The sequence below is a fragment of the Mesorhizobium sp. M0296 genome (assembly GCF_040321675.1).
Classification (GTDB): domain Bacteria; phylum Pseudomonadota; class Alphaproteobacteria; order Rhizobiales; family Rhizobiaceae; genus Mesorhizobium.
This window is the reverse complement of record NZ_JAMYRZ010000002.1, coordinates 1-115,343: the sequence shown is the minus strand read 5'-3', so window position 1 is coordinate 115,343 and position 115,343 is coordinate 1. Positions and strand designations below refer to the sequence as shown.

At 61.4% G+C, this 115,343-nt stretch carries 99 protein-coding genes, 1 tRNA gene and 1 pseudogene (1 of these 101 running past the window's edge); 38 read left to right on the top strand and 63 right to left on the bottom strand.

What is annotated here, in order from left to right; all coding sequences use genetic code 11:
• Positions 1–396, bottom strand: the 5' portion of a protein-coding gene (locus tag NKI97_RS03370) for a phosphomannomutase/phosphoglucomutase (RefSeq protein WP_502902809.1). The gene continues 1,119 nt to the left of window position 1, outside the view; only the first 396 of its 1,515 coding nucleotides appear in the window; it begins with the start codon at positions 394–396; its stop codon lies beyond the left edge, outside the window.
• Between the two features lie 205 nt (positions 397–601).
• Between NKI97_RS03370 and NKI97_RS03365 the strand changes: the two genes are divergently transcribed.
• Positions 602–678 (top strand) — tRNA-Pro (locus NKI97_RS03365).
• Positions 679–748: 70 nt separating this feature from the next.
• On the opposite strand, the gene NKI97_RS03360 is transcribed toward NKI97_RS03365, so the two are convergent.
• The 4 genes from NKI97_RS03360 to NKI97_RS03345 form a co-directional block, all read right to left on the bottom strand.
• Positions 749–2,368 carry an ABC transporter ATP-binding protein gene (locus NKI97_RS03360; protein ID WP_352449088.1) on the bottom strand — a complete coding sequence of 540 codons (1,620 nt, stop codon included), beginning with the start codon at positions 2,366–2,368 and terminating at the stop codon, positions 749–751.
• 1 nt (position 2,369) lies between these two features.
• Complete coding sequence (locus tag NKI97_RS03355) at positions 2,370–3,488, bottom strand: ABC transporter permease (protein ID WP_352449089.1); 1,119 nt, start codon at positions 3,486–3,488, stop codon at positions 2,370–2,372.
• A complete protein-coding gene (locus NKI97_RS03350; RefSeq protein ID WP_352449090.1) occupies positions 3,481–4,404 on the bottom strand; it encodes an ABC transporter permease subunit in 924 nt (307 codons plus the stop codon). The genes NKI97_RS03355 and NKI97_RS03350 overlap by 8 nt, the downstream gene beginning before the upstream one ends.
• A gap of 160 nt (positions 4,405–4,564) precedes the next feature.
• Complete coding sequence (locus NKI97_RS03345; RefSeq protein WP_352449091.1) at positions 4,565–6,157, bottom strand: peptide ABC transporter substrate-binding protein; 1,593 nt, start codon at positions 6,155–6,157, stop codon at positions 4,565–4,567.
• Positions 6,158–6,538: 381 nt separating this feature from the next.
• Between NKI97_RS03345 and NKI97_RS03340 the strand changes: the two genes are divergently transcribed.
• Positions 6,539–7,018, top strand: coding sequence for a TadE family protein (locus NKI97_RS03340; RefSeq protein ID WP_352449092.1), 480 nt, complete (start codon positions 6,539–6,541; stop codon positions 7,016–7,018).
• 1 nt (position 7,019) lies between these two features.
• On the top strand, positions 7,020–8,804 hold the full coding sequence (locus NKI97_RS03335; protein WP_352449093.1) for a pilus assembly protein TadG-related protein: 1,785 nt from the start codon (positions 7,020–7,022) through the stop codon (positions 8,802–8,804).
• Positions 8,805–8,820: 16 nt separating this feature from the next.
• Here the strand turns inward: NKI97_RS03335 and bglA are convergent, their stop codons facing one another.
• From bglA to NKI97_RS03285, 10 genes are all read right to left on the bottom strand, one after another.
• Entirely contained in the window at positions 8,821–10,449 is a 1,629-nt protein-coding gene (bglA, locus tag NKI97_RS03330; RefSeq protein WP_352449094.1) for a beta-galactosidase BglA, read from the bottom strand.
• On the bottom strand, positions 10,439–12,472 hold the full coding sequence (gene glgX, locus NKI97_RS03325) for a glycogen debranching protein GlgX (RefSeq protein ID WP_352832735.1): 2,034 nt from the start codon (positions 12,470–12,472) through the stop codon (positions 10,439–10,441). Before glgX ends, bglA begins: the two co-directional genes overlap by 11 nt.
• Entirely contained in the window at positions 12,472–14,100 is a 1,629-nt protein-coding gene (locus NKI97_RS03320) for an alpha-D-glucose phosphate-specific phosphoglucomutase (RefSeq protein ID WP_352449096.1), read from the bottom strand. The genes glgX and NKI97_RS03320 overlap by 1 nt, the downstream gene beginning before the upstream one ends.
• 3 nt (positions 14,101–14,103) lie before the next feature.
• The gene (glgA, locus tag NKI97_RS03315; protein ID WP_352449097.1) at positions 14,104–15,549 is read right to left on the bottom strand and encodes a glycogen synthase GlgA; all 1,446 of its coding nucleotides are present in this window, start codon (positions 15,547–15,549) and stop codon (positions 14,104–14,106) included.
• Positions 15,550–15,552: 3 nt separating this feature from the next.
• Positions 15,553–16,818, bottom strand: coding sequence for a glucose-1-phosphate adenylyltransferase (gene glgC / locus NKI97_RS03310; protein ID WP_352490794.1), 1,266 nt, complete (start codon positions 16,816–16,818; stop codon positions 15,553–15,555).
• A 35-nt stretch (positions 16,819–16,853) separates the two neighbouring features.
• The gene (gene glgB, locus NKI97_RS03305; RefSeq protein WP_352832732.1) at positions 16,854–19,067 is read right to left on the bottom strand and encodes a 1,4-alpha-glucan branching protein GlgB; all 2,214 of its coding nucleotides are present in this window, start codon (positions 19,065–19,067) and stop codon (positions 16,854–16,856) included.
• A gap of 145 nt (positions 19,068–19,212) precedes the next feature.
• Positions 19,213–21,681 carry a glycogen/starch/alpha-glucan phosphorylase gene (locus NKI97_RS03300; RefSeq protein WP_352832730.1) on the bottom strand — a complete coding sequence of 823 codons (2,469 nt, stop codon included), beginning with the start codon at positions 21,679–21,681 and terminating at the stop codon, positions 19,213–19,215.
• A gap of 175 nt (positions 21,682–21,856) precedes the next feature.
• Positions 21,857–22,645 carry an ATP-binding cassette domain-containing protein gene (locus NKI97_RS03295; protein WP_023679303.1) on the bottom strand — a complete coding sequence of 263 codons (789 nt, stop codon included), beginning with the start codon at positions 22,643–22,645 and terminating at the stop codon, positions 21,857–21,859.
• A complete protein-coding gene (locus NKI97_RS03290; RefSeq protein WP_352822734.1) occupies positions 22,642–23,724 on the bottom strand; it encodes an ABC transporter permease in 1,083 nt (360 codons plus the stop codon). Before NKI97_RS03290 ends, NKI97_RS03295 begins: the two co-directional genes overlap by 4 nt.
• Before the next feature lie 88 nt (positions 23,725–23,812).
• The gene (locus NKI97_RS03285; protein WP_352449223.1) at positions 23,813–24,829 is read right to left on the bottom strand and encodes a sugar ABC transporter substrate-binding protein; all 1,017 of its coding nucleotides are present in this window, start codon (positions 24,827–24,829) and stop codon (positions 23,813–23,815) included.
• Positions 24,830–25,060: 231 nt separating this feature from the next.
• On the opposite strand from NKI97_RS03285, the gene NKI97_RS03280 reads away from it, so the two are divergent.
• The 6 genes from NKI97_RS03280 to NKI97_RS03255 all read left to right on the top strand — a co-directional run bounded on the left by NKI97_RS03280 (position 25,061) and on the right by NKI97_RS03255 (position 30,460).
• On the top strand, positions 25,061–26,290 hold the full coding sequence (locus tag NKI97_RS03280) for an ROK family transcriptional regulator (RefSeq protein WP_352743124.1): 1,230 nt from the start codon (positions 25,061–25,063) through the stop codon (positions 26,288–26,290).
• Between the two features lie 2 nt (positions 26,291–26,292).
• On the top strand, positions 26,293–26,739 hold the full coding sequence (locus NKI97_RS03275) for an RbsD/FucU family protein (RefSeq protein WP_352832727.1): 447 nt from the start codon (positions 26,293–26,295) through the stop codon (positions 26,737–26,739).
• Positions 26,736–27,659: a carbohydrate kinase family protein gene (locus NKI97_RS03270; RefSeq protein WP_352832724.1), complete on the top strand. Its 924-nt coding sequence runs from the start codon at positions 26,736–26,738 to the stop codon at positions 27,657–27,659. Before NKI97_RS03275 ends, NKI97_RS03270 begins: the two co-directional genes overlap by 4 nt.
• Positions 27,660–27,911: 252 nt before the next feature.
• Positions 27,912–29,054, top strand: coding sequence for a DegT/DnrJ/EryC1/StrS family aminotransferase (locus NKI97_RS03265; protein WP_352832721.1), 1,143 nt, complete (start codon positions 27,912–27,914; stop codon positions 29,052–29,054).
• Between the two features lie 18 nt (positions 29,055–29,072).
• Positions 29,073–29,279, top strand: a complete 207-nt coding sequence (locus NKI97_RS03260) for a hypothetical protein (RefSeq protein ID WP_352832718.1) — start codon at positions 29,073–29,075, stop codon at positions 29,277–29,279.
• A gap of 161 nt (positions 29,280–29,440) precedes the next feature.
• Complete coding sequence (locus NKI97_RS03255; protein ID WP_352832715.1) at positions 29,441–30,460, top strand: LLM class flavin-dependent oxidoreductase; 1,020 nt, start codon at positions 29,441–29,443, stop codon at positions 30,458–30,460.
• A gap of 51 nt (positions 30,461–30,511) precedes the next feature.
• Here the strand turns inward: NKI97_RS03255 and NKI97_RS03250 are convergent, their stop codons facing one another.
• From NKI97_RS03250 to NKI97_RS03240, 3 genes are all read right to left on the bottom strand, one after another.
• Entirely contained in the window at positions 30,512–30,994 is a 483-nt protein-coding gene (locus tag NKI97_RS03250; RefSeq protein WP_352832712.1) for an RES family NAD+ phosphorylase, read from the bottom strand.
• A complete protein-coding gene (locus NKI97_RS03245) occupies positions 30,991–31,425 on the bottom strand; it encodes an antitoxin Xre-like helix-turn-helix domain-containing protein (protein ID WP_352576915.1) in 435 nt (144 codons plus the stop codon). The genes NKI97_RS03250 and NKI97_RS03245 overlap by 4 nt, the downstream gene beginning before the upstream one ends.
• A 69-nt stretch (positions 31,426–31,494) precedes the next feature.
• Entirely contained in the window at positions 31,495–32,121 is a 627-nt protein-coding gene (locus tag NKI97_RS03240; protein WP_352832709.1) for a CDP-alcohol phosphatidyltransferase family protein, read from the bottom strand.
• A 276-nt stretch (positions 32,122–32,397) separates the two neighbouring features.
• Between NKI97_RS03240 and NKI97_RS03235 the strand changes: the two genes are divergently transcribed.
• Complete coding sequence (locus NKI97_RS03235; RefSeq protein WP_352832706.1) at positions 32,398–32,871, top strand: phosphatidylglycerophosphatase A family protein; 474 nt, start codon at positions 32,398–32,400, stop codon at positions 32,869–32,871.
• A 79-nt stretch (positions 32,872–32,950) separates the two neighbouring features.
• A complete protein-coding gene (locus NKI97_RS03230) occupies positions 32,951–34,027 on the top strand; it encodes a tartrate dehydrogenase (protein ID WP_352832703.1) in 1,077 nt (358 codons plus the stop codon).
• A gap of 434 nt (positions 34,028–34,461) precedes the next feature.
• On the opposite strand, the gene NKI97_RS03225 is transcribed toward NKI97_RS03230, so the two are convergent.
• From NKI97_RS03225 to NKI97_RS03210, 4 genes are read right to left on the bottom strand one after another with little or no spacing between them, the layout of a single operon-like run.
• The gene (locus tag NKI97_RS03225) at positions 34,462–35,640 is read right to left on the bottom strand and encodes a hypothetical protein (protein WP_352449111.1); all 1,179 of its coding nucleotides are present in this window, start codon (positions 35,638–35,640) and stop codon (positions 34,462–34,464) included.
• Between the two features lie 55 nt (positions 35,641–35,695).
• Complete coding sequence (locus NKI97_RS03220; protein ID WP_352832700.1) at positions 35,696–36,703, bottom strand: succinylglutamate desuccinylase/aspartoacylase family protein; 1,008 nt, start codon at positions 36,701–36,703, stop codon at positions 35,696–35,698.
• Between the two features lie 9 nt (positions 36,704–36,712).
• Entirely contained in the window at positions 36,713–37,057 is a 345-nt protein-coding gene (locus NKI97_RS03215) for a RidA family protein (RefSeq protein WP_352449113.1), read from the bottom strand.
• 49 nt (positions 37,058–37,106) lie between these two features.
• Positions 37,107–38,426, bottom strand: a complete 1,320-nt coding sequence (locus tag NKI97_RS03210; RefSeq protein ID WP_352832697.1) for an alanine racemase — start codon at positions 38,424–38,426, stop codon at positions 37,107–37,109.
• 77 nt (positions 38,427–38,503) lie between these two features.
• Here NKI97_RS03210 and NKI97_RS03205 point away from each other — a divergent pair, with 77 nt between their 5' ends.
• Positions 38,504–39,445 carry an amidohydrolase family protein gene (locus NKI97_RS03205; RefSeq protein WP_352832694.1) on the top strand — a complete coding sequence of 314 codons (942 nt, stop codon included), beginning with the start codon at positions 38,504–38,506 and terminating at the stop codon, positions 39,443–39,445.
• Here NKI97_RS03205 and NKI97_RS03200 read toward each other — a convergent pair.
• The 4 genes from NKI97_RS03200 to NKI97_RS03185 are packed head-to-tail and all read right to left on the bottom strand — an operon-like array spanning position 39,419 to position 43,904.
• A complete protein-coding gene (locus NKI97_RS03200) occupies positions 39,419–40,378 on the bottom strand; it encodes an ABC transporter permease (RefSeq protein ID WP_352743104.1) in 960 nt (319 codons plus the stop codon). The two genes, NKI97_RS03205 and NKI97_RS03200, sit on opposite strands and share 27 nt — an antisense overlap.
• Positions 40,375–41,340: an ABC transporter permease gene (locus tag NKI97_RS03195; protein WP_352832690.1), complete on the bottom strand. Its 966-nt coding sequence runs from the start codon at positions 41,338–41,340 to the stop codon at positions 40,375–40,377. Before NKI97_RS03195 ends, NKI97_RS03200 begins: the two co-directional genes overlap by 4 nt.
• Positions 41,337–42,845, bottom strand: coding sequence for a sugar ABC transporter ATP-binding protein (locus NKI97_RS03190; protein ID WP_352822765.1), 1,509 nt, complete (start codon positions 42,843–42,845; stop codon positions 41,337–41,339). Before NKI97_RS03190 ends, NKI97_RS03195 begins: the two co-directional genes overlap by 4 nt.
• A gap of 18 nt (positions 42,846–42,863) precedes the next feature.
• Entirely contained in the window at positions 42,864–43,904 is a 1,041-nt protein-coding gene (locus NKI97_RS03185) for an ABC transporter substrate-binding protein (protein WP_352832688.1), read from the bottom strand.
• 239 nt (positions 43,905–44,143) lie between these two features.
• On the opposite strand from NKI97_RS03185, the gene NKI97_RS03180 reads away from it, so the two are divergent.
• From NKI97_RS03180 to NKI97_RS03165, 4 genes are all read left to right on the top strand, one after another.
• Complete coding sequence (locus NKI97_RS03180) at positions 44,144–44,944, top strand: IclR family transcriptional regulator (RefSeq protein WP_352449120.1); 801 nt, start codon at positions 44,144–44,146, stop codon at positions 44,942–44,944.
• An 84-nt stretch (positions 44,945–45,028) separates the two neighbouring features.
• Positions 45,029–45,397: an NAD(P)H-dependent oxidoreductase gene (locus NKI97_RS03175; protein ID WP_352832811.1), complete on the top strand. Its 369-nt coding sequence runs from the start codon at positions 45,029–45,031 to the stop codon at positions 45,395–45,397.
• Positions 45,398–45,583: 186 nt separating this feature from the next.
• Complete coding sequence (locus NKI97_RS03170) at positions 45,584–46,498, top strand: NAD(P)-dependent oxidoreductase (protein WP_352832686.1); 915 nt, start codon at positions 45,584–45,586, stop codon at positions 46,496–46,498.
• Positions 46,499–47,016: 518 nt separating this feature from the next.
• Positions 47,017–47,580 (top strand): cytochrome b, encoded by a 564-nt coding sequence (locus NKI97_RS03165; protein WP_352832684.1) that lies wholly within the window; start codon positions 47,017–47,019, stop codon positions 47,578–47,580.
• Here NKI97_RS03165 and NKI97_RS03160 read toward each other — a convergent pair.
• Positions 47,527–48,288: a protein-L-isoaspartate O-methyltransferase family protein gene (locus NKI97_RS03160; protein ID WP_352449124.1), complete on the bottom strand. Its 762-nt coding sequence runs from the start codon at positions 48,286–48,288 to the stop codon at positions 47,527–47,529. The two genes, NKI97_RS03165 and NKI97_RS03160, sit on opposite strands and share 54 nt — an antisense overlap.
• Before the next feature lie 71 nt (positions 48,289–48,359).
• On the opposite strand from NKI97_RS03160, the pseudogene NKI97_RS03155 reads away from it, so the two are divergent.
• Positions 48,360–48,508, top strand: a pseudogene (locus NKI97_RS03155) (ABC transporter ATP-binding protein); the annotation flags it as partial.
• Positions 48,509–48,811: 303 nt separating this feature from the next.
• Here the strand turns inward: NKI97_RS03155 and NKI97_RS03150 are convergent.
• From NKI97_RS03150 to NKI97_RS03095, 12 genes are all read right to left on the bottom strand, one after another.
• Positions 48,812–49,723, bottom strand: a complete 912-nt coding sequence (locus tag NKI97_RS03150) for a D-glutamate cyclase family protein (RefSeq protein WP_352832681.1) — start codon at positions 49,721–49,723, stop codon at positions 48,812–48,814.
• A 94-nt stretch (positions 49,724–49,817) separates the two neighbouring features.
• Complete coding sequence (gene sctT / locus NKI97_RS03145; RefSeq protein ID WP_352832679.1) at positions 49,818–50,633, bottom strand: type III secretion system export apparatus subunit SctT; 816 nt, start codon at positions 50,631–50,633, stop codon at positions 49,818–49,820.
• Positions 50,634–50,642: 9 nt separating this feature from the next.
• A complete protein-coding gene (locus NKI97_RS03140) occupies positions 50,643–50,912 on the bottom strand; it encodes an EscS/YscS/HrcS family type III secretion system export apparatus protein (protein WP_352449127.1) in 270 nt (89 codons plus the stop codon).
• A gap of 18 nt (positions 50,913–50,930) precedes the next feature.
• Positions 50,931–51,584, bottom strand: coding sequence for a type III secretion system export apparatus subunit SctR (gene sctR, locus NKI97_RS03135; RefSeq protein ID WP_352449128.1), 654 nt, complete (start codon positions 51,582–51,584; stop codon positions 50,931–50,933).
• Positions 51,577–52,689 carry a type III secretion system cytoplasmic ring protein SctQ gene (gene sctQ, locus NKI97_RS03130; RefSeq protein WP_352832676.1) on the bottom strand — a complete coding sequence of 371 codons (1,113 nt, stop codon included), beginning with the start codon at positions 52,687–52,689 and terminating at the stop codon, positions 51,577–51,579. The genes sctR and sctQ overlap by 8 nt, the downstream gene beginning before the upstream one ends.
• Positions 52,690–52,718: 29 nt before the next feature.
• Positions 52,719–53,207 (bottom strand): hypothetical protein, encoded by a 489-nt coding sequence (locus NKI97_RS03125; RefSeq protein WP_352832674.1) that lies wholly within the window; start codon positions 53,205–53,207, stop codon positions 52,719–52,721.
• Positions 53,194–54,552, bottom strand: coding sequence for a FliI/YscN family ATPase (locus tag NKI97_RS03120; RefSeq protein ID WP_352832671.1), 1,359 nt, complete (start codon positions 54,550–54,552; stop codon positions 53,194–53,196). The genes NKI97_RS03125 and NKI97_RS03120 overlap by 14 nt, the downstream gene beginning before the upstream one ends.
• Positions 54,549–55,163: a type III secretion system stator protein SctL gene (gene sctL / locus NKI97_RS03115; RefSeq protein ID WP_352832668.1), complete on the bottom strand. Its 615-nt coding sequence runs from the start codon at positions 55,161–55,163 to the stop codon at positions 54,549–54,551. Before sctL ends, NKI97_RS03120 begins: the two co-directional genes overlap by 4 nt.
• A gap of 5 nt (positions 55,164–55,168) precedes the next feature.
• Positions 55,169–55,789 carry a SctK family type III secretion system sorting platform protein gene (locus tag NKI97_RS03110; RefSeq protein WP_352749224.1) on the bottom strand — a complete coding sequence of 207 codons (621 nt, stop codon included), beginning with the start codon at positions 55,787–55,789 and terminating at the stop codon, positions 55,169–55,171.
• On the bottom strand, positions 55,786–56,613 hold the full coding sequence (gene sctJ, locus NKI97_RS03105) for a type III secretion system inner membrane ring lipoprotein SctJ (protein WP_352832665.1): 828 nt from the start codon (positions 56,611–56,613) through the stop codon (positions 55,786–55,788). The genes NKI97_RS03110 and sctJ overlap by 4 nt, the downstream gene beginning before the upstream one ends.
• Positions 56,614–56,635: 22 nt before the next feature.
• Entirely contained in the window at positions 56,636–57,265 is a 630-nt protein-coding gene (locus NKI97_RS03100; RefSeq protein ID WP_352745171.1) for a hypothetical protein, read from the bottom strand.
• A gap of 18 nt (positions 57,266–57,283) precedes the next feature.
• The gene (locus NKI97_RS03095) at positions 57,284–57,931 is read right to left on the bottom strand and encodes a type III secretion protein (protein WP_352449135.1); all 648 of its coding nucleotides are present in this window, start codon (positions 57,929–57,931) and stop codon (positions 57,284–57,286) included.
• 231 nt (positions 57,932–58,162) lie between these two features.
• Between NKI97_RS03095 and NKI97_RS03090 the strand changes: the two genes are divergently transcribed.
• Both NKI97_RS03090 and NKI97_RS03085 read left to right on the top strand, forming a co-directional pair.
• Positions 58,163–58,885 (top strand): L,D-transpeptidase, encoded by a 723-nt coding sequence (locus NKI97_RS03090; protein WP_352832662.1) that lies wholly within the window; start codon positions 58,163–58,165, stop codon positions 58,883–58,885.
• A 3-nt stretch (positions 58,886–58,888) separates the two neighbouring features.
• A complete protein-coding gene (locus tag NKI97_RS03085; RefSeq protein WP_352832659.1) occupies positions 58,889–59,866 on the top strand; it encodes a LysR family transcriptional regulator in 978 nt (325 codons plus the stop codon).
• Here NKI97_RS03085 and NKI97_RS03080 read toward each other — a convergent pair.
• Positions 59,839–69,708 (bottom strand): LysM peptidoglycan-binding domain-containing protein, encoded by a 9,870-nt coding sequence (locus NKI97_RS03080; RefSeq protein WP_352832657.1) that lies wholly within the window; start codon positions 69,706–69,708, stop codon positions 59,839–59,841. The two genes, NKI97_RS03085 and NKI97_RS03080, sit on opposite strands and share 28 nt — an antisense overlap.
• 76 nt (positions 69,709–69,784) lie before the next feature.
• Complete coding sequence (locus NKI97_RS03075) at positions 69,785–70,660, bottom strand: MurR/RpiR family transcriptional regulator (RefSeq protein WP_352449139.1); 876 nt, start codon at positions 70,658–70,660, stop codon at positions 69,785–69,787.
• A gap of 194 nt (positions 70,661–70,854) precedes the next feature.
• Here NKI97_RS03075 and NKI97_RS03070 point away from each other — a divergent pair, with 194 nt between their 5' ends.
• From NKI97_RS03070 to NKI97_RS03040, 7 genes are all read left to right on the top strand, one after another.
• Positions 70,855–71,040 (top strand): hypothetical protein, encoded by a 186-nt coding sequence (locus tag NKI97_RS03070; protein WP_126056235.1) that lies wholly within the window; start codon positions 70,855–70,857, stop codon positions 71,038–71,040.
• A 123-nt stretch (positions 71,041–71,163) separates the two neighbouring features.
• Positions 71,164–72,168 carry a SctD/MshK family protein gene (locus NKI97_RS03065; protein WP_352749238.1) on the top strand — a complete coding sequence of 335 codons (1,005 nt, stop codon included), beginning with the start codon at positions 71,164–71,166 and terminating at the stop codon, positions 72,166–72,168.
• Positions 72,165–72,596 carry a hypothetical protein gene (locus NKI97_RS03060; RefSeq protein ID WP_352449141.1) on the top strand — a complete coding sequence of 144 codons (432 nt, stop codon included), beginning with the start codon at positions 72,165–72,167 and terminating at the stop codon, positions 72,594–72,596. The genes NKI97_RS03065 and NKI97_RS03060 overlap by 4 nt, the downstream gene beginning before the upstream one ends.
• Before the next feature lie 25 nt (positions 72,597–72,621).
• Entirely contained in the window at positions 72,622–72,933 is a 312-nt protein-coding gene (locus tag NKI97_RS03055; RefSeq protein ID WP_352449142.1) for a tetratricopeptide repeat protein, read from the top strand.
• Positions 72,930–75,098, top strand: coding sequence for a type III secretion system export apparatus subunit SctV (gene sctV, locus NKI97_RS03050; RefSeq protein ID WP_352832653.1), 2,169 nt, complete (start codon positions 72,930–72,932; stop codon positions 75,096–75,098). Before NKI97_RS03055 ends, sctV begins: the two co-directional genes overlap by 4 nt.
• A gap of 47 nt (positions 75,099–75,145) precedes the next feature.
• Positions 75,146–76,504 carry a type II and III secretion system protein family protein gene (locus NKI97_RS03045; protein ID WP_352449144.1) on the top strand — a complete coding sequence of 453 codons (1,359 nt, stop codon included), beginning with the start codon at positions 75,146–75,148 and terminating at the stop codon, positions 76,502–76,504.
• Between the two features lie 12 nt (positions 76,505–76,516).
• The gene (locus NKI97_RS03040) at positions 76,517–76,966 is read left to right on the top strand and encodes a hypothetical protein (RefSeq protein WP_352449145.1); all 450 of its coding nucleotides are present in this window, start codon (positions 76,517–76,519) and stop codon (positions 76,964–76,966) included.
• 83 nt (positions 76,967–77,049) lie between these two features.
• Here the strand turns inward: NKI97_RS03040 and NKI97_RS03035 are convergent, their stop codons facing one another.
• Positions 77,050–77,847: a tetratricopeptide repeat protein gene (locus NKI97_RS03035; protein WP_352832651.1), complete on the bottom strand. Its 798-nt coding sequence runs from the start codon at positions 77,845–77,847 to the stop codon at positions 77,050–77,052.
• Between the two features lie 90 nt (positions 77,848–77,937).
• Between NKI97_RS03035 and NKI97_RS03030 the strand changes: the two genes are divergently transcribed.
• Positions 77,938–78,978, top strand: coding sequence for an EscU/YscU/HrcU family type III secretion system export apparatus switch protein (locus NKI97_RS03030; RefSeq protein WP_352832648.1), 1,041 nt, complete (start codon positions 77,938–77,940; stop codon positions 78,976–78,978).
• Between the two features lie 207 nt (positions 78,979–79,185).
• Here the strand turns inward: NKI97_RS03030 and NKI97_RS03025 are convergent, their stop codons facing one another.
• From NKI97_RS03025 to NKI97_RS03000, 6 genes are all read right to left on the bottom strand, one after another.
• Positions 79,186–80,814, bottom strand: a complete 1,629-nt coding sequence (locus tag NKI97_RS03025) for an ABC transporter ATP-binding protein (protein ID WP_352449148.1) — start codon at positions 80,812–80,814, stop codon at positions 79,186–79,188.
• On the bottom strand, positions 80,804–81,688 hold the full coding sequence (locus tag NKI97_RS03020; RefSeq protein ID WP_352449149.1) for an ABC transporter permease: 885 nt from the start codon (positions 81,686–81,688) through the stop codon (positions 80,804–80,806). Before NKI97_RS03020 ends, NKI97_RS03025 begins: the two co-directional genes overlap by 11 nt.
• Positions 81,685–82,731 carry an ABC transporter permease gene (locus NKI97_RS03015; protein WP_352832645.1) on the bottom strand — a complete coding sequence of 349 codons (1,047 nt, stop codon included), beginning with the start codon at positions 82,729–82,731 and terminating at the stop codon, positions 81,685–81,687. Before NKI97_RS03015 ends, NKI97_RS03020 begins: the two co-directional genes overlap by 4 nt.
• A 100-nt stretch (positions 82,732–82,831) precedes the next feature.
• Positions 82,832–84,439 (bottom strand): ABC transporter substrate-binding protein, encoded by a 1,608-nt coding sequence (locus tag NKI97_RS03010; protein WP_352832642.1) that lies wholly within the window; start codon positions 84,437–84,439, stop codon positions 82,832–82,834.
• A 112-nt stretch (positions 84,440–84,551) separates the two neighbouring features.
• Positions 84,552–84,905, bottom strand: coding sequence for a Rieske (2Fe-2S) protein (locus NKI97_RS03005; protein ID WP_352449152.1), 354 nt, complete (start codon positions 84,903–84,905; stop codon positions 84,552–84,554).
• 11 nt (positions 84,906–84,916) lie between these two features.
• On the bottom strand, positions 84,917–85,999 hold the full coding sequence (locus tag NKI97_RS03000) for an amidohydrolase family protein (RefSeq protein ID WP_352449153.1): 1,083 nt from the start codon (positions 85,997–85,999) through the stop codon (positions 84,917–84,919).
• Positions 86,000–86,132: 133 nt separating this feature from the next.
• On the opposite strand from NKI97_RS03000, the gene NKI97_RS02995 reads away from it, so the two are divergent.
• Positions 86,133–86,990: a LysR family transcriptional regulator gene (locus NKI97_RS02995; protein WP_352449154.1), complete on the top strand. Its 858-nt coding sequence runs from the start codon at positions 86,133–86,135 to the stop codon at positions 86,988–86,990.
• Between the two features lie 91 nt (positions 86,991–87,081).
• Positions 87,082–88,158, top strand: a complete 1,077-nt coding sequence (locus tag NKI97_RS02990) for an FAD-binding oxidoreductase (RefSeq protein ID WP_352832639.1) — start codon at positions 87,082–87,084, stop codon at positions 88,156–88,158.
• 234 nt (positions 88,159–88,392) lie between these two features.
• On the opposite strand, the gene NKI97_RS02985 is transcribed toward NKI97_RS02990, so the two are convergent.
• The 4 genes from NKI97_RS02985 to NKI97_RS02970 all read right to left on the bottom strand — a co-directional run bounded on the left by NKI97_RS02985 (position 88,393) and on the right by NKI97_RS02970 (position 93,097).
• Positions 88,393–89,538 carry a LacI family DNA-binding transcriptional regulator gene (locus NKI97_RS02985; RefSeq protein ID WP_352449156.1) on the bottom strand — a complete coding sequence of 382 codons (1,146 nt, stop codon included), beginning with the start codon at positions 89,536–89,538 and terminating at the stop codon, positions 88,393–88,395.
• A gap of 88 nt (positions 89,539–89,626) precedes the next feature.
• Positions 89,627–91,156 carry an amino acid ABC transporter permease/ATP-binding protein gene (locus tag NKI97_RS02980; protein WP_352449227.1) on the bottom strand — a complete coding sequence of 510 codons (1,530 nt, stop codon included), beginning with the start codon at positions 91,154–91,156 and terminating at the stop codon, positions 89,627–89,629.
• Positions 91,157–91,232: 76 nt separating this feature from the next.
• The gene (locus tag NKI97_RS02975) at positions 91,233–92,069 is read right to left on the bottom strand and encodes an ABC transporter substrate-binding protein (RefSeq protein ID WP_352449157.1); all 837 of its coding nucleotides are present in this window, start codon (positions 92,067–92,069) and stop codon (positions 91,233–91,235) included.
• Between the two features lie 161 nt (positions 92,070–92,230).
• Positions 92,231–93,097 (bottom strand): PfkB family carbohydrate kinase, encoded by an 867-nt coding sequence (locus NKI97_RS02970; protein WP_352832636.1) that lies wholly within the window; start codon positions 93,095–93,097, stop codon positions 92,231–92,233.
• Between the two features lie 103 nt (positions 93,098–93,200).
• On the opposite strand from NKI97_RS02970, the gene NKI97_RS02965 reads away from it, so the two are divergent.
• Positions 93,201–94,202 (top strand): SIS domain-containing protein, encoded by a 1,002-nt coding sequence (locus NKI97_RS02965; protein ID WP_352832633.1) that lies wholly within the window; start codon positions 93,201–93,203, stop codon positions 94,200–94,202.
• Between the two features lie 64 nt (positions 94,203–94,266).
• A complete protein-coding gene (locus tag NKI97_RS02960; protein ID WP_352832630.1) occupies positions 94,267–95,394 on the top strand; it encodes an NAD(P)/FAD-dependent oxidoreductase in 1,128 nt (375 codons plus the stop codon).
• Between the two features lie 682 nt (positions 95,395–96,076).
• Here the strand turns inward: NKI97_RS02960 and NKI97_RS02955 are convergent.
• From NKI97_RS02955 to NKI97_RS02940, 4 genes are all read right to left on the bottom strand, one after another.
• Positions 96,077–96,514: a TA system VapC family ribonuclease toxin gene (locus NKI97_RS02955; RefSeq protein WP_352449161.1), complete on the bottom strand. Its 438-nt coding sequence runs from the start codon at positions 96,512–96,514 to the stop codon at positions 96,077–96,079.
• A complete protein-coding gene (locus NKI97_RS02950) occupies positions 96,511–96,738 on the bottom strand; it encodes a hypothetical protein (protein ID WP_023679266.1) in 228 nt (75 codons plus the stop codon). The genes NKI97_RS02955 and NKI97_RS02950 overlap by 4 nt, the downstream gene beginning before the upstream one ends.
• Before the next feature lie 343 nt (positions 96,739–97,081).
• Positions 97,082–97,675 (bottom strand): DJ-1/PfpI family protein, encoded by a 594-nt coding sequence (locus tag NKI97_RS02945; protein ID WP_352540695.1) that lies wholly within the window; start codon positions 97,673–97,675, stop codon positions 97,082–97,084.
• A 151-nt stretch (positions 97,676–97,826) separates the two neighbouring features.
• On the bottom strand, positions 97,827–98,528 hold the full coding sequence (locus NKI97_RS02940) for a GntR family transcriptional regulator (RefSeq protein ID WP_352832627.1): 702 nt from the start codon (positions 98,526–98,528) through the stop codon (positions 97,827–97,829).
• A 323-nt stretch (positions 98,529–98,851) separates the two neighbouring features.
• Here NKI97_RS02940 and NKI97_RS02935 point away from each other — a divergent pair, with 323 nt between their 5' ends.
• Genes NKI97_RS02935 through NKI97_RS02925 form a run of 3 tightly spaced genes read left to right on the top strand, consistent with a single transcriptional unit; the run spans position 98,852 to position 102,414 of the window.
• Positions 98,852–100,078: an iron-containing alcohol dehydrogenase gene (locus NKI97_RS02935; protein WP_352832624.1), complete on the top strand. Its 1,227-nt coding sequence runs from the start codon at positions 98,852–98,854 to the stop codon at positions 100,076–100,078.
• 18 nt (positions 100,079–100,096) lie between these two features.
• On the top strand, positions 100,097–101,584 hold the full coding sequence (locus NKI97_RS02930; RefSeq protein ID WP_352832621.1) for an NAD-dependent succinate-semialdehyde dehydrogenase: 1,488 nt from the start codon (positions 100,097–100,099) through the stop codon (positions 101,582–101,584).
• 8 nt (positions 101,585–101,592) lie between these two features.
• Positions 101,593–102,414 carry an alpha/beta hydrolase gene (locus NKI97_RS02925; RefSeq protein WP_502907066.1) on the top strand — a complete coding sequence of 274 codons (822 nt, stop codon included), beginning with the start codon at positions 101,593–101,595 and terminating at the stop codon, positions 102,412–102,414.
• Here NKI97_RS02925 and NKI97_RS02920 read toward each other — a convergent pair whose 3' ends face one another.
• From NKI97_RS02920 to NKI97_RS02895, 6 genes are all read right to left on the bottom strand, one after another.
• The gene (locus tag NKI97_RS02920; RefSeq protein WP_352569974.1) at positions 102,415–103,164 is read right to left on the bottom strand and encodes a ribonuclease activity regulator RraA; all 750 of its coding nucleotides are present in this window, start codon (positions 103,162–103,164) and stop codon (positions 102,415–102,417) included.
• A 22-nt stretch (positions 103,165–103,186) separates the two neighbouring features.
• Positions 103,187–104,350, bottom strand: coding sequence for a mandelate racemase/muconate lactonizing enzyme family protein (locus tag NKI97_RS02915; RefSeq protein ID WP_352832615.1), 1,164 nt, complete (start codon positions 104,348–104,350; stop codon positions 103,187–103,189).
• A 33-nt stretch (positions 104,351–104,383) separates the two neighbouring features.
• Entirely contained in the window at positions 104,384–105,481 is a 1,098-nt protein-coding gene (locus NKI97_RS02910) for an ABC transporter ATP-binding protein (RefSeq protein ID WP_352832613.1), read from the bottom strand.
• Positions 105,482–105,491: 10 nt separating this feature from the next.
• The gene (locus NKI97_RS02905) at positions 105,492–106,382 is read right to left on the bottom strand and encodes a carbohydrate ABC transporter permease (RefSeq protein WP_023679256.1); all 891 of its coding nucleotides are present in this window, start codon (positions 106,380–106,382) and stop codon (positions 105,492–105,494) included.
• Complete coding sequence (locus tag NKI97_RS02900) at positions 106,382–107,341, bottom strand: carbohydrate ABC transporter permease (protein ID WP_352745116.1); 960 nt, start codon at positions 107,339–107,341, stop codon at positions 106,382–106,384. The genes NKI97_RS02905 and NKI97_RS02900 overlap by 1 nt, the downstream gene beginning before the upstream one ends.
• 76 nt (positions 107,342–107,417) lie before the next feature.
• The gene (locus tag NKI97_RS02895; RefSeq protein WP_352832610.1) at positions 107,418–108,896 is read right to left on the bottom strand and encodes an ABC transporter substrate-binding protein; all 1,479 of its coding nucleotides are present in this window, start codon (positions 108,894–108,896) and stop codon (positions 107,418–107,420) included.
• Between the two features lie 209 nt (positions 108,897–109,105).
• Between NKI97_RS02895 and NKI97_RS02890 the strand changes: the two genes are divergently transcribed.
• Genes NKI97_RS02890 through NKI97_RS02875 form a run of 4 tightly spaced genes read left to right on the top strand, consistent with a single transcriptional unit; the run spans position 109,106 to position 113,672 of the window.
• The gene (locus NKI97_RS02890; protein ID WP_352832607.1) at positions 109,106–109,816 is read left to right on the top strand and encodes a GntR family transcriptional regulator; all 711 of its coding nucleotides are present in this window, start codon (positions 109,106–109,108) and stop codon (positions 109,814–109,816) included.
• A 54-nt stretch (positions 109,817–109,870) separates the two neighbouring features.
• Entirely contained in the window at positions 109,871–111,037 is a 1,167-nt protein-coding gene (locus tag NKI97_RS02885) for a mandelate racemase/muconate lactonizing enzyme family protein (RefSeq protein ID WP_352698781.1), read from the top strand.
• Between the two features lie 56 nt (positions 111,038–111,093).
• Positions 111,094–112,455 (top strand): mandelate racemase/muconate lactonizing enzyme family protein, encoded by a 1,362-nt coding sequence (locus NKI97_RS02880; protein ID WP_352832604.1) that lies wholly within the window; start codon positions 111,094–111,096, stop codon positions 112,453–112,455.
• Positions 112,456–112,472: 17 nt separating this feature from the next.
• Positions 112,473–113,672 carry a mandelate racemase/muconate lactonizing enzyme family protein gene (locus tag NKI97_RS02875; RefSeq protein WP_352832602.1) on the top strand — a complete coding sequence of 400 codons (1,200 nt, stop codon included), beginning with the start codon at positions 112,473–112,475 and terminating at the stop codon, positions 113,670–113,672.
• Between the two features lie 429 nt (positions 113,673–114,101).
• On the opposite strand, the gene NKI97_RS02870 is transcribed toward NKI97_RS02875, so the two are convergent.
• On the bottom strand, positions 114,102–115,139 hold the full coding sequence (locus tag NKI97_RS02870; protein WP_352832599.1) for an IS110 family RNA-guided transposase: 1,038 nt from the start codon (positions 115,137–115,139) through the stop codon (positions 114,102–114,104).
• Between the last annotated feature and the right edge of the window lie 204 nt (positions 115,140–115,343).

The window sequence follows — 115,343 nt, the reverse complement described above, 5'->3', positions numbered from 1 at the left end:
GCCATTCTCGTTGTGCGAGGCAGTGACCATGGCGACGGAGGGCGTGTCGAGCGCGAACTGGGCGAAATAAGCCATCGGCGACAGCGCAAGCCCGACATCCTTGACCCGTGCGCCGGCCGCCATCAGCCCGGAAACCAGGGCCAGCTTTATGGCAAGCGAATAGGAGCGGAAATCGTGACCGGTGACGATGTCGGGTCCGGCACCCAGGCGACGGATCAGCGTGCCGAGCCCCATGCCGAGCGCCTGGACGCCGATCAGATTGAGTTCCGGCGTTTCGTTCGAGCCGGGATGGCCGAACCACCAGCGCGCATCATATTCGCGAAACCCAGACGGCTTGATCAGCGCCGAGGTTTCAAACTCAAAAGTGTTTGGTCTGACATCGCTAACGATCTTCATCGACAAGGCTGCAAACTCCAGGCGGCTGAATCAGGTGCTTCGAAGCAAGTGGACGGTTACCCAGAAGCCCTTTAAGCCGTGTTTGTGCGACAGGAAACTGAAACCTGTATGACGTGGCGGCGAAAGCGAAAGAAATGCGACAGAAGCGCTGCCATTGGCGCTTGCAGTAACCAAACGCGGCGGCTATAAGCCCGCGGTCTGGTCACGGAGTGTAGCGCAGCCTGGTAGCGCACATCGTTCGGGACGATGGGGTCGCAGGTTCAAATCCTGCCACTCCGACCAGAAAAAACAGCGGCTTAGCTGTTTTTGTTCCCGGAACAACCACCATCCGCCGCAGTTCTGACCAATCGCGCTATGCGCTCAGGCGAAATCGCGTCACGTCGATGGCCGCGGCCATCAGTGTCTGCGTATAGGTTGCCTGCGGATTGCTGAAGATTGCCTCGGCCGGTCCCTCCTCGACGATCTTGCCCTGCTTCATGACGATGATGTAGTCGGCCATGGCGCGCACGACGGCGAGATCGTGGCTGATGAACAGATAGGACAGCTCGTGGTCGGCCTGCAGCTTGCGCAGCAATTCGACGATCTGCTTCTGCACGGAGCGGTCCAGCGCCGAGGTCGGCTCGTCCAGCACCACCACTTTCGGCTTCAGTATCATGGCGCGCGCAATGGCGATGCGCTGCCGCTGACCGCCGGAGAATTCATGCGGATAGCGGTTGCGCGTGTTCGGGTCGAGCCCGACTTCGAGCAAGGCATCGACCGCGCGGAGATCGCGCTGCCTGCCCGACAGATTGGGCTCATGGACCAGAAGCCCCTCGGTGATGATCTGGCCGACGGTCATGCGTGGCGACAGCGAGCCGAACGGATCCTGGAAAACCAGCTGCAATTCGCGCCGCAGCGGCCGCATCGCCTGGCGGTCGGCGTGGGAAATGTCGCGGTCACCAAGCCGGATGATACCGTCGCTGGGCAGGAGCCGCAGCAAGGCGCGGCCGAGCGTCGATTTTCCCGAGCCGGATTCGCCGACGATGCCGATCGTCTGGTTGCGCTTCAGCCGTATCGAAATGCGATCGACGGCGCGCAGCAGCAGCGGCTCGCCGCCAAGAAATCCGCCGCCGATCTTGAAGGTCACCTCGACGTTCCTGCCTTCAAGCAGGACAGGGGCATTCGGAGGCGGCGGCGCCTTGGTGCCGGTCGGTTCGGCGGCAAGTAGCATCTTGGTGTAGCCGTGCTGCGGGTTGGCGAAGATCGCTTCCGCCTCGCCCTCCTCGACCACCTCGCCATAGCGCATCACATAGACCCGATCGGCAAAGCGCCGGACGATGCCGAGATCGTGGGTGATGAAGACGATCGCCATGCCGAGCTTGCGCTGCAATTCGGCGAGCAGCATGAGGATCTGCGCCTGGATGGTGACGTCGAGCGCGGTCGTCGGCTCGTCGGCGATCAGTATGTCGGGGTCGTTGGCCAGCGCCATGGCGATCATGACGCGCTGGCGCTGACCGCCCGATAACTCGTGCGGATAGGATTTCATCCGCCGCTCCGGATCGGGAATATGGACCAGCCGCAGCAGCTTGAGCGCCTCCTCGCGCGCCGCGGCGGCGCCAAGTCCGCGATGCTTGCGGATCGGCTCGATCAGCTGGTTGCCGATCGAATAGAGCGGGTCTAGCGACGTCATCGGCTCCTGGAAGATCATGCTGATCTTGCGGCCGCGGATCTTGTTGAGCTCGGGCTTGCTCAAGGTCAAAAGATTGCGGCCGCGATAATCGACGGTGCCGGTGGCTTCGCCGTTCGAGGCGAGCAGGCTCATCGCCGCCATCATCGTCTGGCTCTTGCCGGAACCGGATTCGCCGACGACGGCGACGGTTTCGCCTGATTTGACGTGGATATTGATGCCCTTCACCGCCTCCACCACACCGTCGAGGGTGCGGAAGCGGACCCGAAGGTCCTTGACGCTGAGGATGGTTTCGGAAGCGGCCATCTCAACGATCCTTCGGGTCGAGCGCGTCGCGCAGCCCATCGCCGACGAAATTCAGCGCGAACAGCGTGGAGACGAGAAAGAAGGCCGGGAACAGAAGCAGCCAGTTGGCCGAGCCGATGTTCTGGGCGCCAACCGAGATCAGCACGCCCCAGCTGGTCATCGGCTCCTGGACGCCGAGCCCGAGGAACGACAAAAAACTCTCCAGGATAATGACCTGCGGCACCAGCAGCGTCATGTAGATCACCACCGGCCCGAGCAAATTGGGGATCACATGGCGCAGCAGAATGCCGCGCTGGCCGACGCCCATCGCCTCCGCCGCCTGGACATATTCCTGCCGGCGGATCGACAGCGCTTGTCCGCGCACGATGCGCGCCATGTCGAGCCACAGCACCGCGCCGACCGCCAGGAACATCAGCACGAAGTTCCTGCCGAAGAACACCACCAGCATGATGACGAAGAAGATGAACGGCAAAGAATAAAGCACGTCGACGACACGCATCATCACCTCGTCGACCCTGCCGCCGGCAAGGCCGGCGGTGGCGCCATAGAGCACGCCGATGACCACGGCCACAATGCCGGCAAGCAGGCCGATGGCTAGCGATATGCGCCCGGCCATCAGCGTTCGGGACAGGAGATCGCGGCCGGTATTGTCGGTGCCGAACAGGAAATATTGCTGCTTGATCGAGGCACTCATCACCATTTCGAGACCGTCCGGCGATTTGCTCTCGATCTTTGTGTCATCAAAGGTATCGGAACGATCAAGGTAGCGAATATTGCGGTCGTCGATCGGCTTGGACGATTTGACGGTAACGAACACACGGCTGCCCTCCTGCCGCCACTCCTTGATGTCGACGCGCATACGCCTGATCGCCTCATCGAGAGCGCCTTCGATCATGTCGGCCTTCGGATAGGCGGAGAAGCTCGGCGGCGTACGGACATAGTCGGCATAGATGGTGGTGTATTGGTGCGGCACGAGATAGGGCCCAAACACGCTGATGACGGCGATGAAGGCAAGATAATAGAGGCTGAACATGGCCGCGCGATTGGCCTTGAGGCGCGCCCAGGCGTCACCCCACAGGGACCGGCCGACGACCGGTGCGGCAACTGCGATATCAGTCATAGCGCACCCTCGGATCGACGACCCCATAGAGGACGTCGACGATCAGGTTGAAGACAATGGTGAAGAGCGCGATGACCACCACCGTCCCCATCACCAGTGTGTAGTCGCGGTTGAGTGCAGCAACGACAAAATGACGGCCGATGCCCGGGATAGAGAAGATGGTCTCGACGATGACCGAGCCGGTGAGAAGGGCTGCGGCTGCCGGACCGGTGAAGGAGACGATCGGCAGGATGGCGCCGCGCAGTGCATGCTTGACGATGACCGACCAGTCGGACAGGCCGAGAGCGCGCGCGGTGCGGATGTGATGCGAGTGCAGCGATTCGATCATCGAGCCGCGCATCAATCGGGCGACGATGGCGATCTGCGGAAGAGCGAGCGTCAGCACCGGGCCGACCTTATTGATGAGGGCTCCATCGCCCCAGCCGCCGATCGGCAGCAGCCTCCAGGTCAATCCGAATGCAAGCTGGATCACCGGGGCGATGACGAAGGTTGGAATGGTGCTGCCGGCGGTCGCCAGCGCGATCACCGAATAGTCGGCAAGCTTGTTCTGGTTGAGCGCGGCAACAGTGCCGAGCACGCTGCCGAGGAGCAGCGCCAGAACGAGCGCCGAAGCGCCGAGCTGGATTGAGATCGGCAGGCCCTCCTTGAACAACTCGCCGACGGTGAAATCCGGCATGTTGTAGCTGGGGCCGAAATTGCCGCGCAGAAGATTGCCTAGATAGTGGAGGTACTGCAACCAGAGCGGATCGTTGAGGCCGAACTGGGCTTCGAGATTGGCCCTGATCTCGGGGCTCAGGCCCCGCTCCTGGTTGAACGGGCCGCCCGGCGCGACGCGTATCAGAAAGAACGCCATGGTCACGATGACGAACAGCGTCGGAATGGCGGTCAGAAGCCGCCGGAATACGTAACGCAGCATCGGTGCCCCGCTTGATCCAGAACAACGCGCGTCCGGCTGGACGATTGCGCTCTAGCCTTCAAATCTTCGCATCGGGCTTTCCGAAAATCGATCCGATTCACGGAGGTCCGATGCGACGGCAAGCCACCGCGCATTCGATGCGCGGTGGCCCGGCCAGGGATCAGTCCTTGCTGATGAAGCGGGACGGGTGGATGTCCATCACATTGTCGTCGAAGCCATGCAGCTTCGAGGAAACGATATCGTGGTAGCTGTAGTAGAGAAGCGGGATCTCGCCGACGTCATCGATGAGGATGCGCTCGGCCTCGGCGAGTTCCTTCATGCGTTCTGCAGGGTTGCCGCCGGCGGCCGCCGCCTTGTCCATCGCCGCCTCGTATTTTGGGCTGTTGTAGACCGAATAGTTGTTGCCGCTGGCTTTGCGGGAGATGCCGAGGAAGGTTTCGGGATCCTTGTAGTCGGCGATCCAGGCGGCGCGCGCCACGTCATAGTCTCCCTTCTGCTCGAGGAAGGAGTAGTGGGTCTTGGTGTCGGTATTGAGGAGTGTGATCTCGACGCCAAGCGGCTTCAGCTGTTCCTGGATCGCGACTGCCGTATTCTTGTGGTTCTCCGAAGTGTTGTAGCGGATCTGCATTTTCAGCGGATGCTCGGGTGTATAGCCGAGTTTCTCGAGGATCTTCTTGGCAGCGTCCTCGCGGTCGATCTGCGGCATGTCGGCGTATTTGGCCATTGCCGGCGTATAGCCCTCGATGCCGGGAGGCACCATGGAATAGCCGGGCAGCATCGAATTCTGCCAGACTTTCTCCGCCAGGAAGTCGCGATCGATCGCCATCGAGATGGCGTTGCGCAGCTCGACATTATCCCACGGCGCCTTATCGGTCTTGATCGCATAATAGTAGATGCCGAGATATGGCCCGACACGGACCTGGTCGCCGAATTTGGCCTTAAGGTCGCCGAGCTGTTCCGTCGGCAGGTCGCCGTAACTGTCGAGTTCGCCGGCCTCGAAGCGCTTCATCGCCGACGAGCGATCCTCGGTCGGGATGTAGTTGACCACGTCGAACTTGACGCTCGCGGCATCCCAGAATTTCGGATTCTTGACCAGCTTCAGATGGTCGTTGGGAATCCACTCCGCCGCTGTAAAGGCCCCGTTGGAGACCAGCTTGCCTGCCTTGATCCAGTCGGCGCCAAGCTTTTCGATAGACGCCTTATTGACCGGATAGGTCGCCTGGTGGGTCAGCATCTCCAGGAAATACGGCGTCGGCGCCTTCAGCGTCACTTCCAGGGTGTTAGCATCGATCGCCTTGACGCCCATGTCCTCCGGCTTGCCCTTCTTGGTATTGACCTCCTCCGCATTCTTGACGGGATAGAGCATGGAAGCGTATTCGGCAGCGGTGGCCGGATCTTCTAGCCGACGGAAAGAATAGACGAAGTCGTCAGCCGTCACTGGGCTGCCATCCGACCAGAGGCCGTCCTTGCGCAGCTTGAATGTATAGACCTTGCCGTCGTCGGACACCGTCCAGCTTTCGGCGGCGCCCGGAATGAGATTCGTCTTCTGGTCATGCATGACGAGGCCTTGGAACAGGTCGCGTATGATATCGGCTTCGTAGACCGTCGAGGTCTTGTGCGGATCGAGCGTCTCCGCTTCGGCGGCGGATCCGCGGTTATAGACGGTCTCGGCGAAAGCCGGCGTGTAGAACGTACCGGCGGCCAAGACCATGGTCGTGGCGAGTACCGTCGCCTTCAGCACATGTTTCAGCATGGAGTTCTCCCTAATGACGTCGCCCTTCGGCCACGTCTCTAAGTGTTGACGCCCCGAAACCGATTGGTTGGTTCCTTTCGAGCGCGCAGCCGGTTCCCTTTCCGGCAGCTGGTGGCCAAACAGTAACGTGGAGATTTTTTATTTCAACAGACTCTCGGGGTCACCCAAAGTAAGGGGGCCGGGGCAGTCGTTTTGCGGGCGGCCAATCAATGGTCGAAACCATGAGTTTGACTGGGTTTCCTGGCCAGAACGCCGATCTGGGAAATAATCTGGCCGATCATTTCAGTTTACCGGATTGTATTAATTGGTTCTTAGGCAACCAAGGGTTACAAATTTCGATGGGATCGGCACATCGACCTTGGGTTCCAACGGGCAAGGGCAATGAACAAGATAGACAGTAATACTGTCGCATTGAAGCGTAAAATATTGCGCCAAGTACGGACGAATCTACGCAAGATTGGAGAAGAGTCCGGAACTTCCGCGGTCGAGTTCGCCCTGCTTTCCCCAATCTTTATCCTTCTTTTGCTCGGAATGGTTGCATATGGTATCTATTTTGGTGCAAGCAACTCCTTGCAGCAAATCGCCGCCGATGCCGCACGCACCGCAATTGCCGGATTGAATCAAACCGAGCGCCAGGCGCTGGTGGCGAGTTTCGTCAAAAACAATGCCAGTGGATACCCGTTCGTCGATTCCGGCAAGCTGACCTATCAGGCGACGGACAGCACGGCCGACGGAAATCAGTTCGTCGTATCGATCCAGTACGATGCCAGCAACCTGCCGATATGGAACCTGTTGCCCAGCCTTGCGATGCCGCAAACCACGATGTCACGCAGGTCGACCATCAGGATTGGAGGCATTTGAAATGTCGCAGTTCTTGCTGAGGGGCATCGGGCGGATCGCTCGCTCGATGGTTGGCGACGAGAAGGCGAACTTTGCCGTCATGACGGCGCTGATAGCACCGTTCGCGCTGGGGTTGGCGGCCTTCGCTGTCGACGAAGGTTCGATCTACACGGAGCGCAGGGAAGCCCAGGCGATGACCGATCTGGCGGCGATCACCGCGGCGTCGAACATCAACAATATGGAAGCCGCGGCGGTAACCACGCTCAGTGACAACCGAATGCCCGGCATCATTGTTCAAAAGGCAGGTCAGACAATTGTTCCCACGGTTGGCAAAACCGTCGTGTCGATCACCGGCGGCCGATACTCAGCGGCGTCCTCCGTTGGTGTCGACAAGCGCTTCGAAGCCGGCAAAACGCCTTACAATGCCGTTCGCGTCACTCTGCAAAAAATCCCCGCCCGCTATTTCGCCAGTTCGCTCATCCCTACTCCGGTTGTCGGCACCGAAGCCATTGCCAGTGTGACCCCGCAAGCGATGTTCTCGGTCGGGTCCAGGCTCCTCAGCGTCAATGGCGGCATCCTCAACGCGCTTCTCAGCAAGTTGCTGGGCGCCAACATTTCGCTCAGCGTCATGGACTACAACGCGCTGATCTCGGCCGATGTAAACGTGCTTTCGTTCGTCGATGCCCTTGCCGTACAGTTGCAACTGACAGGTGTCAGCTATTCCGACGTGCTGGCGTCAAAAGCGACGGTAGGCCAGATCGCGACCGCCATGGCCAATGCGTCCGGGTCGGGCAGCGCCAGCAAACTTGTGCTGCAGACGATCGCGTCGAGGGCCACCAACACAGTCAAGATACCCCTCAGTCATCTTATCGATCTTGGCTCGATCGGTAAGCTCGGCCTCGGACAAAAGTCTCCCGGCTTTTCCGTCGACGCAAGCGCGATGGGCATGCTGGGTGCCGCCGCCTCGCTGGCCAATGGGTCAAACCAGGTCCAGGTCGATCTCGGCGCCACTATTCCGGGACTTACCTCCACCACGCTCGCCATCGCCATCGGTGAACCGATGCAATACTCACCCTGGCTGGCCGTCGGGGAAAAAGGCACCGTGGTGCGCACCGCGCAGACGCGCATCAAGCTGGTCACCACAGTGGGCATCGGCAATTCCAATCTCGGCGGCGGCATCAGTCTGCTGTCCGTCAACCTGCCTCTGCATGTCGAAGTCGCCTATGCGGAAGCCAAGCTAACCGACATCAGCTGCCCGACGGGCCGGCCGGATAGCATCAAGGTCTCGATCGCCGCGCAGCCTGGCGTGGCCTCGCTGCACCTTGCCACCAGCGACGCCGACAACAACCCATCGGCCTTCGCCGATTTCAGCAATCCGCAATCGTTCTCCGATGCCACGATTGCACAGGTAAGCGTAAAGCTTCTGCTGCTCACCCTCAATCTGCTCGATGTGAAGGGTTCGTCATCACTTGCCATCACCAACAACGATCCGACCGCATTGACGTTCGACAGCACCGATATCGCCAACAAGACGATAAAAACTGTCGCCACAAAAAACCTGACGCAATCACTCACGACATCGCTGGTCAGCGGCCTCTCGCTCTCGGTCAATGCACTGGGCCTCGGGCTGGACGTGACGGCCCTGCTCGGAACGGTTAAACCGGCGGTGGTAACGGTTCTGAACGGCGTGACGGCGCCGGTCGACGAACTGGTCTATAACGTGCTTGCAGCTGTGGGCGTGCATGTCGGCGAGGCTGATGTGCGGGTTGTCGGCGCGACTTGCGGGCGCTCCGTGCTCGTTCAATGAGATAATGAAATAGAGTTCAGCCGATCCGGCCGAGGAAGCAGCCCAGCGGCGGCAGCGACAGAGTTTTTTCCTGCAAGACGCCGGCAGCACCGCCAAGATCTCTCGGCTCTATCGCTTCCAGATCCGGTGGCAATTGCCAGCCGGCCGGCACGTCGGCGAAATTGAAAACACACAGCAGCTTTTCGTCACCGCCTTCGCGAATGAAAGCAAGGACGTCGCCTTCGGCATCGAGGAACCGGATCGAGCCTCGAACCAGCGCCGGATGCTGCTTGCGCAAGGCCAGCATCGCCCGGTAGCTCGCCAGGACGGAGGTTTGCTCGCCGTCCTGGACGTCGACCGCCTGGGCGCGATGGCTTGCCGGGACCGGAAGCCACGGCTTGCCGGTCGAAAAGCCGGCATTGTCGGCGCCAGCCTCCCAGACCATCGGCGTTCGGCACCCATCCCGTCCCTTGATTGCCGGCCAGAAGCGGATGCCGAAGGGATCGCGCAAATCCTCGAACGCCAGTTCGGCCTCCTCCAGCCCGAGTTCTTCGCCCTGGTAGAGGCAGATCGATCCGCGCAGGCAGGAAAGCAGCACGATCGAGAACTTCGCCACCCTGTCCGGATCGCCGCCCGGACTTGTCCATCGACTGACATGGCGCACGACATCGTGGTTGGAGAACGCCCAGCAAACCCAGCCGTCGAATACCTTACTCTCGAAGGCCTCGACACAGCCACGCACATGCGACGCCGAGAATTGCGGGCCGAGCAGGTCGAAGGTATAGGACATTTGGAGCTTGTCGCCACCGCCGGTATAGGCGGCGAGTGTCTGCAAGGAACGAGTTTCGTCGCCAATCTCGCCGACAGCGACGCGGCCTTCATATTCGTCAAGCAAGGCCCGGAAGCGCCTGAGGAAAGCAAGGTTTTCCGGCTGGCTCTTGTCGAACAGATGCTCCTGATAGAGATAGGGGCTGGTTGCCGTATTGGTGCCGGCGACGCTTTCCGCCAAAGGCGGGTTGCTGCGCAGCCAGCGGTCGTGGACGTAATAGTTGACCGTATCCAGCCGGAAACCGTCGACGCCGCGCTCGAGCCAGAACCGCACCGTTTCCAGCAAGGCGTCCTGCACCTGCGGGTTGTGGAAATTCAGGTCCGGCTGCGAGGCGAGGAAATTGTGCAGGTAATATTGCCTGCGCGTTGCGTCCCATTCCCAGGCCGGGCCGCCGAAAAGCGACAGCCAGTTGTTGGGGGCGGTGCCGTCGGGCTTCGCATCGGCCCAGACGTACCAGTCGGCCTTGGGGTTGTCGCGGCTCGTGCGGCTTTCGACGAACCATTCGTGCCGATCCGACGAATGCGACAAGACCTGATCGATGATCACCTTCAGGCCGAGCCGGTGTGCCTCGGCAACCAGCGCGTCGAAATCCTCTGATGTGCCGAACATCGGATCGACGGCGCAGTAATCCGAAACGTCGTAACCCATATCGGCCATTGGCGACTTGAAGAAAGGCGACAGCCAAACCGCGTCGACACCGAGCGATGCGACATGGGCCAGCCTCGAGGTGATGCCGCGGAGATCGCCGCTGCCGTCGCCTGTCGTATCCTGGAAGGAGCGCGGGTAGATCTGGTAGATGACGCAGCCGCGCCACCATTCGGCATTGTCAGCCATCATGGCTCTCCCCTGCGCCCGCCCGCGCTGTCCTGCTTTCGATCATGAACAGGACCGTTCGCCCAGGCACCGGCCGCGAGATATCGCTACTATCCGGTTCGATAGCTGGGCGCCAAAGAAAACCCGCCCGTTCCGGCAGCGTGAACATGCAGGCCCGGCGGTCGCCGTTGATGATCACCGCAAGGCGACTGTTCTCACCGCTCCCGAGAATCATGACCAGCCGGTGCCGCCTGGCATCGTGCCAGGCGGCCTCGTCGAGCGGCATGCCGGTTTCCGTCAGCCAGGCTACGTCTGGGATTTCCGAGCCCGCAGGCGGTTCTCCGGTCAGGAATGTTGTGTCCAAGAGCGCCGGCACGGCACGACGCATCTTGGCGAGCAGAACCGTGTACAGCTCCAGCGCCCGGTCGCGCCCAGCCCAGTCGAGCCAGGTGATGTCATTGTCCTGCGCGTAGGCGTTGTTGTTGCCGCGCTGCGTGCGGCCGAACTCGTCGCCGGCCGTCAGCATGATCGTGCCGCGCGAGGCAAAGAGCGTCGCCAGCAGCGCGCACTGGTCATCGAAACGGGCCGTAACGATTGACTGGTCGCCGGTCTCGCCCTCGAGGCCATTGTTCCAGGACAGGTTGTCGTCGTGGCCATCGCGGTTCTGTTCGCCATTGGCCTCATTGTGCTTGTGCTCATAGGCAACGATATCGGCCAGCGTCATGCCGTCATGCGCGGCGATGAAATTGATGCTGCGGCTCGTTGTCTGGCCTGGTTTGGCAAAGACGTCGGACGAACCGGCAAGCCGCGTCGCCAAGGCACCGATAATGCCGCCGTTGCCGCGCCAGAAACGGCGGATATCGTCACGGCATTTGTCGTTCCATTCGAGGAAGGGCGGCGGAAAATTGCCGAGCTGATAGCCATCCGGTCCGATATCCCAAGGCTCGGCGATCAGCACCCGGTCGCCAAGAACAGGATCTTTGCGAATGGCGTTCAGCAGCGGCGCATCGGCGTCGAAAACGCCGTCGACGCGGCCGAGGATCGGCGCCAGGTCGAAGCGGAATCCGTCGACACCGGCGCGCTGGACAAAGTGGCGAAGCGTGTCGAGGACCATTTCCCGGACGACCGGATGCTCGCAGGCGAGCGTATTGCCGGTTCCGGTGTCATTGACCAGAGCGCCGTCCGGCTCGTGCCGATAATAGGCGCGGCTGTCGAGGCCGCGCAGCGACAATGTCGGGCCGAGCCGGTCGCTTTCGCCGGTGTGGTTGAACACCAGGTCGAGAATGGTGCCGATGCCGGCCTGGTGCAGCGCGGCGACCGTTCCGCGCAACTCGGCCAGACCGTCGGGCGCCAGTCGCGGATCGAGCGCCATGAAGGTCACCGGATTATAACCCCAGGCGTTGCGCAGCCCGAGCGGCGGCAAATGCCGTTCGTCGATCGATGCAGTCACCGGCATCAACTCAATGGCTGCCACGCCGAGTTTTTGCAGATGCTCGACAACAAGGGGGTGAGCGAGCGCTGCAATGGTGCCGCGTTGCTTCTCGGGAATGTCGGGATGCAGCTTTGTGAAGGCGCGTACCGGCACTTCGTAGATAAGGCCGCCGGGCCGAAACAGCGGCGGCAAGGCGGGCAAGGGTTCCGGCAAGGCGCCGGCGATTGCTTTCGGCATCAGCGGCGCCGTGTCGGCCCCCTCGCCCCGGCGCGCGGCTAGCCGGCCGTCATAGGCATAGGGCCTGTCGATCTCGACGGCATAGGGATCGGCCAGCAGCTTGTCGGGATCGAACCAGAGACCGTGTTCCGGCGCGTAGTCGCCATCGGCACGGAACCCGTATCGGGTGCCGGCGGCGAGACCGGCAACAAAAAGTGCGTGGACGCCCTCGCCTTCCGACTGGAGTTCCAGCCGGTCGATTTCGCGGTTGCCGCGCGCGTCGAAGATCGAGACCCAGATGCGCCGAGCCAACGAGGACCATGCGGCGAAGCGGATGCCGCCCTCCCCGGCAAGCCCGCCAAATCGCGGACGATAGCCGGCGGATAGTCCCGACGACATCAGGTGATGACGCTCGGCTTGGCGCGGCCGGCGTGGCTGCGAATCCCGGCAATGTCGTCGGCCGCCGCGATCAGATCGGCAAGCGCCTCCTGGGTGTCGAGATCGTGGCGGTTCGTGTCCGGCTCGTAGCGCTCGACATAAAGCCGTAGCGTCGCGCCCGAGGTGCCGGTGCCGGACAGGCGGAAGACGACGCGTGAGCCGCCTTCGAACAACACCCTGATGCCCTGGTTCTTGCTGACCGAGCCGTCGACCGGATCGTGATAGGCGAAATCATCGGCGCTGGCGATCGTCATGCCGCGCACGCTGGTGCCAGGCAGCGAGCCAAGCTTGGCCCGCAGTTCGTCGACAAGCGCGTTGGCACGGTCGGTCTCGACCTCCTCGTAGTCGTGGCGCGAATAGTAGTTACGGCCATAGGCCGCCCAATGCTGGGTGACGATCTGCTTGGCGCTTTCGCCGCGCACGGCAAGGATGTTAAGCCATAGAAGCACAGCCCACAGGCCGTCCTTTTCGCGGACATGGTTGGAGCCGGTCCCCGCACTCTCCTCGCCGCAGATCGTTGCCATGCCGGCATCGAGCAGATTGCCGAAAAATTTCCAGCCGGTCGGCGTCTCGTAGATGCCGATGCCGAGCTTTTCGGCGACCCGGTCGGCAGCACCGCTGGTCGGCATCGAGCGGGCGATGCCTTTCAGCCCGGCCTTGTAGCCCGGCGCCAGATGGGCGTTGGCGGCGAGCATCGCCACCGAATCAGACGGGGTGATGAAAATTCCCTTGCCTATGATCAGGTTGCGGTCGCCGTCGCCATCCGAGGCGGCGCCAAAGTCTGGCGCATCCGGCCCCATCATCTCGTCGTAGAGGTGTTTCGCATGCACCAGATTGGGATCGGGATGATGGCCGCCGAAATCCGGTAGCGGAATGAAATTGCGGGCGGTGCCGTTGGGCGCGCCGAGCCGGTTTTCGAGGATCTCCTTGGCGTAGGGGCCGGTCACCGCATGCATGGCGTCGAAGCGCATGCGGAAGCCCGACTTGAACAGCGCCCGCAATGCGTCGAAATCGAACAGGCTTTCCATCAGTTCGGCATAGTCGGCGACAGGATCGATGATTTCGACGGTCATGTCCCCCGTCTTGACCGTGCCGATCGTGTCGATGTCGACCTGCCCGATATCGGCGATCTTGAAGCTTGAAATCGCCTTGGTTTTTTCGAAGATCGCGTCGGTCAGCTTTTCCGGCGCCGGGCCGCCATTGCCGGCATTGTACTTGATGCCGAAATCCTCATGCGGGCCACCCGGATTGTGGCTGGCCGACAGGATGATGCCGCCAAAGGTCTTGTATTTGCGGATGACATGCGAAGCGGCCGGCGTGGACAGGATGCCGCCCTGCCCGACCATCACCTTGCCGAAGCCGTTTGCCGCGGCCATGGCGATGGCCTTCTGGATGACCTCGCGGTTATAGAAGCGGCCGTCGCCGCCGATCACCAGGGTTTTGCCCTCGAACCCGTCCAGCGCATCGAAGATCGACTGGACGAAGTTCTCGGCATAGTGCTCCTGCTGGAACACCGGGACCTTTTTACGCAGCCCGGAGGTGCCGGGCTTCTGGTCGGGATAGGGTTTGGTGGCGACGGTGCGGATCATCAGTCAGGCAGCCCTTTTCGAAAGCAGCAAGCGATAGTGTTGGACATATTTTTCGGCGCTTTTGTCCCACGAAACGTCGGCCTTCATGCCTTGCCGCTGCATCGACGTCCACACTGCGGGATTGGCATGCGCCTCGACAAGGCGGCGGACGGCGTGCAGCAAGGCGCCGGCATTGGCGGGCGCAAACTGGAAACCGGTCGCCACGCCGGCAGAGATGGCGGCTTCGTTGGCATCGATGATCGTGTCGGCAAGGCCGCCGGTGCGCGCGACCACCGGCACGCAGCCATAGCGCAGGCCGTAAAGCTGTGTCAGCCCGCAAGGTTCGAAGCGCGATGGGATAATGATGGCGTCGCTGCCGCCCTGCATGGTGTGGGAGAGTCCCTCGTCATAGCCGACGACGACGCCGATGCGGCCGCGATGGCGGGCTGCGGCGGCAAGCAACGCGCCTTCCAGCCCAGCGTCGCCAGACCCAAGGATTGCCAGCCGTGCACCTGCCGCGACGATGCCGTCGACGGCCGCAGCCAGTATGTCCATGCCCTTTTGCCAGGTCAGCCGGCTGACGACGCAGACGATCGGGCTGTCATCGCGATCGAGGCTGAAACGGTCCTCGACCGCGGCCTTGTTGGGCATTCGCGCCTTCAGCGTCTTTGCGGTGTAGTTGGAGGGTAGATGCTTGTCGGTTTCCGGGTTCCATATCTCAGTATCGATGCCGTTGACGATGCCATGGAGATCGACGGAGCGCATGTTGATCAGGCCGTCGAGGCCCATGCCGAATTCGGGCAAGCGGATTTCCTGCGCATAGGTCGGGCTGACCGTGGTGATCGCCCAGGCGGCCTGCAGGCCGGCCTTGAGGAAGCCGACGCCGCCGTAATATTCGACGCCGTCGAGCGCCATAGCCGCCGCCGGCAGGCCAAGCTCGCCAAAGATGCCGGCGCCGAACTGACCCTGGAAGGCGAGGTTGTGCACGGTGATCATCGACGGCGTGCCGACCGCCTTGCCGTAGCGCATGTAGGCAAGCGTCATTGCCGACTGCCAGTCATGGGCATGGACGATATCCGGCAGGTAGCCCGAGATCGCACCGCCGGCAATATCACCGCCTACCTGGCTCAGGGCCGCGAACCGCCGCCAATTGTCCGGCCAGTCGGCGCCTGTCGCGTTGCCGTATGGGCCGCCGGGACGGTCGAAAAGATGCGGCGCGTCGAGCACGAACAGGTCGAGGCCGGCGATCTGGACGGCGTGCACCGACGCCTTGCCGCCCTGCAGCAGCGGATATTGCTGAACCGCCTTCTTTTTCTTGAAGGCGCCCATCACCTGCGGGTAGCCGGGGACGAGCGTGCGCATGGTGACGCCCTTGCCGGCCAATGCCATGGGCAAGGCGCCGGTTACGTCGGCGAGCCCTCCGGTCTTGACCAGCGGAAAGATCTCGGGCGCCACCGACAGAACCTGCATGCACTACGATCCCAGCCTGTTGATCATGTCCTGCGTGACCAGGCAGATGCCTTTTTCCGAAACGCGGAAACGCTTGGCGTCGAGGACGGGATCCTCGCCGACCACCAGCCCCTCCGGAATCCTGACGCCGTGATCGATGACTACGCGCTTCAGCCTGGCGTTGCGGCCGACATGGACGTCGGGCAGCATGACGACTTCCTCCAGCGTCGAATAGGAATTGATGCGCGCGCCGGTGAAGATCAGGCTTCGCTTCAGCGAAGCGCCCGAAACGATGCAATCGCCCGATACGAGAGACGACACGGCCGACCCGCGGCGGCCATCCTCGTCATGCACGAACTTTGCCGGCGGCTTCAACTCGGCATAAGTCCAGATCGGCCAGTCGCGGTCGTAAAGGTCGAGTTCCGGCGTGATGTCGGTCAGGTCGATATTGGCCTCCCAATAGGCGTCGACCGTGCCGACGTCGCGCCAATAGGCCTCGTTCTCGGCGGTCGAGCGCACGCAGGATTTGGCGAAGCGATGGGCGATCGCCTTTCCGTGCTCGACGATGTAGGGGATGATATCCTTGCCGAAGTCGCGGCTCGAGCCGGGCTCCGCCGCATCGCGACGCAATTGCTCCATCAGGAACTTGGTCTTGAACACATAGATGCCCATCGAGGCCAGCGCAAAATCCGGCTTGTCGGGAATGCCTGGCGGATCGGCGGGCTTTTCGATGAAGGAGATAATGGTGTCCTTGGGATCGACATGCATGACGCCGAAGCCGGTAGCTTCCATGCGCGGCACTTCGAGGCAGCCGACGGTGACGTCGGCGCCGGCCTCGACATGCTGGCGCAGCATCATTTCGTAGTCCATCTTGTAGATGTGGTCGCCGGCCAGGATGACCATGTATTCCGGCCCATAGGCCTCGATGATGTCGATGTTCTGGTAAACGGCGTCGGCGGTGCCCTCGTACCATTGCGTTTCCGACACACGCTGGCTGGCCGGCAGGATATCGAAACTCTCATTGCGCTCGGGCCGCAGGAAGTTCCAACCGCGCTGCAGGTGGCGGATCAGCGAATGCGCCTTGTACTGGGTGGCGACGCCGAGGCGGCGGATACCGGAATTGAGCGCATTGGACAGCGCGAAATCGATGATGCGGGTCTTGCCGCCGAAATAGACCGCCGGCTTGGCCCGGCGGTCGGTCAGTTCCTTGAGCCGGCTGCCACGGCCGCCGGCCAGCACATAAGCCATGGCGTCGCGTGCCAGCGGCTGTGTTCGTTTTATTTCAGCCATTCCTATCCTCCCAGGTTAGATGCTCCAGACATAGCTCAGTCCGGGACGAATTCGAGCATGATCGTCGACAGCGGCGGCAAAAGCATCGTCGCCGAAATGCCTCCTCCTTCCGCCTGAGCCTCGACGCCGCCGCTATTGCCCTTGCCGGAACCGCCATAATCCGTGGCATCGGTGTTGATGATCTCGCGCCATTTTCCGGCGTGCGGCAACGGCACGCGGTAATTGTCGCGCGGCACCGGCGTGAAATTGGAAATGACCGCGACCGGGTTGCCGCCCGGCGCGCTGCGCAGCCAGGCAAATACTGAGTTCGCGCTGTCGTCGACGATCAGCCAGGAAAAGCCCTCCGGCTCGCAGTCGCGGGCATGCAGCGCGGGGCGCGAGCGGTAGAGATAGTTGAGATCGCGCACCGTCTGCCAGACGCCGCGGTGGAGCCGGAAATCGAGCAGGTTCCAGTCGAGCGCGCGCCCCTCGCTCCACTCGCGGCGCTGTGCGAACTCCTGGCCCATGAACAACAGCTTCTTGCCGGGATAACCCCACATGAACGCGTAATAGGCGCGCAGCGTCGCGAATTTCTGCCAGTCGTCGCCGGCCATCTTGTTGAGCAGCGTGCCCTTGCCGTGCACCACTTCGTCATGGGACAGCGGCAGCACGAAATTCTCGCTGAAGGCGTAGACCAGACCGAAGGTGATGTCGTTGTGGTGATGCTTGCGGAAGATCGGCTCCTTGGAGAAATACTCCAAAGTGTCATGCATGAAGCCCATGTTCCACTTAAAACCGAAGCCCAGTCCGCCTTCATGCACCGGCTGCGAGACTTTCGGCCACGAGGTCGATTCCTCGGCGATGGTCATCACACCTGGATGGTGGCCGTAGACCTCCTTGTTCATACGCTGCAGGAAGCTGACCGCTTCGAGGTTCTCCCGCCCGCCCTTCTCGTTGGGAATCCATTCACCGGCCTTGCGCGAATAATCGAGATAAAGCATCGAGGCTACCGCATCGACGCGCAGTCCGTCGACGTGATATTTCTCGGCCCAGAACAGCGCATTGTTGACCAGGAACGAAATCACTTCGCGGCGCCCAAAATTATAGATCGCGGTGTTCCAGTCGGGATGGAAGCCCTTGCGCGGATCGGCATGTTCGTAGAGCGCGGTACCGTCGAACTTTGCCAGACCGTGTTCGTCAACCGGGAAATGCGCCGGCACCCAGTCGAGGATGACGCCGATGCCTGCACGGTGGGCGCCGTCGACGAAGCGGGCAAAACCGTCTGGATCGCCAAAGCGGGCAGTCGGCGCATAGAGACCCGTCGTCTGGTAGCCCCAGGACGGGTCATAAGGGTGTTCGGAGATCGGCATGAATTCGATGTGGGTAAAACCGGTCTCGACCACGTAAGGGATCAGCCTGTCGGCGAGCTCATCCCACGACAGGAAGCTGCCGTCGTCGTGAAGCCGCCATGACCCGGCATGGACCTCGTAGATCGATACGGCTTCGCGCCTGTGGTCGGCATTGCGCCAGTAGTTCCGGTGCGCCTCGTCACCCCATTCATGCGCCGGCGGCGGTGCCGTCACCGAGGCGGTGGCCGGGCGCAGTTCGGACTTGAAGGCGAACGGATCGGCTTTGAGCGGCAATCTCACGCCATCCGGCCCGATGATTTCATACTTATATGGGCGGCCAGCGCCGATGTCGGGAATGAACAGCTCCCAGATGCCGGTGTCGCGGCGGACGCGCATGGTATGCCTGCGGCCGTCCCACTCGTTGAAGTCGCCGACCACCGAGACGCGCCTTGCATTGGGCGCCCACACCGCAAAATGCACACCCGATGCACCTTCATGGTCGATGAGATGGGCGCCGAGCTTGTCGAACAGCCTGAGATGCGACCCTTCGGCGATGTAATAATCGTCCAGCGGGCCGAGCACGGGACCGAAGGAATATGGATCGGTCAGCCACCAGTCACCGCCGGAATTCCTTGCATGATAGCGCAGCGGCTGGCGTTTGCGCAGCGACAGTTTGCCTTCGAAGAAACCGCGGTCGTCGCGTCTCGACAGCTCGCCGGCCTTCTTGCCGGTCAGCGTATAGGCGGTGACGAACTCGGCATGAGGGACGAAGCAGCGGGCGACAAAGCCCTTTCCCGCCTCATGCACGCCAAGCACGGCAAACGGATCGCCGTGCGTGCCGGCGACAATCGCCGCGACATCGCCGGCTGGCGCCAGTCCGTCCGGCCCGCTTGTCGCAACGGTCGCGCGCGGCTTGCTCATCAGGCAGTGACCCTCCCCGGGCACCAAGTGTATGTTTCTAGTGGAGTTTTGAATTCGACATTCGCATGCCGCCTTACCCTCCAAGGGATGCGAGGGTCAAATCACTCCACTAGGGCCACATTGTTCGTAGTCTCATGCAATCACATCAGGCGGGCACGTGCCAGATGTCTTTCGCATATTGGCGGATCGTGCGGTCGGACGAGAACCAGCCGACGCGCGCGACATTGCGGATGGCTCTGGCGTACCAGTCCGGGCTGTTGCGCCAGACGGCATCGACGTCGCGCTGGGTGGCGGCGTAGGCATCGAAATCCGCGGCGACCATGAACCAGTCGCTCTGGTAAAGACCGTTGATCAGGTCGCGATAACGGTCCGGATCGTCAGGTGAAAAGACTCCGGATGAAACCGCGGCCAGCGCCTGCGCCAATTCAGGCGATCCCTCGATCACAGCGCGCGGATCGTAACCATTGTTGCGTCGCTCGGCGACCTCATCGGTGGTCAGGCCGAAGATGAAGATATTGTCGTCGCCCACGCATTCCTTGATCTCGACATTGGCGCCGTCGAGCGTGCCGATGGTCAGCGCGCCGTTCAGCGCGAACTTCATGTTGCCGGTGCCGGACGCTTCCATGCCGGCGGTCGATATCTGCTCCGAAAGATCGGCGGCCGGCATCATGATCTCGGCAAGGCTGACATTGTAGTTCGGCACGAACACCACTTTCAGCAAACCGCGCACCGCCGGGTCGCGGTTGATGACCCGGGCGACGTCATTGGCAAGTTTGATGATCAGCTTGGCGTTGTGATAGCTGGGCGCCGCCTTGCCGCCGAAGAATTTGACGCGAGGCATCCAGTCGCGCTCCGGATGCGAGCGGATCTGGTCGTAAAGCGCGACCGCTTCGAGAATGTTCAAGAGCTGGCGCTTATATTCGTGGATGCGCTTGACCTGGATGTCGAACAGCGCCGATGGGTCGACCTTGATGCCGAGCCGGTCGGCAACGAGCTTGGCAAGCCTCGCCTTGTTCGCCCGTTTGACAGCGGCGAACTTGTCGCGGAAGGCGGCGTCCTCAGCGAAAGGATCAAGCCGCTTTATCTCGTCGATGTCGTCGAGGAAGCCGTCGCCAATCGCCTCTCGGGTGAGTGCAGTGAGGCCGGGATTGCACTGTATCAGCCAGCGCCGCGGTGTGATCCCGTTGGTCTTGTTGTTGATGCGATCCGGGTAGAGCCTGTGGAGGTCGGCAAACACCGTCTCCTTCATCAATTCCGTGTGCAGGGCAGAGACGCCGTTGATCGAGTGCGAGCCGACAAAGGCCAGATTGCCCATGCGCACGCGGCGATCGCCATTTTCCTGGATCAGCGAGATGCGGCTGATCTGCTCGTCCGAGAACTGGTCGGAGGCGCGCGCCTCGAGCAGCACCTCGGCGTTGATGGCGTAGACGATCTGCATGTGGCGCGGCAACAGCCGCTCGAACAGCGGCACCGGCCAGCTTTCCAGCGCTTCGGGAAGCAGCGTGTGGTTGGTGTAGCCGAAGGTGCGCTTGGTGATGCTCCAGGCCTGGTCGAAATCCATGCCGTGGACATCCATCAACAGGCGCATCAGCTCGGCTACGGCGATGGCCGGATGGGTGTCGTTGAGATGGATCGCCGCCTTGTCGGGCAGCGATTGCAGGTCGCCATACTGGCTGAGATGACGCTGGACGATGTCCTGCAGCGAGGCGGTGGAGAAGAAATACTCTTGCCTGAGCCGCAGCTCCTGGCCGGCCTTGTGGGAATCGGCCGGGTAAAGGACGCGCGACAACGCATCGGCCTTGTTGCTTTCGGCGAGCGCGCCGATGTGATCGCCGGCGTTGAACTTGTCGAGCAGGATCGGGTCGACCGGCATGCCGGACCACAGACGCAGCGTGTTGACGCGGTTGGCCCGCCAGCCGACAACCGGCGTATCATAGGCGACTGCCAGAACATGTTCGGTCGGCTTCCAGACGTGGCGCTCGAGCCGGCCGTCCTTCGAGGTGACCGATTCCACCGAGCCGCCGAAGCCGACCTCGAAGGAGCGTTCGCGGCGCTCGAACTCCCAGGGATTGCCGTGATCGAGCCACGTCTCGGGCAGCTCCACCTGCCAGCCGTCATGGATCTCCTGCCGAAACATGCCGTTGGCGTAGCGGATGCCGTAGCCATGCGCGGGGATATTGACGGTCGCCATGCTTTCCATGAAGCAGGCGGCGAGCCGGCCAAGACCGCCATTGCCAAGGGCAGCGTCCGGTTCGAGCGCTGCAATGATGTCGAGGTCGACGCCAAGCGACGACAGCGCCTCGCGCATATTGTCCATCAGGCCGAGATTGGAGAAGGCATCGCGCATCAGGCGGCCGATGAGGAATTCCAGTGACAGGTAGTAAACGCGCTTTTCCTGCTGGGCGTAGGCCTCTTGGGTCGCCTGCATCCAGTGATCGACTATGCGGTCGCGTACAACCTTGATCGAGGCGGTGAGCCAATCGTACTGGGTTGCAACGTTGGTGCCCTTGCCGACCCTGTATTTGAGGGCTTGCAAGACTTCCTCGGCGAGCGTCTTGGGATCCGGGTTTTTGAGCGTGGGCAGAGGAGCTTCGGTTGTCATCGCGCGCGTCATGCTGCCTCTCGTGACGTTGCCAGGATCATGCGGCTTTCACCATCTCTGCCAATGCTAGTGCATCCCACCGGATGTTCAATCGATTCGGGTGATCGCAAGCCGGGTTGCCCTGCGGCAATTTGGCATTTGGAAACAGCGCGTTCGGGTCCCTCGGCGATGGGCCTCAAGTTCTTGCTCAAGCCGCCAGCGCCGCTTCCGGCGGCACCTTGGCGCCAGTCATGAAGGCGACGGCGTCGGACATCGTATACTGCTTCGGATCGATGACACACAGGCGACGGCCGAGCCGATGAATGTGGATGCGGTCGGCCACCTCGAAGACATGCGGCATATTGTGTGAAATCAACACGATCGGCAGGCCTCGGCGTTTTACGTCGAGTATCAGTTCGAGCACGCGGCGGCTCTCCTTGACGCCGAGCGCGGCCGTCGGCTCATCCATGATGACCATCTTCGAGCCGAAGGCGGCGGCACGCGCCACCGCCACGCCTTGGCGCTGGCCGCCCGAGAGCGTTTCCACCGCCTGGCTGATGTTCTGGATCGTCATCAGGCCAAGTTCGGTGAGCTTGTCGCGGGCACGCTTTTCCATCGCCGGACGGTCGAGCATGCGCAGCCATTCGCCGAGGAACCCGGGCTTGCGGATCTCGCGGCCGAGGAACATGTTGTCGGCGATCGACAGCGCCGGCGATAGCGCCAGGTTCTGGTAGACGGTCTCGATGCCGGCCTCGCGCGCCTCCATCGGCGATTTGAAGGCAATAGGCTTGCCTTCAAGCCGTATCTCACCTTCGTCGGGGGTGACCGCTCCGGAAATGGCTTTGATAAGCGACGACTTGCCGGCGCCGTTGTCGCCAATGACAGCAAGGATTTCGCCCGGATAGAGGTCGAAATCTGCGCTGTCGAGAGCGGTGACGCGGCCGTAGCGCTTGACCAGGCTGCGCGCGGTAAGGATCGGTTCGTGAGTCTGGTTCATGCCGAGATCTTCCTGATCCACTGGTCGATACCAACAGCGATGATGATAAGGGCGCCGACGGACAATTGCGTCCATTGCGGATCTGTCCCCCAAAGCCTGAGGCCGAGCGCGAACACGCCGACGATCAGCGCACCGAAGATGGTCCCGAGGATGGAGCCGCGGCCGCCGAACAGCGAAGTGCCGCCGATCACCACGGCGGTAATCGAATTGATGTTCTCGAACTGCCCGGCCTGCGGCGAGACCGATCCGATGCGTCCGATCAGGGCCCAGCCGGCGATGGCGCAAATGATACCAGTCAGCGTGTAGACCGCGACCAGCATCCGGCTGACGCGCACTCCCGACAGTTCCGCGGCCTCCGGGTCGTCGCCCACCGCATAGACGTGCCGGCCCCACGCGGTGTGATTGAGCACATACCAGGCAATTGCCGCCATGATCAGCACCAACAGCACGCCATAGGTGAAGACGGCGCCGCCGATCCTGAACGATCCGCCGAAAAACTGCAGCAGCGGCGCCGTCGTCTCGAGATCCTGGCTGCGGATGGTCTCGTTACCGGAATAGATGAAGTTGATGGCAGCGTAGATCGACCAGGTGCCGAGCGTCACGATGAAGGGCGGCAGTTTCACCCAGGCGATGAGAATGCCGTTGATCAAGCCGCAAATCGCGCCGACAAGCAGTCCGACGGCAACGGCCACCGGCGCTGGAATACCGTAATGCATGGCAAACTGGCCCATGACGACCGAACTCAGCACCATGATGGCGCCGACGGACAGGTCGATGCCGGCGGTGAGCACCACCAGTGTCTGCGCGATGCCGACCATGCCGGTTATCGCCACCTGCTGGAGGATCAGGGTGAGGGTGAAAGGAGAAAAGAAGCGTCCGCCGACGACCACTGCGAACAGACCCACCGAGATGATCAGGATGATCAGCGGCACCATGGCAGGGCTTTTGTGCAAGCGGTGCTGGATGCTCTCCAGCGTCGAGCGGGAATGCGTCTCGAATGAAGCGACGCTGGTGTCGCTAGTGGCCAGGACCGTCTCGAATTCCTGCGGTCCCTTGCTCCTGGTTGTTTCGACGCTCAAGTCGACCTCCCGCCTGTGATGTGGAGCGGCCGAAACCGCTCCACATTCTCTATTGTTCTTTTGAGGTTGAGCCGATCAGGGGATCAAATCAACCCCAGCACTTGCTGAGGCCTTGCTTCGTGTCGATGGATTCGATGCCGGCGGCAGGCTTGTCGGTGATCAGCGTCACGCCGGTGTTGTAGAAGTTCAGACCGGGCGACGGCTCAGGCTTCTTGCCGCTGTCGGCAAAGGTCTTGATCGCCTCGATGCCGAGCGAGGCCATGAGCAGTGGATATTGCTGTGAAGTGGCACCGATCACGCCCTCGGCAACGTTCTTGACACCCGGGCAGCCGCCATCGACCGAGACAATCAGGACGTCCTTCTCCTTGCCGACGGCCTTCAGCGCCTGGTAGGCGCCCGCGGCCGCGGGTTCATTGATGGTGTAGACGACGTTGATATCCGGATCCTTCTGCAGGCAGTTCTCCATGGCAGTGTGCCCGCCATCCTCATTGCCGCTCGACAGATCGTGACAGACATTGCGTGCGTCGGTTTCGTCGCCGATCTTGTTGGGGTCGCCGAGGTCGATGCCGAAGCCCTTCATGAAGCCTTGATCACGCTGCACGTCCACGGAGGGCTGGCTGGCGATAAGATCCATGTAGGCGATGTGCGCGTCCTTGGCCTTGTCGCCCAAGGTGGCCTTTGCCCAGGAGCCGATAAGCTCGCCGGCCTTGAAATTGTCGGTCGCAAACGTCGCATCGGCGGCGTCGGCAGGCTCGAGCTGGGTGTCCAGAGCGATCACCAGCACCCCTGCATCACGCGCCTTCTTCACCGCCGGCACGATGGCCGCAGTGTCGGTGGCGGTGATCAAAATACCCTTGGCGCCGTCGGCGATGCAGGATTCGATCGCCGCAACCTGGCCCTCATTGTCGCCTTCCGCCTTGCCGGCGTAGGCCTTCAGATCGACACCAATTTCCTTGGCTTTCGCGGCGGCACCTTCCTTCATCTTGACGAAGAAGGGATTGGTGTCGGTCTTGGTGATCAAGCAGGCGCCGACCCCGGCGGCCGATGCCGTCGATGCAAACGCCATCAAGCTCAGTCCGGCCGCGGCAAACACGGTGGATTTCAACAGTTTTGACGTGGTCACGATTTTCCTCCCATGGAACCATTTTAGGATGCCGGCCAACCGGCATCTGCAGCGCGTCCGACGAAATCTCCCAGTGTCGACGCCGATCTCAAGAGACACCAGTCCGCCAGCACTGTCAATAATTAAATCACTCTTATTTATTATTGACATCGCAGGATTGTTCACCCACTCTAGACCAAAAGCATTGAGGGGAAAACGACGGGAGGAACAGGGGTGGAGACCGGCGTTACGAGGCACGGTTCGCCCGATGCGGCCGAAAGCCGTCTGCACCGCGGCACCAATCAAAGCGGCATGCGGGACCACAATGAGCGGCTGGTGCTGTCGCTGGTGCGTCAGCATGGCAGCCTGGCCAAATCCGATATTGCGCGCATGACGGGCCTTTCGGCGCAGACAGTGTCCGTCATCATGCGCGAGCTGGAGGAGGACGACCTGCTCGTCCGCCAGGCGCCGTTGCGCGGCAAGATCGGCCAGCCCTCGATACCCATGGCGCTCAATCCCGACGGCGCCTATTTCATCGGCCTGAAGATCGGCCGCCGCAGCGCCGAGCTGGTGCTGATCGATTTCCTCGGCAATGTGCGCTCGATGCTGCAGCATTCATACCGCTATCCGGCGCCGCGCGAGACGGTAGAATTCGTCACGAGCGGCATGAAGAAGATGCGCAGCGAACTCACCCCTGCGCAGGACAAACGCATCGCCGGGCTTGGCATCGCCATGCCGTTCGAATTGTGGAACTGGGCCGATACCGCCGGCGCGCCGCGCGAAATCATGGACGAATGGCGCCATCGCGATATTCGCGCCGACATCCAGGCGCAATGCGAATTTCCGGTCTATCTGCAGAACGACGCCACCTCGGCCTGCGGCGCCGAGCTCGTGTTCGGCCACGCGGCGGGTGCGGCACGCGATTTCGTCTATTTCTATATCGGCGCCTTTGCCGGCGGCGGCATCGTGCTGAACGGCCGGCTGTTTGGCGGCCCGACCGGCAATGCCGGCGCGCTGGGCTCGATGCCGGTGCCAGGGCCGGACGGCAAGCCGACGCAGTTGATCGACGTGGCGTCGATCGCCATGCTGGAAAAGGCGCTCAACGCGCGCGGCATCGAGGCCTCGCATCTGTGGACATCACCGGGGGACTGGGGCGAGATCGGCGCCGAGCTTGACGACTGGATCGCCAGCGCCTCGCAGGCGCTTGCCTATGCCATCGTTTCGGCCTCCTCCGTCATTGACTTCGAAGCCGCGGTGATCGACGGATGGATGCCGCTTGCCGTGCGCCGGCGGCTTGTCGATGCCGTTATCCAAGCCATCGGCCGGATCGACGGCGAAGGCCTGAGGCTGCCGGCCGTTCGCGAGGGAACCGTCGGCATCCATGCGCGGGCGCTGGGTGGCGCCAGCCTGCCGCTGTCGGAGCGCTTCCTCATCGGCTCGACCACGATTTCCCGGAGCTTCTGAGCATGCTGATCGGCATCCCGGCGCTGCTCGGCCCCGAGCTTCTGGCGATATTGCGCGCCATGGGCCATGGCGACGAGATCGCCTTGGTCGACGGCAACTACCCGGCCGAGCAGCAGGCACAGCGGCTGATCCGCGCCGACGGTCATCATCTCGTCCCCGTGCTCGATGCGGTATTGAGCGTATTGCCGGTCGACGACTCCGTGCCGCACGCGCTGTTTCGCGCCTCGGCCAAAGGCGATCCCCTGCTCGCCGATCCGGTTCACCATGAGATGGAAGCGATCTGCGCCAGGCGTGCGCCGGGCCGCAAGGTGGTTGCGCTTGCCGGCGCCGACTTCTATGCACGGGTCAAGGCCGCGCACGCGATCGTCGCGACAAGCGAGCCGCGGCTCTATGCCAACATCATCATTCGCAAGGGCGTGATCTATCCGCCGGAAAGCAAGACTTCATGATTCTCTGCTGCGGCGAAGCCCTGATCGACATGCTGCCGCGCACCACGACGGAGGGCGAGCCGGCCTTTGCGCCCTATGTCGGCGGTGCCGTCTTCAACTCGGCCATTGCGCTCGGCCGGCTCGGAGCGCCGGCCGGCTTCTTCTCCGGCCTGTCGTCGGATCTGTTCGGCGGCCAGTTCAGGGAGGCGCTGGGGGCCAGCAAGGTCAGTTCCACCTATGCGCACACTTCGCCGCGGCCGACCACGCTCGCCTTCGTGCGGCTCACCAACGGCCAAGCGACCTACACATTCTATGACGAGAACACCGCCGGACGCATGCTGACCATCGAGGACCTGCCGGAACTCGGCAGCGAGATCGAGGCCATGCTGTTCGGCGCCATCAGCCTGATCTCGGAGCCGGCCGGGTCGGCCTATGAAGAGTTCATGCGACGCGAGCATGAGCGCCGCGTGATGATGCTCGATCCCAACATCCGGCCAAACTTCATTCCCGACAAAGCCAAGCACCTCAGGCGCATCCGCAACATGATGGCGATAGCCGATATCGTGAAACTGTCGGACGAGGATCTGAACTGGTTCGGCGAAGCCGGCTCGCATGAGGACGTCGTCCGCAACTGGCTGGATCGCGGTCCGAAGCTGATCGTCGTCACCCATGGCAGCGAGGGCGCGGTCGGTTACAGCAGCCAGCACCGGGTCACCGTCGTGCCGGACAAGGTCGAGGTGGTCGATACGGTCGGCGCCGGCGACACATTCAATGCCGGCATTCTTGCCTCCTTGCACGAACAGGATCTGCTGTCGAAGACGGCAATCGCCAGCTTGCCGAAAGAAGCCATCCACAAGGCGCTGACGCTCGGCGCCAAGGCCGCGGCGGTGACGGTATCGCGGGCCGGCGCCAATCCGCCATGGCGGCATGAACTCGCCTGACCGGCTGGCAACAGCCTTGCGGACCGCTTGCCGGCGATCACTTTATGTTTCGCCCAGCCAGTGGGGCGGGATACAAAGGCCACATCAAGCATGCCGAAGCCCGGATTTCCTCGCGTTTAAGAGGGCAGATCGGAAATCAGAGGTAACAGGCTGCGACACTTGAGCAATTCAGGGTTTTGCCCTGCGGCTTTCTCGGCCATGCCAAGTCTGCTACCAGCGGCCGGTTATCTGGCTAAACCGTTTGAGGCCGACATGCAGTTCATCGATCTTGGCGCGCAGCGCGAACCCATCCGCGACAGGCTGAAAGCGGCAATCGACCGGGTTGTCGACGAAGGCCGCTATATTCTCGGACCTCAGGTCACCGAATTCGAAAACAAGCTCGCCGCCTATATCGGCACCAAGCATGTGGTCGCTTGCGCCAACGGCACCGATGCGCTGCTGCTGCCGCTGTTTGCCGCCGGCATCGGCCCCGGCGACGCGGTGTTCGTGCCGAGCTTCACCTTCGCCGCCACGGCCGAAGTGGTGGCGCTGACCAAGGCCGAACCGGTGTTCGTCGATGTCGATGCCGACAGCTACAATATCGACATCGCCAGCCTCGAGGCGGCAATCGCCATGATCAAGGCGGAGGGCCGGCTGAGGCCGAAGGCAATCATTCCCGTTGACCTGTTCGGCCTCGCCGCCGATTACGAGGCGATCATGGCCATCGCCGATCGCGAAGGCCTGATGGTCATCGAGGATGCGGCGCAGGCGACCGGCGGCTCGGCTCACGGCAAGATGTGCGGCTCGTTCGGCACCGTCGGCTCGACCAGCTTCTATCCGGCAAAGCCGCTCGGCTGCTATGGCGACGGCGGTGCGATGTTCACCAATGACGATGCGCTGGCCGAACAGCTGCGCTCGTTCGCCTTTCACGGAAAGGGCGAAACGCAATACGACAATGTCCGCGTCGGCATCAATTCACGGCTCGACACGCTTCAGGCGGCGATCCTGATAGAGAAGCTGGCCATCCTCGAGGACGAGATGGTGGCGCGGCAAGCGGTCGCCAATCGCTATGCCGAAGGTCTCGGCGATATCGTCAAGGCGGCGCGCAATCTGGGCGGCGGCCGCTCGGCCTGGGCGCAATACGCCATCGAAACGCCGAAACGCGACGGGCTCAAGGCACATCTCGGTGAAAAGGGCATTCCGTCGGTCATCTACTATGTGAAACCGCTGCACAGCCAGATTGCCTATCGCGATTATCCGCGCACGCCGACCGGCCTTGCCGTTTCGGAAGAGCTGCCGAAGCGCATCCTGTGCCTGCCGATGCATCCCTATCTGAGCGAGGCTGACCAGGACCGGATCATCGAAACGATCCGTAACTATATCGGCTCGAATTCGGCGCATGTAGCGGCGGCATAAATTCGAAAGTTTCGAAGCGTGGTCTCGGAATACATCGACGAGTTCATCATGTTCTGCGCCGGGTTGTGGATGGCTGGCGTCGGCTTCGGATTTCTCTCGAACCCCTCTCAAGCTCGCCCGGGCCAACAGCAGGCATGGTGGACCAACTTTGGAACCCATTTTAAATGGATGGGGCCGCTGTTGATCATCATCGCGATAGCGCTCGCATTCGCGGCGCCTTCCTAGACTCGCGTCCGACGGCAGCTCGGCACGGTCGGCATCGTTGATCAACAACCGCCGATTCAAGCTTTGCGCGTCAAGGCAGGCGATCATCGGCACCGATTTTGCGATGCTTTGCTGCGCGCCGCAGCATAGTCTGCACCTGGCTCCCCTTTAGGCTGGTTCTCATGAAGAAGATTGGTTTCCTCTCGTTCGGGCACTGGACGCCCTCGCCGCAATCGCAGACGCGGACGGCATCCGACGCGCTTTTGCAGTCCATCGAGCTGGCCGTCGCGGCCGAGGAGCTGGGTGCGGACGGCGCGTATTTCCGCGTGCATCACTTCGCGCGCCAGCTCGCCTCGTCCTTCCCGCTGCTGGCAGCGGTTGGGGCGAAGACCAGCCGAATCGAGATCGGCACGGCGGTGATCGACATGCGCTATGAGAACCCGCTCTACATGGCCGAGGACGCCGGCGCCGCCGACCTAATCGCCGGAGGGCGTCTGCAGCTGGGCATCAGCCGCGGCTCGCCGGAGCAGGTGATCGAGGGATGGCGCTACTTCGGCTACGCCCCGCAAGAGGGCGAGAGCGATGCCGACATGGCCCGCAGACACACCGGAGTGCTGCTCGAAGTGTTGCTGGGCAAAGGTTTTGCGCACCCTAGTCCGCGGCCGATGTTTTCCAACCCGCCCGGCCTGCTTCGCGTTGAACCACAGTCGGAGGGCCTGCGCGAACGCATCTGGTGGGGCGCCGCCACCAACGCCACGGCGGAATGGGCGGCGAAGCTGGGGATGAACCTGCAAAGCTCCACGCTCAAATTCGATGAAGGCGGAAAGCCGTTTCACATCCAGCAGGCCGAACAGATCCGGGCTTTTCGTGAGGCCTGGAAGACGGCCGGACACACGCGCGAGCCGCGGGTGTCGGTCAGCCGGAGCATTTTTGCCTTGGTCGACGATCGCGACCGGGCCTATTTCGGCGGCAATGAGAGCGGAGATCAGTTCGGTTACATCGAGGCAGACAGGCGCGCCGTCTTCGGCCGCTCCTATGCCGCCGAACCGGACGTCCTCATCGAGCAGCTAAAGGGCGACGAAGCCATCGCCGAGGCCGATACGCTGCTGCTTACCGTCCCCAACCAGCTCGGGGTCGACTACAACGCCCATGTCATCGAGGCGATTCTGACCCATGTCGCCCCAGGCTTGGCCTGGCGCTGACGAGTTTGAACAATCGACGCCACAGGCAAGAACCTGCCCCTCCTGACCTGCTCAGGAGCCGAACAGGCGACTGTCCCAATATACGGGTTGATGCAGGCTGGCTGTGATCAAGGCAAACTCCGGATGGGTCGGATTGATCAACACGTTGTTGTCGAGGCGAGCCACGACGCTTGGCACGATCAAGATCGCGCTGCGGCGCTCGACATACCACGTCTCGCCGAATTCCTTGCTCACCTTTGCCGGCATCATATCCCACCCCGGCAGCGACGGCTGCGAAAATATCTCGTAGCTTAGTCCGCGCGGAACCATGATCTGGACGTAGTGCTGGTTGGGCGGCAGTCTGCCGCTGCCGTGCACCAGCTTTTCCAGCAACGCTGTCGAATAGTGCTCGCTGGTGTAAATCACTGGGCTGCCAGGCGTGTTCCAGCGGCCGGGCGCGATCGTCGAGCCCGTCGCGTCAAAGATCGGATAGGTGCCGGCAGGATCGCCGATCCTGAAGCACGGCAGCGTCCGATCGAGTATCTGCGCCGTCAAGCGGCAGTGCCGTATTTCAGGCCTGCAAGGATATCGATCACCAGCTCGGCGCCGATCTCGTTTTGGATGACCATTTCGATCGGGCGTCGGTCTTCCAGCATGGGATGAGGTCGAAATAGAAAGTCACGAGCCTCATCTTCGATCTTCCAGACGTCGAGGGCCAAGTCCCATGCACGAGCCACCCGTGCCACCCGCATGCCCTCCTCCGAAGACAGTCGAAGAGCGCCCCTCTTGCGACGTTCATAGGTTGCCTTTGGAACGAGGCGGTATTTGAATTGGGCATCGGCCGGTGCCAGCAATTGTGAGACGCGTTCCAGCGCGCCGATGGGCAATCCGCCTTCAATTCGAGCCATCAGCCCGAATGGCGACCGTGCAGCCGTTTCCTTGGGCGACAGCCCCAGCACGTCGGCTATATTTCCAAATGCTAACATCTCTGCTTCCCATTCATATGAAGCAATATATAGCCTCACATGAGGCTGAATGCAAGCGTTCTTGCGGTCTCACGGCTGGTTGCCGTCGGCTCGTTTAAGCATCGCAAATGCACGACTGATCCGTTGCAGCGCTGTGGCGTTGGCCAGCACTGCGTACAGCGCGAACCCACCCGCCAGAATCCAGGGCGAAGCCGCGCCCATGGCGGTCGCGACTCCGTCCGTGGCGAGCAGCACACAAATGAAAACCAGACGTTCCATCCGCTCGAAGAAATCCGGCCAACCATGGTTTTCTACGGGAATTTCCAGCGCCGTCCGTGCCTTCGCGTAACTTGTGAGTATCCCGCCGGCGAACGCGAACATTGCGATCGCCCACAGATCGGCGACCCAGCCGATAGCCGCAAAGACGGCTAATTCCTGATAGCGGTCGACGACGGCATCGAAATAGCCACCGGCCTTGGTGCTCATATTTGTCCGGCGGGCGACCGCACCGTCCAGCGCGTCGAAGGTGAAGGCAAACGCCAGGCAAAGGCCAAAGGCAAGACTTGAATGGTGATAGACATAGGCGGCCGACGACAAGGCGACGAGCACCAGCCCGCTAGCCGTAACCTGGTTCGGCGTCATGCCGATCCCGATCAGCGGAGAGGCGGCCTGCTCCCATAGCGGGTCGATGCGACTTTTCATGAGACCGGCGATCATGGCGGCTCCTCTGATGATGTCGTTTCACCGAGCTTTACCAGCAATTTGCGGGTTTGTTCCACCGTCGCCACCGTTCGACTTGGGTCAACGCAGACGGAGAACTGGCTCAGCAACGTTCTCAACCCGCCGCAACAGCGATTTCTTTTTGGCGGATGCGGCCGGCGGATTAAGGCGCTCGCCAAAGCTGACGGAGCAAATCGACCGGCGGTCTGGCGGCCGCACCCGAACGATGTGACTATGATTGCTTGCCATCCGTCGGAAGCCGGCCGAAACTCGATGCATGAATTTTCACCCAAGTTTGCCTACCTGCTCGCGACCTCTCTTGGCGCGGGATTATCTCCAATATGGCCGGGCACGGTCGGCGCAATGGTTGGAGTGGCTGTTGCCGCAGCTCTGATACCTGCATCGCCTTGGCTGACCGTGCTTGCCTATGCGGCCCTGTTCGCCGTTGGCGTATGGGCGTCATCGCATGTTATCTCCCGTACCGGGACGGAGGATCCGCAGATCGTCGTCATCGATGAGACCTTCGGCGCCGCCGCGACACTTTCCATGCTTCCGATCGACCCACTCTGGTGGGCAGCAGGCTTCCTTGCTTTCCGGTTTTTCGACGTCGTCAAGCCTTGGCCCATCCGTATCATGCATGACCAGGTAAGGGGTGGGGCCGGCATTATGCTGGACGACGCGGCCGCGGCTGTCGTCGCTGGGGCGTTGCTGCTCCTGCTGAACGGTTTGATTGACCATTTGCGGTAATGGGGGCATTCGGCCCCACTGCCAAAGGCCAGCACGATGGTCCATGCGAGTTTAGCGCCACAAGAGGAGGACTGGACCAATGCGAAGCTATAGGATCGCGGCCATTCCAGGCGATGGGATCGGCAAGGAAGTCGTAGCGGCCGGCCTTCGTGCGCTGGCCGCCTGCGCCACGCGCGACGGCGGTTTCAGTCTCGAGGTGCAGCATTTCGACTGGGGCTCGGACTACTACAAGCTCAACGGCGTGATGATGCCCAAGGACGGCACCGAGCGGCTGAAGGCCTTCGACGCGATCTATTTCGGCGCCGTCGGCGCGCCAGACGTGCCCGACCATCTGACGCTTTGGGGGTTGCGGCTCGCGATCTGCCAGCCCTTCGACCAATACGCCAACGTGCGCCCGACCCGCATCCTGCCCGGTATCGAGAGCCCGCTTCGCGGCGTCACGGCAGGGGATCTCGACTGGGTCATCGTTCGGGAGAATTCGGAAGGCGAGTACGCCGGCCAGGGCGGGCGCTCGCATCTCGGCCTGCCTGAGGAAGTTGCAACCGAGGTCTCGATCTTCACCCGCGCCGGCGTCACGCGCATCATGCGCTTCGCCTTCGAGATGGCGCGGTCACGGCCGCGAAAGCTGTTGACGGTGGTCACCAAGTCGAACGCCCAGCGTCACGGCATGGTGCTCTGGGACGACATCGCGCATGAGGTCGCGGCTGATTTTCCGGATGTCGCATGGGACAAAATGCTGGTCGACGCGATGACGGTGCGCATGACGCTCAATCCGTGCTCGCTCGACACCATCGTCGCGACCAACCTTCACGCCGACATCCTGTCGGATCTTGCGGCCGCACTTGCCGGATCGATCGGCATCGCGCCGACTGCGAACCTCAACCCCGAGCGGCGGTTTCCGTCGATGTTCGAGCCGATCCACGGCTCGGCCTTCGACATCACCGGCAAGGGCATCGCCAATCCGGTCGGCACGTTCTGGTCGGCGGTGATGATGCTGGAGCATCTCGGCGAGCCGGCTGCCGCGGCGCGCCTGATGCGCGCCATGGAGCGCGTGACGGCGGACGCCTCACTGCACACGCCCGACCTCGGCGGAACCGCCACCACCGACAAGGTCACCGAAGCGGTTTGCACGGCCCTACTCGGCGACAACGAGTAGGAAAAGGAGCAAGCGCCTGGCATCGCTGTCATTCCCAGTGATGGCATCGGCAAGGAAGTCATGCCCGAAGGCGGGAGGCATCCGCACTCGCCGCCGTTCACCGATAGTGTTCGTGCGCCTCCGTGCGGAAACCGAACCCATCAAGTGTTTCGATCAGCACCTGTACAGGATCAAGCACACCGTGCGTTGACCGCCACGCGACAAAGCCGTCCGGCCTGACGAAGGCGGCACCGCCGCTACGTATACTCGGAAGCGTATAAAGACTAAAATACGCTAGAGCGTATAATCTTAGATCCCCATGGACCTTCACAGCCATGCTTTCAGCTTGTCCGGCCGCCGCCGGCCAATGTGACCGAAGCGAATAGTCGGCACGCTCATAAGCTCCAAGGCAAAGCGAGGTCAGTCCTAGCAGACTGAGGCAACGGATCGGTTTTTCAAACGGATCGTGCGGCACTCAGCCAATCGAGTCGTGCGGCAGGGACAAGGCCGTAATTGTAAAAATTGATGCCGTCGACATCCGGCGCCATCGCAGGTTTCACCTTGGCGGTGAGGATATCGGGGCCTGCCATTTCCGGATAGAACAGCCGGTAGCCGGCGCCGAGGAATTTTTCCGCGCCAAGGGCTGCGCGTCCGGCTGCCATCAGTCTGGCGACCTCGCCGGGCTGCATGTCGTAGGCACACAGGATTGCCCCGTCACAGACCTTGCCGAGCGCCGCGAGATCGCAGCCGCCAAGCCAACCGTCTTTCAAATCGATGATGACAACGCGGGTCGCCGGATTGGCCACCTCGCGCAGTTCGGCGACCAGGCTGGTCACCGGTTCGAACCGCCACTGCAGGTAGCCATGGAGTTCCGGCCATGGCAAAAAAGTGTCGAGGCCGCTCCCCGGAAAATCTGGAAAGCGCCGTTCGGGCACGGCGCGCTCGCAGGTCTCGACGATCCATTGCCCGACGAGCTTGCGCGCTACTTCGCCGTCGACGCGGGCCCCGGCCGCGCGCGCAAGGCAGGACGGACAAAAACATATCGACAACAGAAAATCGTCTTCCGGCGTCAGCCCGACACCATCTTTCTCATGATGGTATTCGTGGGCGAAGCCCATGAAGGAAGGGCTTTCAAGCTCGATCCGGTCTGGCCTGTAGCTGTGCGAGATATCGGCGATCAGCGCGCGGACATAGGCGCGCGCATCCGGATGTGATGGGCAGAGATTGTAGTAGTTGGGATCGCCGAAGGCGTTGCGGGTTACGGCCTGCGGATGAAGCATGCCGAGCCGGGTGTTGTGCAAGCAGACCGTCCAGCACGAAACGCCGAGCCCGCCCACCTCGCGCCGGCGGACAAGGTCGCCAAGCACATCGCCGCCTTCCATGATCACGTCCGCCACCTTGGGCTGGATGGCAAGGTCGGCCCAGCGTGCCGCATCTGGCTTGAAATAGATGGTTCCGTCTTCCGGAAAATAGGCTTTCCGGCGCGGGCTGCGCGGCTGCAGGAACCGGCCAGCGTGATAGGAAGTCGCCAGACTGATCATGTTGAGCCCGGCACGCTCGACAAGATCGCGCTCGACCGTCTCCAAACCCAGATCCTGGACATCCCAAGGATAGGTCCACATGGACAGTTGCATCCGGTTATCCTCAGTGTTGATCCCGATATGGGCGTATGGTCGGGAGGGCTTCTTATCAGTCGACCGGCTCGGCGACCTGCATGAGGCAGTCTCCCGCCTCGCACTTCGTGTGCAGCCGCCGCGAAAGCACAATGCCGCTTTCGAGGAAGTGCAGGGCTTGCTCGGCGAGGTCGAGTCGTTCGAGGTCGTGGTACCAGCCCGCCAGTTGGCCTGAAGTCACGCTGTCGCCCAGCCTGACTGCCGGCTCGAACCAACCACGGCTTGTGGCATAAAGGCCCTGACTATGCCGAGACAACGAAAGAAGCCGCGTCGGCGCCGAAGGCCCGGTTGCAGGTGCAAGAACCGGCGCCTCAACCACTCCCAAGGCGGCCATCAGGGCGTCGAGTGCGCGGGCGGTAATCTCCATCGTATCGACCGTGACAGTGCCACCGCCGCCGAACTCTCCGCTGACGCCGATGGCGCCGGCCCGCCGCGCCGCACCCATGGAGGTCGGTGAGGCCTGGCCGTTGTCGGCCACGAACCCATAGGGCATGCTGAGCGTCCGCATTAGCTCCACACCGCGCCGGTGCCGGTCGGGATCGGTATTGTGCTCGACAAGCGCGGTCGGCAGATGCTCCATCGAGGTGCCGCCAGAATGAATGTCGAAGATGACGTCGTGGCGGGGAAACAGTTCCATCTCCAGGAAATTGGCAAGCCGGCTTGTTGGCGTGCCTGACGGGTCGCCCGGAAAGGCGCGGTTGAGATTGCCGCCGTCGAGTGGCGAGCAGCGCTTTGCGGCGATCACCGCCGGCACGTTCGCCATCGGCAGGATGGTGACGCGACCCTTGATCCGCTTGGGATCGAGCCGGCGCACCAGCTTTGCCAGCGACAGCTCGCCTTCATATTCGTCGCCGTGATTGCCGGCCATCAGAAGGACCGACGGGCCTTCGCCGTTGCGGACAAGGCAGATCGGGACCTTGACCTGGAAATAGGGCGAACGGTCGATCGAAAACGGAATGCTGAGATGGCCGAGTGTCTTGCCGTCCCGGTCGAAGTCGAGCGTATGGCTGAGGCCAGTGTGCATGGCGGCGGCTCAGACAGCTGCGATCGCAGTGACCTCTATGCGGAGGTCGGGATCGGCGAGACGCGCCTCGACACAGGCGCGCGCCGGCAGGCGCGCAGGATCCACCCAGGCATCGTAGATGCTGTTCATGGCATCGAAGTCGGCGATCTGCGGCAGGAAGATATTGATCGCCACTAGCCTCGACTTGCTGCTGCCGGCCTCAACAAGGAGCGCCTCGACCTTGGAGAGCACGTCGTTCGTCTGACCCTCGATGCCGGCCTTGCGGTCGTCTGCCACCTGGCCTGCGATGTGCACAAGGCCGCCATAGACGACCGCCTGAGACATGCGGGAGCCGGACTGGAAGTACTTGATCATATCAGATCCTTTCGAGGTTCTCTTTTTTGGAAGTGGCCGCGATATCTGCTCAGCCGAAATAGGTAGGAAAGGCGTGGCGGACATACCCGGCCGCGTCGGCGCCGAAGATCACGCGATAGCGATCGAGGCAGGTGCAGGGGTGCGAGATGCCGAATTCAACGACGTCACCAACGGCAATATCGTCGCCCGACGCAATTGTCAGGAAGGCGTGCTGGTCGTTGAGCTTGAAGACCTCGGCACGCGCTTTCGGCAGCTGCTTGCCGGCACGAAAGATGGTCACGACCTTCGGAAAGCCCTGGTCGAACGACACGTCGCGCATGCCCATACCGCAGATAGCAAGGCCGGGCTCCGGCCGCGACAGTACCTCGGCCCACAGGCGCAAAGCCGGATGGAAGGAATTTCGTGCGGAAGCACTGACGCCGCCGATCGCAAAACCGTCGCGGGCATCGAGTGCGCCAAGCGACCTGTCGTAGACGCCATGGTCGTGAAAGAAGATGGCGCCGCTGCGCAGCACCAACGTGGCATTGCCGTCCCTGGAGACGAGGGGCGAAAGCGCTGCGACCACCTTGTCGAAGTACACCGAGCCGCCGGCGGTGACGATCAGCGGGGTGTCGCCGCCGACGCGGGCGCGGAGCCGCAGGAACATATCGGCTGTCATTGCCAACAGGGCGGATATCGCCTCATCGGTGCGGCCAGGATCGGCTTGCGCCGCGGCACCTTCGTAGGTTGCGACCCCGGCGATCAGCAGCCGCCCGCCGGCTGCTACAACCGCGTCGGCGATCGCCTCGGCTTCGCCGGTGGTCCGGGCGCCTGCCCTCCCCGCACCAAGTTCGACGAGCACGCGCAATGGCGGCAGCGTCGCATTGGCGCGCCAAGCTTTAGCAAGCGCATTCACGGCATCGAGAGAGTCGGCAAAAACGTAGAACTCGGCGCTTGGCCAGGCGCCGACAAGGACAGCAAGTCGGTTCGCACCACCTGGTCCGCCGACCTCATTGGCGATGATCAGCCGAGAGAGCCCGGCTCTGAGCATCACTGTGGCCTGCCTTATGTCGGCGACGGTCGTGCCCCATGCTCCGGCCTCGATCAGGGACCGGGCAAGGTCAGGCGCCATCGGGGTCTTGGCATGCGGGGCGATCACGGCGCCCTGTTCTCGCGCATACCCCAGGAACAGGTCACGATTGGCGATGAAGGCCTCCTCGTCGAGGGTCAACACCGGCAACGACATACGTCCATGCGCTGGATGCCAGCGCTCAGATGCGACAAAGCTGCTGTCCAGCCCGAGGGTGCCAGGCGGCACGCCGCGGATACGATCGTCGAGCAGGAAATTTTCACGGGTCGCGAGCGACAGTACGGGTGAGTTTTCGGTCATCCGATGCTAGTCCTTTCGCTTTCGCAGGATGAAGTCCGGATCGATTTCCGATGCCGGCCACACCATGAGAGAGATGCGTGCCAAAGCGTTACTGCGGACCGATCATCGATGCCCACCATCACCTTTGGGATCTCGGCCTCGGCCGCCATCCCTGGCTCACGCCCACGGCTGGCGAACGCGGCGGTCTGGGCGAGCTTGGCCCCTTGCGGCGAAACTACCTTCCTGAAGATTATTTGCGCGACGCCGGCCAGCACAGTGTCGTCGCCACCGTCCATGTTGAAGCCGGTTGGGCTGGGGATGACTGCGTCGGTGAAACGCGGTGGCTTGAAACCCTCGACAAGTCGCGCGGCGTGGCCGCCCGTTATGTCGTTCACGTACCTCTGGCGAACCGCCAAGCGCCGGCGCTGGTCCAGGCGCAGGCGGCATTCGACCGTGTCGTCGGCGTACGCGACATACTGAGCTGGGATCCGGATCCCGCCCGTCGTTTTGCCGCCCGTGACGGCATCATGGACGATCCGGCCTGGCGTGCCGGCCTGTCCCTGCTTGGGCGTCGCCGGCTGGTTTTCGACCTGATGGTATTTCCGCGCCAGCTCACCGGCGCGGCGCGCCTTGCAGCGGCCTTTCCGGACCAGCTCTTTGTTCTCAACCATTGCGGCAGCCCGATCGATCGCGATGCGGACGGGATGCGGGTGTGGCGCGAAGGGCTGCGGCTTTTGTCGGAGCGCGAGAACGTCGCCATCAAGATATCGGATCTGGTCGCCTACGATCATGATTGGACGCTCGACAGCCTAAGGTCGGTTGTCATGCATTGCATCGACTGTTTCGGTACGCGGCGCGCGATGTTCGGCAGCGACTTTCCGGTCGCCGGCCTGCATGCATCGTTCAATGCGGTGTATGACAGCTTCAAGGCCATTGCAGGAGAGCTTTCCGCGGACGAGCAGACGGCACTATTCTATGGCAATGCACGGCGCATTTATCGGCTGGACGATATGTCATCGGCGGGCCTGCTCTCTGCCTGAGAGAAGCAGCAGCCCCAGGATCAGCGACCCGAACAGGATACTGCGCCAGCCGGGCGATGCGTTGACCACGGTGATCAGCGCCGTGATCGTAACCAGCAGGATGGCGCCGGGGATGGTGCCGGCATAGGTACCGAGCCCGCCGAGGATCGAGGTGCCGCCAAGCACCACGGCGGCAATCGAGGCGAGCAGATAAGGATCGCCGATACCGACATAGCCTTGTCCGTTCATGCCGAGGACCAACACACCGGCAAGTCCCGCACAGAAGCCGCTGATTCCGTAGACCGCCAGCGTGGTCGAGGCGACCGGAACCCCGGACAGCGCCGCGGCGAGCGGATTGGCGCCCATCGCGAATATCCGGGCGCCAAGGGATGTCGCATGCATCGTGGTCAGAACGATCACTGAAATGACCACCCACAAAAGCACGCCTGCCGGAATACCGACCGGCCGCGCATTGCCGAGCCAGCGGACCAGCGGGTTCTCGGCGGTCACGGCACTGCCGCCGGCGATGATGATCAGCAGACCTTGCAGGAATGTCGCCATCGCCAGTGTCATGATCATTGGATGAACGCGCAACAGCGCCACGCCCAGCCCGTTCACCAGACCGATTGCGCTCGTCAACGTGAGAACTGCAAGAACGGCGGTGAGCCCTGTCGGATCCGCCTGCCACGAAAGCAGCGGCAGGCTGACAGCGCTAACCGTGACGATCGCCGCGACGGAAAGGTCGATGCCGCCGGCAATCACCACGAAAGTTTGGCCCGCCGCGACCAGGCCGATCACCGCGCCCAATTCAACCAAATAGCGCAAATGCCCATAAGCGCCGAAGCCAGGTGAAGCGAAGCTCGCCGCGATCCATACCGCCGCAACTATAGCGATCGTAAGGAAGGGCCGGCTGCGCAGAATCGTCACGGCGCGCCTGCCGCTCCGTGCTGTCATTGCTGCACCTTGCGGAATTGCGGGATGGCTACCGCCCCGATGATGATGAGGCCCTGGGCGACATATTGGGCGACCGGCGTGAAGCCGAGGAAGAACATGACACTGATCATCAGGCTGAGCAGCAGGCTGCCCGCAAGAGCGCCGCGCATGGTACCCTGGCCGCCGAGGAAACCGATGCCGCCGAGCACTGCGGCGGCAATGGAATTCAGCGTGAACGCCGTGCCGATGACTGGATCGCCCGAACCCGTTTGCGCGGCGATGAACAGGCCGGCGCCTGTGCAAAGCAGGCCGCTAATCGCGTAGGCGGCGATCCGGGCACCGTCGATCGGCACGCTTGAGCGGTAGGCGCCGACGGGATTTTCGCCTGCAGCATAGATGCTCAAACCAAGCGGCGTGGCGAGATAGAGTTTCCACAAAAGCACGATGAGTACCAGCAGCACGAATGCCGCCGGGGTGTTGCCGGCAAGCAGGTCCGACAGCCACTCGGGTATGGCGCCGCCCGGCCTCGGCAGGATGAGCAGCGCAGCGCCGCCGATAATGAAGGAGCCAGCGAGCGTCACCACGATCGCCGGCAACCGAAGTTTCACGACGATGACCCCGATCGCGGCACCGATGCCGAGACCGGTCAGCGCCACCGCAGCGGCACCGCCGGCTATGCCCAGCGGTCCGGTCATCGTCGTCGCAGCGATCACCGCGCCCAGGCTGACCATGGCGCCGATGGCCAGGCTTATGCCGCCGGTGAGCATGAGGATCGCCTGGGCCATGGCGACCAGCGCCAGCGGAAACCAGCTCTGGGTGAATTTGGCGAAACCGGACGCTGTCAAGAGGCCGGGAAACAGGAAACCGTAGGCAATGACGAACGCCAGGACCACAGCGAACAGGCTGCGCACGCCGACATTGCGGCGCAGCTGAACCGGCCAGTAGAGCGCGCCGGCTTGGCTTGAGGATGCTACCGTGCTCATGCCGCAACTTTCTGCTGTTCGGCGTCCATTGCGGCGGAAACGATGGCTTCCTCGCTCAGTGCCTCGCGCTTGAGCATGGCCACGATGCGGCCTTCGCGGACCACGCCGACGCGGTCGCAAAGGTGCACCAGTTCGGGTGTGTCGGAACTGAGCAGCACGATCGCCTTGCCGGCGGCGGCGAGTTTGCGAAGCATCATGTAGATCTCACGCTTGGTCTCGACATCGACGCCGCGCGTCGGGTCATTGAGGAGAAGCACAAGCGGCTCGTGTGGCATCCATTTCGCCAGCGCGACCTTCTGCTGGTTGCCACCTGAGAGTGCCTGCGCCGGGCGGTCGAGGTCGCCCTTGATGGCAAGCTGGGCGGCGAGGCCCCTTGCCATATCGCGCTCGGCACGCCGGCTGCGCAGCTTCAGCGCCGGCAGCCTTGCGAAGGCGGGCAGCATCATGTTGGTGATGATGGGATGGATCAGGTGCAGGCCTTCGCGCTTGCGGTCAGCCGGGACATAAGCGAGGCCGAGCGCATTGGCTTTCGGCACGCCGCCGGGCAAACCCGAAACACCGTTTACCGTCGCGGATACCGTCCTGGCGGGGATCGCGCCGTAGAGGCCAAGCAGCAGATCTTCCTGCCCCTGCCCGACCAGGCCGCCAATGCCAAGCACCTCGCCCGTCCTGATGTCGAGATCGACGTCGCGCATCAGGCCGGCCGAAAATTTACGAACCGAGATGGCGTCGGCCGGCGATGGCGAAGGCCGCCATCGTGGAAAGAGATCGCCGGGGTCGCGGCCGACCATCAGCCGTACCAGTCCGGCGGCATCGGTTCCTTCCAGCGAGCAGTCCGCCGTGCAGGTCCCATCCTTGAGCACGGTGACATGCTCGCACAGCGTCATCACCTCGTTCAGTCGGTGTGAGATGTAGAGAATAGCGATGCCCTCGCCCCGAAGCCTCTCCAGCAGGTCGGTGAGGATTTTTGTCTCAGTTGCCGATAGCGATGAGGTGGGTTCGTCGAGGATGAGCACGCGCGGCCGGCGGTAAAGCGCCTTGGCGATCTCCACCATCTGCCGGCGGCCGAGGGACAGGTGCCCCACCGGCGTAGACAGCGGTTCGTAAAGCCCGACAAGATCGCATGCGGCCCTGGCCCGGACGGCAAGCTCGTTGTAGTCGATCAAGCCGAACCGCTTGGGATAGGCACCGAGCCCGATGTTTTCGGCAATGGACAAGCTGGCCGTCAGGCTGAGTTCCTGCTGGACAACGGCGATCCCGGCCTGTCGCGCATGAGCGGGGGTCATGCGCGAGACCGGGCGCCCATCGACCTCGATCGCCCCGCCGTCCGGGCGCAAGGCGCCGGACAAAAGGTTGATCAGTGTCGACTTACCTGCGCCGTTCTCGCCCAGCAGCGCATGCACGCGGCCCGGCTGGAGAGCGATTGAAACGTTGCGCAGAACGGGGTTGCCGAAAAAGGACTTCGACACCCCCAGCGCGGCGAGAAGCGGAGCCGTGGTTGTCAATGCTACAACCCTTCAGGCTTATTTCTGGGCCAGCAGCTTCTTGAATAGATCCTCATCGTACGGCGAATAGATGTAACCGTCAGCCGGGAAATCCTTCGCCCGGGCGAGGTATTCGTCGACGTTGGAATTGTCGATCACCGGCAACGGGATCTTGACGAAAGCCGGCACATCCTCGCCCTCCAGTGCCTGGACGGCGGTGTAGGTGGCGAAGGCGCCGAGCCAGTTCGGCTGCATCGTCGCCCAGCTCTTCAGGCCCTTTTCCTTCCACAGTTCGAGAAACTGGCGCGCATTCTCGCCGGTGATCGGCACCTGGTCGCGGCCCTGCTTGTCGAGCGCGAGCACGGCGCCTGCCGACAACGCGCCGCCCAGCGACAGGATGCCGTCGATTTCGGGGTTGGCGAAAAGCAGGCTGGTCACGGCCTCCTGGGCGGGCGCGACATTGTAGGCCGTGTTCGTCTCGGCAAGCACCTTCACATCGGGATGGGCCTTAAGTTCGGCATCGGCGCCTTTGCGCCGGTCGTCGCTGACCGAAACGCCGGCTGGGCCATTGAGGATGAGGATCTTGCCCTTGCCGCCGATGGCGTCGATCAGGAACTTGGCCGCCTGATCGCCCCACTGTGAGGAATCGGTGTTGACCTTGGCGGTCACCTGGTCGGTATCGACGAGGCTGTCGAAGTTGATGATGGCGATGCCCTTGGCGCAGGCGTCCGCCAGCACGCGCGCCGGCGCGGTCGACGAACCAGCGATCAAGATGATGGCATCGACATCGGAATCGATCATCGACTGGATCTGCTGAATCTGGACGTTGGCGTCGCCCTGGGCATCGGTCACGACGAGTTTGTCGACCAAGCCTTGCTTCTTCAAAGTCTCGACTTCGGCTTCGATCGTGCCCTGTGTCTGCTTCATCCAGGTCGGCACTGAATAGATATTGGCCCAGCCGATCGTATATGGCGCTTTGCGATATTTAGCGGCGGCGTTGGCCTGCGACCCGGCGCCGAGGCTGAGGAGAAGGCCGAGGCAAAGGGCACTGGCGGATGCGAAAAACGATGATTTCGTCATGATTGTTCCCTTCTGAAGTTATGCCTGGACGTGCGGGATCGGGACGAGAAAACCCGCCGGTTGCCGCATCGGAAACCGCCCGTTTTTCTCGTCAGGACTTACTGCGCCTGGCTCGTTATTGTCCGATATTTCAGACAACAGGCCTGTATATCGGACAAATGGGATGCTAGACTGAGCCTTGACATCTTTCAAGCGTCTTGAGACGAGGGCCGAATGATTTTTGCGCGGGTGCGGCCTACATGAGCGATAGCGTCACTGGTCTAATTGAAACGGAAGCCGGCGCCGAGCCGCGCAATGGCGAACGGCGTCGCGGGATCGACCGCGTCATCATGCTACTCGAGGCCCTTCTGCGGCACCGCGCGCCGATGCGCGTCGGCGACATGGCCAAGATGATCGGCGCGCCGCGTTCAACCACTTATGAAATCGTCAACAGTCTGCTTGAAGCCGAAATGCTCGAAAATGTCGGAACGGAAGGCTATGTCTATTTCGGAAAGGCGATGCATCTGTTCGGCTGGGCCTACTCACATCATAATGCCCATTACCGGCGCATCATCGAAACCCTGGACAGACTAGGCGCGGAGACGGGCGAGACCGTCCAACTGTGCGGCCTGCGCGGGACCAAATATGTCGTCCTTGATTGCCGGGACTCGCCTGGCCCGTTCCGGATTTCAAGCGATGTCGGAGTCGAGGTGCCGATACCGTGGACGGCGTCCGGAAGGCTGCTGCTCGGCCATATGAGCGAGCACGAAATACGGGACTTCATTCCGCCTGGCGACTACACGCTTCCCGACGGCCGCGTCATTGCGCCAGCCGAGTTCTTCGGCGATGTCGCTCTGGCGCGCCAGCAAGGTTTCAGCGAGACCGCTGCACTGGCAGACCGTTTCACCTGGTGCATGGCCGCGCCCATCCGCGATGGCAACGGGGCCATCAACAAGACGCTTTGTTTCGTGTTGCCCGTCGATACGCCGGAAGCGCGGCGCAGCGAATTGCTCGCCCTGCTATGCGAGCGCGCCAGTGGGTTGTCGCTCGCGGGAAGCTAGTAAAAAATCGGCGCGCGAAGGTCCGGGGTAGGCTCCGTTCGTTCAGCCGCAGCAGCGAAGCCCGAAACTGGTACTCCGGTGAGTATGGCAAAGGCGGCAGCGCGCTCCTGCTATCACGGCATCCCAGGCGTCCTCAAGAACGCGCTTGACTGGGCGTCGAGGCCACTCGGTCGGTCGGCGTTGACCGGCAAAGCGGTGCTCGTCATCTCCGTGTCGCCGGCCTTTACCAGCGGCGATCGTGCTCAGGCACAGGCCAACGAGACGCTGCTCGCCATCCAGTCACGTCCCGTTCTCGGTCCGCAGGTCGTCATCGGCAACGTTGCCGACAAGATCAGGGATGGACGATTGACCGACGAGCCCAGCCTGCGCTTCGCCTTATCGGCGATCGATCGCCTGATCGCCCTTTGCCCAGCTGGTCATCAGGCCGAGTATGCGCAACCGTCGTTGAGCTGAGTCGAGATAATTTCCGAAAGTGCACTGCATGTTGGCAACCGCACGGTGATGGAGCACGTTCCAACGGGAACCGTATACCGCAAGACCTCAAGCCCAGAAGATCCAGCCAACCCGAGCGTCTGGATCGGGCGGATCGGCACGAGTGAGAAACGCGCGTTTCGCGACCCGCATGGAAAGGAGAACATCATGGATGTCGGCTTCATCGGACTGGGGCACATGGGGGCCGGAATGGCCACGAACATTCTCGAGGCAGGACATGCCATGACCGTCTACAACCGAACGCCGGGCAAGGACGATGTCCTCGTCCGCAAGGGTGCGCGATCGGCGGCCAAACTTTCAGAAGCCTGCCGCGGCGAGGCAGTCGTCACTATGCTGGCAGACGATCACGCGGTCGAAAGCGTGGTCTATGGCGATGGCGGCTTGCTCGCGACCCTTCGCACAGGAGCGACACACATCTCCTTCAGCACGATCAGTGTCGCTCTGTCGGAGCGCATGGCGGCCGATCATGCCGCGGCTGGCCAGCGCTTCGTCGCAGCGCCGGTGTTCGGCCGGCCCGACGTGGCGGCTGCCGGCAAACTGTTCGTCGTCGCGGCCGGCGCGCCGGACGCCATCGCCGCCGTGCAGCCGATTTTCGACGCCGTGGGCCAGAAGACCTTTGTCGTCTCCGAGACACCGAAAGCCGCCAATCTGGTAAAGCTAAGCGGCAACTTCCTGATTGCCTCGGTGATCGAATCGCTGGGCGAAGCCATTGCGCTGGTCAGCAAGGGCGGCGTCGACAAGCAGCTATATCTCGACATTCTGACCTCAACGCTGTTCGGGGCTCCCCTCTATAAGACCTATGGGGCGCTGATCGTGGAGGGCAAGTTCAAGCCGGCCGGCTTCGCGGCGCCGTTGGGTCAGAAAGACATCCGGCTGACGCTGGCAGCAGCCGAGGATTTGCGCGTGCCGCTGCCGATCGCCAGCCTCCTGCGTGACCGCTTCCTCACCCTGCTCGCCCATGGCGGCGAAAAGCTCGACTGGTCGGCCATCGGCAGGCTTGCCGCCAGGGATGCCGGCATGGACGCACCTTCGGGGGCGGGCATGCCGTCATCGGAGGCATAACCAAACAGTATTCCGCTGCCCTGTCCCGAGCGGCCTCGCCGGCGTTCGTCGGAATAATGACAAGCTTTCCTCGAGGTGAGCGGCGATTCGAAACAACTAAAGCGGCAAATCGATAGAACTTCTTGGATATCCGTTGCATCCGCACACGCGTCACAAAGCATGAAATTACTTTTTATCCGCAAGCGGGAGGAATTGGCCGAAGATCCGACAATTTTGGTTATCTGTCTCGAATGGCGAGCCATTTTTCCGTCCCCAGCAGGAGTTCTACGCCTTCTATCTGCTCAGCCACGGCCTGATGGTGGAGGATCGTGCGACAGCGCAAGCCCCGCATGACAATGGGTTATCGCACCTCTGCTTAATGGAGTGGACGACTGACCAATAGAGGATTGCTCAGGCGAATCCCGCCTGAGGGTAGCTTGCGGCTGAGAGACGCTTTGCATTACGAAACCGTAATATCGGAGCCGCAACTTCGCCCTAATGCAGATAGCAACTCGGACGGTCGAAACCGGAGATGCCCTATGCCGACAGTCGGCTATTCCTCGACCCAGAAGAGTTTGCACTGGGCTTTGTTCGCGTTGGTTGTAGGCATGTATCTGCTGACCTTCGGCGATGATCTCTTCCAACGTGGCGATCCCGACCGAGCCCTTGCATGGCGGCTTCACATCTCTTTTGGCCTGCTTCTGACTGCTCTCGTGCTCTGGCGGGTGGCCTTGCGGTTGGCAAGAGGCGCACCGACCCTGCCCGATTCCATGACAGGTTTCGAACGTGCCGTGGCCAAGCTTGGTCATCTCGCCCTGTATGTCCTGCTTGTCGCAATTCCCGCGCTTGGCATCCTGCTGACGTGGTTCAGAGGCGATGCGCTGACCTTTTTCGGATTCTTTACGATTCCGGCACCTTTTGCGCCGGATCGCGGCATCGCGGGCAGTATCAGAGAAGTTCACGGCCTTTGCGCTAACGCAATCTTGATCCTGGCTGGAGGACACGCGCTAGCCGCGCTCTGGCACCATTTCGTGAAGAAGGACGACGTGTTAAAGCGGATTCTGCCCCGAAGGGAACCAGTAACCTGCTTCGAACGCCGCTAGAATAGCTCCGCTGCAGGGGTAAAACCCGCATGGCATAAGTGATCTTACAGGAAACGCACAGCCAGCCCTTTCCAGAAGCATCATGAAGCCTCGTTGGTCTTCACCTGTGAACGGCAGCGCCATCCGACCCTTGTCGGACAAATTTGAAAGCCACCGTTCCGGCACGTGCGTCACTCCGGCAAAGGCGACCACAACATCGAGGTTTGGCAGATCAACTGCCTGCGTTGCATCACCGGATATCACTTCTACATGGGCATAATGAGCAAGATTGCTTTGCGCGCGCCGAGCGAGTTCTTCGTCGATCTCGTATGCAATCACGCGTCCTTCAGACCCCGTCAGTTCCGCGAGGATGGCGGTGAAATAGCCGACACCAGCGCCCACCTGAAGGACAGTCTGACCGGGAGCCATATTCAGATGGTCGAAAGCCAATGCCCAAAGTGACGGCAGGCCGCTGTTTAATCCGCGCTGTTCGTCAAGCGAGACCAGAACGTCGTGGTAAATCTCGTGAAGTGCGGTTGAAGGGCTGGTATGGACCGCCCCGATTTGCAATCTCGAATGGATACGCCATGGCCCGTCGCCAAGGTACTGTTCGCGCGGAACCTTTGCGAAGGCCTCGATGACCGCAAGATTGTGCAAGACAGGTGATGAGACACGCAGGTCTTCGGCAAACCACCGGCGCGCTTCACTGGCATCGATTCTTGTTGGCATGGAAATATCGGCTCGCGGATTGTGCGTACTTTGTCATGCTCTCAGAAAACCGAACGACGGCAAAGGGTCCCTATCCCCGCAAGACGATCCGCTCGCAGCTCAAGGAGCCGCTCGAAACCAAGGGTTCGCAACGAACTCGGCAGACGTGGAAGCCGTCCTGCGGTCGGTCGGCCTGGATCCGGCCCTCAGTTACAGGTTCCCGCACCAGCTCTCTGGCGGGATCAGTTCCGGAACCTTATACCGCTACCGAAGGTTGATCTACCGAGCTGGGCCGGCGAATAAGCCAGAAGCCCAGCCAGAGCGGCAGATAAAATGAATGAGCCCAATCAAGTACAGTCCGAAATCATCACCGCTGACCTACTCTTCGCGAGGGTCATGCACGACTATGACTACCAAGCTTCGAGGCACAGCCAAGGCTCTCGCGAAAGGCCGTGGTGGGGTCCACGGTCAGAGGCCATCCCGTCCGCCCTGCTGTCGAGGTGCTTCGAAGCGTTGGACCAGGCAAGCTCTGACTTGAGCACGATCATTGCAAGCTCGCGCCAAGCTCGACATTAGGCCAAGACAGCGCCCGTGCATCCACGTCGGTGATCAGCATATGGCCCGGCGACACTGTGATCGAGATCGCGAGTTCGGCACGAGCAAGAGCGTCTTGGGCGGTCAGGCTGCTGGCCCAGAATACAGGCACCTCCCCTTCCAAGACTTCGACGGCATCGCCCCAGTCGGGAGCCATCAAATTTCGGATCCCGATCGTCGTGGGCTCTCCGACATGGATGGGCGACCCGTGCGCATGCAGAAAACGCGCGGTGAGCGCGCGAACCTTGTCGACGTCGCTATACCTTATCGGGCGCATTGAGACGACCATTTCGCCACCGAACGGTCCGACTTGGGACGTCTCGATCTTGGTGCGGAACTTGGGGCCGGTTTTTCCACGGCCGATGCGCCGGAATTTCACGCCCTTTTCGACAAGTGCGGCCTCGACGGTGAGCGAACTGCCGAGCGCGAAAGCCGAAAAGCCATCTCGCCATAGGTCGATGATGTCTGTGGTCTGCCGGATCATCTCGCCGAAGTAATAGATGCTGTACTGTGGCGCATCGGTACGGATATCGATATCGCCCAGCGCTGGCAGCAATGGGCTGCCCGCACGGCTCACGCCCACCAAAGGGCAGGGTTTCGGATTGCGGACGCAAAACTGATGGAAATCGGCGGCAAAGCTGCGGGGCACAATCACGACGTTGGCCTGGAGCTTGCCGCGCGCAAGCCCTCCTGTATGCCCCTCATAGGCACCCATCCTGACGAGCCTGCGTAGGCTGTCCGCATCGACCATTCGCAAATCCTCGTAGATCAATGAAGTGATCGGGCGAGCCATGGCTTCCAACGGATATGCACGTTTCAGAGACACGTCGAGAGCGCGTAAGATCATCGGCGGGTCGGTCACTTGTCAAATCATCAGAATCTTTTCTCATCGATAAATCGTATTTATTGGCTGGCGAAGGATGGCGCTTATTATTAGCTTTTGCTCATATTTGTTCTCATTGACAGCTGCGGCAGCCGATCGCTTTTATCTGTCGGCTCGCCTCGTGCAGGAAGCCAAGATCCCGGTTCATGTAGAAAAGCAGGAAAGCCGCATAGAGTACAAAGACAAGGCTGAAGACCAGCGTCTTGACGACCAGCGACAATGCAAAAACATTCAGGTGCGGAGAGGCCCGCGCCAGGAAAGCCAGCACAATGTCGGACAGGAGCATGCTGATGATGAGTGGGAAAACGAGGGTCAGCGCCATCGCCATGATGCGATTCAGCAGACGCAGGAATATTCCCGCAGCATCCTTGCTGAATACAGGCAGAAGACTGTCGATCGGCCACAGGCCGTAGCTCTCGTAGAGACTGGTCAGGGAAAGCTGCAGGCCGCCGGCAGCCAGGTAGATTGTGACCATGATGACCGCGAGCAAGGTGCCGGTAGCACTCGTCTCGTGCGTCATCATAGGGTCGATCAGCGTCCCCATCGTAGAGCCCCGCTGCAGGTCGAGGATGTCACCGGCAGCCTCTGCTGCCCAGAATGGTATCCCCATACACAGCCCGAGCGTTACACCGACCACAACCTCCTTGAGAATGTAGGCTGCGATCATCGTGGTCGTGATGTCGCTGTTCGTCAGCTTGCTCACGACCATTGGAAAGATTGGAACTGCCAGCGCCAATGCCACGCCATTGCGCAGAAGCCCTGATAGCGGCACACGCGAAAACAGCGGCATCAGAAGCATGAAACCACCCACGCGTGCGAGCGCGAAAGCGCCTGCCAGGAGATAGACCTGAAGCTCTTTGACGGAGGCGAAGAGTGGTTCGACCGGCATCCGCGTGCCTCAACGCGTGACGACGGGAAATTCGTCCAGCGCCGTCGAGGCCTGTTGCGCGATCTGTTGTCCAAGCAAAGGACCGAAGACGATGATGACCAGCAGGATCACGACCAGCTTGATGGTCTGCGGCAGCGACTGGTCCTGAATTTGCGTCAGCGCCTGGGCAAGACCGACGAGGACGCCGACCGCCAGCGCAGCAATGATCGCCGGGCTGGACGCGAACAGCACCGTGAGAAGTGCGCTTTGGACCTTTGCCAGGATGAAGTCATTGCCCATGCAACCCTCCCATCGGCGTCAGCCGTAACTCAGAATGAGGCCATGCATCAGCCGCGACCAGCCATCTATGGCAACGAAAAGGAACAGTTTCAGAGGAATCGATATGAGGACCGGCGAGACCATGATCATGCCGAGCGTCATCAGGATATTGGCAACAACGATATCGATGATGAGGAAAGGAAGATAAAGCAGGAAGCCGATCTCGAAGGCACGGGTCAGCTCGGATGCGACAAAGGCCGGAACAAGGATCGAGAGATCGTCGTCCTTCAGGTTCTGCCGCGCCTGTTCCGGCCACAGGCGGCTCGTTCCATCGAGAAAGAACTGCCGCTCCTGCGGCTGGGTGAACTTCATGAGGTGTCGCTGCAATGGTTCCCTGACCAGTTGCGCCGCTCTGGCGAGGTCGTCCGTGGTCTGGAACTGAACCTGCCCTTCCTCAAGTCGGCCCGACATCTCGCTCAGCAACGGGGTCGTCACATAGACCGTGAGCACAAGCGCTATGCCGTATAGCACCAGATTGGGTGGCATCTGCTGGACGCCGAGCGCGTTGCGGATGAGAAACAGCACGACCGAGATCTTCAAGAATCCCGTCATCGTGACGACCGCCAGAGGCAGCAACCCGACAAAGCCGACCGCGATCAGAATCCCAAGCAGATTGGGCGAATTCTCAACCATTATCGAACATGCGCACGATCCGCACGCCCAGGCTTTCGCCGATCCGCACGATCTCACCGCGGCCGACACGTTTGCCGTTGGCGATGATGTCGACAATCACCTCGGTCACATCGGCGAGCGGAACAATAGTGCCGGGCGCAAGCTGCTTCACCTCCCCGAGAGGCATTGCCGTGCGGCCGATCTCGAAGGCAAGCACGACCGGCAACTCGTCCAGGGTTGATTCTTCCAAAGTCTGGCCGGCTGGCGGCGACGTGTTCTGGTTCATGGTCCACTCCCAATTCGATCCGGCGATAGCCGTCGGCGCGGCAAGCAATTGCGGCCCGGCGGCCGTCAGGGCGACCGGCGCATAAAGGCGCTCGGCAATGATGAGTGCCGCCATGCGTTCTTCCGCCTCATTCCTGAAAAGAACTACGTCGTCAGGCTGGAGGCTTTTAAGCTCGCCAAGGGTTAGGTTGAGTGCGCCACGCCGAAGGCAGATTGGCAGAGGAAATTCGGCCGGGATCGGCGGTCTGGCCTTGGCGATCTCGTCGAAAAGACGGCCGATCCGTACCGCCAGCCCGGCGTCATTCGTGTTCAAGACGCAGTCAATCGTTTCCTGACTGCCGGTCAGGACAAAAGCCAACGGGGTCTCGCCCGAAATGGAAACGGCATCTGCTTGTGTGACCGAGGTGAGCGCGATGCTCTCGCCCAGTTTGGCCTCGACCCATTCGAGATCCTCTTCAAACGCGGATTCCAGCAGCAGTGCTGCGTGAGCGGGGGCCAGCCGCTTCATGTCGACCAGTTCGTCTGCCCTGGCGAAGCCCCGTTCGACCACAGAAAGCGGCAGGCGCAATTTGCCCATCGTGTCTCCGACGGAGAACGCAATGGTGCACCACCGCTGGTCGGCAGGGTTCGGCGCCGGCCAGACGGCGGCAATCGCCACGGCCTTGCCCGCGATCGTGATTTCCGCGGGCGCGCGCCGGCGGTAGAAGGCGTTCAATGCCTCAACGTCGACAGACGCAACAGAGTTCAGCACCAGCCGCTCGCCAACGCTCGACCGTGAGGCCTTGCGTTTTGCCGGCTTTACCTGCGCTCTCGTTTTTCCCGACGCGAAGGCTTGGGGCATCACATCCATATTCACGATCACAAACTGGGCTATCGTTCTGTGGACAGGCGCGTTGGACCGCGCTCCTCTTCCTCGGAAAGCTCGGCAAGCGCCAGGCAACGTCGTGCGGTGCGGTTGATCAGATGCTCCAATACCCCGTCCAGCTTCGTCAGAGCTTTCATGGCCTCACGATGATCATTGCGAGCTGCCGACAGTTCCGCTTGCCGTTGCTGCTCGGCGACGCCGGCCATCTTCTCGTTTTCACGCAATTGCTCGGTTTTTCTGGCGGCGATTTCAAACCGGCCCTGTAGCTGGTGAAGGCTGGCAGCTTTTATCCGATGCCCAATAAGCGAGCCGAACGCTGCATCTTCGGCATCGACCGTGCGCTGCAGGTGCTCCGTGACCGCACTGGCCGCCTGCCGACCCTCCCTCGCGGCCCGGTCCAAAGCGGCGTGCCGTTTGATCACCTCTTCCCTTGCACGGTCTTCACGCCGGCGTCTGAGGTCGCGTAATCGAGCGATCATCTCACGATCTTTCACCGACGATCTCCCGCATGAGTTGGCGTGTCCTCTCCAGGCTCTCATGAGTGGCGGACGCCTGACGCAGAAAGGCGTTGATGACACCGATCTTCGCCACTGCCTCGTCCGCCACGGGATCGCTGCCTTTTTCGTATTCACCGACGCGCAGGAGAAGCTCGATGTCAGCGTAGCGGGCAAGCAGCTCGCGCAGGTGGCTGGCGTCGGACCGATGTGCGGGCTCCACAACCGCATCCATGAGGCGGCTTCGGCTGCGCAAGACATCAATGGCCGGGAAATGGTTGCGCTGCGCAAGCTCGTTCGACAAGAAGACGTGGCCATCAAGGAGGGCCTGAACTTCCTCGGCGACAGGGTCCAGCGTACCGTCGCCTTCAAGAAGAACGCTGTAGAGGCTGGTGATGGATCCGACGCGACCCGTGCCTGACCGCTCGAGCAGACGGGGCAAGACCGCAAACAGCGAAGACGGAAAGCCGCGACGCGTCGGCGGCTCGCCCGCGGCCAGGCCAATCTCTCGGTGCGCACGGGCAAACCGGGTTAGGTTGTCCATTGCAAGCAACACATGTTTGCCCTGGTCGCGAAAATATTCGGCAATACTGGTCGCCACATAGGCGGCCTTGACACGCTCGATGGCAGGACGGTCGGAGGTCGCAACGACGACAATGGCCCTCGCCCGCCCCTCCGGCCCGAGCTGTTGTTCGAGGAATTCGCGCACCTCACGTCCGCGCTCTCCAACAAGGGCGACCACGGCGACATCGGCATCGGTGCCGCTGACGATATCGGAAAGCAGGATCGACTTTCCCACGCCCGGTTCGCCAAAGATGCCGACGCGCTGGCCGCGCGCGCAGGTGAGCAGCGCATCGAGCGCGCGTATTCCGAGTTGGATCGGCTGGGAAATCAAGCCGCGCTCCAGCGGAGATGGCGGATAGGCATTGACCGGATAGGTGCAGGTGATGCCGTCCGGCGAAAGCGGCTTGCCGTCCAATGGCTCGCCAAGCGCGCTGATCACGCGACCAAGAAGGCTGGGGCCGACGGGCACCTGCTGGTCTTTTCCGGTCGCCACGACCTCAGTCAGGTTTGAAAGACCGGCCAAATCGCCCAGCGGAACAAGGATCGCCATTTCGTCCATGAGGCCGACGACTTCCGCCTTGGTCACCCTTCCGGTCCTAGGGTCGACGAGTTCGCATATCTCGCCGATACGGGCCTCCTCCACAGTCGCATGAATGACGGTGCCGGCGACACGCCGTACACGCCCCTTCCTGGGCCGGCCGGTATCGTCGCGCAGGCCCGAACGCAAATTCGGAATGATGGAGGCCAGACGGCTTTCGATATCAGCGGCGGGCGCGGTCATCGGACCTCCGTCTTCGGCGCAATCGCGGCAGCTATGGCTTTGAGCTGCGCGTCGATGCTCGCGTCGACGACGGCAAAGTCGGTCGAAACGATGCAGGCGTCCGCAGCCAGCGCGTCATCCGCGTCGATCTCAACCGTCATCGCCAGATCACTCTCGCGCAAGACTGCCTCCAGCTCATCACGAACCCTTTCGATGGACCCGGAATGAACTCGGAGTTTTAGGTACTTGGCGCGGCGGATTTCAGTCACCGCCTGTCTTGCGGCTTTGGCGACAAGCGCGCCGACGTCGAATTCTCCCAGAATTCGCCTGACGATATCGACGGCAAGGCCAACGACTTCGGATTCCAGCCCACCGAAATAGCGATCCACTTTGACCGCCGTCTCGCTGATTAACCGCGTGGCCTCCGCATCGCCTTGCGCCCTGCCGTCGTCATAGCCCTGCGCGTATTCGGCCGCATAGGCTCGCCGTGCGGCGTCGCGCAACTGCTGCGCATCACGCCTTGCTTCATCGAGAAATGCATGCCCATCCTGGAGAGTGCGCACCTCGGCGGCCCGCAGGATCCGAGCGTAGGGACGCCTCAGAGCTTCCGACGCTTTGCCCGATTCGATCATCTCGTCTAGCTCATCGCTCGTCGAACAATTGCGGGGCCGACCTCGGCAAATTGTTCGGCTACCGGCTGGTGAATAAGCTGTTGCGGCATCAGCTTGAGACGCACCCGCATGCTCGTATCGCTCGGCATGGTCTGACACCAGGCGCCAAGGCAACTCAGGCCGTCGGCATAGACGCGATCGGAAATGTCTTCCAGCGGCCCCAACCGCTGCATCGGGCCGGCCAGGTCGCGGTTGGCTACGGCGAAAGCACATAGATCAGCGCCAAGCGCCGCCTGCAACGCGGCCGCTTCGCGCCCGACAATGACAGCGGCCAGACTCCCGGCCCAGTAGATCGCGCCCGAGCGAAGCGCAAGTTCCTCCAACTCTTCGCCAGACGACAAGGCGATCGCTCGATCCACCGCATCGGCCGGCTCTTCGACTGCTGGAGAGAGCCTATGCCGGTCGAGCAGAAGCTTCGACAGTCGCTCCTGCAGGCGTTGCGACCGCAGCATGCGCTCGCAGGCAGCCTCGCCGATGGCGCCGTCAAAGCACTCCGCGAGCCAAGCCGCATCCACATAGGATGCGGGGTTGGACATGAATGCCTGCCATTCCGGGCTGGCAGTTTGCTCCGAGCCGGGCTGGGTCATGTTTTCTTCACCGGCATTGCGGAAGCATCGAGCGCATAGATGCCGGGCCGTCGATACCACTGCATGTAGGCCAACCGACCAGCCAGCGCGAGTATGGCCGCCGCCATGCCGTAAAACAGCGACATCGCGGCGGCGACGCTGTCGGGATGTAGCCACAGGCCGAGGAAGCTGGTGAACCCGGCCTCGCCGGTTTCCTGCTCGGGGGCTGTCGCTGCAACCGGAATGAGGGTGACGGAAACATTGTCATAGGTCAGTCCGGCGATGCCCTTAGCCACCAGCATCTTGACCTGCGGGATGAGCTCATTCATCGGAACGGATGCGCGATGCCGGATGAACACGGAGGCGGAGGACGGTACCAGTTGCTGCCTCAGCGGATCGTTTTCGGGCAGGACGAGATGAACGCGCGCCGAAAGCACGCCGTCGATGTCCGAGATCGTCTGCGAAAGCTCCTGGCTCAGGCCATAGATCATCGTTGCCCGCTCTTCCACCGGCGAGGACACAAGCCCATCCCTTTTGAACACCTCGCCGAGCGTCTGGAATTCCTGTTTGGGCAAGCCGCTCTCGTCGAGAATGGCCATAGCTTCGGCGAAGCGGCCCTTCTGTACGGAAACCGTCATCTTGCCGTCCTTGCCGACCTCGCGTTGGGCCGGGATCCCGTGACGCATGAGCGTGGCCACGATCTCGTTGGCCTGCCGCTGGTTGAGGTTGGAATACAACTCCACCGAACACGCCTGGAGCACAAGCATACCCATGACAACGAGCGCAACGCGAAACCTGGCGCCGCATCGATCCAATCGCGTTAAACGCCGCAGCGAGGTTGGCATGGGCGCGAACACTCCGCGGCGCTTACTGTTGCTTGATCAGCGTGCTGGTGGACGACGTGACAGCCGTCACGCTGCTCGTAACCACCTCGAGATTGGCGGCCGCCCACATCACCGAAATCGATCGTTCCAGGAGTTGCTCTGCATTCTTGGCTCGGGAGTCTTCGCCTTCCTTGCCGGACAGAGCCATCTTGTCGGCGCGATCCTGCGCGGCGGCCGTTTCAGCACTTTCGGGGGCGTTAGCCTGGCCAAGAGCCTTCTGTACCTGCTGCATGGTTCCTTCCAGCGACTTAACGGCAGAACCGAAAAGGGCCGATGGTTCCGTGAACACCCCACCTGCAGCCTTCTCCGTCTCGGCCATGTAGTCGAAGAGTTTGTGTTCGACGATCGGCTCGGTCTTCTCCGGTTTGGAAGTCTGTCCGCCGATTGCCGGATTGGCGCCGGGCGTCTGCGCCACCTGCTGACCAGCCGGCATCGCGACATCACTGCGCTCAGGCATATTGACCTTCGCGGCATCGTGCTTTTCTTGCTTGGCGCCCACCATTCGGTTACCGGGCTGCGCTGCCGCGGCGGCGGTGATTTGCTGTTGCGAACTTATGCTGGTGGTCAAGTTTGCAAGCGTAGCCTCTAGGGCTCCAATCGGCGCGATTTGCATGAATGTGCCCTCCAGTTCTTAGTTCGGTTTGGCGGAGGGGACAGTCTGCGCCTCCGCCTGCTTTCCGCGGAAAACGCGGACCGACACAGCTTTGCCGGTCTCCTGCTTCGTGCTCGGCGTGGCAGGAACCCCGAGCGTTTTCCTGACGAGTTCGATGTAGGATGGCGGCCCCGATACCGAGATGACATCGTCTTGCTTGGAAACCTTTATTGGAAACTTCGGGTCGTTGACGCCCAGCCGTGAAAGCCTGTCTTCGGCGTCAGCAGCCATGTTGGCATCAAGCGGGATCATTTCCGTCTGGACTTCCGCTTCGGTCGCGACGTTCATGACGATACCGTCGAAATGCCAGACCAGCCCGTATCGATTGCATATCTCTTCGAGGAACTCGCGGGCCGTTCCAACCGGCATGCCGGCGCTCAGGCGCCCCTTTACCAGCTTGCTGACACGCATGGGCACCCGCATGTTGCGGCCGAGCTCAACCAGCGCGTCTGTCACGGACTGATCGATCGTGATGTATTTGTAAGGGCCAGGGGGCCAGCGCGGTTCGGCAGCGGACGCACGCTGCCAATCAAAGCCGAGCGCCAGGATGACGGCAAGGCCGCAGGCGACAACGGTAGCCCTGCCTCCCGACAACCGATCCGCATGGTAGATACCGCGTCCCGTCACATTGGTCCTATCGCAAGCGACCCACGAGTGATGACCCGCCTCGCTTACTTCATAGCTTGTCCGCCGATGTCATCCTATCGCGCACACTCGAAAATTGGAAGTCCAATTGGATTATATATCAACGACCTGTGCCAAATGTTGCGAAGGAACCGCAAGACGATACAGTGCGGGTAGGAATCGATTACCACCGGGTTCGGGGTCATTGGTTCAATGTGGAAAGGAGTCGTCTCGGTGACGGAAACCAACAGCCTGCTCGCGAAGTTGGACGTGCCCGCAGGCGTTGCTCGAGGCAAGAGGTTTGCGGCAACGCGTCTCATCGAGGCATTGAGTGCATCGGTTCTGGTCGCGGTGGCGTCGATTGCCGCAATCGCGTCGGCGCAGGCCCAATCGAACAGCGGTTATGACCCTAGAAGTTGGACATATGATCGGGGAAGAAATGTACTGGTCTCGCCTAGCGCTTCCGGCCTGACGGCGGACGGAGAATTCACGCCCGAGGAGTCAGAGATTCCCAGGCAGGTTGTGACATTCAGCGAGGCTCAGCCGAGGGGGTCGATTGTGATCAACACCACGGAGCGGCGTCTCTATTACATGCTGGGGGGCGGCAAAGCGCTACGATACGCGGTGGGGGTCGGCAAGGAGGGGCTGGAGTGGTCTGGTCGCGACACGATTTCGAAAAAGAGGGACTGGCCAGATTGGCGGCCACCGGCCGAAATGCGATCCAGAGAAGCATCAAAAGGCCGTATCTTGCCTGCGCACGTGGCCGGAGGCCCGAACAACCCTTTGGGCGCACGGGCACTGTATATCGGAAACACGCTTTATCGCGTCCACGGCACCAATCAGCCGTGGACCGTCGGACAAGCCAACTCCTCTGGTTGCATTCGCATGACCAATGAAGACGTCATTGACCTGTATGACCGCGTAAAGGTCGGCGCTCAGATTATTGTCCGGCATTGAATTGTGATCCCTTTCAACATCAAGCAGCTCGAAACCTTTCTACTGGTGGCGACTTTCGGAAGCTTTCGAAAGGCTGCCGAACGCCTGAACACCACGCAGCCCGCAGTATCCAACCGAATTGCCGGGCTGGAAGAAGCGCTAGGTGCCAAGCTGTTCGAGCGGCAGAGCGGCAATGTCAGGCTGACAGCCCAGGGGCAACGGCTTCTGCCGTCTGCTCAACGGGTCCTGCGGGTAGCGGAACGGCTGCAACTGACGGCCAGCTCGCTTTCGGAGACGGCAGGGGTGCTTAGGCTCGGGGTTGCCGAAACGATCGTTCACACCTGGCTACCGGATTTCCTCCGGGAGCTGCAAGCAAACTATCCGCTTGTCGATACCGATATCGTCGTTGATGCGACGACCACCCTTCGCAACGAACTCATGTCGCACCGACTCGATATTGCGGTGCTGATGGGCCCAATTCTGGAACACAGCATCGAGAACATCGAGATGCCGTCCTTTCCGCTCGTGTGGGTCTGCTCGCCGCACCTGAAACTGCCTTCGCGGCGCAAGCTGACGCTGACTGATCTGATGCAATTCCCAATCATCAGCTATGCGCGGACCACCAGACCCTACAGCGAACTTTACCGCAAGCTGACCGGCGAACTGGAAGAGACGCCGCGTATCTTTCCCGCTAATTCGCTGGCCGCTTCCATCAAAATGACACTCAATGGTATCGGCATCGCCTCTCTCCCTGAGGAAGTCGTCCAGGACTATACCGCAAGCGGTAAACTGCGCATTGTCGACTGCGAATGGCACCCGTCCGACTTGCAGTTTACCGCCTCCTATTCTTCCGAACCATCCAATCCGATAGCGGAGCGGGCGGCAAAGCTGGCCGCCTCCGTAGCAAACGCCTATGCCGCGAGAACCGGCAAGGCGCAGGACCCAACGGACGACAGGCTTGGCCCCGCGGTTTCTCAGCCGGTCGAGGTGACCGGCAGATAGATACGGTCGCCTGAGAAGATCAGGTCCGGGCTCAGGATATGATCCATGTTGAGCACAACCGTGTCCGCCACATCCGCAGAATGGGTCTTGGCGATCAGGCGAATGCTGTCGCCGTCCTTGACCTCGACCCACTGATAGCCGTCTTTCTCCAGCGTTGGGTTCGTGCGGCCCTCAGGGTTGCTGCTGCCCTCGGCATGAGCCTCGACATAGTCGCCGGAAACCCAGCCGCTATGCGTTTCGCCGTCCGGTCCGAAACCTTGGACAGGTATCCAGGTCTCCCCTGACGGATCGGCCGACGGCTTCGCGGTCTGTTGGACGAATGTGCCGGATTGCAGAACGGTTCCCACGGTCGAATCCCCGTCGGGCCGGGTCCGCAAATTCAGGCCATCATCGGTGACCACGACCAGTTGCGGGAAATCTTCCACCGGGGTCTGCGGCCCACCTGGAACATCCGAAGGATCATCGGGTTGCTGGGACGAGGCATCGCCATCCGGTTTTTTCGGATCGGGTGGAGGGGGCGTCTTCGCGCCCTCCCAAGGCTCCGCGAGCAGGGCGTCCAGCGAGAAGAGAAGCATTCCAACGCCGAAGGTGATGCCCAGAGTCCACCGATCCCATGCAGCCCATCTCTTGTCGGACTTTTCCGCCGCCGCGATATCAGCATCGGTTCGCGGCACTGAACGGCGATTCATCCGGTCCGTCCTTATGGCCGACGCCCAGAATTCCGCGCAGCCGAAGGTGAACATGGTGCCGGCGACTGTGGCGATCGGCGCCGGCCAGGAGTGCACCGTATAGACGGCGCAGCCAAGCACATAGCCGGGTCCAGCCAGATATTCGGCCAGGTTTCGGATCACCGGTCTGCCGGTGAACGACTGCAGCATCGACTTCGTGCCATAGACGATGTTGCCGAGCGTGAACGTGCTGTTGACGACAAGATCCTTACCCTGGATCATCCCGGTCGCGGCACCTGGCGCTGCGGCAATGAATGTGGCTCCGCCGAGCGCGTTGAGGAATCGCCCGAACGGCTTGTGACTTGCGGTTGCGTTGGGGAAGAGCGCCTGGGCGCCGAAAACTATGCCTCGCACGCCAAATGCCACCGATCCGGCGGTTGCGGTCCAGGTTGGCGGCAACGAACTCCACAACATGTAGGAGGTGGTCGACATGCCGCCAAAGGTGGCGAGCGCCTGAGCGTTTTCCCGCATCCTGGCATGGCTGAGGGCCAGATCGACGCTGGTGCCCTGATCCGGCGTCATCGCCTTTTTATGGGTCGCCCGATAGGTCGTTATCTGCAGCACGGAAAGCGCGTTTGTTTGCTCCGTCGACATCCAGGCAAACTGCTTGGGCGTGAACTTGCGCAACTGGCCGGGGCTTAGCTCGCCAAGCTGCTTCGGCGTCAGCGCCGCTATCTGTTGCTTCGTCAGCGCCTCGATCTGATGAATGGTCAGAGCGCCAAGCTGCTCCCGCATAAGCGCCGAGATGTGGTCCGGCGACAGCTTTGCCGTTGTCGCGGGATCGCGTGCTGCGACGAGATCAGGGTCCAACGCCGCGAACTGGGTCGCATCGAGATGGCCGAATTGGGCAGGTCTCATGGCGGCGACTTGTTCCGACGTAAGCGCATTGCGCTGCTCATCACTGAGCTTGGCGATCTGGTCGGGTGTCAGCTTGCGCACTTGCTCAATGGTCAAGGCAGCAAGCTGCTCGGGTGAAAAGGCAGCGACCTGATCCGGTCGCAAACCGCTGATACGGCCAGGGGCAACGGCCTGCAATCTGCTTGGCCTGATCGCCTGGAGCTGTTCGGCACTCAGCGCCCGCAACTGCTTCGGTCGAAGCGCCGCAAGTTGATCAAACGTCAGCTGCCCGATCTGCTCGGGGCTCAGTGCAGCAACCTGCTCGGGCGCCAGCTTGGCGATGTGCTCCGGCTTGATGGCGTGCAATTGCGTGCCGGTCAGTTCGGAAATCTGATCGGCTGAAAGCGCCCTGACCTCCGGCCCGGTCGGCGCCCGCACCGGTTCCGCATATCCTGGTTCCGCGGCGGAGCTCACCGGAAGCTCAAGGCTGACGATCTTTCCGCTGGCAGGGTCAAAAACCGCCCTGCCCCGGTCGGGCGCCGGCGGCCATGTAGCGGCTGTCGGCGTTTCGGCAGCAATATTCACCGCCTGCGGCGTTTCGCCAGTCACAGCCGGGGCTTCGTTGCTGACCACCTCGGCCACTGGGGGCGGCGGCGCTTCGGTCGGCGCTGGCGTATTGACATCCCAGAACTCGTCGGCCGGCCGCAAGATGACCTGCGGGCGTTTTTGTGTCGAGGTGCCGGGCGCGACGGCATCTTCATTGCGCGTGAACTCACCGACGAAATTCCCGTCCGGATCCATCGTCCGCCAGCCATAGACCTCGCTCCATGGTATGCTGCCGTCGATTGCGGTCTCGTCTACGCGGGCCATCCTGTCGCCGACGGGTCGGCCCATTGCCTCGAATTCAGTCGGGACGTGGAGGCGCGGTCTGCTCGGATTCAGCGTGTAGAGATAAGTGTAACCTTGCTGCCGCGCGGCTCGTGACTCTTCCGAAACGAAAGCCTTGGCTCCCGAGATCGACTGGCTCGTGCCGACGAAACGGCCATGGGTATTGCCCATGACATAGCTGCTCAGGGCGATGCCTTGCGGATTGTCCACCCAGATTCCTGTCGGGGGCGGTGGCGAGAAGCCTCCCGCGTCCCTAATCTCGGTTGGCGAGCGGGTATCGGCCCGGAACACAAACGGGCCGACATTGCCGCGCAAGGGTCTTGTAGGGTCGCCCGCGCCTTCGACAGGCTGATTGCCCTCATCGGGATGCCCAAGGCTCCCCGGCACATGGTCGTCGGAAGCACCACGTATCCATGGCAGAACATAGGGCTCTCCGGTTTCCGGATCCCGGAACAGGATATGCGATCTATGCACCAACTCCGGTTCGTCGCCATGCGCCCTGGACCCGTCGGCCGGCGGCACATAGATGTTCTCCACACTCTTCGGCAGCGGCCCGTAGCGGGTTGCCGTCACGGACTGCCCGTTCTCGTCCCTTATCTGGATAGGTCCGCTCCTACGGCTACCCACTTGCGAGGAGAGGAACGTCAGCACGCCATCGGCAACGTTCTGGCGCATGAAGCCGCCATCGACGATTGACGGGCCGAATTCCGTCCGGAATTGCTCTATCGCCGCGCGCTGGTCGGGTCTCGCCTTCTTTTCCAGTTGGCCGAGGAACTGCTCCAGGGAGGCCTTGCCACCCTTCGGAATGGCTGTCGCCGCGCCGTCACGCGAGGTTTCTAAGGCATGAGCAAGCCAGGCCGGGACCGTCAGCGTTTCATTCTGTCCATCGGCTCGATCGAAGGTCAGCGTCGCTGTTTCATCCTTGGCGATTGAAGGAGCGACCTTGGCAGCCTTGGACTTGTACTGGATTCTCACTTCAGCACTGAAAGCCACCGCCCCGGCAGGCAGAGGAGGTGTCGACAGTGAAAGCGTGTAGCGTGTCGCCGGCGTGCCGTGCGAACCGTACAGGTTCTGATAGATGTTGCCGGCGCTCGGCATATAACGGGGCTGCGGCGTCTCGTCGGGACTGAAGCGCGCCGGCAGCCACGACTGTACCGTCGATTTCACCTTATAGGCCGCGGAAGTTATCGTCCGGTCGGGATTGAAACCCAGCACACCGGGAAGCCTGTTGCGGTCGTTGAAGATGATGTCGACCAGCATCGCCTCGGGATTGACGACGCGTGCCTTCTCACCGGTCAGCAAAACGATGTCTGCCGTGGGCGCCTTGCCCGGTACGGCCGAAAGCCGCAACCCGCTTAGCGTCGGTTCATCAACAAACGAAACTGTGTTCGACGGATCGATCTGACCAGATTTGACGAGGTCGCGGATCGACCGGATGCCATCACCCTGTCCGATCGCTGCGATGAGTTCGGACGCCTTCGCCGGATCCTCGACCGCGAACTGGATCTTCAGGCTTGTCGAGCCGAGAGCGGACTGGATCTGGTCGTAGGTCTGCTTCGACACGATGTCACCCGGCTGGAGCGTGTCCTTGACGGGCACTTCCGGGCGCTTCTCGAAGCCGACGCGTGGCATCTGGTCGACCGCCCCGACATGATTGGCCACGATCGGCAGCCGCAGTCCGACCTTTGTTTCGGTCATGACACGGTCGAACGGAAGCGCACCTTCCAGCTTGACGTGGCCAGCGCTGTTTTCCGCCGGCACGCCAAGGAAATCGTGCTGGCCGGGGGCGAGCGTGACCTCCTCGCCCTTGAGCGAAGGCGTATAGGTCATCTCGATCACGGTGCCTTCGCCGTCTGGCGTCACGCCGACGATGGCAGCATCCAGCGGCTTGGCGTTGTAGCCAGTCGCATCGCTGAATATCGCCTTGGTTGCCGCCGCCGAAAGATCGCTGCTGCGAACCGGGAAAGCCGTCTGATTGGACACCGGCCAGACACCGGCCTGAAGGCCGGTGATGTTCCTGTATTCCCGTGCCCGGTAGGATACGACGCCTTGAGTGCCGAGCGCATCCGTGAATGGTGTCAGGCCGCGCTGGCTGATGCTGTCGACGACCGACCACCCGATCATGCCGACATCGGTCTTTGTCCCAATACCGAAGCCCACGGCCGCGATCGTCGGCGAGCCGATGTCGAAGCCCTGGCCCGTATTTAAGCGCGTCCGGAATGTGACGCCGATGCGGAAGTCGGGCAGTATGTCGCGGAGCGGCGTGCGCGGTATCTGAACGCCATCCGGGCCGTAGCGCTCGGCCAACTCGCGGTTCGAATAATAGCTCTTTTCTGCCTCGTATCGCGCTACAAGCTGCTCGACGCTCAGCCCGTCAAGATAGGCTGAGGGAGTCTTGGTATCCTTGCCACTGGTGTAGATGTACCCGCTTGTGTCGGGTTCCGGCATGCCGGTGAAGCTGCGCGTCTCCGGATCCCAGACGAGGCGCATCGAGTCGTCTTTTCCTGCCGGCTTGTTCGGCACAATGATGGGATTGCTATCAGCGGGAGGCGGTGAATTGCGCCCGGTCGACCCATGCGGATTGCGGCCCGGCAGCATCGTCGGACCGTCACCGCTGGCGTCGCTGGTCTTGATCACTTCTCCCGGTATCACAGGATGGTTGGGATCCTGGAAGACCCGCTCCCCCGTCGGCCTGTAAACGCCGTCGGCGCCAATTTCATAGACATTCATCGGACGTCCGGAGGGGCCGGGTTCCAGCGCCGGAGGCGACTGCCGTGGTCCTCTGCCGTCGGACCAGGGCGGCGGCTGGTGCGGTCCGCCGCTGCCCGGTGGCTGGTTGGCGCCGGGACCATTGGCGCTTGCCTGCGTGCCCGTTCCAGGTCGCAGTGTCCGCAGACCGTGAATGCCGAGGCCCGTGCCGGCAATGCCGGTGCCAAGGCCCGTAAGCGCGTTGGCAAGCTGAAGACCGTTCATCTGGTCTCCGTTGACGGCGAGATCGTAGGCCGATGTCGCCAGCAAAGGTGCACCGACAATCACGGAGCCGACATCCGCTCCCCACGCCAGCTTGTTCAGGCCGGCGGTCGACTGCATGTAGGTTCGGGTTTCGAGCGCCAGGGGCGAGCTGGACCGTGTTGCGCCTATGCTGCCACGGAAGGCCTGCAGGGCCGTCATTTCCTTTCCCGCCAATCCGGCGGCCGTCATTTCCCTTCCTGCTAATCCAATGGTGCGCAGACCGCTGGAAGCCATCGGCAGAACCGTGGTTGCCACGCTGGCGACATTCATCAGCGACTCGGTATCGTCCCACTCGCCGCCATGTTCCAGATGGTTGACCTGGTTTATGACCGCTCGGGTGCCGAGATAGGCAGCGCCCGTATAGGCCAAGGGTGCTGCAATCGGCGCGGCCGGCGTGAACGACAGAATGGTGGCTATACCCGTCCCGATGCCAACCAGCGGATCGACGACCTTGTCCCAAGCAGAAACATTGCGCGACTTGACGACTTCCAGTTCGATCCTGCCGTCATCGCCGGCCTTCATCTCCAGACCCTTGGGGACGACGAGCTTGCCATCTTCGCCGAACTGGTTGTTGTTGTCCTGGAAATCTCCGAGGTCGTCGAACTTTTTGCCGGTCACATCGACATAGCGAGTGTTGCCGTCTCCGTCACGCACAGCAAACAGCGCGACCTGCTGTGTCCCGACCTCATCGTCAACATAGAAAATCGGCACGCTGCGCACATAAGGATTGTCGCCGCCGATGTCGCGGATCTCTTCCGTCACATTCTCGATCGCCTCGCGACCTTCCTCGGTCGAACGATCTATGCCGAGCGTTCTGGCGACCGTCTCCTCAAGGACCGTGCCGCGCTGTTCACGGAACTCGTTGTCGTAGCCGCTGTCGAGCAGTTGCTGGAACTTCGGCTGATAGATGCCGTCAAGCGTCTGCTGCTCATGCTCGTCTAGATAGGTCTTATCCACCGTGCTGTTGCGGTCAACCAGCAACGAGGGATCGCTGGACCGAAGCTCATGATAGTCGCTGAAGCCTTGCACCAGCCCGCGCAGCTCCTCGGCCTGCGTTATCTGAAGCCTTGTCGCGTCCAGCTTGAGTTTGGCGACCGCTAGTTCGGGATCAACCCAGCGTCCACTGGCATCGTAATCTTTTGTATCCAGGTCGATCCAGACTGCCTTCCCGCTCTGGGTCAACGCATCGATCCCTATCTCGTTGTATGTCTGGGCAACCTCCGGCGCCACCTTGATTGTCTGTCCGCCGACGTTGATCTCGACAGGCTGCACGCCATTGGGCAGGGTGCCTTCAGGAGCATCGACTGTTCCTGGCCCGTGCTCCGTCAACGCATTGTTGAAGTTGGTCTGCAGCGTTGACAGCTCGGAGTTCAGGTCTTCAATGCTGTCGCCGAGCTGCCGATCCAGGACATCGTTGAGATTCTGCGCCGCCTGCGCCTCGCTGGCCCTCACCGCTTCCAGGCCATTTGCCGTGCACACCGGCCCGGTGGAACTGCTGCCGCCCAAAAGCTGCTGCCAGTCCTTGTTGAGTTGCCGATCGCGGTACTCATCCCTGACGTTCGTTTCGCTCAGATTGTAGGTGAGCTGCTGCTCGGTCGTGCCCTCTTCGAACTGGTTGACCACCCACAGCTGGCCGTCGCGGACCTCAAGTCTTTGCGATTGGAAGAGACCCAGATAATCGCCACTGACCCTTTGATGTTTCTTTCCCTGTTCGAACAGAAACTGGTGCTCGCTATTATATTCGGCGAGCAGTCTCTGCTCGAGGTCCGTCTGCTGCGCACCCACTTGCGTGGCATCGGCATGGGCGTTGAAGTAGCTTTGATAGGCTTCCGCCAATTCGAGCTGATTGCCTGCTGTCGTCTGCAGCGCCTTGAGGTCCTGATATTCCTTCGAGTCGGTCGGAATGCCGTCAAGCTCGGCTTGCCCCACCAGGAAGTCGATGGTGAGCTTGTCGCCCTTGCTCAGATGCAGGCCGACTTCGGAGAACAGCTGATCGACAGCCGCATGATCCGCGAGGCCTTGCGCGTACTGCGTTTGCCGATTGGGACCTGGCTGCCCTTGCGCGGATGCAACGTCTGCATTGGGATCAATCAGCGGGGCTAGTTCGCTCTGCTGGGTGATGGCGTCGGCGAGAATGCGCCCGGCAGTCTCATATTCGCCACGGGCATCCTGCGCGTTCTGCAGCAAGGTGTTGGCCTTGGTAAGCCGCTCCTGCGCATCGGCAAGCGTGCCTTCCGGTTTCTGCGGGGTCCATTGCAGACCATGGGGTGCCAACGCCTCGTTTATAACTGTCTGCGCCCCATCAACAGCATCCTTGTAGGCGGAGTCGAGCATATAGACGTTGAACTGTTCCTGCCGCTGACCGGCCAGAGCTCGCGTCTCTGTAATTTGGGACAGCGCGATGTTCTCAGCAATGATGGCCTGGGCCACCTCGGGATCGACCCAGGTCCAGACGCCATCGATCTTCATCGGCGTCCACTTTCCGCCGGAGGGTGCATTACCCTGCGGCGGATCGCCGAATGGATTGACAACCCTGTTCTCACCGTCCAGCTCGGGCGTGGCGACGGTACCTAGACCATATCTCTCGATCAGGTCCTGTTTGTTTTGTCCGGCTTCTTCTGCCGCGTCGATGAGACTGGGCAAGGCTTCACCCGCCAGCAGCCCTTCGACGAAGGTCTTTACGACCTCGCCCTCTTTTGCCTCCGTGGCATCACTGCTGTTGGGGTTCACCGCCAACAGCGTCCTGGCCAACGCCTCCTGCGTACTTCCTGCTTCGATCTTCAGGTCGGTCCCGGTGGTGTTGTTGTGCAGCGTCATGCTGCCATCAGGGCTCGTGGTCAGCGTATAACCGTTGAAGGTGACTTCCACGGTCGTGCGGGTACCGTTTTCGATGGTAACCTTTTCGCCCGGGTGAATGATGTCGGGGTCACGAGGGGAATTGAAGAGCTCGGGGTTCGTTCTCCTCAGATCGTCCAGCGACACGCCATATTGCTGCGCTATCAGGGTCAGGTTGTCGCCTGGCTTGACCTCGTACTCGACGGGCTCGCCGCCATTGATCTCCTCGGTAGTCGTTGTCGTCACCCGACCGTTCTTGTCGGTGACGATCGTGGTTTCAGTTCCGGCCTTCGGATCGACCATTGTGGTTGTGGTCTCGCCCGTTTCGGTGTTGCGAACACTGTTGCGCGTCCTGCCGTTCCCGTCCTCCGACACCGTCGTTTCCTTGCCGTCAGACGTCGTCACGACGGTGCGCTCGTCATGCTGGTAGTCGTGATAGTAGACGGTCTTGTCGCCGGTGTGCGGATCGACGACTTCAACCGACTGCACGTCACCATTGTCGCTCGTCGGTTCGCGCGTCGTGACCCGATAGCCGGCGGCCTGCAGCTCGGCGATCACCTGCTCGTTGGTCAGACCCCTTTCCTGCGCGATTTGCTCGATGCTCTTGCCGTCCGCGAGATCATCCTTGATGCCCTGGGTGGGTGCCCCGCCCGGATCCTGAGATGCAGCGAGGACGGTCTTGCGACCATCTGGACCGTTGACGGTGGTGACCGGCAAGGCCGGCCCGTTCCCGGGTGTAGCGGTTTCCACCGAAGCGCCGTTCGGCAAGGTGGTCCGCTCGGTGACGGTTCCGGTGCGCAGATCGTCTTCGTAACGCGTCGTGATGGCACCGGTGTCGGGATCATAGCTGCTGGTTTCCTTGCGCCCGAGCCCATCCCGGATCGGCGTAGTGGTTGCCGTGCCGTTGGGTTGCTCCACGCTCGTGTAGTAGCTGTCGTGCTGGTAGTCGTAATATTGCGTGATGGTGCGGCCGCTGGCATCCGTGATCTTCGTCGTCAGCACGTCGCCATTGCCGCTCGGGTCAGCGGTCGAAACGGTCATCCCGCCGGACCTGAGCGCGGCGATAACCTGTTCGCGCGTCACGCCCCGGGCAGATGCAATCTGGTCGATGCTTTTGCCGCCGGTAACGTCGCTGACAATGTTGCGCGCAGCCGTCGCTTCCGCGCCGTTGTCTTCGGGCGTGCTGCCATCCAGTTTCACCGGTGTCGCGGCCAGCGCGAGATCGGTCTGCGTGTAGAGAGCCGGCGTCACCGTCCTGCCATTGACGGATGTGCCGTTGCTGGCGTTTACGACGTTGACACTCGGCGCTGCCGAAGCCGCAACCGGCGGCGACTGAAGCGAATCCAGTTGCGTGCTCACATGGGCCAGTTCCTGGCGGGCCTGTGCCGCCCAATCACGCTCGCCCATCCTGTTGGCAAGCCTGATCTGCTCCCGCAGCTTGGCAGCCTGGGCCTCCAGCCGCGCTATCTGCGCGGCGTTTGCCTTGGCATTGACCTTTTGCGGCTGGACCGGCGGCTTGGTGGGCGTTATCGGGCGAACCATGAGGAAGATCTCCGGAAATTAACGTTGCCGGCAGCCTGGCTGCCGTCACGCCCGCCCGATCGCAACCTTTCGGATGTTATCGAGGGGGCTTCCAATAAATGCCGAAAGCAGCAAGCTGCTCTTCCGACTGTTTTACCCGTTCTGCGGCGTTCGTTTCAGACTGCGCTGCCGCCAGCGCCGCCAGAATCTCGACGGCGGCGAACGCCGGCGCCATGCTTCGGAAGAACGACTGCGAATTTGACGTAACGATAATTGTTTCCCGCGCGATCTGTGTCAGCGGCGATACGCTGCTGTCGGTGATCGCCACCACGCCGATGCCCTGCCGAGCCGACTGGCGCGCAACGTCGATCGTCGTGCGCTCGTAGGGCGATAGGCCCACCGCAAGAAGTACCGCGCCGCGTCCCGCGTGCTGGAGGGCATCCAGGCCCGGTCCGGCCATCTCGCCGACAAGCGTCACCTTGCAGTCGGTGCCAGCCAGCAAGGACATGATGTGAACGAAGTGGCTCGCGACCGGATAGGCGGCGCGCGAGCCGACAGCGAACAGATCGCGTGACCGGGCGAGCAGACCGGCTGCCGCGATGAACTGCATGGCGTTGCCGTATTCGCCAAGGCTTGAGATCTGGGCGGCGAGCGTGTCGGCAACGACGCCGGCAGTCGAATATCCCGGATCGCCATGCTGTCCGATACCCTGTCGCGCCGGCTCGCCCGCGATGGTCTCGCGCAGCGCGCGCGCATAAAGGCTGCGCATATCTTCGTAGCCTTCAAGGCCAATCCATCGCGCCAGCCGCATCATCGTGCTGTGCGAAACGCCGGCCTGGTGCGCCTGCTCGCGCATCGACATCAGCGCGACATCCTTGGGATGATCCAGCACGAAACGTGCGGCGACCCGTAACTGCGGTGGCATAGTCTCGAACCGTTCGACCAAAAGCTCGGCCAAAGGACCTTTTTCCATTCTGAAACCCCATTCACCCACCTGCCAAGGTACTCCTTGAACACAGGCGACGCAACAGTTGGAACCGAAGTGTCTCAAATATTCCAACTGGACTTTCATTTTCGGCCATGCTGCCTTAAGCTGCCTTCGCAACCCTCCGGACTGCAGCGATGTGAGTCCGGAGTTTGCAACTTGGATAGTCCCTCAAGGAGACAATGATGGCTGCTACCCCTCCCATTACCTCCGGCTCAGCAGGGTCGCCGGAACAGAACCTGGACAAGATGATCAAGCACCAGGAGCGCATGTTTGGCCTGGAGATCACGAAAGAGATCGCGAAATCCCAGCATGACATGCTGATGAGCACCGCCAGGACGCTCGGCCAGTCGGCTGAAAAGGCCTAAGGCGGCGGATTCCCGAACCATGCGCCGCCGCAAGCACCCGGCGGCGTACTTTGCACGGCGCAATTTTTTCAGCGCCGTCATCAGGCCGCATTTGAAATGGTCATCGGCGGGAGATGAAGTGGCATGACCGCTCGTCCTATCACCAAACATCTGGAACCAGCAGCGCCGGCGCGCCGACTCGGATCGATCATCGCCCCCTCTCCGGAAACCGGACATTCCATTGCGCTGAGCGTGACCCACGGATTTCACGCCGGCGCCGAAGTCAGTCTGGTCGAGCCACAATATACGATCGGCTCCAGCACTGAGTCGGACATTGTCCTGCGCGATGCCGGCATCGCACCGATTCACGCAAGGCTGCGGCGCAAGGGCAGCCAAGTTGAAATCGAAGCCGTCGGCGGCGATGTCACGTTGGCCACGGGCGAGACCATCCATGAGGGACATGGCAGCCGCTGCAGGCTGCCGCTCACCATAAGTGTTGGCGAGGCGCGCATCAAGCTGGTCAGCCTGCAACGCGTACCCAATCGATGGTCCTTTGCCAATCGCCCGCTGCTGGTCGCGAGCAGCGTTCTCTGTGCGGTTCTCGCAATTTCCGTTGCCGCGAACGGGTTTTCTTTCGCCAAGCAAGAGATTGGCGCAAAGGCGTCCTCTCAAGACGGGCAACCAGTCAGAGTGGCTTTCGTCGGCCAGGCAGGGGAAAAAATCCTGGACGATTCATCGCCAGCGCAAATCCACACTGCCGCCGAAGCGGAAAGCCAGCTCAAGCTGCGCCTCGAGCAATCCGGCATAAGCACATTAACGGTTCTGCAATCGGAGGGACGCCTCGTGGTCTCGGGTATGATCCCGAATGACAAGAGTGATGTCTGGGCACAAACGCAATCCTGGTTCGATCAGTCGTTCGGCGCTTACCTTCCCCTCATCTCAAACGTCATGGTTGGCAATGCGCAGCAGGCCCCGCGCCTGAGGCTGCAGGCGATCTGGTATGGCGAGCGGCCCTACGTCATCGCAGCCGATGGGGCGCGCTATCACGAAGGTGCATTCACCGATGACGGCTGGGCCGTCAAACACATCGGCGAAACCGAACTTTTCCTGACCAAGGGCGGCGCCACGGTCGCGCTGAAATATCCGTGAACCGGCGGCTTGAAGCGGCACGATTCGACACGGCACGGGTTGACACGGCGGGCCGCGAGGGGCGGCAGGCGGAAGGTGTGCGGGGCCAGGCCATCAGCCGGCGGCGGATGAATGGGGTCGACAAAGCAGCAAACCGTGCTCAGGGGACGAAATCAGCCGCCGGTGCAGAAAGGCCGGAAACGGCGGAATTCCAGGCTTCTCAAGGTGCGGCCGGCGAGTCGCTCGACGAGATACTCGCCAATTTCGTCATGCCCAATATTCCCGAACCAGCCATCCTGCGTCGCTCCGTGCCTATTCTCCAGCATCTTGTAACGCACCTGGTCCCAAGCCTGGAGGGCGGGGAGCAACTCAAGACGCTCGCCAGAACGCTGATGGAGGATGAAATCGAGCGTCATCGCGATCTGCTTGGTCGCATGCAGGAAGGATAGAACTCTGACCGAGCCGCGTGACACCGTGCATCTTTTGCATGTCCTAGGCTATCTCTACGGGTGTCACGGGCAGGCAAAGCGGGGCGCGGCCTACCTGCTTATTGCTGCACAGCTCTCGCCGGGAAATGCCGGCGTCCTCAGAACGTTGGCGCACCTTCTCATACTCGATGGCGAGGCGGAAAAGGCGCTTGCCACGATTGCCAGGCTGGAGACCTTGGAAGGAATGGATCACCCGGTGCTTACATTGCTGAAGAGCCGCGCCTTGCTCGTGGCGGGGCGCAAGACGGAGGCGCGCAGTGCCTTGCTTAACTTCCTGTCGCAACGAGGCGTCGGATGACCGTCTCGGAACGACTGATGCAATTTCTTGCCAGGCTGTCACGCCGCAGCGATCTGGTCATTGCCATCCTGATGCTCGTCGCGGTGGTGATGATGCTCATTCCATTGCCGACGTTTCTCGTCGACATTCTCATCACCGCAAACATCGCCATCAGCGTGCTTATCCTGCTGGCCTCGTTCTACGTTTCTCATCCACTCCAGTTTTCGTCACTGCCGTCGGTCATCCTCATCGCCACTTTGTTCCGGCTGGCGATCACGATCACGACCACGCGACTCATCCTGCTCCAGGCCGACGCAGGCGAGATCATTACCGCCTTCGGCACCTTCGTCGTCGGTGGCAGCATTGCGGTGGGCCTCGTCATCTTCCTGATCATCACTGTTGCGCAGTTCATCGTTGTTGCGCGGGGTGCCGAACGCGTCGCCGAGGTGGCCGCGCGCTTCACGCTCGATGCGCTGCCGGGCAAGCAGATGAGCATCGATGCCGAGTTGCGCAACGGCGACATCGATCAGGCGGAGGCACGCCACCTGCGCCAGCAGCTGGAGCGCGAGAGCCAGCTGTTTGGCGCAATGGATGGCGCCATGAAATTCGTCAAGGGGGACGTGATCGCAGGCATTGTGATCATTCTGGTCAACCTGATCGGTGGTTTCGCAGTCGGTACGCTGCAGCACGATATGTCGATCGGCGACGCGGCTGCGACCTACACGCTGCTCACCGTGGGCGACGGCCTGGTGGCGCAGATACCTGCACTGCTCGTCGCTGTGGCCGCCGGCACAATGGTGACGCGCGTCGGCAGCGCGGACGGAACGGGCGATCTTGGCCGGCAAATAACCAGCCAGCTGCTGCGCGACTCCCGCGCGCTCGCGCTCGCCGCGGTGATCATGGTCGGCCTTGCCATGGTGCCAGGCTTCCCCTCCATCGCCTTCCTAGTCCTTGGTGCCTGCTGCGGAGCCGGCGCCTATGCAATCAATCGCCGCACCGCCCAGGAATCCGAGCCTCAAGACATCGGCCATATCGCCGCGCCTGCACAGCGGGGGAATTCCGCGTCGCTTTCGGCAATCTCCACCGCAACACTGTCTCCGTCCTACCGCGTCGTCGTGCGCTTCGGAACCGAGCTCGGACGCTTGGTCCCGGAGCTCGAATTTGCCGCGCTCGCCGACGGCGTGCGCCGCGACCTCTTCGGTGATCTCGGTGTCGACGTTCCGGCCATCGGTATGCAGGTCGACGAGATGCTTTCGCCACGAAGCGTCCGTGTCGATCTGGAAGGTGCGCCCATCTTGGATGCCGAAATTCGTGCCAACCGTGTTCTTGTCGAAGCGGACACGACGCATCTCGATCTGCTCGAAATACCCTACGAAAAAGGTTCTCCGATTGCCGGTCAGCGCAAATTCGTGTGGGCCAATGACAGCCACCTGTCGGCATTGAAGGAGGCCGGCTTCGTCTTCTCAACGCCGGTGCAAACAGCGGCCAAATGGACCGGCAATGCACTTCGTCTATATGCCGGCCATTTCGTCGGGATTCAGGAGACACGCAGGCTGCTCTCGGACATGGAACCGGACTATGCCGATCTGGTCAGGCAGGCGCAGGAGATCGTGCCGCTCCAGAAGATCGCGGAAGTGCTTCGCCGGCTCGTCGGCGAAAACGTGCCGATCCGCAATCTGCGCCTTATCCTCGAGGCCCTGATCGAATGGGGACAACGCGAACAGGACGTCGTCTTGCTGACGGAATATGTCCGCACATCCTTGAAGCGTCAGATCAGCTTCCGCTGCGCCGGCCGCAACAACATCATCGCCGCCTATGTGCTGCAGCGGTCGGCCGAGGATATCCTGCGAAACGCAGTGCAAAGCACATCGACCGGCACCTTCCTGAACCTTTCGGACGATGATGCGCAGGCTTTGATCACCGAAATAGAGCGAGCCCTGTCGCAGAACACCACCGACGTCTCGCCGGTCGTCCTCGCCGCGATGGATGTGCGCCGTCACATGCGCAGCCTGCTCACACACAATGCCATCGAGCTTCCGGTTCTGTCCTTCCAGGAGCTCGCACAGGAATTCAATGTCCAGCCGCTGGCCACGATCGCCGGCCGCTCCGGCAAAGCCAGCGCGCGCATCGTCTCCCAGCCGCTCCCGTCGGCTCAGGCGAAAGCCGCGCAGGAGGCACCCTCCTGACGCCAGCCGGACGGATGGGGACATCGGGGATTCAGGAGAGGAACGGCATGACATTCCACAGTACCGCGGCAGGCGTTGGATCAGCCGCTTTCGCCAGGCGGGCAGATTTAGGCCGGCTCGCTATCGCGACGATTGGCGTTCTGCTGGCGTTGTTGCTCATAGGGGCCGACGCGACAGCACAGAACATATCGCCCTTGCCGAGCAAACCAACGATCGGCTTGCCGGTCGGGCAAGGACGCCTGTTGCGGTTCAATGACCCGGTCGAATCCGTGCTGATCGCCGATACCACGATCGCGGACCTTCAGGTCGTGTCGCCGAGCATGGTCTATGTGTTCGGCCTCAAACCCGGCCTGACCAACCTCATTGCGGTCACGGCCGATGAGCGGATCGAGGCAACGGCCCAGTTCCGCGTCACCCCCGATGTCACGCCTGCTACCGAAGCCAAGCAAGCAATGCAGCCGAGCTCGGCGACAAATCTCCACATTTTTGGCACCCGCATCGTTGCCACAGGCGAGGCGCGAGGCGTCGATGAGGCAACGGATCTGGACAATGTCGCCCGGACCTTCTCGCCGCCGGAACAGCCGCCGCTGAACAACATGACCGTGCAGGGCTCACAGCAAGTCAACATCCGGGTTCGCTTCGCCGAAGTCTCGCGCACGGAGCTGCAGTCGTACGGCGTCGACTGGTCTGTCGGCTACAGGAGTGGCGGCTTCGAATTCAACATGTTCCAGGACAATGGCGTGCCCTCTGGGAACGGCAATTTCGGTTTGAACATGGACCAGGCGCATGGCCTCAACTTCGACATTCTGATCGAAGCCCTGCAGCGCAACGGCATCGTCAAGATACTGGCCGAACCGAACCTGACGGCCATGACCGGTCAGACGGCAAGCTTTCTCGCCGGTGGCGAAATTCCGGTTCCGATCCCGCAAGGAACCGACGTCGTCACCGTCCAATACAAGCCCTTCGGCGTGTCCCTCGGCTTCACCCCGACGCTGATCGGCCGCAATCGCATCGCGCTCCATGTCCAGCCGGAAGTCAGTTCCCTATCTGAGACCGGATCCGTAAGCGCCAACGGTTTCGCCATGCCGAGTTTCGTCGTGCGCAAGGCCGACACCACGGTCGAAGTGGCGAGCGGTCAGACATTTGCGATCGCCGGCCTTTTCCAGCAGCGGACTTCGCGCAATCTGGAAAAGTTTCCGGTGCTGGGCGATGTACCGGTGCTTGGCCCGCTTTTTCAATCACAGCGTTTCCAGCACGAAGAGACCGAACTGGTCATTTTGATTACGCCCTATCTGGTGGAACCGGTGCGCGACAGCCTCGCCACGCCGCTTGATCGTCCGGCAGCCAAGCACCGCAGCCGCAAGCACGCCAATGACGCATCGGCGACGGGTCTGATCATCAAGTAACGAGGACCGGATATGACATCCCCCATCGCATTTTTCTGCGTTGTTCCAGCGCTGGTTCTGGCCGGCTGCGCGAGCAGCCCGCAACAGCGGCAGGATTATTCGCCTGGCTACAACTATGTTTCGACGGATGCAGGCGGCTCCGAGAAAGGTGTCGGCGGCTCAGTTCTTGCTCCCGACGCCTGTCTGGCCGAGCCAGCCGACGACGACAACTCTGCTGCCAAGACGAATCTGACGATCGTCTCCGGCGTCGGCTCCCATCTGCCGCCCGGTTGCGCCAATGCCTTCAATCTTCAGCGGATGTCCGAAAGCCAGCGTGACCTCGTAGAAGGCCGCCGCATGGGCCCGGCGGCGGCGGCACCGACCGCGCGCGCGGCCCGTCGCTACCTCGATGGCGAGGAGGCTCCGATAGGCGGCGCCAACAGCGCGCCGTCGGTGCCGCAAACAACGCTCCCAGTCGAGTGAGCCGGCGCGGTATTCGCCCGCGTAGTGTCACCCTACGCGTCGCGCTTGGCGGAAGATCGCTTCAGGCCCTCCGGCCCGATTCGCTAGCCGAGGATGGAGCCGAGCGCCTTCGCTTTGGCCTGAGTGCTGCCCTTCAGCCGAATGGTTCTTGCGCGGGCAAGCAGGGTGGCCACCTCCTTGGTCGTCAGCCCGATTGGCGGCGAGGCCTTGACCTGGTCGGCCTGGCCAAGAAGCCCGTACACCACCACAATGTTGCGCTTGTGGTGCAATTGCGCATTGGGAGCGGCGGCAATTTTCTGCACCAGCGGCAGCGCCGCAGCGGAATTGTCTTCGAGGGCTGCCGCCAATGCCATGTTGGTCTCGACGTCAAGATCGCCCGGCGCAAGTCTCAACGCCTGGGCGAAAGTCTCCTGCGCCTGCCCTGTCTGCCCGGCGAAAGTCTGCGCAACGCCCAATCGGTTGTAGGCGCCGCTGGTGTTGACCAGCGGCGCTGCCTGCGCAAGCGCGCGCATGCCTGCATCGATATCGCCTACCTCCATCATCGCCGAGCCAAGCCCAAGCATTGCTCCCCCGTCATTGGGAGCTTTGGCCAGCGCGGCCCGATAAGCTTTGGCGGCATCGGCAGGATAGCCTGCCCGCATGTAAGCGTCGCCTGTCTTGACGAACGCGCTCGCCTTGGCGCCCGGCATTGCTGCGGCGCGCTGGTAGAGCGCGATGGCGGTATCACTTTCTCCGCGCGCATCAATATCGTCGGCAAGCTTGATCAGGCGCTCGGATTGAGACGATGGGCCCTGCGCCTTGGCCTGCACGGAGCCGGTTTGGGTCGTCTGGCAACCGCTCAGCGCCAGCGCGACGACGACTGGCGTGAATACGACACGCAACCGCAAATCCACCTCTCCGTATTCAAGCCTGTCCCACCTTACACAGGGCATCGGCCGACTGGAACCACGATAGTGCGGTAAGATTGCAACATGGCCGAAGAAGCTGAGGAAAAGAAATTACCGGCGTCCGACAAGAAGCTTCGTGACGCCCGCCGCAAGGGCCAGGTTTCGCAAAGCCGCGACCTGGTATCCGGCTTCACTCTTTTCGCAGCGCTTGGCTATCTCTATTTTTGCTGGCCGCTGCTCTTCAAATATCTTTCGGAACTCGTGCAGACTGTGACGGTGCCCGGCGGCTCTTTCGAGGAGGTCAGCCTGCGTGCCATCCACCACTCGTTCTCATTGCTGATGCTTGCCACATTGCCGCTAGTCGGCATCGTTGTGGTTCTCACCGTAGCCTTCGGCATGCTGGCCACGTTCGGGCCGGTCTTCTCGTTCGAGCCGCTCAAGCCGCAGTTCGATCGCATAAACCCGGCGAAGGGCCTTCAGAAGATCCTGTCGCTCCGCAATGTCATCGAGTTCGCCAAGGGCCTCGTCAAGGTGGTGTTCCTGGCAAGCCTTTTCGTATTCATCCTGATCGCCTGGCTACAGCCTCTCTTCGATGCGCCAGGCTGTGGTCAGACATGCCTGGAGCCGACCATCAAGGCGGTGATGACACCTCTCGGGACTGCCGCCGCCCTGGCCTTTATCGTCATCGGCTTGATCGATGTTCCTATTCAGCGCTGGCTGTTCCTACGGGACATGCGCATGACAACAACCGAATACAAGCGCGAACACAAAGATCTCGAAGGCGATCCATTGATCCGCCGTGAACAGCAGCGACAGCGGCGCGAAGCAGTGATGCAGCCTGCGAAGCTAGGTGTGAAAAACGCGGTCATCGTCTTGGTGACAGGCGAGCGCGCCGTGGCGTTGCGCTACGTCAAGGGCGAAACGCCTGTGCCGACAATTGTCGGCAAGGGTCAGGGCCGTGCGGCCGAAGATATGATGGCTCAGGCGCGCGAGGCAGGTATCCCCATAGTCGAGGATGCCGTTACCGCCCAAGCGATCTTCGAAAATGCGAACATCGGGTCTTATATCGGCCAGCAGATGTTTTCCCCGGTCGTTCGCCACCTCGTCCGGCACGGGCTCACTTGAGCCAAAATCCTGCGATTGTCGTTCTATGCCAGTTTAGCCCTGTCGGCTGGTGGAAGCGAAGCGGAAGTCCGCTGGTCGCGCATCCGTCAGTGTCAAGGCGGCACGGCGGAAGACCGACCAGGCCGATTCAATGAGGGCGTTTCGGAGGACCTGTCATGCCGCCCGATCCGCAGCTTGCGTTCATTCGCGTTGAATAACAATGCGTCCTCAGCCCCGGCTGGCCAGCAGCCTTGTCAGCCAATCCGGATCCATTTCCGGCACGGAGGATAAAAGCCGTTCGGTATAGGGGGCATGCGGCGGCGTGAGAATTTCGCTCTTTAATCCCTGCTCAACGACTTTCCCCTGGTGCATGACCACAATCTCGTCGGCGATCGCCCGCACGGTGGCAATGTCATGGGTGATGAAAATGTAGCTCATGCCGAGCTCGCGCTGAAGCCGCATTAACAGCTTGAGGATTTCCTCCTGCACAATCTGGTCGAGCGCAGACGTGATTTCGTCGCAGATGATCAGTTCCGGATCGGCGGCCAACGCTCGGGCGATGCAAACGCGCTGCTTCTGGCCCCCCGACAGTTCGGCCGGCACACGATCCAAGTAAGTTTCGCTCATCTCGACCATGTGCATGAGTTCGCCGATCCGCCGATCCCGCTGCGCTCCCTTGAGGCCAAGATAGAATTCAAGCGGCCGAGCTATGACTTCTTCGACCGTCTGGCGCGGATTTAGCGCGTTGTCGGGCATTTGATAAATCATCTGTATGCGACGCAGAATCTCTTTTGGGCGGGTCTCCAGGGTCTTGGAAAGGGCCTGGCCGGCAAAGGAAATCGACCCCGAAAGCCGCGGCAACAGGCCGGTAACGACGCGAGCGAGCGTCGATTTCCCGGAACCGGATTCGCCGACCACAGCCACTGTTCGTCCACGTGGAACTTTGATGGAGACATCCTGGAGCACCTTGACCCTCCGCGCGTAAGCCGCGGTGACGTTGTCTATCGTAAGCAGATATTCATCGGCCGGAACTTCGGGCTTGGCGAGCTTGCGCACGGCCCAGAGCGTTTTGGTATATTCCTGGCTGGGCGAGGCGAGCATCTGGCGTGTTTCAGCCTCCTCCACGGTAAGTCCATCGCGCAAAACCATGATGCGGTCCGCCATTTGCGCCACCACCGCCAGATCATGCGTCACATAAATTGCAGCCGTGTTGAATTCCTCCACGACATTGCGAATGGAGGCGAGAACTTCGACCTGCGTCGTCACATCGAGCGCCGTCGTTGGCTCGTCGAAGACGATGAGGTCCGGACGACAGGCCATCGCCATCGCGGTCATTGCCCGTTGCAACTGTCCGCCGGAAACCTGATGAGGATAGCGAAAGCCGATGGTCTCCGGGTCTGGAAGCTGAAGACGCCGATAAAGATCGACGGCACTCCGGTTCGCTTTCTCTCGGCTGGCAATCCCATGCGCCACCACAGTTTCGACAGTCTGGTCGAGGAGCCGGTGGGCCGGATTGAAAGAGGCCGCGGCGCTTTGTGCGACATAGGCGATACGGGAGCCTCTGAGGCGACGCCGCCCTGTTTCGCTGAGTGCCAGAAGATCGAGCCCGTCGAACAGGATCGAGCCCTGTGTGATACGGCAGCCCGGCTTGGCGTAACCCATCGCGGCGAGGCCAATGGTGGATTTGCCGGCGCCTGACTCGCCGATCAGGCCAAGAACCTCCCCCCGCTTCAGCGCCAGATCGACCCCGCGGACAATGGGATGCCATCGCTCGTCCGAGAAGCCCTCCACATGGAGATTGCGGATCTGAAGTAGATCCTTACCTTTTTCGCGCGAGGCCGGACCGCTACCTTTCATCCCGCAACCCGCTTGTTGCGTGCAGGAACCAGTCGACGACGAAATTCACGGATACCGTGAGGAGGGCAATCGCGCCGGCCGGCAGCAGCGGCGTGACATCGCCGTAGGTGATCAGGGTTGCATTCTCGCGCACCATCGATCCCCAATCGGCGGTCGGCGGCTGAATGCCGACGCCCAGGAAGGACAGTGCCGCGATCGTGAGGAATACGAAGCAAAATCGCAAGCCGAACTCCGCGACCAGCGGCGGCATGACATTGGGAAGGATTTCCTTGGCGATGATCCATTTCGGGCCTTCGCCGCGCAATCGCGCCACCTCGACATATTCCATCACTGCTACGTTAAGCCCGACGGCGCGTGCGAGCCGAAAGACGCGGGTGGAATCGAGCAGCGCAATGATGATTATCAGGCTGGTGATCGACGACCCGAAGATCGAAAGCAGCACCAGGGCGAAGATCAGGCTTGGGATCGACATCAACACGTCCACCGCACGCGACAGTATCTGGTCGAGCCATCCCCTGTACAATGCGGCAAGAAGGCCGAGCGAGACGCCGACGGCGAAGGACAGCAGTGTGGTCGCGACGGCGATACCGATGGTGTTGCGCGCACCGTAAATCAAGCGTGTGAGCATATCGCGGCCGAGCTGGTCGGTTCCCAGTTTGAACTGCTGGCTCCACGGTGCGAAGGCTTCGCTGAAGACCTGCGTTTCGCCGTATGGGGCGATCCAGTGCGCGAACACCGCAACGATGACATAGCCGATGATGACGAGGATGCCGAACCAGGCACTGAAGGGTGCCTTCTTCAGCGCCGTTTTGGCCCGGGTGGCGCGCGAGCGCCTCAGCCTGTGAACCTGAGCGATGGGTTCGTAGCTGGTCATCGTGGATGCAAGAGCCTTGGATTGGTGGCGATCGAAATGATGTCGGCAGTCAGATTGAGCAGGATGTAGGTCGCCGCGAAAATCAGGGCACAAGCCTGGACAACCGGAACATCCCTTGATTTGACCGCGTCAACCATCAGCTGACCGATGCCGGGATAGACGAACACCACTTCGACAACGACCACTCCGACGACGAGATAAGCAAGATTGAACGCCACCACCGTGACGATCGGAGCCCATGCGTTGGGCAAGGCATGCCTGAGTACGATGGCCATGGGCGACATTCCCTTCAGCCGCGCCATGTCGATATAGGGGCTTGCCAGCATGTTGATGATCGCCGCTCGTGTCATGCGCATCATGTGGGCGACGATGACGAGCGTAAGCGTGGTTGCCGGCAAAGCTACTCTCCAGACGTGGTTCCAGAACGGCGTCTGGTCGTTCACGTTGGACAAGGTCGGGAACTTGGGAACTGCGTTGAGTATCCAGTTCAGTGACACTGCGAGCCAGTGCGGCAGAGATTGTGCGAACTCGGATCCGATGAATGTGTCGCGCGAGATGACCAGGTAGGCAAGCATATAGGCGACGAAAAACTCCGGGAACGAAATGGTTGTCAGCGTCACTGCGTTCACCAGCCGGTCGAACCAGCCATTGCGGTAGAGCGCAGCGAGGATGCCAAGTCCCAGGGCCAGCGGAACTGCTAACAGCGCGGTCATCGATGCAAGGAACATCGTATTGTAGAGGCGTGGCGCGATGATCTCGGCCACGGTTCGCCGGTACCCGGTGCGGCTCGCGAACGAAGAGCCGAAATCCCCGTGGAGCATCTGCCCGACCCAGACGAAGTAGCGCTCGACAGGCGGACGGTCGATGCCAATTTCTCGCTGGAAGGCGGCGACCGTTTCGGGTGTCGCGGATTGTCCGAGCGTCGCCTTGGCGAAGTCGCCCGGCAGCATTGCGATCGCAGAGAAGATAATGATGGAGACGATGAACAGCGTGACCAGGCCGAGGCCAAGGCGCTGCAGAACCGTTCTTGCGACGGGGTTCATGGGTACGCGTTTCTCGTTGCTGCCGCCGCCCTGCCACACCAGTCAGGGCACGCGGTTGCAAGCCGGAGCCTGGTAGCGATCGCGGGCCCGGCCCGCACTCTCACGCAGTGGCGATCCACCAGCGTTCGGCCATCTTCAGTCCATCGTTCTCCCAGTTCGGCGCCACCTCGCCATGTGCGAGCTTATTGGATTTGGCGCTGACGAAATTGTTGAAGACCAGTACGATGCTGCCGCCATCATCATGGGTCAGTTGCTGCATCTCGGCATACATTGCCGCCCGCTTGGCCTCGTCGGTCTCGGCGCGCGCCTGGACAAGCAACTCGTTGAAGCGGGGATTTTTCCAGAACGACTCGTTCCAGCTGGAGTCCGCGGCGAAGGCTTGCGTGAACATCCAGTCGGCCGTCGCGCGACCGCTCCAATAAGAAGCGCACCAAGGTTTCTTGAGCCAGACATTGTCCCAATAGGCGTCCTCGGCCTCGCGCACCACGTTTACGTCGATGCCGCACTGGGCGGCCGTTTCGCGGATGAGCGCAGCCGCGTCCACAGCGCCTGCAAAAGCGGCATCGGCGACCGAGAGATCCACCTTCAGTTTTTCCATTCCGGCCTTTTTCAGATAATGCTTGGCTTTCTCCGGATCGAAACTGTGTTGCGGCTGCGGATTCGTGGCGAATTTGATTGCCGGCGCGATCGGGTTGTCGTTGGCCACGGTGGCGTGGCCGAGAAAAATCTTGTCGACGATCTCCTGACGGTTGATCGCCCATTTCAAGGCCATTCGGACGTCCGGATTGTCGAACGGCGCCATCGTGACATTCATCGGCAACGTATAATGGCCATAGCCGGTGACCTCGACGATCTCCACCTTGGGATTGCGTTTCAACATGCCGAGGGTCTTGAGGTCGGCGCGGCCAATATAGTCCACCTCCCCTGTCGATAACGCGGCCATGCGAGCGGCGAGATCGGTGATGGCGATGAACTCCACCTCGTCGAGATAGGGTTTGCCGTTCTTGAAGTAGTTCGGATTGCGCTTGAGCTTGGCCGAAACTCCGGGCTGGAAGTTCTCAAGCACAAAAGCACCGGTGCGAACGCCTGATCCCCAATCCGCCTTGCCGTCCTTGGCCGGCATGATGACCAGATGGTAGTCACTCATGATGTAGGGGAAGTCGGCATTGCCGCTCTTCAACGTGAAGACAACCGTCTCCGGGCCGTCCGCCTTGATGCTGGCTACGGGCTCAAGCAGCGGCTTCGCCGCCGATTTGGTTTCGTCGCCCATATGGTAGCGCAGCGAAGCCACGACGTCGTCCGCCGTGACATTCTTGCCGTTGTGGAAGGTTGCGCCCTTGCGAAGCTTGAAGACCCAGGTTTGGGCGCCATCGGACGATTCAAAGCTCTCGGCAAGGTCCGGTTGGACGTTGCCTTTCGCGTCGACCTCGGTGAGGCTGTTGGACATCGAGCCCGAGAACGCGGTTTGTGTGAATGTGTCCGGGTAGCCGGCCGGATCGATCGAATCCGTCGTCGCGCCATGTGCCATGCCCAGCTTGGCGAAGCCGCCCTGCAGCGGTTCGGCCCGGGCCGTGCTGACGAAGAGCTTGTCCGCAGCGGTGACCGTCAGCCCAGCGGCCAGCCCAAGATGAATGAAGTCGCGACGGGAAATCTTGCCGCGACCAATCAGGCTTTGAGCGATACCAAGCTTGTATTCAGATTCTGACATTTGACTCTCCCGTTGCGGATTTTCCGCGTTATTGTTCGTCAAGCACCTGTGAAGAAATCTGCTCGTCAGCCGCGATCACCCTTTCTTCTGACCGCTCAAATCCGCACCTCGATCAGGCTGTCACATAGATGCTGCCCGCCTCGACGGTGACTGGAAATGTGCGCGCGCGAACGGACGGATCGACCAGGGCCGCGCCTGATTTGATGTCGAATTCCCAGCCATGCCAGGCGCAGCGCACGATCTCGTTTTCGCGGTGATAGATGAATTGCGCCCCTTCGACCGGTGCAGTTGTTCCGCATTGCGGCCCCTCGCAAAGCGGAGCGCCGCGGTGCGGACAAACATTCAGCAGCGCGTGGAATGAATCTCCGATGCGGAAAACGCCGACCGAAAGGCTGCGGATCTTGGCGATGAAGGGAGATCCGGTTTCGATCTCGTCGACTCTACAGATGTATGTCTTCTCAGGCATCGTCTGCTTCCTCAGGCAGCATTCGCCGCTTGCGCGCGCGGGATGCGCTTGTAAACCTCCAGCGCATTCAGCCCCATGATCTTGCTCTTCCAGGCAGGAGGGATTTGCAGCGTGTTGGCATCGTCATAGTCCCAATGCGGATAGTCGGAGGCAAACATCAGCGTATTTTCGCCGTCCATCGCCTCGAGAGTGGACCAGAGATGCTGAATATTTGCGGGCTGCTCCAGCGGCTGCGTGGAAAAGCGGATGTTGCGCCGGCAATATTCGGACGGCAGCATTTTCAGCCATGGCGTCTCTTTGCGTAGGGCTTTGTAGTCGGCGTCCAGGCGCCACAATACCGATGGCACCCAGGCGACGCCGCATTCGATGACGACGAAGTAGAGGTCCGGCCATTTTTCGAAGACGCCATGCGCAATCATGCTTGCGACATGCGAAATGGCCGACATGTGCAGGATGGCATGGGTCTCCCAGAAGAATGTCGTCGGGGCCGGAGCAATCGCGGTCGAGTTCACGCCGCCATGGCCGCCCAGATGAATGGCAAAGGGCAGCCCGACCTCGGCGCAAGCCTCATAAATTGGATGGTAAAACGGATCGCCATAGGGCTTGACGGAGCCTTGCGAGGCAAGAACCTGAACCATCCGCGGATGATTGCCCAAGCGGCGTATCTCGGTGGCCGCGAGCTTCGGATCCTGTGGCGCAATGATGATCGAGCCCACGAAGCGATCGTCCTTCGGCAGCCAGTGGTCGATCTGGTAGTCATTGTAGGCGCTGACGAGAGCGCTGGCATAATAGGGGTTGGCGAGGGTAGACGCCTCGATCGGCTCATCGCCGGTCAGGATCGCCACGTCGACCTTGTACTTGTCGAGGTGTTTTTCCTTCATGATGAGATAGTTGTCGGCTTCAGTTTTCGGACGGACGTCCTTGCGGGAGAAGTCCTGCGGATGAAACCAGGGACGATGGCCATGCGGGAAGGCGCCAACGGGACCTGTCTTCTCGCCTTCGACGAACATGTCCTTCCACAGGCCGGAAAGGTAGGGCTCCAGTACAGTGGCGCTTGACCAGTAATTGTGACAATCGCAGTCGACTATGAACACGTTGCTCAGCTCCGTAGCTTCAGCCTGGTCGATCTGCCGGCCGATTTCACCGCGTGCAGCTTCCGCCTTGAGTATTGTTTGATCAAGCTTATGATCCAGCGCAATATGATCGACTTTTTCGATTGGAGGTAACGTGCAGTTAGATCACATCGAAACCTTTCTCGACATCATCGAGTCGCGAAACTTCAATCGCACCGCCGATCGGCTGGGATTGACCCAGTCGACGATCAGCACCCGGATCAAGAATCTGGAGAGCGCGATCGGGTCCGAGCTCTTCCAGCGCGGGCGCGCCGGTGCTGAGCCCACAGCCGCCGGACGGCGGTTCGAAGCTTACGCCAGGTCCCTGCTGTCGACCTGGTCGCAAGCTCGACACGACGTGCGAGCGTTCAACCGGTTCGAGGGCACCTTGCGCATCGCCGCACAGGTAGGCATGACCCGCTCGGTTCTGCCGGGATGGGTCGAGACACTGTGCCAGGCCCTTCCAAAATCCTCGATCCATGTCGAGTCGGATTATTCGAACCAGATGGTCAGCGACCTAAGCATGGGAAATCTCGATATCGCCGTGCTTTATGCACCTCGTTACCTGCCTGAGATCGCCTACGAACATCTGATGGTCGAGGAATATGTAATGGTTTCGACGGCTGCCAGAACGCTGCCCGACGTCGACCCTGAAACCTACATTCGCCCAGGCTACACCGCCGTGCTGGAAAAGACGCACGCAGAGCTGCTGGCCGAGTTGGCGATCTGTCGGCTTTCGACGGGATCGGAAACTCTGGCGGAGATCATGCTGCGGCGAACGGGCGGCACCTGCTATATGCGTAGCGACGATGCGCGCAGGTTCACTGCCGAGCTCCCATCGTTTCTCGTCGAGGGAGCGCCGACGCTGCACCAGCCAGTCCACACCGCGATACTCGCGCGCCGCAAACATGAACCAATTATTCGCAAAGGCATCCGAGCTCTCCAGGTTGCTGTGATGTCACTGGAAGTCTAATCGAAATTACCGATCATAAAGGCAGGATTGCGCGGCTGTTCAGCGGGGTTTGAAGTGGCATCTTGGCTCGACTTCAAACCCGAGTTGACTGATGAATGCATACGCGGCCTTTGCAGCCTCCGGCTTCGTCCCAACAAAGCGTCACCGGCATTGGGCACAGACCACACCGCAGCTTGTGCTCTGCCGGCGCGTGATCGACGAAACGCACGATGTGAAAACATTCGTTCTCACACCCACTTCAGATCGGATGTTCTGCTTCAGCGCTGGCCAGTATGTTCTGGTGCACCTTAGGATCAACGGTGCCGCGGTGACGCGCTCCTACTCCGTTTCGTCACCGCCGACGCGACCGCTCGACCTACAGATCACCGTGAAACGGACGCCGGGCGGGCTCGTTTCGAATTGGCTCCATGACAATTTCAGGCCAGGCGATGGGATCGAAATCGAAGGCCCGCTCGGCTCGTTCAATCTCGACGATCTGCCGCATGCAAAGTCCCTCTTCCTCTCAGGTGGCAGCGGGATAACTCCCGTCATGTCAATGCTGCGGGCATTTACCGACCGCGCAGCCGACCAGGAGATCCACTTCATTCATAGTGCGAGAACGCCGGACGACATCATTTTTCGGCTCGAACTGGACGCACTTGCCGCTCGCTTTCCCAATGTTCATGTGACTTGCATTTGCAGTCACGGAGACCCGGCCTGGACGGGTCCAACCGGGCGAATTAACAATGAGATGCTCGTGACCTTGGTTCCCGATCTCCATAGCCGCACAGTTTTCGCCTGTGGGCCGGAATCCTACATGAAGGCTGCACGCAGCTGCCTCGATGCAATCGGGCTCGCCCCTTCACAGTATCATGAGGAGAGCTTCGGGGGCGGCAACATTTCGCGTTCGCTATCGGATTCAAAGGTTTCGTCTTCGGTCCGCTTCGCCCGCTCCGGCCTTGCATATCACTGCGCGCCCGGAGAGACCCTGCTGGAAGCGGCGCGCCAATGTGGCGTCTATGTCCCAACCGCTTGCCAGCAGGGAGTTTGCGGTACGTGCCGGATCGCCAAGCTGTCCGGCGAAGTCGTCATGGATGACCTAGGCGGACTGACCTTGGAGGACAAATCGGCAGGCTATATCCTGGCGTGCTGCAGCCGCCCACAAGGCGACATTTTGCTTGATCTCTAATTCTACCCATCGCGGAACGAAATCGGGCAGCCTATGCGTTCAACGACCAAGCCATACTACTGCGACCGCAAGTGATTAGGTTTCGGAACCCGGATGGGCTTGCCCCATTTCTGGCGCAGCTCACGCTGGGCATCGCAAGCGACAAAAGTCCTACCCAGCAATACGCTTGAGCTATCATTCAGCCGTTGCATGGGATCGACCTCGGCACAAAGAGGCGCGGCAATTCGGCTCCAGCTACACCGTCGCGGCCGGATCAGGGGCGTTGCGGTTGAGATGAACCGCAATCGAATTACGGTTCACCAGGCGACCCGCGAGGACACGGTGTTCAAACGGTGCGGTGTCGCCAGCCAGCCTCTTCAAGAGAAGCTCGGCTGCCGTCGCCCCGATCAGATGCGCCGGCTGCGCGATGGCTGTGATACCTTGGGCCACGAACTGCATCCAGTCGAGATCGTCGAAGCAAAGCAGCGAAACCTCTCCCGGAATCGCAAGCTTCAGTGCGGATGTCGCCTCCAGAACGCCTGTCGACATCACACCGTCCGCGGTAAACAGGGCGGACGGCGCATTGCGCATTGTCAGTAGATCGAGTGCCTCCTTTCGTGCTGCCTCGCTGGAATAGACCGCCACGCGGCGGATCAACTGCGGATCCGGCGAAATGCCCGCAGCGCGATGGGCTTCGAGATAACCCAACAATCGTTGCCAGCTTGGATGATGGTAGCGAACGTCGGAGCTGGAGAGATCAGCGTTCGTCACAAAGGAGCCAACATCATCGCGTTGGTCCGGCCCGAGTTCCGCCAATATTCCGATGCGGCTGTGTCCGGCGGCGATGATCGCCGCTATGCTGCTACGCGTTACAGAAACGTTATCGACCACGACCGAATCGGTTTCCATGCCCGCCACGATGCGATCGAACTGCACGACGGGACAGCCGGCCGCGACTGCGTCACGAAGATGATCCGGCTTGTCCAAGAAGGTCGATGAGACGACTAAACCATCGACCTGCTTTTCCAACAGCAGCTGCACCGCCTCTCGCTCGAGTTCGGCATTTTCGTCACTATTCGTAACGATAACCCCGAAGCCGCCACGGCGCGCGACGTCCCCTATTCCGCGCAGCACGCTTGCATAGAATGGGCTTTCGATGTCGCCCACGACAACGCCGATAGTCTGGGTCTTACCGGTGATCAGACCTTTGGCCAGGCGATTGGGTCGATAACCCAGCGCAGATGCTGCGGCGCGCACCTTCTCCTGAACCTCGGGGCTGCTGTAGCCGTAGTCACCAAGCACGCGCCCAGCCGTGGCAGAGCTCACTCCAGCCCGGCGAGCGACTTCGATGATAGTTGCGTTTTTGGATCTTTGAGTCACCCAGCAAGTCCCGCCGACCATGCAACGTCGTGGCGACGAACTAGCGGCAGTTAGGCACGCCCCGCAAGGCCGAACACCGTAGAACCCGCCGCTGCGCACACCATTTGAATCACAGCACCTCCGACAGAAAGCGTCGAAGACGAGGGCTCTGCGGATTGTCGAATAGGTCTTCTGGTCGGCCTGCCTCGACGATCCGGCCCTCGTCCATGAACACGACCTGGTTCGCGACCTTGCGAGCGAAATTCATCTCGTGTGTAACGACCACCATCGTCATCCCGCCCCGCCCGAGGTCGGCCATCAAGTTCAGGACACCTTTGACCAATTCTGGATCGAGGGCGCTGGTGACTTCGTCGAACAGCATAATTTCGGGTTCGAGGGCGAGCGCACGCGCGATGGCCACCCGCTGCTGTTGCCCGCCCGAGAGATTGGCCGGCCGATGGTCCTTACGCTCCAGCAGTCCGACTTCATTCAGCCTCGCCAAGGCCGCGTCATTAGCCTCCTCGCGCGACATGCGTTTAACTTTGCGCAGCGCCAAGGTGATGTTGGCGAGCGCGCTACGGTCGGGGAACAGATTGAACTGCTGGAAAACCATGCCCACGCGCCGCCGGAGTTGGTCAGGGGTCTGCTTGTAGATGCTTTCGCCATCGAGCAGAATGTCACCGGCTCGACACTCTACGAGACGGTTGAGGCAGCGCAGCAAGGTCGACTTGCCCGATCCGGACGGACCGATGAGGCAGGTGACGGTCCCGGGCTCCACTTTCAGACTGACGTCATGCAGCACCTGGACGGCGCCGTAGGCCATGTCGATATTCTTGACCTCGATGCCGCCACCCTTGAAGCGTGTGGGCGCTGCTGCAGGCAACGTCGCTGCTCCCGGCACGACGGCTTCGGCAAGCTCGGCGACCTCCTTGAGGCCACTCTGCACGGCGGTTATTCGTTTGCCGACGCGCATGCGCGCGTCGATGTAGTTGACGAGATGGGTCAGCGGCACCGTGATCACGAGATAAAACACGCCGGCCAGCAACAGCGGCGACAAGTTGCCGGTCAGCACAGCCTGGTCCTGGCCGACGCGGAACAGTTCGCGTTCGGAGGCGAGCAGACCAAGGAAATAGACCAAGCTGGAGTCTTTGACATTGCCGATGAACTGGTTGACCAGTGCAGGTAGGACGCGACGGATGCCTTGCGGGATCACCACCAGGCGCATGCCTTGGCCATACGTCATACCGAGAGTGCGCGTGGCGTCGATCTGACCCCGCTCGACGCTCTGAATGCCGGCGCGGAAAATCTCCCCGATGTAGGCGCCGGCGATCAGGCTGAGCGCCAGAATGCCCAGCGGATAAGGCGATGGACCGAACAGATCTCGGCCCAACCGCGCGAAGCCTTGGCCAATGATCAGGATTGTGACAATGGCAGGAAGCCCACGGAAGATATCGGTGTAGACTCGGGCCAGGAGTTTCAGCGGCCGGTTCTCGGAAATCCCCATGACTGCGAGGACGATACCGATCAGCGTCCCGAAAAACGTCGAGGCAAGGGCCAGGATCAAAGTGTTCTTGAGGCCGACCATCACCATGTTTGGCAGAACTTCTGCCATCGCCTGGAAATCAAGGAAGCTGCGGGCGAAGGTATCGAACCAGCTCATATCAAGGCCATCTATAACTCGGCCGGGCACCGTTGCTGACGGGCCCGGCCGGAAACGAAAATGAATACGCGCGAATTTACTTCTTGGGCAGATATTGATCCGGCATCGGAGTGCCCGGGAACCATTTCTCATGCAGCCGTTTCCAGGTGCCATCGTCCATGGCCTCGCGCAGCGCCTTGTTGAGCGCCTCGCGGAAGGCATCGTTGCCTTTCTTGACCACGAACCCGGCCGGCGCATCGAAGGACGGCACGTTCATTGTTATCTTCAGGTTCTTATAGCGCTCGACATACTGCTTGGCGGACTCATAGTCAGTGAAATGGCCATCAATCGTGCCGTTATTCAGCGCCGCCACCGCCGTGTTGTTGTCGGGAAATTTGACAATGTCGCCCTTGAGGTTCTTCTCGGCATAGATTTCCTGCAGCGTTCCCTGGATCACGCCGATGCGCTTTCCGGCGGTGCTCTCATTGCTCGTCAGTGCCGGATCCGCCGAAATGATCGACAGGTAGCCGGCGAGATAGCCGTCGCCAAAATCCACGGTCTTCTTGCGCTGCGCCGTTGTGCCGATGGCGGCGACAGCGACGTCGAAGCGGCCGTTGGCAACGGACGGCAGCAGCGCCGAGAATTCCTGGCCGGTGAAAACGACCTGCTCCTCCTTGAACCCGAGCCGGCGCGCCACATCACGGAAGAGTTCGGCGTCGAAGCCGGTGAAGTTACCGTTGGCGTCGGTGAAGACATAGGGTTTCGCATCGCCCATGGTTCCGACGCTGATCACCGTCGGGTCGATGAGGTTGTAGGGGTTGTCCGCCGCGTTTGCCTGAGTTGACGAGGCCAACGTGCCAAGTCCTGTCAACAGCGCGATCGTCAGCGCCAAACCGGATTTCAAAAGTAGGCGCCTGCTCGAATTCGTGTGCATGTCTTCTCCTCTTACGATTGGCCGAACTCGGCCTTGCGATCCCACTCGACGACTCATCCATCAAAACGCTCTTTCATGGCGTTGGTTGGATGAATGAGAACGTTATCACTTGAACTAGCATTGTCCATTTCTCGCGTCAATTGCTCAGTTGAATTTCGCAGCTAGACGGTTCTCTCGTCTTGAATGCGCCGAGCTCCGCGGAGGACCTCCGGCGTGATCTTTCCTAAATCGATTGCTGCCGCATAGCCGATGGCCCCGTAGTACCGGCAGGTAGCGGCCGCCGCCTCCGCGGCATGGCCGAGAATGTCTTGAGGCGCCTCTTCCTTAAGCAGGCCGAATAGCGTTCTGGCGATGAAGGTGTCGCCCGCGCCCAGGGTGTCGACTGCTTCGACCAGCTGCGCCTGGGTGCAGTAAGAGACGGTGTCGCTGTGAAGCACCGCGCCGGCTCGGCCACGAGTCACAAGGACCCACTTTGAACCACATCCAAGGAGTTCGGCTGCGATTGCGGCCAATTCCTTGTCGTCGAGACCGTCCCCCGAGACACAAGCCAGATAGCAATGGGGCCCAATCTCGCGTCGATGTCCCGGTTCCCGTCGCGTGGAAAAATCGTAAGACAACAGTGACTTACTTGATACAGTGGCAACCCACGGGTCCAAACCGCTGGACTGGCCGATGTGGACGGCCTGAAAGCCCGAGAGAAAATCCAGATCTTCTTGCGTCGGCGTAAACACCGAAACGCCGAGATCGAAGTCCAGGAAAATCCGATCGGCGTTGCGGTGACCTATGAGGCAGTAAGCGGTCGGTCCCTCGAGGCGCCGTAATCGGGTGATGTCCACGCGCTCCGACGCCAGTGCAGTGCAGATAAGGTCCCCCGCCCGGTCTTTGCCGATCGCTCCGACATAGGCCGATCGCCCGCCGAAGCGGCTGACATAGACCGAGACATTGAGGCAATTTCCACCAGGATACATCTCGCCGCGAGCAAGATAACAATCGACCACGTTATCGCCTATCGCGGCAATCTTGACCATTGCAGGACTTTCAGTTTAAAGGGTGTGATAACGTTCGCACAATGGCTGCCCACCTGTCAATGTGGGCCGGCCCCCTAGCTCTGCCAACGAGACAAGGAAGCTCATGATTTCCGCCCTGCCCGCCGACGTGGAACGCGCTCTGATCGCTACGGCGGGCACGCAGTTTTCGCACCTGTTCCTCGTGGCGTGCGGCGGTTCGCTCTCGATCATGATGGCAGGCAAATACTTCGTCGACCGTCACAGCGGCACATTCGCCTGCGACATCTACAACGCGGATGAGTTCGTCTGCCGAGCTCCGCGACGGTTGGGACCTGACGCGCTCGTTGTCCTTTGCTCGCAGACCGGCACCACCCGCGAAACTGTGCGAGCGGCCAATCATGCAAAGGATCGAGGCGCAACGACAATCGCCATGACACTCGACCAGATATCGCCCCTCGCGCTGGCGGTCGACCACGCAGTCGCCTACCAGGCCTCCTACACGACGGGCAAAGCAGTCGATTCAGCCTGCAGCAACTACGGCGTGCTCTACATGTTGCTCGCCGGCCTGATCGATGCTCGGGAGGATGCCGGGCTAACTGCCGATCTGCTGAGGAGCCTGAGCCATCTTCAGCCGGCGATCGAGCGTGCGCACCGGACCTATGCCGACCGGTTTCAGGCCTTCGCCCCCCGTTTCGCGCCGCGCAATGCGATCTACACTCTGGCCAGCGGTGCCAGCTATGGTGCGGCCTATTCGTACGCCATCTGCGTGTTGATGGAGATGCAGTGGTACGACTCGCAGGCCATACACGCCAACGAGTTCTTTCACGGCCCATTTGAGGTCGTCGACCGGGACGCTTGCTTCGTGGTCTTAGTGGGTTTGGACGAAACGCGGAGCCTTTCCGAACGGGCCCGCGATTTCCTTTTCAAGTACGGCAGCCGGGAAAACATCCTGGTGCTCGATGGAGCGGAACTCGACCTCAGCGGTATGTCCGAACACATCAAACCTTATCTCGTGCCCTTGGTCTTCTTCGACACGCTTTGGCGTTTTGCCTACGAGCTGGCCGCCCTGCGCGGCCGGCCAATGCTTGATGGCCGGCGCTACATGAAGAAGCTCACCGACTATTAGTTCCGCCGCGCTCTGCAGCCATCCAACAACTCCCAGCCCGGCTTCTGCGAAGAAGGATTTCCCTATGACTGCATCTGCAAAACCGCGCCAAGTCGTCGTTGTCGGCGCAGGCATCTTCGGCACCTCTTCCGCGCTGCACCTCGCTCGTCTTGGCTTTGATGTAACCATTGTCAATGACGGCGCGCCGGCCAACGGTGCATCCGGCCGTTCACTTTCCTGGCTGAACTCAGCGCGACGTGCCGACACTGCCTATCACCGCTTGAGGCTTGCAGGCATCGACCGTTATCGGACCCTGGCGGCCACAAGACCGGAAACCGCGTCGTGGCTTCGCTTTGACGGCGGCCTCACCTGGGATGCGGATGATGAGGCGAACCAGATGGCGTCCATCTGCCAGCTGGAGCAGGAAATTGGTTATGACGCGCTTCTGCTCGGCCCTGCCGAAGTTGGTGCAATGACGCCCGGCGTCAATGCCAATGCAATCACCCCGCAGGGCGCAATCTTCAATCCTGGCGAAGGATGGGTCGACCTGCCCTCCCTGATCGATCTACTACTCAATGAATTCCGCTCCCGCGGCGGCAAGCTTATCCAGGACGCTGGACGCGTGCGGATAGATGCCACAGGTGGTCGCGCGCGTGGCGTCATCACTGCCGATGGTGCGCCGATAAAGGCGGATGCAATGGTCCTTGCCGTTGGGCCAGCGACGCCTGTCATGCTTGCGGAGATCGGCGTCCGTGTCCCCGACGCCACGCCGATTTCACTTCTTTTGAAGACCAAGCCGACCAAGACCGAGCTCCGTGCCGTGCTGAATACGCCGCGCGTGGCAGTGCGGCCGACGCCGGATGGCGCATTTGTTTTGGATTCGGCATGGTCGGAGGAAGAAGTCGTGGTCAACCCGGACGGCACCTACACCGTGCACGACAAGACCATCAAAGGACTACTCGACGAGGCCAGTGCCGTGCTCGACGGCAATCCGCGGCTCCAACTCGCTACCTATGCTGTCGGCCCGAAGCCTATCCCCGGCGACGGCGAGCCGGTGCTTGGCTCAGTCGAGACCGTCGCCGGTCTTCACGTCGCCTTTAGCCACAGCGGCGCCACGCTTGGACTCATCGTCGGCGAATTGCTTGCCAAAGAAATCGCCTCCGGCAATCCGCACCCGATGCTTGCAACCTTCCGCGCCAACCGTTTCAGCTGACAGGGCATCGCGGCCGAGGTCGAACTGGCCAGATGGGCCGCGGGCCTGGGGAATCCTGGCAAGGTCGCTAAACAGCGAATTTCTGCCTCTTGCAGCTTCAACGTTGGACCGAGGGTGGTCAAGGCCAAGAAGCTGAGGTGCCCGGAGGAGCATCTCCAACCCGAATCCGAGCGTGAACTCGGCCGCGCCAGCCATCGAGATGAACACGTCCCGCGGCATACCGAAGGTCAGAAACGGCTTATCTTCGACCAGCGGGTAGAACCACTCCGGATAGGCTCGATGTCGCGAGGTCCTGGAGGTGGTAAGGTGGGACACGAACGTGCGGCGCGTCTGTCTGGCGCCAGTCTCGAAAGTATTGGCGACTACACCGCCAGCGCCCCTGAGCACCGATGTCTTGCAATGGATCACCCAGCAAACATTCGTCGCCAAGAAACAACAGCTTCGCTTCGTAAGCCGACGCATTGTACCAGTCGCAGGCAGCCGCGCAACGGTTCAAGCCCGACCTTGACTGGAAGCTGGAGAACGAACCATCCAAGAGGGGCGGCATGTTGAGACACTCGTGGCCTTGGACGAACGGTAGCGCATTGCGCCTGAGCGCACCGGCCTGATGGTGCTGCGCGGCTATGCCTATCTCAACCTGCGCGGTTCGGCGATGCAGAACAGACAAAAAGAGCCTGGCGGTCTACCTTGTGGGAATCAGGTGCAGTGCAGACCTCCCGCCCTTCACGGCCGCGACTGACAGCTTGCGGTCAAAGCTCGCAAGTTGGCCGCCACGCGCCTTGGCGAGCGCGAGAAGATACGTATCCGTGACCTGTGCCGAGGTCAGGATTTTCGCTGCATCGATGTCGCCCGAGCCAACCAGGCTCACATCGTCGGGCCAGAAGCTGTGCCCGTGCAGAGCCCGCAACTTGGTAACGATTTGCGCAACGACGGCGGGCGAGCCGGGAGAATTGGGATATCTTTGGTTGCCGACGATGCGCAGGACGCCGTTTTCGGTGATGGGACACGTAGCCCATGCGGCGTTGCCGGCCTGTTCGAACCAGTCATGCGCGTCGTCATGGGCGACGTGGCCAGGATCGATCAGTGCGATCAGCACATTGACATCGAGCAGGAACGTCAAGGCAGTTCGTCTCGCAGGGCATTGACCGTCTCAAGCGTGACAGGCGGTGCATCCGGCCGAGGCGACAGTAGAGGAATCCCGTTGCGCTCGCCGCCGGCTTGAGGCCGGCGCAGCGAGCGCCGGGCGAGATCGGTGATGACCTCGCCGAGGCTGCGATCCTGCTGCCGGGCGATGGCCTTGGCCGCAACCAGGACGTCGTCATCGATCGCCAGTGTGGTTCTCATGTCGCCCTCCTGGTGCGCATCAATCATCACGCATCATATAGAGCAGCAACGTCGGGCACTCAAGCGGTGCGACTTCCGACAGCGGTGCGACTTCGTAGCGTCGTAAGCAGATGAGTTGTCCGGATTAGGTAGCAGACGAGTTGTCCGATCACTCGTAAGCGAGTTTGGTTTCCCTCACCCTTTGACTACCGACAAAGTTGCGCAGGGCCGAGGGGACCGTTATGGCCGCGCTACCTAAGGGACGTGCCTTCCGGAAGCTTATCAGCTCGGGAGACTATCGGCAGAAGCTACGGAGGCTGCAGCAAGGACCGACGCACCCTTTTGGATGCGTCGGAGCAAAGGTCTACGCGTGGCGGATCTCCGTTCCGAGCACCTTCAGGCATTCGCGGATGAACGCTGCAAGGGCCGTCCAGCCTTTTGCCGAAACCATCGTGCCATCCACATATGCCTCCGTTGGAGACAGGTCGATATAGGTGCCGCCCGCAAGCGTCACTTCGGGCTCGCACGCCGCCAGCGCGCCGACCTTCTTGCCACGCACGACGCCGTCTACCGCAATCAGGATCTGCACACCGTGGCAGATCGTGAAAATCGGCTTCTTGGTTTCGTGGAAGTGGCGCACCATCGCCTGCACGCGCTTGTCGGTGCGGATGTATTCGGGGCCACGACCGCCCGCGCAGTAAACGGCGTGGTATTGCTCCATCTGCTTCTCAGCGTCGGAGAAGGTCTTGTTGATCAGCGCATAGTGGCCGAGCTTTTCAGTGTAGGTTTGATCGCCCTCGAAATCGTGCAGCGATGTTTTGATCAGGTCTCCGGCGCTTTTGTCTGGGCACACGACGTGGACGGTGTGGCCCACCGCTTCCATCGCCTGCTGGTAGACGAAGATTTCGTATTCCTCGGTGAATTCACCGGTCAGCATCAGGATCTTTTTGCCTGGCATGGTACTTCCTTTCCTGTGGCAACGGCCGGGCGAGACCTGTACTCGCCTGGTAGGTTTGAGTTTCTAGAAGGGTGAATCGGGGAAGTAGTCTTCGTTGGCACTGACCGGCGTGATGACCGTCAACGGCGGGTACGGGGACATCGGGACAGTCTCAGTCGAACGCCAGCAACAAACGGTCGCGGGAATGCTCGATATGGCGACGCATCGCCTGCTCGGCAGCGGCAGGATCGGCCGCAGCGAAAGCGGCCAGGATGGCCTCATGCTCGTCAAGCGCCTCCTCGGTGACGCGCGAATGGAACATCAGGCGGAATATGTGGAAGTGGGTATGCTGGTGCGCCAGTGTCCCGCGCACGAGTTCGTTGTTGGCGAATTCCATGACCTTGTCATGGAAAATGGCATCCTGGCGGGCGAAGTTGGAATACCGCAGGCGCTCGTCCTTGCCCTCACGGCGCGCCATGACGCCGGCCGATGTCTGAAGCTGTGCGAGCTTTACCTCGTCCATGAGCACCGCTGCCTTGGCTGCACCATGAGGCTCGAGCAGCAGGCGAAGCTCGTAGAGTTCATCGAGCCGCCGTTTCGTGATCTGCGGCGCAGCGCGGTAACCGATCAGATGCGTCTTCAGCACCAGGCCTTCGCCTTCGAGCCGGCCGAGCGCCTCGCGGATCGGCGTGTGGGATACGTTGAATTCCTTGACCAGGCTGTCGACGGTGATGCGCGAGCCCGGCGCAATCTTCAGCGACATGAGTTGCGCAAAGACCGCTTCGTAGACGTCCTCAACCAAGCTGCTGGAGCGCTGGATACGTCCGCCGGCGGGGTTCGCTTCGTCTACACTGGGTAAGTTCATGGGCTGCATTTTTTGCCTCTTGACACATCAAGTTGCTAACACGATGCTCCGGCCAATGCAATCCTATATCCTATACGATTTTATAGAGGATATTATTTGAGGCCGTTTCAAGACAAAGCCATGGCGCTTGCGGTGATCCTGCTGGAACAGCGTGCCGCCCTGGCAGCCCGTGCTTCCTCACCTGCTGAACGGACAGCCAGCGTTGCGGGCGATGGTTCGGCACGTCGATACGCAACCGCGTTGCGAGACGCGTTTTACATAGAACCCGGCCTTTGGGCCGAGTTGAACGCCATCTCGCATTCCAATCCAGTCATCATCACAGGATGCAGGTCATGAGCCTTTTCGCTGCCCTAAGGCTGCCGCGCGAAATCCTCTTCGGGAACGGCCAACGCCACGTCATTCCGGTTGTCGCGGCCAGGCTCGGGCGTCGCGCACTCGTCTGCACCGATGAACGTTTTGCCGCAACGGGCCCGTTCGCAGAGATTGTCACGGGGCTGCGAGCCGCCTCGATAGACGTACTGGTGCATGATCGTGTGCTGCCCGACGTTCCTCGGGACACCGTTGCCGTCTGCGTCGAGGAAGCACGGAAGTTCGCGCCCGACGTGGTGATCGGCATTGGCGGCGGCAGTTGTCTCGACATGGCGAAATGCGCCGCGTTGCTCATCACTCACGGCGGTCAGCTCCAGGATTACTACGGCGAGTTCAAGGTGCCCGGCCCGACGCTGCCGCTGATCGCGGTGCCGACGACAGCCGGCACCGGCTCTGAAGTGACCCCGGTCGCCGTAATCTCCGATCCGGATCGCACGCTGAAGGTCGGCATCTCCAGCCCGTATCTGATCGCGGCCGCGGCCATCTGCGATCCTGAACTGACGATGACATGCCCGCCGGCATTAACCGCGATCGCAGGCGCCGATGCGCTGACGCATGCAATCGAAGCCTTCACCGCCGCCAGGCGCGGAACCGATCCCGGCCTTCCGCAGAAACATGTCTTTGTCGGCAAAACCGCCTTGACCGATCACTTCGCCCTGCTGGCGATCAAGCTGCTTGGCCGAAGCCTTGAAACGGCATACCGCCGGCCGTCCGACGAGGACGCCCGGGCCGACGTCATGATGGGTGCACTTGCAGCCGGCTGCGCGTTCGGAACGGCCGGCACAGCGGCAGCGCACGCCGTGCAATATCCGGTTGGCGCGATAACCCACACCGCTCACGGATTGGGTGTCGCCACCATCCTGCCATTCGTCATGAAGTACAACAGAACAGCCGCAGCGGCCGAGATGGCCGAGATCGCCAACGCGCTCTGCCTCGATGGAAAAGGCCGGACGCCCGAAGCGTTGGCCGACGCGACCATTGGCGAGGTCAGTCGGCTGTTTGGGGCAATCGGGATCACCCCCACGTTGGCCGAGCTGGGGCTGCCTGCCGACAAGCTCGATTGGACGGCGGAACAGGCGATCGGTATCGAGCGCCTCATCAAGAACAATCCGCGGCCATTCGATTTGAGGTCCATGCGACGTCTGGTCCAGGCCGCCTTTGATGGCGACCTCGCCAGCTGCGTCATGTAAACAATCGGGAATATCGAGATGAACACGTTTTCACAGGTTCTGTCGGATGATCAGGGCGTCAGCGACTTTCACACAATTTCGCACCGGCTGTATATTGGCGGCCAATGGCGGCAGTCCGCGGATGGCAGGGTAATTCCGGTCATTGATCCGTCGACGGAAGCCATCATCGCGGCCGTACCCGATGCGACCTTGGAGGACGCGGCCGCCGCCGTTGACGCCGCTGCCAAAGCAGCCCATGGCTGGCGGACAACGTCGCCGCGAAAGCGCTCCGAGATCCTCAGACGCTGCTTTGAGCTGATGACGGAACGATCGGAGGCACTGGCTACTCTCATCGCACTGGAAAACGGCAAGGCCCTGCGGGATGCCCGCGGCGAGATCGCTTATGCCGCGGAATTTTTCCGTTGGAATGCCGAGGAGGCGGTTCGCATTACCGGTGAATTCGGTACTGCGCCTTCCGGCACCAATCGCATTGTGGTCGACTACGAACCGATCGGCATATGCATCCTGATCACGCCCTGGAATTTTCCTGCCGCGATGGCGACGCGCAAGATCGCGCCGGCACTTGCCGCTGGATGCACGGTGATCCTGAAGCCGGCCAGTGAGACCCCGCTTACCGCCTACTCGCTGGCCGCGCTCTACCAGGACGCGGGCGTTCCACCAGGGGTGGTCAACGTCCTGACAACCTCCAGTCCCGGGCCTTTGACAGCCGCCATGCTGGCCGATCCGCGGGTGCGCAAACTCTCCTTCACCGGTTCGACGGGTGTGGGTCGCGCTCTGCTGGCAGAGGCTGCCAGGCATGTGATCTCATGTTCCATGGAACTCGGCGGCAACGCACCGTTCATTGTGTTCGACGACGCCGATCTCGAAGCGGCGCTCGATGGCGCAATGGTGGCCAAGATGCGCAACGCCGGCGAGGCCTGCACGGCCGCAAACCGCCTCTACGTCCAATCTGGCATCTACGAAGCCTTCTGCGAGGGCCTCGAGAAGCGGATGTCTTCGCTCAAGGTCGGCGCCGGCACCGACCCGGACACGGAATGCGGGCCCATGATCACGAAAAAGGCGGTCGAGAAGATAGACCGCCTTGTCGTCGACGCGGTCACACGCGGCGCGCGGGTCTTGTGCGGCGGCTCAGTCCTGTCCGGACGTGGTTTCTTCTACCCTCCGACAGTGCTTCGCGACGTGCCGGGCGACGCAAAGATGGCGCATGAGGAGATATTCGGGCCGGTGGCGCCAATCTCCAGCTTCGAAACGGAGTCCGAGGTCATCGCGCGCGCCAATGACACCGAATATGGGCTTGCTGCCTACATCTACACGCGCGATCTGGCGCGCGGCATGCGGGTGGCCTCCCGGATCGAGGCCGGGATGATTGCTCTCAACCGCGGGCTGATGTCCGATCCGGCAGCCCCCTTCGGCGGCGTCAAGCAGAGCGGGCTCGGCCGCGAGGGAGGGCAGCATCACGGCATTGCGGAATTCATCGAGGCGAAATACCTCGCCATCAGCATGTGAGCAGAAGAATGCAAGGCGATCCCTTTCGCATCCGCGACCACGTCGCGGATTTTGACGAAATCGTGCAGGACATTGTTGACCGCAGCGAGGTCGCCCGCGGCGCCATTCCGATGGCAGCAGACGTGGCCTACGGACCGGATCCGACCGAGACCATGGACCTGTTCTTTCCCGCGGGCAAAAGAACGGCGCTGCCGGTGCACATCTTTGTCCATGGCGGCTACTGGAGAATGTTCTCCAAGCGCGACTACTCATACGTCGCGACGACGATTACCCAGGCCGGGGCCATTGCCGTCATCCTTGATTATGCTCTGATGCCCAAGGTCCGAATGGCGAGGATCGTCGACCAGGTGCGCCGGGCCAAGCAGTGGGTCCTGGCCAACATCGCCGATCATGGCGGAAGCCCGGCGGCCCTGACCGTCAGTGGTCATTCGGCAGGAGCCCATCTTGCAACGTTTCTGTTCGAGGGCGAGCATACCCCCTCGAATGTGAAGGCAGCCCTTCTCCTGAGCGGACTCTATGATTTGAAGCCGCTCCAGGATTCCTTTCTCGCCGACGAGATTGGAATAACCGACGAGGAAGTCGCCATGTTCACACCTCTCGCCTGTCGGCATGATCCTCAAACCAGGGCGGCGGTTCTGGTCGGAGCCAATGAGACGCCACCGTTCCATCAGCAAGCCGATCGATTCAAAGCAAGCTTGCTGCGGCAGGGATCGTTGGTAACATCGCTTGTGCTCACGAACCGCAACCACATGGACAGTGTCAGAGATCTTGGCGTGCCGGGGACCGGGGCTGCCGATTGCCTGGCAAAACTGATCGCCAAGGCCTGCTGACTAACTCGGGTTCTCCAGGCGGTTTGTTTTGCGCCACTCCTCGTACTCCCCGCGGGCATCGTCATGCAGCGGATAGTAGCGTTGCAACGGCCCGCCCTCCATGAGCTTCGCTCGCGAGAACTCCTCCCAATCGTGATGTTTCTGTGATTCTTCGATCACCTTCGGGGCCATTGCGACGGGAAGCACCACCACCCCGTCGTCGTCGGCGACGATGATGTCGCCGGGGATCACCGTGACACCGCCGCAGGCAATCGGAACGTTGACGGCATTGGGATAGATGCTGGTCTGCACGTGATAGTTTGGCGTCCAGCCGCGCAGCCATAGGGGCAGATCGAGCTTTTCGACATTGGGCCGGTCGCGCATGCATCCATCGATGACGATACCCGCCCCGCCCCTGCCCTTGAAATACGTCGACATCATGTCGCCGAAGACGCCCGAGCTCATGTCGCCGCGCGCGTCGACCACGACCACATCGCCCTCCTGCGCGTGGTAGAGCACGTGCCGGTGCAGTTGCGTCTCCGGATCGGCATATTCTCCTTCGGTGAAGAGGTCAGGCCGCTGCGGCAGGAACTGCAGCGTCAACGCCGGCCCGACGATCGACTTCCCGTGGTTTTGCGCCACCGGACCAACCATGTGCGGATTGCGGAAGCCCATGTGGCCAAGCGTGCCGGCTACCGTCGCGGCGCCGATCTCCCTTAGCGCGTCGATCAGGTCTTTAGGCGGCCGCATGATGTCGGAAGTATGCGTCATTGTGGACTCCGATTGAATGGAACTACCAGTTCGTAACAGAACCGTCGCGGCGCTTAAGGTGAGGCGCTTCCCAGAAACGCAAACTCTGCGCCTGGACCGCAACTTCGTTGACCTCGACGCCGAGCCCCGGCAGATCGCCGACCGGGTAATCGGTCCCGTCGAGCCGTGGTTGCACGGGGAAGAAGTCGGAATTGTCGAAGCCCAGCTTTGTTTCGGGCGCCCTGGTCTCGAGCCATGCGAAGTTGGGTACCGCGGCGGCGAGATGCACGGTCGCGGCCGTGCACACTGGGCCAAGGGGATTGTGCGGCATCAGGTCCACATAATGCGCCTCGCTCCAGCCAGCGATTTTCATCGCCTCGGTGAGCCCGCCGACATTGCAAACATCGATCCGGTTGAACTGATGGATGCCGCGCTCGATGTAGGGCAGGAACTGCCACTTGCTGGCAAATTCCTCGCCTATGGCAAAGGGGATTTCGGTCATCGTGCGCAGCGATTCATAGGCCTCCGGCGTTTCGGCCCGTATCGGCTCCTCGAGAAAATCAAGCACGCCGCGACCGAGCTTGTTGCAGAAGCTCGCGGCCTCTGCCACCGACAGCCGATGATGATAGTCGAGGCCGAGGACCACGTCGTCGCCCAGCGCCTCGCGCGCCTTGTTCAGCATACCCGCGGTGGCGCCGATGGACTCGCGCGGCTCGAAGATGTCCTTGCTGTTTTGCCCGAAGGGGAAGAAGCGGATCGCCTGCCACCCCTGCGCGCGAAGTTCGCGGGCCCGTTCGATGGCAACGTCGCCCTCGGCCTCGTCGCCGGTCGAGGCAAAGGTGGGAATGCGGTCGCGCTGCTTGCCGCCCAGCAGCTCGTAGACCGGCACGCCCAGCGCCTTGCCCTTGATGTCGTGAAGGGCGATGTCGATGGCGGAAATCGCCGCCTGAAGGACTCGCCCGCCTTCGAAGTACTGGCTGCGGTAAATCTCCTGCCAGATCCGCCCGATCTGCATCGGGTCGCGGCCGATGAGAAACTCGCGATAGTGCTCGACCGCGCCGGCCACGGCCCTCTCGCGACCGCTCAAGCCGCTCTCGCCCCAGCCGAAGATGCCATGGTCGGTCTCGACCTTGACGAGCATCTGGTTGCGCGTTCCTACCCACACCGGATAGGGCTTGATCGCGGTGATCTTAAGCTTCTCAGTCATCCACGCCCACGTTTCACGCGCATTCGCCCTATCTCAGTTGGCCTTGAGGGCCATTTCAGTTTCGCCATCGAACAGATGCATCCGCTCCTGGTCGAACTCGAGCCAGATCTGCTCGTCGGGCGCGACGGCAATGTTCGGCGGCACGCTGACGTTGACGATGGCGCCGGACAGGAACGCCTGGACGAAGGTGACGTCGCCGGTCGGTTCCACCGTGTAGGTCTTGGCCGGAATGGAACCAGGGACCGCACTCTTGTGGAGCTTGATCGTCGAGTGACGTGCGCCGAGCACGACTTTCCTGGTCGTCGCTTTCGCCACCTTCTGGGCATTGCGCGGTGAGAGCTCAAGGCGCCAGCCCTCGGCGCCGGTCAACACCGTGTTGCCGTTTGCCGTCGATGCCTCCAGCGGAATAAGGCTCATCGCCGGGCTGCCGATGAAGCTGGCCACGAACATGTTCACCGGATGGGCGAAGACCTGCGCCGGTGAATCGTATTGCTGCAGGTAGCCGCCATTCATCACCGCCATCTTGTCAGCCATGGTCACGGCTTCGAGCTGGTCGTGCGTCACATAGATGATCGTCGCCTTGAGGTCCTGGTGGAAACGCTTGATCTCCGACCGCATCTGCACGCGCAGTTTGGCATCGAGGTTAGACAGTGGCTCGTCCATGAGGAACACGGCGGGGTCGCGAACGAGGGCACGGCCAAGGGCCACACGCTGCTGCTGCCCGCCCGAAAGTTCGCGCGGCTTGCGCTCGAGCAGGTGCGTCATGTCGAGCACTCGCGCCGCTTCCTTGACCTTCTTGTCGATCTCGTCCCTGGGGAGTTTGCGCATCTGAAGCGGGAACGCCAGGTTCTTGTAGACCGATTTCTGCGGGTAGAGCGCGTAGTTCTGGAACACCATTGCGATGTCCCGGTCCTTGGGGTCGAGGTCGTTGACCACCCGCTCGCCGATGATGATGTCGCCCGCTGTGATCGGGGTCAGCCCAGCGACGAGATTGAGCGTGGTTGTCTTGCCGCAGCCTGAAGGCCCGACGAGCGCAACGAACTCGCCGTCATTGACCGTCAGCGAGACGTGGTTGACAGCTTTGAAGCTGCCATAGCTCTTGACGAGATCTTGGAGGACCACGTGGGCCATCGGCAACTCCCTAGTGCTTGACCGCGCCCTCTGTAAGGGCGCGTACAAAGTATCGTTGCAGGACCAGGAACAGCACCACGACGGGCACGCTCATCATAAAGCTGGCCGCCATCAGGCCCGGAAAGTCCGTCGTATTTTCCGAGAAGAAGCGTTGGATGCCGACCGGCAGGGTCAACTGCTCGTTCTTGGAGAGGAAGGTGTAGGCGTAGATGTACTCGTTCCACGCGCCGATGAAGGAATAGATTGCGGTGGCGATGATCCCCGGCGTCGAGAGCGGCATCACGATCATGATGAAGGCCTGGAACCGTGTTGCGCCATCGATGCGCGCCGCCTGCTCAAGCTGCACCGGGATATTGTCGTAAAAGCCCTTGAGCAGCCAGATCGCCAGCGGCAGGCCAAAGGTGAGATAGGTGAGTATCAGTGAGCCATGCGTGTTTATCAGACCGATCGCGCGCATCAGGATGAAGAGTGGCACGAGGAAGATCACCGCCGGGAACATGTTGCGCAGCAGCACGGCAAAGAACAGGAAATTCCGGCCGGGGAAACTGAAGCGCGAAAACGCGTAGGCCGCTGGGACAGCCACGATCACCGAAAGGATTGTCGTGACGGTCGACACGAAAAGGCTGTTCCAGAAGAAGCGGAGGAAGTCCTGGCCGACGCTGTTCTGCGGATCGAGCAGTTTCTGATAGCTGGCGAGGGTAGGTTCGTCCGGCCACCATTGCGGCGGGAATTGCGTCGCCGCGAATCCGGACTTGATCGAGGTGATCAGCATCCAGATCATCGGCAACGCGGTATAAAGCAGCATGAACACGAGGAATATGCGCCCGGCCCACCGCCATCCGTCGACGCGCATGCGGCGACGGGTCTGGGCTCGAGGGGCTGTCTCGGCAATCGTGCTCATCAGGCGCTCCCCTCTTTCCGCTCGTTGCCGCTTAACGCACGGACGTAGAAGTAGCCCAGCGTCATCAGCGTGAGGAACAGGAGCACCGAATAGGCCGATGCCACGCCCCAGCGCTGCCTTCCGAAGGCGAGCTCATAAATGTGGGTTATCCAGATATGCGATGCGTTCGACGGCCCGCCGCCCGTCATGATCCAGGGGATGATGAAGGAATTGAAGTTGGCCACCGCGAGCAGCAGCATCGTCACCACCGAGACGTTGCGCAAGTGCGGGAAGGTGACGTGCCAAAAGCGCTGCCATGCATTGGCACCATCGACTTTTGCGGCACGCAGCAATTGGTCGGGGACTGTCTGCAGGCCGGCCATCATCATGATCATGGCAAACGGAAACTCGCGCCAGATATTGACGACGATCAGGGAGGGCAGCACCGTGCTGACATTGTCGATGAAATTCGGCGGCTGGGCGGCCAATCCGAGGCCGACCAGCACCGCGCCGATGATCCCGAAATCCGAATGGTAGATCCACTTCCAGATGTAGGAGGCGGCGACGGCGCTGATGACCCAAGGGATGATCAGGACGGCGCGCAGGACACCACGGCCGATGAAGTCGCGGTGGAGCGCCAGCGCTGTGGCAAACCCCAGGACAAAGGAGATGAAAGTTGACCCCAGAGTCCAGATCAGTGTGTTCCAGGTGACTTTCCAGAACACCTGACTGGTGAGGATGGTCGTGTAGTTGTCGAAGCCGATGAAGGTCTTGTCGCGGAGTTGCAGGCCAGGCGGTGTCTTAAAGAACGACAGCTCGACCGTGTAGTAGATCGGATAGGCGATGACGATGAGCATCACGGCGATCGCTGGGAGCACGTACGCGTAGTCCGCGCGATGCTCCCAGACCTTCCGCAGCGCGCCGGACCAACCGGGTTGCAATCTTCGGCGAGCCTCGGCCTTGCCGGTCACGATCGTCACTTGTGGCGTGCCCTTTTTCTTCGGAACGAGGCGGCTGCGCCAGCGGCGCAGCCGTCAGTCGTAGATCCGGGCTGGACTAGAGTCCGCCCATCAGGTCTTTTACCTTCTTGGCCGCGTCGTCGGCTGCCTCGTCGACGGTCATCGCTCCGGTCAGGGCATTCTGCAGCATGTCCGGGATGATGATGTTCATGATCTCGGGGGCCTGCGGCAGAGCTGGGAACGGAATGCCGTATGGCAGCATCGAGGTGGTGACGTCGAGGAACTTGATGTTGTCCAGACGTTCCTTCATCCACTTGGTCTTGAAGCCGTTGAGGTTGCCCGGGTTTGATCCGGCGTAGGCCATCTTCAGCGACCATTCAGGGCTCGTCCACATGCAGATGATAGCTTTCGCAGCCGGCTCGTCTACCTTGCCGCCCTCGACATATTCGGGTTTCAGGATGTGAATGTTCGAGCCGCCGAACACGACGGCGCGCTTGCCGTCGGGACCAGTCGGGATCAGGCCGTAGCGCATGTTGTCGATGACCGTCTGCGCCTTGTCCTTGTCGGTGCCCGTCGCCTTTTTCTGCAGGTCGAGCATGACGTTGTAATCGGACGGGTGCGAGATCATCATGCCGAGCTGGCCGGCAACGAACAGGGGCTGGTTATCGGCCTGCTGGTTGGTGAGTGCCGAAACCGGAACCGACTTGTCGCGAACATACATGTCGTACGAGCCTTGCAGCGCTGCCTTGCTCTGCGGGCTATCGAGCTGGACCTGCTCATAGGTCGGGTTTGGCGTCGCTTCGTCGAAGACGCCGCCGCCATAGGCCCATAGCTGTGGCATGAAGCGGTACGGCGTATTGCCGGCATTCTTGCGAGCCACGAGGCCGTAACCGGCAATGCCAAGCTTGTCGTGGATCTGCTTGGAATATTTGACGACGTCGTCCCAGGTTGCCGGAGCCTTGTCTGGATCGAGGCCCGCACGCTTGAAGATGTCGGCATTCCAGATGAACGCCATCGTCTCATTGTTGGTCGGAATGCCGTAGGTCACGCCCTCCCAGGTCACTGCCTTCATGGCGCCGGGCCAGAAATCCTCGGTCGAATACCCCACGTCCTCTGGCTTGAGCGGCTGCAGATAGCCCTTTGAGGCGAACTCGGTACCACCCAGGATTTGCAGGCGGACCGCCATAGGCGCGGCATTGCCCAGGAGCGCGGTGCGGAACTTGTCGAGAAGGTCGTTATAGGTGAGGGCTTGTTCCTCGAGCTGGATGTTCGGATAGGTTTTGCGGAAGGTCTCGAAGAAATCCTTGTAGTACTGGCGCAGGAGGTCGGGGTCGCCCTCGAACACGCCCTGATACCAGAATGTCAGTCGCCCCTTGTAATCGAGCGGTGTGACCTTGGCGCAATCGGCCGCCGTGTCAAAGTCCTGTGTGCCCGCAATCGAGCGTACATATTCCGGCGACCACTTGCTCAGATCGACCGGCGGCGCACCCAGCGCCGAAGTAGACGTCAGGGATGCCATCAAAGCAGTGGCGACAGTGCCGCGCAGGACGGCACTGCCGAGCGCAATTCTCGTCATAGGTATCCTCCCTGGTTCTCCCATGCCGCCCTAAAGCGGTCCTTGCTCGTTTCGATCGCGAGGATGCCTCTTTCAACTCAGTGTATCCTCTCGATCGCTTGGTACGTTTTCAGATCATGGATTGCCTGTCAACGCGCAGAATCGTACATTGTTTGCGAAAGCCGTGTGTGATATCGGGCAAGGTGTGTATTAAATTGGGGAGCCCGGCCTTGGCCGAAATCAGCGATTTCAAAGCGATGCCACCGGTGGGGACCGATCCCATCGGGGCCTCCAGCGAGGGCGCCTCGCTTTATGAATTGATCAGGGAAGATATCATCGAGGGACGGCTCGCTGCCAACGAACGGCTTGTCGTCACCGATCTCGCCCGGCGTCACGGCACTTCGACCAATCCTGTGCGCGAGGCCCTGCAGTTGTTGCGCGGCGAAGGGTTTGTCACCTTTGTCGCCAACCGCGGGGCGCGCGTGCGACCCATTGATCAAGATTTTGTCCGGGATATCTACGAGATCGGTGTTCTGATCGAGCCAGCCCTGACACGATGGTTTGTGAATATGGCTACCGGCGAGGACATCGCCGAACTCGAACGTCTCCAAGGCCTGATCGAAGAGAACAATTTCACCGACACATTCAGGCATAGTGAGCTGGATACCGCTTTCCACACCGTGATGTACCAGCGGCACTACAACCGCCACGCCGCCGAGCTTTGGTGGAAGCATCGCGAAGTGCTGCGAGCCGTGAGCCGTCGTTTCAATTTCACGCTGGCGCGACGTGCCGCGATCATGCGCGAGCACCGCGAACTCATCGCGCTTGTGAAGGCGGGAGAGGCCGACAAGGCGGCCGAACTCGTTTCCCGCCATGTCGAGGGTTCGGGCCGGCATATTCTCGAACAGATGCGAGCGCGCAACGCCGCTCGGGCCGGATAGAATGTCCAGTCCAGAACATCGTTAGCTGACCATTTCCAGGCAAAGGTAGTTGAGATGAAAATCACGAGCATTCGGCCGTGGCTGATCAAGTCCGATGCTTCCTACTGGGGAGAGTTCCTGTTCGTCGAAGTAACGACCGACGAGGGAGTGAGTGGCTGGGGAGAGATCACCACCACGACAAGGCTCGCCAACCGCGCTCTCTGCACGATCCTGCGGCAGATCGGCGTCGCCGTGACAGGCGAGGATCCGGCGCGTATCGAGCATCTCTGGCACAAGATCTTCCGCAGCTTCACCTACATGGGAAGCCGCGGCGCCGCCGTCGAATGCGTGAGCGCCATCGATATTGCCCTCTGGGACATCCGGGGCAAAGTCCTCGGCAAGCCGATTTACGAGCTGCTTGGCGGGCCGGTACGCGATGAAATCGCGCTCTACACCCATCCCAACCAGGCCAAATTCACCAGCAAGGAGGCTGTGGTCCGCGAAATTCTTGACATTGTCGAGTCCGGACACACTGCGCTCAAGTTCGATCCCTACCCCCACCAGGGCCGCAGCGCCGATGGCCTGCCCCGCGAACAGCGAGACGGCTACCTCGATGGCAGCATGACCCGCAAGGACGAGCGCGAAGCCGCCGAACTCACGGCTCTGATCCGCGAAACGGCAGGACCCGATGTGGACATTCTCATCGATGCGCACGGCCGCTTCGACGTCCCCACCGCCATTCGCCTCTGTCGGAGCCTCGAGGAGGCCGGCCAGATCGACTGGTTTGAGGAGCCCTGCCCGCCCGAGAGCCTTAACGCCCTCAAGCAGGTGCGTGAGAAGGTCAATACCGCCATCTCGTGGGGCGAGCGCGGCCACACGAAGTGGGATTTCGTGCCGGTACTCGAGAACAGGCTCGCTGATTACATCATGCCCGACGTTACCTGGACCGGCGGCATTACCGAACTCAAGAAGATTTCTGCGCTGTGCGAAGCCTACTACGTCCCGGTCTCGCCACATGACGCCGCGGGACCGATCAACGTGGTTGCGGGAGCGCAGGTAATGATGACCGTTCCCAACTTCTACAAACTCGAAACATCGGAGTGGAACCTGGGCAAATACGATCACCTGATCGACAGACCACTCGATATTTCGAACGGCAGCCTCAAGCTGATGTCGAAGCCTGGTCTCGGTATTGAGATGGACCGCGACTACCTGCAGGCCCACGAGATTGAGCTGGGCTAGCAACACTCTATGCCGGCCCAGGGTGCGGGACGACAAGCCGAAAACGAGGATAAGTCATGGCAAAGACAGGTGGCGCCGACGAAGCGCTCAATCGGGTGAACGCGAATTCCAAGCCATCCCAGCTTCGCATCACCGACATGCGGGTAGCCGAAATCGTCGGCGCGCCGTTCACCTCAACCCTGCTCAAGATTTACACCAACCAGGGCATCGTCGGGCTTGGCGAGGTGCGCGACGGCGCCAGTGCCACCTACGCGCTGATGCTGAAGAGCCGGCTGCTTGGCGAGAACCCTTGCGACATCGACCGCCTGTTTCGCCGGATCAAGCAGTTCGGTGGCCATGGCCGGCAAGGCGGTGGCGTCTCGGCGGTCGAGATCGCGTTGTGGGATCTCGCCGGCAAGGCCTATGGCGTTCCCATCTACCAGATGCTCGGCGGCCGGTTTCGGGAGAAGGTGCGCGTCTATTGCGACACCGACGCTACCGTGCCGAGCGGCACCGAGACCGGCAAGCGCCTCAAGCAGCGCATGGCGCTCGGCTTCACCTTCCTCAAAATGGATCTGGGGTTGATGCAGATCGCGGATGTACCCGGTGCGGTCGTCTCCCCTGCCGGTTCACTTGAAGGGTACCGCATCCATCCCGGCCGCGGCCCGGTCAAGACCATGGAGGAGCGGCGCGCCCGCAATGCCGCTTACGATTTGCATAACGTCCCCCATCCGTTTACCGGCCTCCACTTTTCCGACAAGGGCCTCGACCTGCTTGAACAGTACATTGCCGAGGTTCGCGATGTTATCGGCATGGATATTCCGCTCGCCATTGACCATGTCGGCCACATCTCGCTGCAGAACGGCATTCGGCTCGCCAGGCGGATTGAAAAATACGTGCCGGCCTGGCTCGAGGATGTGATCCCATGGCAGTACACCGAGCAGTTCCGGCAACTGCAGGCCGCCACTACGGTGCCGATCTGCACCGGCGAGGACATCTACCTTAAGGAAGGCTTCGAGCCTCTGCTCAAGAGCGGCGGCCTCTCCATTATCCACCCGGACCTGCTCACCAGCGGGGGCATCCTCGAGACCAAGAAGATCGGCGACATGGCCCAGGACCACGGCGTCGCAATGGCCATCCATATGGCCGAAAGTCCAATCGCCGCAATGGCCGCGGCACATGTCGCGACCGCGACCGAAAACTTCATGGCGCTCGAATACCACTCTGCCGATGTCGACTGGTGGGACGATATCGTCACCGGCGTTCCCAAGCCGCTCGTGAGCGACGGCTTTATCACTGTTCCGGACAAACCTGGCCTGGGGATTGACGACGTCGTCGACGAGGTGATCTCGCAGCATCTGCAGCCGGGTGTCACCGGCATCTGGCAGCCCACGGATCACTGGGACAACGAGTATTCCTGGGACCGTATCTGGAGCTGAGGCGAAAAGAACCGAAGATGAAGATCACCGATCTCCGCTGCGCCGTCATCGGCAAACATCCCATCGTCCGCATCGTTACCGACGAGGGCCTCTATGGCCTTGGCGAAGTCGAGTTCACCAAGACCTATCTCAAGCCTTGGGTGCTGCATTTCCGTGAGGCGCTGATCGGCGAGGACCCTACCGACGTCGAGCGGGTGATGCTGAAGATGCGCCAACGCGGCTCTTTCAAGCCCTATGGCGCGGCGGTAAGCGCTATCGAGCATGCGCTGTGGGACATAGCCGGCAAGGCCGCAGGCGTGCCGGCCTACAAACTGCTCGGCGGCAAGGTGCGCGATAAGGTGCGCGTCTATAACGGCTCGATCCGCCAGAAGCGAACGGGGGACCGGCCGGAGGATTACGCCGCTGACGTGAAATGGATGATGGAGCAGCCGCAGAATTTCTTCATGATCAAGCAAGGGATCTCGTTCCACTCCAACATGAAGGACACCATCGAGGACTTCCATTACGGCGTGAAGCAGAATAAGGCTGGCTACCACGGTGCCATGGATCAGGGCGTCATCAGCGAGCGCGGTTTCAACCACATGCTCGACTGCGTGATCGCGATGAAGGAAGTGCTGGGCGACAAGGTCAGCCTGGCGCTCGACTGCGGCCCGGGCTGGATGCTGCCCGATGCGATCAAGTTCGCTCGCGCGGTCGAGAAGTACAATTTGATGTGGCTCGAGGACATGCTGACCGGCGACTATGTGCCGTGGGTCAATCCGCAGGCCTATCGGGAGCTGACCACCGCCACCTCGACGCCAATTCATACCGGCGAGCAGATATACCTGCGGCACAACTTCAAGGAGCTGATCGAAACGCAGGCGGTGCGCGTCATCGGCCCCGATCCGGCCGATATTGGCGGCATTGCCGAGCTCAAATGGGTCGCCGAGCACGCCTGTATGCACTCGATCCTGATGGCACCGCACGGCACCGCGAACGGCCTTCTCGGCCTCGGCGCGCTGATCAATGTCTGCGCCACCCTGCCCGCCAACTTCATTGCCTTCGAATACCCGAGCGCCTCCGACCCCTGGTGGGAGGACCTCGTAATCGGCCTGCCGTCGCAGATCGTGAAGGACAGCATGGTGGACTTGCTGGAAGCGCCGGGGCTGGGCCTCGACATCAACGCCGAAGCAGCCAGGAAGTATCTCCGGGAAGAGGATGCGGGCTTCTTCGACTGAACCATCCTTCTTGCGCCACCCTGCACCGCACGGACTGATTCTCGCAAATTGGCATCCAGAATGACCGTTTCGGGGCTGGACGCGGACTGGCAGCTTTTCAGCAGCGGAGGGTCGATAGTGTTGAAAAAGTCCGGGTTGCAGCAGTCCTGAAGCACTTCTCTATTCGGCATGTTGAGGTCAAGCGCTTTCGAGCTTGCGGCTTCTCCGGCGTTTGACGTCTTTCGCGGGGCCTCGCTTCTCTACGGGATCGGCTTTAGCCCTCCCAGCATGGGATCAGGAGAATGAAGCGGCACAATCTGATTCGCGGCCTGATCGGCTGCAGTGAGCGACCGGTCCGAGTGCTTCAACGAACTCGCCTCATCCATCGTCCCGCGAAGGACGTGCTTCCGCCGGTGGCGGAACTTGTCTCTCTCCTTACGGCCTTCCCGGTCAGATAGCGGCTGGCGAGGCCTCCCGCGTCCAGCGGAATTCGGTGCCGTCCACCCACATGCGGTGCATGATGACCGCCAGCCGGCGGGCGAGTGCCACGATCGCTTTTCGCAGACCGCACCGCTTGGCGACATTCATCGCCCACGCCTTCAGCCATGACCACTTCTTGACGCGCGTTAGCATCACTTGGGCGGCTTCGTAGAGCAAGGTGCGCATCATCCCGTCGCCGCACAGCGAGACGCGACCGACGCGGTGACTTTCACCTGATTGGTTGAGCACCGGCGTCAGTCCCAGGATGAACCCCACCGTTTTGGAGTTTCTGAATCGCTGTGGAATGTCGATCGTCGCGGCATAAGCCAGCGCCACCACAGGACCGACGCCGGAGATCGTCATCAAGCGCCGACAGACCTCATCGTCCCGCACGATTCTCAGAAGTCTGCGATGTAGAATTGTAAACTGTTCTCGCAGCTTGCAGCGCGCCTCCAGCAGCGGCGTGACAATTTCGGCCAGTTCACAGCGTCCTTCGACGAGCTCGCGAATCCGATCCTCAAACTTGACGGTCCCGACGACGCCAACCTTGAGCCCAAAATTGCGCAACAGGCCGCGCAGGTCGTTCTCGATGGCGAGGGCCTTTTCCTGCAGCAGCTTGCGCGCCGTCAGCAGCGCGCGGCGCTTCTGGCTCGTCAGCGTCTTGACATGCACCGGGCGGAACAGGTTGACGCGCATCATCTGTGCGATGCCGCGCGCATCATTGCGATCCGTCTTGTTCGGCCGCGCCTTGAGGAATGCCTTGGTGTGTCGGGTCTCGATGCAGATTGCCGGCAAACCGGCCCTGGCCAGGCCTTCGAACAGCCATTGCGACAACGGTCCGGCCTCGAGCCCGATCCGCTCGATGCGCAAGGCGGGACCTTTCAGAACCGCGGTGAGGTCGTCGGGGTGGCTGACCACCTTGACCTCGCGGCAGATCTTGCCAGTTTCATCGACAATGCAAACGGCGGTCTCTTTTACCGAGATATCCAATCCGGCATAATGCTTCATGCTGCGTTTCCTTTCCTGATGCTTGTGGCTGTAGCTGCAGACCACGTTCTATCATCAGCTCGGAGCGCAGCACCTCCGTCCATCACCGTCGAAGATGGGGCTCAAGCCGAATATCCCATCTGATTCAATCTTCGTCGTAAGAGGAGATTGAGTCGATGATGGGCGAGCAAAGTGTGATGCAGGAGGAGCTGTTCTACGGCTTCA

Excerpts from the sequence above, each read along its gene's own strand:
- NKI97_RS03185 (WP_352832688.1), bottom strand. The coding sequence starts at position 43,904 with ATGACGAAATCATCGTTTTTCGCATCCGCCAGTGCCCTTTGCCTCGGC.
- NKI97_RS03195 (WP_352832690.1), bottom strand. The coding sequence starts at position 41,340 with ATGAGCACGGTAGCATCCTCAAGCCAAGCCGGCGCGCTCTACTGGCCG.
- NKI97_RS03245 (WP_352576915.1), bottom strand. The coding sequence starts at position 31,425 with ATGTTAGCATTTGGAAATATAGCCGACGTGCTGGGGCTGTCGCCCAAG.
- NKI97_RS02875 (WP_352832602.1), top strand. The coding sequence starts at position 112,473 with ATGAAGATCACCGATCTCCGCTGCGCCGTCATCGGCAAACATCCCATC.
- NKI97_RS02985 (WP_352449156.1), bottom strand. The coding sequence starts at position 89,538 with ATGGTCGGCGGGACTTGCTGGGTGACTCAAAGATCCAAAAACGCAACT.
- NKI97_RS03175 (WP_352832811.1), top strand. The coding sequence starts at position 45,029 with ATGGCAAAGGCGGCAGCGCGCTCCTGCTATCACGGCATCCCAGGCGTC.
- NKI97_RS03240 (WP_352832709.1), bottom strand. The coding sequence starts at position 32,121 with ATGATCGCCGGTCTCATGAAAAGTCGCATCGACCCGCTATGGGAGCAG.
- NKI97_RS02980 (WP_352449227.1), bottom strand. The coding sequence starts at position 91,156 with ATGAGCTGGTTCGATACCTTCGCCCGCAGCTTCCTTGATTTCCAGGCG.
- NKI97_RS02965 (WP_352832633.1), top strand. The coding sequence starts at position 93,201 with ATGATTTCCGCCCTGCCCGCCGACGTGGAACGCGCTCTGATCGCTACG.
- glgC (WP_352490794.1), bottom strand. The coding sequence starts at position 16,818 with ATGGCTGAAATAAAACGAACACAGCCGCTGGCACGCGACGCCATGGCT.
- sctV (WP_352832653.1), top strand. The coding sequence starts at position 72,930 with ATGACCGTCTCGGAACGACTGATGCAATTTCTTGCCAGGCTGTCACGC.
- NKI97_RS03340 (WP_352449092.1), top strand. The coding sequence starts at position 6,539 with ATGAACAAGATAGACAGTAATACTGTCGCATTGAAGCGTAAAATATTG.
- NKI97_RS02915 (WP_352832615.1), bottom strand. The coding sequence starts at position 104,350 with ATGACTGAGAAGCTTAAGATCACCGCGATCAAGCCCTATCCGGTGTGG.
- NKI97_RS03045 (WP_352449144.1), top strand. The coding sequence starts at position 75,146 with ATGACATTCCACAGTACCGCGGCAGGCGTTGGATCAGCCGCTTTCGCC.
- NKI97_RS03070 (WP_126056235.1), top strand. The coding sequence starts at position 70,855 with ATGATGGCTGCTACCCCTCCCATTACCTCCGGCTCAGCAGGGTCGCCG.
- NKI97_RS02925 (WP_502907066.1), top strand. The coding sequence starts at position 101,593 with ATGCAAGGCGATCCCTTTCGCATCCGCGACCACGTCGCGGATTTTGAC.
- NKI97_RS03100 (WP_352745171.1), bottom strand. The coding sequence starts at position 57,265 with ATGCAAATCGCGCCGATTGGAGCCCTAGAGGCTACGCTTGCAAACTTG.
- NKI97_RS03030 (WP_352832648.1), top strand. The coding sequence starts at position 77,938 with ATGGCCGAAGAAGCTGAGGAAAAGAAATTACCGGCGTCCGACAAGAAG.
- glgB (WP_352832732.1), bottom strand. The coding sequence starts at position 19,067 with ATGAGCAAGCCGCGCGCGACCGTTGCGACAAGCGGGCCGGACGGACTG.
- sctR (WP_352449128.1), bottom strand. The coding sequence starts at position 51,584 with ATGGTTGAGAATTCGCCCAATCTGCTTGGGATTCTGATCGCGGTCGGC.
- NKI97_RS02960 (WP_352832630.1), top strand. The coding sequence starts at position 94,267 with ATGACTGCATCTGCAAAACCGCGCCAAGTCGTCGTTGTCGGCGCAGGC.
- NKI97_RS02930 (WP_352832621.1), top strand. The coding sequence starts at position 100,097 with ATGAACACGTTTTCACAGGTTCTGTCGGATGATCAGGGCGTCAGCGAC.
- NKI97_RS03220 (WP_352832700.1), bottom strand. The coding sequence starts at position 36,703 with ATGCACACTGGCCTCAGCCATACGCTCGACTTCGACCGGGACGGCAAG.
- NKI97_RS03080 (WP_352832657.1), bottom strand. The coding sequence starts at position 69,708 with ATGGTTCGCCCGATAACGCCCACCAAGCCGCCGGTCCAGCCGCAAAAG.
- NKI97_RS03210 (WP_352832697.1), bottom strand. The coding sequence starts at position 38,426 with ATGACCGAAAACTCACCCGTACTGTCGCTCGCGACCCGTGAAAATTTC.
- NKI97_RS03225 (WP_352449111.1), bottom strand. The coding sequence starts at position 35,640 with ATGCAACTGTCCATGTGGACCTATCCTTGGGATGTCCAGGATCTGGGT.
- NKI97_RS03110 (WP_352749224.1), bottom strand. The coding sequence starts at position 55,789 with ATGACCCAGCCCGGCTCGGAGCAAACTGCCAGCCCGGAATGGCAGGCA.
- NKI97_RS03020 (WP_352449149.1), bottom strand. The coding sequence starts at position 81,688 with ATGACCAGCTACGAACCCATCGCTCAGGTTCACAGGCTGAGGCGCTCG.
- sctQ (WP_352832676.1), bottom strand. The coding sequence starts at position 52,689 with ATGCCCCAAGCCTTCGCGTCGGGAAAAACGAGAGCGCAGGTAAAGCCG.
- NKI97_RS02870 (WP_352832599.1), bottom strand. The coding sequence starts at position 115,139 with ATGAAGCATTATGCCGGATTGGATATCTCGGTAAAAGAGACCGCCGTT.
- NKI97_RS03215 (WP_352449113.1), bottom strand. The coding sequence starts at position 37,057 with ATGATCAAGTACTTCCAGTCCGGCTCCCGCATGTCTCAGGCGGTCGTC.
- NKI97_RS03265 (WP_352832721.1), top strand. The coding sequence starts at position 27,912 with ATGCAGTTCATCGATCTTGGCGCGCAGCGCGAACCCATCCGCGACAGG.
- NKI97_RS03065 (WP_352749238.1), top strand. The coding sequence starts at position 71,164 with ATGACCGCTCGTCCTATCACCAAACATCTGGAACCAGCAGCGCCGGCG.
- NKI97_RS03180 (WP_352449120.1), top strand. The coding sequence starts at position 44,144 with ATGAGCGATAGCGTCACTGGTCTAATTGAAACGGAAGCCGGCGCCGAG.
- NKI97_RS02880 (WP_352832604.1), top strand. The coding sequence starts at position 111,094 with ATGGCAAAGACAGGTGGCGCCGACGAAGCGCTCAATCGGGTGAACGCG.
- NKI97_RS02920 (WP_352569974.1), bottom strand. The coding sequence starts at position 103,164 with ATGACGCATACTTCCGACATCATGCGGCCGCCTAAAGACCTGATCGAC.
- sctL (WP_352832668.1), bottom strand. The coding sequence starts at position 55,163 with ATGATCGAATCGGGCAAAGCGTCGGAAGCTCTGAGGCGTCCCTACGCT.
- NKI97_RS02940 (WP_352832627.1), bottom strand. The coding sequence starts at position 98,528 with ATGCAGCCCATGAACTTACCCAGTGTAGACGAAGCGAACCCCGCCGGC.
- NKI97_RS03335 (WP_352449093.1), top strand. The coding sequence starts at position 7,020 with ATGTCGCAGTTCTTGCTGAGGGGCATCGGGCGGATCGCTCGCTCGATG.
- NKI97_RS02945 (WP_352540695.1), bottom strand. The coding sequence starts at position 97,675 with ATGCCAGGCAAAAAGATCCTGATGCTGACCGGTGAATTCACCGAGGAA.
- NKI97_RS03040 (WP_352449145.1), top strand. The coding sequence starts at position 76,517 with ATGACATCCCCCATCGCATTTTTCTGCGTTGTTCCAGCGCTGGTTCTG.
- NKI97_RS03075 (WP_352449139.1), bottom strand. The coding sequence starts at position 70,660 with ATGGAAAAAGGTCCTTTGGCCGAGCTTTTGGTCGAACGGTTCGAGACT.
- bglA (WP_352449094.1), bottom strand. The coding sequence starts at position 10,449 with ATGATGGCTGACAATGCCGAATGGTGGCGCGGCTGCGTCATCTACCAG.
- NKI97_RS02970 (WP_352832636.1), bottom strand. The coding sequence starts at position 93,097 with ATGGTCAAGATTGCCGCGATAGGCGATAACGTGGTCGATTGTTATCTT.
- NKI97_RS03355 (WP_352449089.1), bottom strand. The coding sequence starts at position 3,488 with ATGACTGATATCGCAGTTGCCGCACCGGTCGTCGGCCGGTCCCTGTGG.
- NKI97_RS03140 (WP_352449127.1), bottom strand. The coding sequence starts at position 50,912 with ATGGGCAATGACTTCATCCTGGCAAAGGTCCAAAGCGCACTTCTCACG.
- NKI97_RS03200 (WP_352743104.1), bottom strand. The coding sequence starts at position 40,378 with ATGACAGCACGGAGCGGCAGGCGCGCCGTGACGATTCTGCGCAGCCGG.
- NKI97_RS03235 (WP_352832706.1), top strand. The coding sequence starts at position 32,398 with ATGCATGAATTTTCACCCAAGTTTGCCTACCTGCTCGCGACCTCTCTT.
- NKI97_RS02895 (WP_352832610.1), bottom strand. The coding sequence starts at position 108,896 with ATGACGAGAATTGCGCTCGGCAGTGCCGTCCTGCGCGGCACTGTCGCC.
- NKI97_RS02990 (WP_352832639.1), top strand. The coding sequence starts at position 87,082 with ATGAATGCATACGCGGCCTTTGCAGCCTCCGGCTTCGTCCCAACAAAG.
- NKI97_RS03230 (WP_352832703.1), top strand. The coding sequence starts at position 32,951 with ATGCGAAGCTATAGGATCGCGGCCATTCCAGGCGATGGGATCGGCAAG.
- glgA (WP_352449097.1), bottom strand. The coding sequence starts at position 15,549 with ATGCAGGTTCTGTCGGTGGCGCCCGAGATCTTTCCGCTGGTCAAGACC.
- glgX (WP_352832735.1), bottom strand. The coding sequence starts at position 12,472 with ATGTCGTCGGGACTATCCGCCGGCTATCGTCCGCGATTTGGCGGGCTT.
- NKI97_RS03350 (WP_352449090.1), bottom strand. The coding sequence starts at position 4,404 with ATGCTGCGTTACGTATTCCGGCGGCTTCTGACCGCCATTCCGACGCTG.
- NKI97_RS02975 (WP_352449157.1), bottom strand. The coding sequence starts at position 92,069 with ATGCACACGAATTCGAGCAGGCGCCTACTTTTGAAATCCGGTTTGGCG.
- NKI97_RS03025 (WP_352449148.1), bottom strand. The coding sequence starts at position 80,814 with ATGAAAGGTAGCGGTCCGGCCTCGCGCGAAAAAGGTAAGGATCTACTT.
- NKI97_RS03015 (WP_352832645.1), bottom strand. The coding sequence starts at position 82,731 with ATGAACCCCGTCGCAAGAACGGTTCTGCAGCGCCTTGGCCTCGGCCTG.
- NKI97_RS02910 (WP_352832613.1), bottom strand. The coding sequence starts at position 105,481 with ATGGCCCACGTGGTCCTCCAAGATCTCGTCAAGAGCTATGGCAGCTTC.
- sctT (WP_352832679.1), bottom strand. The coding sequence starts at position 50,633 with ATGCCGGTCGAACCACTCTTCGCCTCCGTCAAAGAGCTTCAGGTCTAT.
- NKI97_RS03345 (WP_352449091.1), bottom strand. The coding sequence starts at position 6,157 with ATGCTGAAACATGTGCTGAAGGCGACGGTACTCGCCACGACCATGGTC.
- NKI97_RS02950 (WP_023679266.1), bottom strand. The coding sequence starts at position 96,738 with ATGAGAACCACACTGGCGATCGATGACGACGTCCTGGTTGCGGCCAAG.
- NKI97_RS03005 (WP_352449152.1), bottom strand. The coding sequence starts at position 84,905 with ATGCCTGAGAAGACATACATCTGTAGAGTCGACGAGATCGAAACCGGA.
- NKI97_RS03275 (WP_352832727.1), top strand. The coding sequence starts at position 26,293 with ATGCTGATCGGCATCCCGGCGCTGCTCGGCCCCGAGCTTCTGGCGATA.
- NKI97_RS03300 (WP_352832730.1), bottom strand. The coding sequence starts at position 21,681 with ATGACGCGCGCGATGACAACCGAAGCTCCTCTGCCCACGCTCAAAAAC.
- NKI97_RS03360 (WP_352449088.1), bottom strand. The coding sequence starts at position 2,368 with ATGGCCGCTTCCGAAACCATCCTCAGCGTCAAGGACCTTCGGGTCCGC.
- NKI97_RS03120 (WP_352832671.1), bottom strand. The coding sequence starts at position 54,552 with ATGACCGCGCCCGCCGCTGATATCGAAAGCCGTCTGGCCTCCATCATT.
- NKI97_RS03160 (WP_352449124.1), bottom strand. The coding sequence starts at position 48,288 with ATGCCAACAAGAATCGATGCCAGTGAAGCGCGCCGGTGGTTTGCCGAA.
- NKI97_RS03010 (WP_352832642.1), bottom strand. The coding sequence starts at position 84,439 with ATGTCAGAATCTGAATACAAGCTTGGTATCGCTCAAAGCCTGATTGGT.
- NKI97_RS03295 (WP_023679303.1), bottom strand. The coding sequence starts at position 22,645 with ATGAACCAGACTCACGAACCGATCCTTACCGCGCGCAGCCTGGTCAAG.
- NKI97_RS03255 (WP_352832715.1), top strand. The coding sequence starts at position 29,441 with ATGAAGAAGATTGGTTTCCTCTCGTTCGGGCACTGGACGCCCTCGCCG.
- NKI97_RS02905 (WP_023679256.1), bottom strand. The coding sequence starts at position 106,382 with ATGAGCACGATTGCCGAGACAGCCCCTCGAGCCCAGACCCGTCGCCGC.
- NKI97_RS03320 (WP_352449096.1), bottom strand. The coding sequence starts at position 14,100 with ATGATCCGCACCGTCGCCACCAAACCCTATCCCGACCAGAAGCCCGGC.
- NKI97_RS02935 (WP_352832624.1), top strand. The coding sequence starts at position 98,852 with ATGAGCCTTTTCGCTGCCCTAAGGCTGCCGCGCGAAATCCTCTTCGGG.
- NKI97_RS03270 (WP_352832724.1), top strand. The coding sequence starts at position 26,736 with ATGATTCTCTGCTGCGGCGAAGCCCTGATCGACATGCTGCCGCGCACC.
- NKI97_RS03165 (WP_352832684.1), top strand. The coding sequence starts at position 47,017 with ATGCCGACAGTCGGCTATTCCTCGACCCAGAAGAGTTTGCACTGGGCT.
- NKI97_RS03170 (WP_352832686.1), top strand. The coding sequence starts at position 45,584 with ATGGATGTCGGCTTCATCGGACTGGGGCACATGGGGGCCGGAATGGCC.
- sctJ (WP_352832665.1), bottom strand. The coding sequence starts at position 56,613 with ATGCCAACCTCGCTGCGGCGTTTAACGCGATTGGATCGATGCGGCGCC.
- NKI97_RS02885 (WP_352698781.1), top strand. The coding sequence starts at position 109,871 with ATGAAAATCACGAGCATTCGGCCGTGGCTGATCAAGTCCGATGCTTCC.